Here is a 96,782-nt window from a genome sequence, read left to right on the forward strand (position 1 = left end):
ATATTGAACTTTGCCTTTTCGCAGGTAATCAATGTCTGATTGTCTGCCGTTGTCTCTATCGTTACCTCACTGTCCGGAAGCTTCCGGACGATCTCAGAAAAGATCTTTGCGTTTAATGCAATGATACCTCTCTCAACAATGTCTCCGTCAATCCTTGTTTCGATTCCAAGTTCCATGTCATTCGCTGTCAGCTTGATAACATCCATGGATGCGTCAACCAGAATACATTCCAGAATAGGCATAGTTGTTTTTGAAGGTACAGCTTTTGAAACAATGCTGACTCCTTTTACGAGATTTGATTTTGAACAAATGATTTTCATATGTCAGTAACTCCTTTCGATGGGTGTGGTGAATATCTTTTCGACCGCGCATTTTTAAAAATATTTATATAAATCAGCTCCGCCTTCTTAGCCTTAGGGGCTGTGGATAAGTTAATAAGTGGTTCCAGGCCTTGATTTTAAAGGGTTTGTCCATACTGAAAACTCTGTAGACATCCACTGTATGACCTCGGGATAATGTGGGGATAATCTGAACCTCAAAAAGTCCTTAATCCGTTATCAACCTCTTAATCCACATGGTTTGAACAGGGTTATCCCAAGCTTATCCACATTAGCCCTGCAAAGTAATGTAAGCTTCATAAAGCCTTGAAACCATGGGCTTCCCTTAAAGTTAAGCCTGCTGTTAAGGGAGCCTTATTTCAGGCAAATGTGGATAAACAGACTATGTTACTTTTATCATCAGACCGGATTTATCTTCTTCTTTATAATATTAACCGTATTGTTAAGAGCTTCATCTACGGTAATCTCATGTTCAATCTTCTTGACACCATGGCTGACAGAGGCATGATCCTTGCCGCCTAAGATGATACCGACTGACTTCAGAGGGGTATCGGTCATGGCACGGCATAAATACATGACAATCTGGCGGGGAAGTACAATCTCTGCATTCCTTTTCTTGCCTTTCAGCTCAGCTACGGGTACATTAAAATGTTCAGAAACAACATCAATAATTAATTCCGGGGTAACGACCCGGTTCTTATCCGGAGAAATCATATCCTTTAAGGCCTCCGCTGCGAGCGGAATATCAATCGGCTTTTTCTCCAGATTTGACAGTGCTATCAATTTATTAAGAGAGCCTTCGAGTTCTCTGATGTTAGACTTGATATTATTCGCTATATATTGAAGGACTTCGTCCGGTATATGGTAGCGCTCAAGCCCGTCCAATTCTTCTTTCTTACGAAGGATTGCCATTCTTGTCTCATAATCAGGGGAAGAAATGTCTGCAATCAGTCCCCACTCAAAACGTGTACGCAGCCTTGCCTCAAGCGTTTCGATATCTTTCGGCGGCTTATCACTGGATATGATAATCTGCTTTCCTGAAACATGCAGGTGGTTGAACGTATGGAAGAATTCTTCCTGCGTACTTTCCTTGCCTATAATAAACTGAATATCATCAATCAGGAGAACATCGTTATTCCTGTACTTTTCACGGAATGTGGTCATGGCCAGTTCATTCCCGTTCTTACCAATCTTCAAAGCATCGATCAGTTCATTTGTGAACGTCTCACTTGTGACATAAAGAACTTTTTTTTCAGGATCATTCTCTAATATGAAGTGTGCGATGGAATGCATAAGGTGAGTCTTACCAAGTCCTACACCTCCGTATATAAACAGCGGGTTATAAATCTCACCCGGAGATTCCGCAACTGCAAGGGATGCGGCATGGGCGAAATTGTTATTGCTGCCCACGACAAAAGTATCAAATGTATACTTTCCATTGAGATTTGCATTCTCAAAGATCGCATTTGACTTCTGCTTCTTAACTACATTCTCCTTTTTCTCCTGGATAGTTACATTATCTTCTGTAACAAAGGATATATCGTATTCCTTTCCTGTTACTTCAGCAATGCACACTTTAAAAGGAAGCATATATTTTTCTTCTATATGCTCCAGACTTGCTTTCAACCTCACAAGAATATAAACAGTGTCATCGGTCACTTCATATACGGTAAGTGGTGCAATCCACGTATTGTATGAAATATTTGATGAGCAATATTCTAACTTCATTTTATTTAGGATCTGCTCCCAATTTTCTTCTACAATGTTCATCGATAAGTACTCCTAATCAATATAATAGAGAGATATCTAGGCAAAATCTCTCTATTACATTTTACATCAAAACGGTATTAGAAGCAATGAGAAATGCTGTGTATAACTTTATGAACAAAATTAACGCAGATAAAATATGGGGCCGGAATAGGAAAAAAAATTTAATCTACACATTATACAGTAGTTATAAAGTAGTTATCCACATTTTATCCACAGAAATTCACACCAAAGAAGCAAATTGTGGAAAAGTGTCAGATTAGGAAAGTGGATATGTTGATTTCCGAGAACGGGGATGCTAATGGAAAGATGCGAAAAGGCCCTGTAGTGGGAGCATATACCTGTTTTCCACCCGGGTTGCCTGCTAAGAATGTGTAGTTGATAAAGTGTGGATAATGAAGGAATATGCCCACCGCAGGGCCTTTTACACATTAAAAGCGTGAAAAATATTCTTCTGATTGTTCTCTGGTAAGGGAAAAGCGGGTCTGCAGTTTTGTAAGGATTTTTTCTTTAATCAAAGAAAGCATACCAGAGCTGATATGATACCTAGTAATTAAGATAGAACTTGATACACAGAAAGATGTTGCCACAATTTAAGAAAAATGCAGGGAATGGCTTGACTTACGGGCATTTTTTGAATATAATTAAGAGCAGTGTCTTTCTGCCTATTATAATAGTAGAAAGAAATAAAATTTGAGAATCATTGTAAATACTTTATAATAAGTATCTCAACTAAAGGAGGTGTATTGGTAATGAAAATGACATTTCAGCCTAAAAACAGACAGAGATCAAAAGTTCATGGCTTTAGAGCAAGAATGAGTACTCCGGGCGGAAGAAAAGTTTTAGCTGCCAGAAGAGCAAAAGGAAGAAAACAGTTATCAGCTTAGGCCGCATCTATGTGGCCTTTTCTTCTATTTATAAAAGGAAAAGCGCGGTATAAAGAATGAAGTTTTCGGAATCTTTGAAGAAGAATAAAGATTTTCAGATCGTTTATAAAAACAGTAAATCGTATGCAAACAAGTATCTTGTTATGTATGTGAGGGAGAATGGTACGGAAAAGAACAGACTTGGGATTTCCGTGAGCAAGAAAGTTGGAAATAGTGTTGTAAGACATCATCTTACACGATTAATCAGAGAAAGTTATCGACTTCAAGAGGCACATTTCAAAGGTGGATTAGATATAATTGTGATTGCGAGAGTGAGTGCAAAAGATAAGAGTTATCATGTCATTGAGAGTGCACTCATCCACTTGGGAAGGCTTCATGAAATATATAATCAGTAAAATAATAAGTAGAAGCGCTGAGATGTACTTAAAAGCCCATGAGCAGCATGGCAGGCGCTAAAGAAAGGGAGCGACGCAGATGAAGCGTGTTTTAATAGGACTTATCCGGTTCTATCAAAAATATCTGTCCGGATTAAAGACAAGGTATCACTGCATCTATACACCGACCTGTTCACAGTACGGTATTGAAGCGATTCAGAAGTATGGTGCGATCAAAGGCGGTGCCTTAACAATCTGGAGAATTCTGCGGTGCAATCCATTTGCAAAAGGCGGATATGATCCGGTACCTTAAGGAGGATAAGAGATGTATGGAATTTTAGCTGCAGGATATGCAGACTGGCCGGTTATTCATCAGATTTCCTGGCTGCTTGGAAAAGTGATGAACGGAATTTATAATGTGATGGATGGTTTGTTCGGGATACAGAACATTGGTGTTTGTATCATCATCTTTACAATCATCGTATATACATTAATGATTCCATTGACAATTAAACAACAGAAATGGTCTAAGATGTCTTCTGTTATGAATCCTGAGATTCAGAAGATTCAGAAAAAGTATGCAGGTAAAAAAGACCAGGCGTCCATGTTAAAGCAACAGGAAGAGATGCAGACTGTATATGAAAAATATGGTACGTCGCCAACAGGCGGATGTCTGCCAATGCTGATCCAGATGCCCGTACTTTTTGCGCTGTATCCGGTAATTCAGAATATTCCGAATTATGTACAGGGTGTAAAAGATGTCTATATGCCGGTTGTAAATCAGATCATGGCTGCAGATGGTTTCCAGAAGATTATGGAGAAGATCGGAGAAGCCAAACCTGTACTTATGAGCCCAAAGGCTTATGACTATTCACAGGCAGATACACTTGTGAATGCACTGTATAAATTTCAGGATTCCACATGGAATACACTGGTGGACAAGATTCCGTCCCTGAATGATATTGTAGAAACAACAACACAGACTGTCGGACACTTAAACAGTTTCCTCGGAATTAATATTGGTGAAGCGCCATTTACTATGCTGACAGCTGCCATTAAAGATTTTTCTATTCTCGGGATTATCCTGGCTGCTATCATCCCTATTATGGCAGGTCTTACACAGTTTATCAGTGTGAAGTTACAGCCGCAGCCACAGGCTGACCCGAACAACCAGATGGCGAACTCTATGAAGACAATGACATATACCATGCCTCTGTTTTCAGTATTTATGGGATTTACGCTCCCTGCAGGTCTTGGTTTGTACTGGGCAATCAGTGCGGTAGTAAGATGTGTACAGCAGCTTGCAATTAATAAGTACCTCAGCAAAAAGTCAACAGAAGAGATGATTCAGGAGAATCAGAAAAAGGCTGCCAAGAAGCGTGAGAAAAAGGGTACGTCTGCACAGTCCATCAACAGAATGGCAACGACAAGTACAAGAAATGTAGAAGAAAAGAAAAAAACAAATATTTCTGACAAAGAAAGAGAAGAGCGTCTTCAGAAAGCTGCACAGTATACGAAGAACGCGAAGTCAGGAAGCCTTGCATCAAAGGCAAATCTTGTCAGCAGATTCAACAGCGGACAGAGTACATCGGACAAGACAGAAGATGATAAATAGTTAGAATCACAGAAAGGAAGGATTCAGGATGAACGGTAGTATCAGAGTATCTGCAAAAACAGTGGATGATGCAATTACAGAAGCGTTGATTCAGTTAGGTGTGACCAGTGACCGGTTAGATTATGAAGTCATTGAAAAGGGAAGTGCCGGATTCCTTGGAATAGGTGTAAAACAGGCAGTTATTGAAGCAAGAAGAAAACCTGAACCTGTCATAGAAGAGCCTGAGATTAAGCCGGAAGTAAAAGCTGAAGTTAAGACAGAAGTAAAATCAGAAATGAAGCCGGAAGCAAAACCTGAAGTTAAAAAAGCTCCGGTAAAGGAAGCTAAGAAGAAAGATTACGCAAAAAAAGAAGAGCGTTCCAGAAAAGAATTCAGGGAAGAGACGCACCGCGAAGAAGTAAAGCCGGCTGTGAAACGCGAATCTGAACTTGCAGAAGTAAAAGATGAGACGAAAAAAGCCGTTGAATCCTTTTTATGTGATACACTGAAGGCCATGGGAATGACTGTGGAACTGGTTTCAGATATTGATGCTGACGGAGCCTTAAGTATTGAGATGAAGGGTGACAATATGGGAATCCTTATCGGAAAGCGCGGACAGACACTGGATTCCCTCCAGTACCTTGCTAACAGGGTTGCCAACAAGCATCAGGACGGATATGTACGTGTGAAGCTGGATACAGAGAATTATCGTGCAAGAAGAGAAGAGACACTTAAGAATCTTGCAAAGAATATTGCATATAAGGTAAAACGTTCAAGAAGATCAGTATCTTTAGAGCCGATGAATCCTTATGAAAGAAGAATTATCCACGCAGCACTTCAGTATGATCCATACGTAACGACCCATAGTGAGGGAGATGAGCCTTACAGAAAAGTAGTTGTTACATTAAAGAAGTAAGAAAAAGTAGTAATAGAATCGAAGCGAAAGAGGACGTTTCCGCTTCACGGATGCTTTCGTGAAGCTGGGAAACGTCTTTTTATTTCATAAACAGCAAATCAAAGCTGCCTGACCTTGGCGGCGGCCTAGAGCGTGTTTGATAATTGGCAGGAGGCAGGTATGAAGAAGGATACAATTGCCGCAATTTCCACAGGTATGACGAATTCAGGAATTGGAATCGTGCGTATCAGCGGGGATGAGGCATTTCATATGATAGATAGGATTTACCATGGGAAAGAAAGGCTTTCTGAGGCTGAAAGTCATACGATACATTATGGATACATCAAAGATAAAGAAGAGACAATTGATGAAGTACTGGTTATGCTGATGCGCTCACCCAGAACGTTTACCGGTGAAGATACCGTGGAAATCAACTGCCACGGGGGTACCTATGTGGTAAAAAGAGTGCTGGAGACAGTCATTAAAAATGGTGCCAGACCCGCAGAACCGGGAGAATTTACGAAACGTGCGTTTTTAAATGGGAAGTTAGATTTGTCACAGGCAGAGGCTGTGATAGATGTGATCACATCCCAAAGTGAGTATGCTCTTCAAAGTTCAATCAGCCAGCTGAAAGGCAGTGTCAGGAAAAAGATAGAGGATATCAGAAAACAGATTATTTATCATACTGCATTTATTGAGACTGCGCTGGACGATCCGGAACATATTGATATAGACGGTTATGGTGAGACTTTGAAGAAGGTTACAGAAGAACTGTTAGTTGAAATAAAGAAGCTGATTGATTCATCTGACAGTGGGAGAATCATGAAAGAAGGAATCCAGACAGTCATCGTAGGAAAACCAAATGCAGGAAAATCGTCCCTTTTGAATGTGCTGGCGGGGAAGGAGAGAGCGATCGTAACGGATATAGAGGGGACGACACGCGATGCCCTGGAGGAACAGATTCAGCTGAAAGGACTTACGCTGAACATGATCGACACAGCGGGCATCAGAAAAACGGATGATATTATTGAAAAAATAGGTGTTGATAAAGCAAAAGAGTATGTAAAAAATGCCAATCTGATCATTTATGTTGTAGATGCATCCAGACCGCTGGACAGTAATGACAACGATATTATGAGTCTTCTGGATGGCCGGAAGGTCATTATTTTATTAAATAAATCAGATTTAACTACCGTAATAACAAAAGAAAAAATGCAGGAAGAGATAAATCAGAAAGTTTTAAAATTTAGCAGAAGTGCAGAAGCCGGAACAATTCCGATGATTGACATTTCCGCGAAGGAAGAACAGGGATTGAATGAGCTGGAAGAAACCTTAAAGGAGATGTTTTTACATGGAGAGGTGTCTTTTAATGATGAAGTATATATAACGAATATCAGGCAGAAAGCCGCGCTAATCGATGCATGCGGGAGTCTGGAGAAGGTTATAGAAAGTATCGACAATCAGATGCCGGAAGACTTTTTTTCGATTGATCTGATGGATGCATATGAGTCACTCGGAAGTATAACAGGAGAAACGATAGGAGAAGATTTAGTCAATGAAATATTCAGCAAATTCTGTATGGGAAAATAAAGACGGTTATGATATCGCAGTTGTAGGCGCAGGACACGCAGGCTGTGAGGCGGCGCTTGCGGCGGCAAGGCTTGGGTTTCGTACGGTTATATTTACGGTTAGTGTTGACAGTATCGCGCTGATGCCGTGTAATCCGAATATTGGAGGCAGTTCGAAAGGACATCTGGTCAGGGAACTGGACGCACTTGGCGGGGAGATGGGAAAAGTTATTGATAAGACGTTTATACAGTCAAAGATGCTGAATAAGTCCAAGGGGCCAGCTGTACATTCACTGCGTGCACAGGCCGACAAAGCCAGCTACAGCCGCACGATGCGTCAGGTCCTTCAGGATCAGGAAAATCTGGATATCCGTCAGATGGAAGTAACAGATATCCTTGCGGACAATCACAAGGTTGCAGGGGTACAGACGTATTCAGGGGCTATATATCCATGCAGGGCGGTAATTCTGTGTACAGGGACTTATTTGAAGGCAAGGTGTATTTACGGTGATGTGAGCACTCAGACAGGCCCTAACGGGCTTCAGGCGGCAAATTACCTGACAGAAAGCCTAAAATCTCTGGGAATACAGATGTACCGCTTCAAAACCGGTACTCCGGCAAGAATCGATAGAAATTCTATTGATTTCAGCAAGATGGAAGAGCAGAAGGGAGATGACAGGATCGTGCCGTTCTCCTTTACGACTGACCCGGAGGATGTACAGATCGATCAGGCTTCCTGCTGGCTGACATATACGAATGAGAATACACATGATATTATAAGAAAAAATCTGGACCGTTCACCACTGTTTTCGGGGATGATTGAAGGCACGGGGCCGCGATACTGTCCGTCTATCGAAGATAAGGTAGTAAAATTTGCAGATAAGAACCGTCATCAGGTATTTATCGAGCCCGAAGGACTTGATACAACGGAAATGTATGTGGGCGGAATGTCAAGTTCATTACCTGAGGACGTGCAGTTTGCGATGTACAGGACTGTTCCGGGTCTGGAAAATGCTAAAATTGTCAGAAATGCATATGCAATTGAATATGACTGTATCGATGCAAGGCAGCTGAAAAGTACGCTTGAGTTTAAAAATGTGGAAGGATTATTCAGCGGCGGGCAGTTCAACGGAAGTTCAGGTTACGAAGAAGCGGCAGCCCAGGGACTTGTAGCCGGAATTAACGCGGCAAGAAAGCTTCAGGGAAAAGAAGGAATTATAATTGACCGTTCAGAAGGATATATCGGCGTTTTGATTGATGATTTGGTGACAAAAGAGAGCCATGAACCGTATCGTATGATGACTTCCCGGGCAGAATACCGCCTTCTTCTCCGTCAGGACAATGCAGATATGAGGCTGACAAAGCTTGGATATGAAGTGGGACTCATCAGCGGGGAGAGATACCAGAAACTTCTGGAAAAGGAAAAATTGATCAATGAAGAGATTAAACGGGCGGAGCACACCAATATAGGCACGTCTGCTGAGGTGCAGGAACTTCTTGCGTCCCATGGCAGTACACCGCTTACATCAGGGACTACACTCGGGGAACTGATCAGACGGCCAGAGCTGTCTTATGAAGCATTGGCTCCAATTGACAGACAGCGGAAACAACTGCCGGACGATGTGATTGAGCAGGTCAATATCAATATCAAGTACGAAGGTTATATAAAAAGACAGCAGCGTCAGGTAGAACAATTTAAAAAATTAGAGAAAAAGATGATTCCGGAAGATATAGATTACAACAGTATCCAGAGTCTGCGTATTGAGGCAAAACAAAAACTTACGGAAATCCGTCCTGCATCCATCGGACAGGCTTCCAGAATATCGGGAGTCTCACCGGCCGATATATCCGTACTTCTCGTTTATTTGGAAAGCAGGTAGAACCTTGCTTTACTGGCAATAAAATTTGAAATGGGGGCATATATGTCAAATAAGTTTGAAAACCAGTTAAAAGAGCTGGATATAGAATTAACGGAAACACAGAAACAGCAGTTTAATAAGTACTATGAATTACTGACAGAGTGGAATAAAGTCATGAACCTGACAGGAATTACTGAGTATGATGAGGTTAATGAGAAACATTTTGTTGACAGCCTTGCAATTGTAAAAGCTGTTGATATGAATGGAGTAAGCTCGGTGATTGATATAGGGACAGGAGCAGGGTTTCCCGGGATTCCACTGAAAATTGCATTTCCCCAGCTCCATGTCGTGCTTTTGGATTCCTTAAATAAAAGGATCAAGTTTTTGGATGCAGTAATAGAAGAATTGGGGCTAGAGGATATTATAACACTGCACGGAAGGGCAGAAGACTATGCCCGAAAAGAGGAATATAGGGAAAAATTTGATTTGTGTGTATCCAGGGCAGTTGCAAATCTCGCAACACTCAGTGAGTACTGCATACCATATATACGGGTAGGGGGTATTTTTATTTCTTATAAATCTGGAAATATTGAGGATGAATTAAATGCTTCAAAAAAAGCAGTAAATGTGTTAGGAGGCAGTTTAGAAGATACAGTTAAATTTCAGCTTCCGGGAACAGAAATAGGCAGATCATTTGTGAAAGTAAAAAAGAATAAGAATACAGCTAAAAAGTATCCGAGAAAGGCAGGACTGCCCGGAAAGGAACCGATAGTATAATGAAAGCGACGGTATCAGCCATACCGTCGCTTTCATTATTGTACATTTATGAGGGACTAACTCATTTGAGGTGTTGGTATTATTCGTCGGCACCATCGATATCAAAAAGTACTTTAACCTGATCGATAAATTCATCTGGTGATTCCAGCTGCGGAAGGTGCTTTGTCTTATCAATTCCAATGACTTCTATAGATGGGAGATGATTCTGGTACTGGTTTGCTATCAGAGCATTCTCTGGATTAGCATTTCCTACTATAATAAAGATACTGTTATTAATATCTTTGAGACAGTGGATGACATTTGCATTTGTAAATCTTGATTTAATACTTGCATAGAGATATTTTGAATGTGTGCTGCATTTATGTGAAGCTTCAAAATATGTCATAATTGTTCTTTCTTCCAGCTTATTCTGATCGTATAAATACTGGCTTCTGAAATCCTCTTCAATTGTACGTTTGTTAATACGCATATTATAGATAAAGGTACCTAATACAGGGGTATTAATAATATGTTGTATCAGTTTGGTACGCTTAGTCGGTATCTTTGCAAGAGACACAAGATCCCCGGGGTTTACAAGCATAATCTTATTGATAACTGTATTGTCATTTGCACATGCCATTAATACAAAGGTACCGGATTCTCCGGTGGCTATGACATCTGTCTTTTCTCCAATTACATGGTGAATAAAATCGGTGATCATCTGAACATACAAGTAATTAGTATAAGTAAGATTAGGCTTCTGTGAACGTCCGCATCCCAGCAGATCTATGGTATAGACTGTATTTGTTCTGGAAAGTCCGGCAACAATCTTATTCCATTCATATGCTGAACTGCTGACATTTAAATCATGTATCAGTAAGATTGGAGAACCTTTCCCCTGCTTAGTATAATATATACTGCCGAATCTCCAGTCATAGTACTTTTCATCTTTATTATATAATAGATTATCTATCGTAGAAATGTAGTAAACCAATCTATTAACAACATGCATAATACCTACGGTGGTACCTGCTAAAACAGTACATGTTGTGAGTTTCTTTTTCCAAGTCAAAGAATCACCTCTTTCAAAATTTATATTTATTAAACGAATGGGCTTAACAAGATATATTTATTATTATACTACAACGGCGGCTCCAAATAAAGAAAAACTTTAAGAGGAGAGAAAGAATTAAGAATTTAGAAAAATAAAAAAATTAAGACAGTAAAAAAATCTAAATGTTTCACGTGAAACATTAAAAAATAAGTGATTATAAATAAAGTATGCTTAGTATAGATAAGAGTAGCAGGAGAGTATCAATTACTTTTAGTGTCCTTTGCTATAAATTATATAACACAATTTAATAATAAACCATATGCAAAATTTAAATACAGTAGTTTCACTAAAATAAAGTCTAAATGTTTCACGTGAAACATTTATTTACATAACCAAAAAGTCAAAGATGAATCTGTTTTTTTGACCGATCCATTTTCAGTATAAAACTTCCTAATAAATTTACAAATGTTTATATAAAATTCTATGTTTCACGTGAAACATTAGGTAGATATACGCTTTAAAAGGTGATATAATAATGAGGTGTTCAATGAAAGGAGTATTAAAATGGGAAGAATTATAGCAATAGCAAACCAAAAAGGCGGTGTAGGGAAGACTACTACAGCTATTAATTTATCAGCCTCACTGGCCAGCTGCGGTAAGAAGGTTCTGGCTCTGGATATGGACCCTCAGGGAAATATGACCAGTGGACTTAGTGTGAATAAAAATGAGGTTGAAAATAGTGTATATGACCTGATTATAGGAAATGCCGGCATTGAAGAATGCATTTGCAAAGACGTTTTTGAAAATTTGGACGTTCTCCCATCTAATATTGACTTGTCAGCAGCAGAGATCGAATTGATCGGCGTTGATAATAAAGAATACATCATAAAAAATGAGATAAATAAGGTAAAGGACAACTATGATTTTGTTATTATTGATTGTCCTCCTGCATTGAGCATGCTTACTATAAATGCGATGACAACAGCTGATTCGGTTCTTGTTCCGATTCAATGTGAATATTACGCATTGGAAGGTTTAAGTCAGCTCATTCATACGATTGAGCTGGTTCAGGAAAGACTGAATCCCACACTAGAAATAGAGGGTGTTGTCTTTACAATGTATGATGCCAGGACAAATTTATCACTGCAAGTTGTAGAAAATGTTAAGGACAACCTGGAACAGAATATATATAAGACAATTATACCGAGAAATATTCGTTTAGCAGAGGCTCCAAGTTATGGTATGCCTATTAATTTATATGATCCTAAATCTGCAGGGGCAGAGAGTTATATGTTGTTAGCAGACGAAGTAATACATAAAGGAGAAGAATAATATGGCAGTAAAAAGAAATGGTCTCGGAAAAGGTCTGGATAGTCTGATTCCTGATAGAAGTGATAAGGCGGCTAAGAAGCCGGGTAATACTTTAAACAAGGCGGATGCAGAGAAAAATAGCAATGAAAAAGTAAGTGAATCCGGCGAAATACTGGTGAAGATTAATCAGGTTGAGCCAAACAGGGACCAGCCGCGTAAAGAATTTGATGAAGATGCATTGCTTGAACTGGCTGATTCTATCAAGCAATTTGGCATACTTCAGCCGCTTTTAGTCCAGAAAAAAAAGGATTATTATGAAATTATCGCCGGTGAGAGACGGTGGAGAGCGGCAAAGCTGGCCGGAATAAAAGAAGTGCCTGTAGTGATTAAAACATATACAGATCAGGAAATCGTAGAGATATCCCTGATTGAAAACATACAGAGAGAAAACCTTAACCCGATAGAAGAAGCCATGGCATATAAGCGGCTGCTGGAAGAATTCAGCCTAAAGCAGGATGAAGTTGCAGAAAGAGTATCTAAAAGCAGAACTGCAGTTACAAACTCTATGCGACTTTTAAAACTTAGTGCAAGAGTACAGCAGATGATCGTAGATGACATGATTACAACCGGACATGCCCGTGCACTCCTTGCAATTGATGAGGAAGAACAGCAGTATGCAATAGCAAATAAAATATTTGATGAAAAGCTTAGCGTAAGAGAGACTGAAAAGCTTGTAAAGGCATTGAAAAATCCTAAAAAGGTACAAAAGCCGGAAAAACCAGAGCATACATTTATCTATGATAATCTGGAAGAGAAAATGAAGAGCATAATCGGTACAAAGGTAAATGTCAGTCCGAAGACGAACGGAAAAGGGAAAATAGAGATTGAATATTACTCAGAAGATGAACTCGAACGTATATTCGATCTAATTATGTCTATCAAAGATAATTAGTAAATTCAAATCGGATCAAAATAAGGCACTGCAAAATGGGGAGAATATGAGTAGAGGAGAGTCAGCGTGAATAATTAAGAAGGAGATATAATAATGGAAAATAGTTTATTAACCAGCCTTGGAATAGATCCGGCATATTTTATAATATTACTATTTTTGATTCAGGTTCTGCTGTTTATACTGCTTATCAGTGTAAATATGAAATATAACCGCCTGAAAGTAAGCTATAATTCGTTTATGAAAGGGAAAGATGGGAAGAATTTAGAGGAAAGCATACTGGCAAGGTTTGCCGAACTCGACGAGGTTACTGAACTGGCCAAGAAAAACGAGCAGAATATTAGTGATATTTATAAGAAAATGAAATCTCATTACCAAAAGATAGGTATTGTAAAATACGATGCATTTCATGAAATGGGAGGAAATTTGAGTTTTGCCCTGACAATGCTGGATGAGGAAGATAACGGGTGGATTTTGAATGCAATGCACAGCAGAGAAGGCTGTTATACCTATATTAAAGAAATTGTAAAAGGGCAGAGTTATATAGAGCTTGCGGAAGAAGAAGTAGAATCTTTGGAAAGAGCAATCTATCAGGATGCCTATGGCTTGAAAACAGATCTGGAGCGTGGTCTGTAAAAAAGTTGTTTACAAACAGTTTTTCATGTATAGTTATTCATAAAAGATCAGTATAAAGGATATATAAAATTGAGGAGGATACTATGTTAGACATTAAATTTGTAAGAAACAATCCAGAAGAGGTAAAGCAGAACATCAGAAATAAGTTTCAGGATTCAAAGCTCCCATTAGTTGATGAAGTACTCGAGCTGGATAAGAGAAACCGGGAGATTAAACAGGAAGTAGAAGCACTGCGTGCAGAGAAGAATAAGATTTCCAAACAGATTGGCGCCCTCATGGGTCAGGGAAAAAAGGAAGAGGCAGAAGCTGTTAAAAAGCAGATTGCTGAAAATGCTGACAGAATAGAAACACTTTCTGCAGAGGAAAAAGAAGTAGAAGAAAACATCAAACAGAAGATGATGATTATACCGAATATCATTGATCCATCTGTTCCAATAGGAAAAGACGACAGTGAAAATGTAGAAATAGAAAGGTACGGCGAGCCTGTAGTACCGGACTTTGAGATTCCATATCATACTGAGATCATGGAGAAGTTTAACGGAATTGATCTGGACAGCGCGAGAAGAGTTGCCGGAAATGGATTCTACTATCTGATGGGGGATATAGCGCGCCTTCATTCCGCTGTAATCTCATATGCAAGAGACTTCATGATTAACAGAGGATTCACATATTGTGTACCGCCTTTCATGATCAGAAGCAATGTCGTAACAGGCGTTATGAGTTTTGCAGAAATGGATGCCATGATGTATAAGATCGAGGGTGAAGACCTGTATCTGATCGGTACAAGTGAACATTCCATGATCGGTAAATTTATTGATACACAGCTGACTGAAGAGGAACTTCCCCAGACACTGACAAGCTATTCACCATGTTTTAGAAAAGAAAAAGGTGCACACGGAATAGAAGAGAGAGGTGTATACCGCATCCATCAATTTGAAAAGCAGGAAATGATCGTTGTCTGCAAACCGGAAGAGAGTATGCAGTGGTATGATAAGTTGTGGCAGAACACGGTAGATCTGTTCCGTTCACTGGATATCCCTGTCCGTACGTTAGAGTGCTGCTCAGGAGATCTGGCAGACCTGAAAGTGAAATCAGTAGATGTTGAAGCTTGGTCACCGAGACAGAAAAAATATTTTGAAGTAGGAAGCTGCTCTAACCTCGGGGATGCTCAGGCAAGAAGACTGGGAATCAGAGTAAAAGGTGCAGATGGCAAATATTTTGCGCATACACTAAATAATACAGTAGTGGCGCCGCCGAGAATGTTGATTGCTTTTCTTGAAAATAATCTCCAGGCAGATGGTTCTGTAAAGATACCGGAAGCACTTCAGCCATATATGGGCGGAAATACTGAAATTGCTGTAAAAAAGAAATAGATTTGGAGAACATTATGCATCAATACCTAAAAGCAATTGGTTTCAATAACTTGAAGACAAAGAATGATTTAAAAGAACTTCTGAAACAGGTAGAAACTAATTTTACGCATCAGACAATTGTGTCATATAAGGATTGGGCAGATTACTGTGAGTTCCAGAAGGAATACGGGCAGAATGTAGGTATTACAATCTGCGGGGAACTAGATGAAGAAGAGAATTTTGATGCAGATTATTACTTTCCATATTTTGAAGGAAGCGGAATCACTACTTATGCAGATGTAGCCGTAGACAAAAGAATTGAAAAGGAACAGTATGTAGGTATCTGTGAAGACCCGAAAGTCGGCATCAGCCTGATCTTCCATCTCCAGAATGGAATTGAGTATATGAGGGAGCGCCAGCTGGGACTCGTGAACGGCATGGCGACCTCAGTTACGTTTTCAGGGCTCGCATTGTCAGGAAAGATACTTTTTCCTGTGAGAAAGAGTGAGGAACAGGTTAAGACGGAGAGGGAGGCATCCGATAACAGAAAACTGCTGCTTGATGCAGCAAGAAGCGGTGACCCGACTGCAATCGAGACACTGACGCTTGATGATATCGATACATACTCAAAGGTATCGAGACGTCTTATGAAAGAGGATATCTTCACCATCGTTGATACATATTTTATGCCTTATGGTGTGGAATGTGACCTGTACTCAATCATGGGCGAGATACTGGCCGTAAGAAAGCGGGAGAATATCCTGACAAAAGAACCTTTATATCAGATGAAACTCGATGTGAATGAGCTGCAGTTTGATATCTGTGTTCCTGCAAACGAGGTAATGGGGGAACCAGAGATCGGCAGACGTTTTAAAGGTACTATATGGCTGCAGGGATATATTAATTTTTAAATAAAACGGGAAGAATGAAAGAAGTATAGGAAATATATAAAGTTTCATAACTATAAAATTTAAAATTCTTCTAAAATTCTTCCCGAAAAAAGTTGAGAAAATTTGAGTTTCATGTTATATTAATAGTTGTGTTCAGGAAATAAGTAAATAAAGTTTTATAAGTTTCTGTAGCTCAGCAGGATAGAGCGTCCGCCTCCTAAGCGGAAGGCCAGCGGTTCGAATCCGCTCAGGAACGCTAATGAAAAAAGTCGGAGATACCTTGGAAAATAAAGGGCTTCGGCTTTTTTGTTTGGAATAATTGGGGGGTGAGAGATTTGATAATGCAAATACCGTTTTTGCTAATTGGAGAAAAAAGCAGTTAAAAATGCTGTAATTTAAAATGCGAATGTTGTTATCTTTTTTCTTGTTTATAATGATATCAGTTCCTATTTATGCATAGTTAAACTTACTACTGCTTCCGTTTATAATAAGTGCTTGGCTAAGTTAACGCCTAAAGAAGAAAATAAATATCAAGCAATATTAGAAAAATAAACAGAGGGAAGAAAATTTGAAATAAAAAATTTTTACAATCAATATTATTTAGCAGCACGTAATTGTCCCAAAAGATTAACCTTTTCTATGTGGATTTATGTGTTAAAAAGCCTGTAAAATGGTACAATGGAATTGTAAGAAAAAAGTTTTAAGGTTGCAATTTGTGATTTCAAGTATAGAAAAATACTAACTTGAGGATTCAATTTGCAATTTCAAGTTTAAGAAAGGATTAAATGTATGGTAAAAACAGAACAGACCACTTTGGCAGAAGCAGATGAAAATATACAGATATCAACTGTAGAATCAGCTCAATCTGATATAAAAAATTTTATATATGTGGTTCGCAATCAGCAAGTGATGATAGACAGCGATTTAGCAATGTTATATCAAGTGGAAACGAGGACGTTGAATCAAGCCGTAAAAAGAAACATGGCACGATTTCCAGAAAAATTTCGTTTTCAATTATCTGAAAGTGAATATGAAAACTTGAAATCACAATTTGTGATTTCAAGCAATGAAGAAAGTGGTCATGGTGGCAGACGTACGCTTCCTTATGTGTTTACTGAACAAGGAATTGCTATGCTATCTGCTGTTTTGCGTAGTGATATAGCAGTACAGATTAGTATCAATATTATGGATGCTTTTGTGGAAATGCGGCAATTCATTGCCAATAATTCTCTGCTTTTTGAGCGTATCAGTCATGTAGAACTAAAGCAGTTGGAATATCAGAAGCGGACGGATGAAAAGCTGGAGCAGATATTTGAATACATATCTGAGCATGAAGAAGCAAGCCAGAAGATATTTTTTGATGGACAGATTTATGATGCGTTTAGCCTGATTGTCAGTTTGATACAAAAGGCAGAAAAAGAAATTGCACTTATAGACGGATATGTAGATGTGGAAACATTGAATTTGTTTTCCAAGAAAAAAGAAAATGTGGCTGTGACTATTTACACGCAGAAACGGACGCGGCTTACGAAAACAGATATGCAGAATTTTAATGCACAATATCCGACATTGAATGTGAAATATACAAATGTGTTCCATGACCGTTTCTTAATCATTGACAGAGAAAAAGCTTATCATGTGGGAGCATCATTAAAAGATGCAGGCAAAAAATGTTTTGGCATTAACCTTATTCAAGATGTAGGAATTGTCAAAGACATATTGCAGCGGTTAGAATTGGAAATGGAGGAATAATGCTTTAAACCGCAAATAGCCACTTCAAGTTTGACGGAGGCAAACGGGGAGTGAGAGAATATATTTGTCTTTGGGTAACAGCAGGGATATAAAGGGATTAGTTAAACTTATAAGGAAGCTGCTTTATACCTGGAAAACCATCTCCTAAGCGGAAGGCCAGCGGTTCGAATCCGCTCAGGAACGCTAATGGAAAAAGTCGGAGATACCTTGGAAAATAAAGGGCTTCGGCTTTTTTGTTTGGGAATAATAGGGGGCAACCCCTAAAGAAAAAAATTGTGGATGCGTAATATAATTTAAAAAACGACTTTCAATTTGATGGGGGTATATAAAATGAAAATTATTGAAGTAACAGACAGAAATTCGCTGATAGAGCAGTTATTAAAAGTGTGGGAAAGTTCTGTAAAGGCAACACATCTCTTTCTATCGGTTAGTGAAATAGAAGACATTAAGAAGTATGTACCACAAGCACTTAATGAGATCCCCCAATTAATTATTGTTGAAAACGAAAATCAAGTTCCAGTTGGTTTTATGGGTATTGTAGAACAACACCTTGAAATGCTTTTTATTTCTCATGAGGAAAGAAGGAAAGGAATTGGTAAAGAACTGCTTAAATATGGAATAGATAAATATTCGGTTAATGATTTAGCCGTTAATGAACAAAATCCTCTTGCTAAAGGTTTCTATGAATACATGGGATTTGAAGTTTATAAAAGAACAGAATGTGATGAACAAGGTAATCCATATCCACTTTTATATATGAGGTTAGCTTGATAAATTTCAAAAGCCACAAAGACAACATTCCGTTCTTCATCTATATGTGTCACTACAAAATAGTCTGAAAGTATATCAGTCATGTAAAACTAAAGCAATTGTAATCATTTGAAAACCATGTATAATTAATATTAATATAGATTAGATTGTAAGGAGGTATATTTGTGAAGCGGATTACGTTAGGTACGACGGGCATTACTGTGCCACAGAATGCTTTTGGCGCCTTGCCTGTTCAGAGGGTGGACATGGAGATGGCGTCTTTGATTTTGAGAAGGGCCTATGAGGGCGGAATGACTTTTTTTGATACTGCCAGAGCCTATAGTGATAGTGAGCAGAAGATTGGTAAGGCGCTCGGGGAGGTTAGAGATAAGATTTTTCTTGCCAGTAAGACAATGGCGAGGACACCGGAGGCGTTTTGGTGTGATCTTGAGGAATCGCTTCGGATGCTTCAGACGGACTACATAGATATCTACCAGTTTCATTGTGTGGATACTTGTTACCGGCCAGGGGACGGGACTGGCATGTATGAATGTATGCAGAAGGCGAAGGAGCAGGGAAAAATACTCCATATTGGCGTAACTTCCCATAAGCTTGAAGTGGCAAGGGAGTGTGTAAAGTCGGGACTCTATGAGACAATGCAGTATCCGCTCAGCTATCTTTCTATTGACAAGGAGCTGGAGTTGGTTGATATGTGTAAAGAACAGAAAATGGGATTTATTGCCATGAAGGGTCTGGCAGGAGGGCTGATTAACAACTCCCGCGCGGCTTTTGCGTTTATGTCCCAGTTCGACCATGTACTGCCGATATGGGGGATTCAGAAGCTGGAAGAGTTGGAGGAGTGGCTTGGATATATGGAGCATCCTCCGGTTCTGGATGAGGAGATAACTGTATTTATTGAAAAGGAAAAACTGGAGCTGACAGGGGATTTCTGTCGTGGATGTGGATACTGTTTGCCGTGTCCGGCTGAGATTCCAATCAATAACTGCGCAAGGATGTCACAGATGATCCGAAGGGCTCCATCTGCTGACTGGTTAAGTTCCCAGTGGCAGGATAATATGAAGAAGATAGAGAATTGTCTGAATTGTGGGGAGTGTAAGAAGAGGTGTCCTTATGAGCTCAATACGCCGGAGCTGTTGAAAAAGAATTATGAGGATTATAAGAAAATTCTGGCGGGGGAAGTGGATGTCTAAAAGCGGTGCAGGACGATTATAGCAGCCATTTTGAAAATATTTATATATAAGAAATAGCATCCAGTGGTGACAGGATGCTATTTCTTATATATTATTTATACTGTTCTTTCACCTCGACTAATACGCCAAGTGCCTCCGATGTATTGAAATATTCGTAAGCCTCATACCCCTTTTCCTGTTTAAAAATGGATTCGAAGCCTGCATTTTTTACAGTCTCTTCATCATTTTCAAGGGGGCCGTCTGATAACAGGCAGATGGAGCAGATTGACGTGCCGTGTTCTTTTAACCAGTCTGCCCAGGGATCATTGTTTCCGAGAGGCTGGATAATTTCGAACCAGAAGTTATCACTGAAAACACTCTCCACTTTCATAGGTGTATCTGTAATATCAGCACCTTTATACTTCGTAAAAGGTGTTCTTACCTCTTTGTGTTCTCCATCCTGCGCTTCCGGCCCTTTCCCGGTTCCCAGCAGTGTTTTATATGCTGAAACAGTTTTTTCCAAATCGTCTGTCACTACAATTACTTTAACGATATTCGTTGATGATAATGCCATTGTTGTCTCCCTCATGTTATATGTTATTATTTACTTGTTTCTTTGCTTACCTGATCTATTTATTCGTAAAACCGCCGTCCGTTATGATTTCAGCACCTGTTACATAAGACGATTCATCGGATGCCAGGAATAATGCAACTGCCGCGATTTCGCTGGGTTTTCCGATATGACCGATGGGGAGCTGTGAAATGATATTGTTCCGTATCTCGTCATTGTCATGTACAAAGTCCGTGAACCCTTGTGTCTCTGTCGGTCCGGGGCTTATTGCATTTGCCCGGATCCCCTTTTCGGCAAGCTCGCCTGTGAAAGAACGGGCCATGGATCTGACCGCCGCTTTTGCCGCATTATAAACGATGGCGTTTTTCCCGCCCTGAAAACCTGCAATGGATGAGATGAGGACAATTGCGGATTTATTAGACATAAACGGAATAAGCTTCTGTACTGTGAAAAAGGCAGAAAAAACATTCAAATCCATAATCAGATGAAACTCTTCCGGAGTGATTTCCGGGATCGGGTTTTGAGGTCCGTTTCCGACAATCGGAAGTACTGCCTTGACTTTACGCCCTGTTTTTTTTACGGACTCGGCTATTTTCTCCAGATCCTCTACCTTGGTTGCGTCAACCTTCAGAATATCGATAACCTGACTGTTTCCCTCATATACTTTTTTAGCGGTTTCCAGATCATAATCAGCTACAATCAAATCAGCGCCTTCGCTCAAAAAACGTTCTGCGATAGCCCTGCCGATCCCGTTTGCAGCACCTGTAACAACACACAATTCTTTATCTAATAATTTATTCATAAAATTCTACCGAACCTTTCTGTGTCTAAACGATATACTCAAAGAATTCAAACTCTGCTTTGGATTCATAGCCGGAATAATCAACCGCGGCCAGACCTACGAATGCTCCTGTAAAAAAGCCGCCGTAATGGGAATTCACATAATCATCAGAAAGAATCATGGCATCATATTTCACAGGTATTCTGTTCCAATCTTCCCCGTTGAAGGAATATTCATAAAAATAGTCCAGATGGTCGACAACTGTCTTGAACCATATCCATTCGGCATTTTCTGGAATTTTCACAGCGTTCTCTTTCAGGGCAGAAGTGTATCTGCCATTGTCGCACTCGGCAGCTTCAATCACATTATTGCCTTCATCGTCTTTTGTAATGAAGATCCAGGACCAGTGCTCACTGTTGTAATAATTTGCAAGACCTGCCATTGCCTGATAGCCGCAGGGGTTGAATTTTACCTTTGTCACAGACTCAAACTCAAAATCTTTCCATCTTCTTGCAATAAAGGATGGGTCGAATTTATTTGAAAGAGAGCCACGGCCTATCAATTCAAGTTTTCCGCCTCCAGTCTTTCCCATTTTCCCAGAAAAAGGTACCCGCAGTGTGTTCCACTCACCATTCAGCTTATCCGATGAAAAATCATCATAAACGGCATTGGTTTCAGGTGCCTCCGTATATATGGCATCCTTCGGGGCATCCACTTCCTTCAGGCCGCCGTGCCCGCCTTCGACTCTCGGCCAAAGGTCATCATCCCAATAAACCTTCTGGATACTTGTTTCACGGCCAAGCGGGCACCAGCCTCTCGGATCATAAATATTTTCTGTCGCATGATGGAGCGGTCTTGCACAAAGAGAAGCATAATACCATTCTCCGGAAGGGGTCTCAACAAGGGAGCCATGTCCCTGCTTCTGGAGATAATGGTCGGGCGTGTCGAAGTTGGTTATGAATGGGCCGTCCGGCTCTGTTTCATAAGGTCCGGTCAGATTCTTTGAGCGGGCAACAACTTCCTGATGTGTCCAGATTGTTCCACCCTGTGCTGCAAATATGTAATAGTATCCATTAATTTTATAGATATGCGGTCCTTCAACTGTTTTTACATTCGTACCTTCATATACGGTCTTTGCGGTCTCTGGTTTCAGCCTTTGGCTGACCACGTCATATTCTGTAAGGGTCAGTCCATTAAAGGGATTGTTATATTCACGGTGATCCCATGTCTGCTGGATAAGATATTTTTTCCCGTCATCATCATGGAAAAGAGATGCGTCAAAACCAACACCGTTCAGCTTAATGGGACTGCTCCAGGGACCTTTTATATCCTCTGCGGTTACAAGGTAGTTATACATATCCTTAAACGCACCTTCTACCACTTTTACATCTGTGTAGACGAGCCAGAACTTTCCGTCAGCATAGGACAGGTCAGGCGCCCAGATACCGCCGGAGCATGGATTGCCTTCCATGTCAAGAAGTTCTACACTGTCCAGAATAGATGTGGTCAGATTCCAATGTACAAGATCTTTCGATTCATGAACTCTGACCCCGGGAAACCACTCGAATGTGGAAGACGCAATATAATAAGTATCGTCCACTCTGATCATAGACGGGTCCCCGTGAAAACCTGTAAGAACCGGATTCATTATTTTCATTATTATTCTCCCTCATATTTGAAATCTAGCTGCCGTCTGATTTCATCCATCATTTTCATGACAGATAAGGTATCTTCCCAGGGCATTACTGCAGATTCTATCCTGCCTTCTAAGAGACATCTCTGTACCTCTGCAGCTTCAAAATGCATTCCGAAAAGCCCGTCACGGCCGCCATTATCATCTTCATGTGTCTTTGAAACATACTCAAATTTGGAACCGTCAGTATAGTAAACCGTGAAATCTGACGGCCTGTAAAACTGACGTTTTATTTCTATTCTTCCCTTTGTCCCGCAGATCGAAGCAGTGACCGGGGATACCGCAAGCGTTCCAAAAGATAACATTGCAAGTGCACCCTTACCGTTTTCATATTCCAGAATCACCGCATCGTTTGCGTCTACACCTGTTGGTGCCGCAGAACCGGCTGCAAGAATCCGTGTCGGATTTCCTAGCAAAAACTGCGTGAATGAAATCGGATATACACCCAGGTCTAAAAGTGCTCCGCCCGCAAGGCAGGGCGCATACATACGATTCTCCGGTTCGAAGGGAATACAGCTCCCATGGTCCGCAATAATCTGTACGATCTCCCCTATACTGCCGCTGTCAATCAGCTCCTTTACCTTGATAATATGGGGCAGAAACCGTGTCCAGTACGCCTCCATAACAAAAAGCTGTTTCTCTTTTGCCAATTCGAATATTTCTTTTGCCTGTTTGTAATTTTGTGTAAAAGCCTTCTCAACTAAAACCGGCTTATTGTGCTGCAGGCACTTCATGGCCCATTCATAATGCTGTGCATGGGGCGTGGCAATATAAATCACGTCAATATCCGGATCCTGCATAAGCTCTTCATAGGAACCATACGCCTTTTTGATTGACGGGAATTCACGCAAAAATGCCTGTGCCTTGTCCAGGCTGCGCGAACCAACCGCGGCAATATTTCCGCCGGCCTTTATCACCTGATCGGAAAAACAGCCTGCAATCCAGCCCGCACCCAGTATACCCCATCTATGTGTTTCCGGCATTTTTTCATCCAGCTGGGCAGAATATGCTCTGCTCGTTAGAAACTCTTTTTTTATATTTTCCATCGTTTTCCTCACTATTTTAACGCTCCGGCACTCATGCCCTTTTCAAAATTCTTCTGCATGGACAGGTAAACAATAATCTCCGGGATTGCAGTAATTACGGCTGCCGCAAGTATTTTAGTCTGGTCATTTGTAAACTCGCCCTGGAAATACTGTGGGAGCAGTGTTACTGTCTGCATGCTCGGGCTTTGCAGGAACAGAAGCGGCAGGAGATAAGAATTCCATGCGTTGATGAATGTCAAAACAATAATAGAAGATGCAATTGGTTTGGTAAGCGGGAGGATGATATACCAAAACATGGAACGGACATTCGCACCGTCAATTCTTGCTGCCTCCATCAATTCATCCGGAATTCCGGTGGCAAAATTTCGTGCAAGCAGAATTGAGAACGGCAGCTGCAGTGCAGCACTTGGCAAAATGACTGCCCAGAAGGTATTAAACATGTGCATCTTCTGAAATGTTACAAATAAAGGTGATAACATAATGACTTCCGGTAAAGTTAACGCAATCAGAATCATCCAGAAAAATACTTCTTTTCCAAATATATGTAGTTTTGCAAATCCAAAACCGGCTGTCATACTGAAGATATACACCAGTATAATGACACCTGCTGTGATGATAAGTGAATTTCTAAAATAGGTCGGAACTACACCTGTGTCCCATACTGCCTTATAATTTGAAAAACCTGTTCCACCAAGAGAACCAAGAAACATCTGTACGAGTGGAATCGCATAAGGTATTGTCATCAGCAGCAGAATAATCTGTAGAATAACTTTGTTTTTTAAACTTCTAACTTCAAACATTTTACGACTCCTCCCCTTTATTCATCCTATTGATAAGCAGCGCGCCACAGATTGCCAGTACAAGGAGCACTACTGATATTGCTGCTGCATAGCCAAGATGAGACTGCCTGATCCCCTGTCTGTAAATATAGGTACCCAGAAATTCTGTTGCATGATTCGGCCCGCCGGTTGTAACCAGATACGGTATGTCAAATGTCTTTAAAGCTCCGATGATTCCAAGCATTGCTAAAGAAATGATAGTGCCTTTGCAGTTCGGAAGTACCATATTGAATAGCGTTCTGATATTTCCTGCCCCGTCCAGATGCGATGCCTCAAGCATTTCTTTATCAATCTGGCTCATTGCCGCATAATATAAAATGAAGCTCATTCCTGTGAACTGCCATACAGCAATCATCATAAGGATAATCAGCGCTGAATTTGATTTCGACAGCCAGTCAACAGTGATACCGAGATGGAACACGTTAAATATATCCTGCAGAAGCCCCTGAGGTGAAAACAGAAGTCTGAATACCGGTGCCATTGTTGCAGGAGCCAGAATTGTCGGTATAAAAATCAAACACTTATGTAGTGTGGCGAGCTTTACTTTTGTATGCAGAATTGCGGCAAATATAAAGCCTAAAAAATTCTGGACTAAAAATGTAACGATAAAATAAACAATTGTGTTTGTAATAGCTTTCCAGAAAACCCAGTCAGAAAACACCTTCGTATAATTGCTTATCCCTACTTTTGTCTGAATCGGGTCAAGACCATTCCAATTTAATGTAGACAGGTCAAATGTATAAAATATGGAATAATATATAATACCTACAACAAAAATAAATGCCGGAAGAATCCACGGGAGTCCATTCATCTTACTGGATTTTTTTGCTTTATTCTTTTTCATATTTAAATCTCCTCAGTTCTAACTGGCAGGGGGCCATAAAACGGCCCCCCTTGTCAAAATATGGTCCCTTATTCACTGTCAGCCTGAGTTGCTGCAAGCTGGGCAGCCCCGTCTTCCGGAGTCATTGTCCCACCTGCCACGCCGGCCAGAACATCCATCATTGCCTGATTCATATCTGCATTGATTGCTCCAAAGCGCGGGTTATCTCCGCTGTTCATAGCATTTTCAATATAATCTTTAATTTCGTTATTCTGCTTCTCAGGATTTACCAGTTTTACATTATCCCAATCTGGAGTGATAGATTTCAGTGAAGGAACAACGTTCAGTGTGTCAGCAATCATCTGCTGTCCGCTTTCAGAAGTTCCGAGCCAAACGGCAAATGTAGTTGCTGCCTTGATGTTTTCTGATGTCGCAGATACCGCTGTTGAGTAGTCCAAATCGCCGAACATGGAGCCTGTATTTCCTGTTCCTGCGATATCAGGGAATTCGATCGGTATCATCGTAAATGGTTCTTCTGATGATGCTGCGGACTCGATTGCAACCTTCATCGTTTCAGGCAGCGTATTGGATGTATACCAGGAGCCCATCATAACCATGGCTGCTTTCTGGGACATAAACAGATTGTTTGCCTCTGGATACTGCTGGATACCAAGAGCACCTTTTTGCATAATTCCGTCGTCGAATAAGCCTTTCCACAACTCCAGAGCTTTTACGATGGATTCATCTGTCCACTCTGCTTCGCCCCTTGCTGCTTTGGTAAAAAGACCCGGTTCTACATTGTCAGCGATTGCATGGAAGGTATCCATGTTAAATGCACCCTGCCCTGCACCCTGAACGAAACCTTCAATACCATTATCTCTAAAGGTCTGGCATGCTTCTTTCCACTCGTCATAGTTAGTAGGAATTTTTACATTATATTTATCGAAAAGGTCCTGATTGATCCAGAGATTTCCTGCATATACACTGCCAACACCCAGTCCTTTCAGCTGCCCGTCGACCGTCATGGTTGTAATAGACGCCTCATTGAGTTTATCCTCATAATCATCGCCTAAGGCTTCCTTAACAGCATCAGTTAAATCAATTGCCTGTCCGCCGAATACCTGAATCCCGCCGTTTGCTGATCCCGCTGAAACCTGAAAAGCATCAACACCCTCACCATTAGCTAAGGCAGGTTTAATAGCTGCATCATAATCATCGATTGTAGTCTGTTTCCATGTTACCTTGATGTCCGGATATTCTTTGTTAAACTCGGCAATATATTCTTCATTAGCCGGTGACCCCGGAGTCCATCCCCACCAGACAACTTCGCCTGATGTTTCCGTTGATGTATCTTCTTTCGGTTTGCTGCCGCCGCACCCGGCGAGCACAGTTGACGTCATCACCATTAAGGCTGCTAAGCCTGCTGCTGCAATTCTTCTTTTTTTCATTTCTTTTCCTCCTTTTACTTGTTTAATACCTACTCTATACCATAAACGCTCAAAGCGCCATTAGAGTCTTTACTTTCAAAACACTGTTTAAATATTCTTCATCTGTATTAAGATGCTCAATGATAAACGGCATGTTATCATCAAAGGATAATGCTTTTTCAATTAAGTATCTGATGTTTATCCCCCCGTTACCGACATTCGTTTCTCTGAAAAACAGGGTATAGTTTTCCTCCATCCTGACATCTTTCAGGTGGCAGCTTCGGATATGTTCGCCCAGCTTTTCAAAGCACTCGTTTATGAATTCTTCATTCAAAAAATATCTTCTCGGCGTCGTGATCCAGTTAAAAATATCCATGTGAACAGCAAACCGGTCTCTGTCTATAGATTCAAGCAGCTGTATATATTCATCGGGTCCGGTTGGGAACATCCATGGCATTGACTCAATGGTAAAATATGTATTGGTGGGATTAACTGCATCTATAATCTCCTGAATTGTCTTTACACCGAGTTTCCATGTTTCTTTCGAAAAATTCTCTTTATAGGCGCCATCCCAGCGGGGGCCTCTTGCCCCTATAATATTCACACAGCAGCGGGCGCCGATCCTGTCCGCAAGTTCCAACTGGCCAATTGTATACTCTATAGCCTCTTTGCGTGCGTCTTTATCTAAATCCAGTGTATTGCGCCAGACTCCAACTTCTGCTATCATAAGATCATTTTTTTCTGCTTCTTTCACATATGCATCGATAAGTGCATCGTCGTCTTTGTAAGAGAGTGGAAAGTTGACAGATCCAAGACCTAATGTTTTATGCTTCACAGCCCAGTCCTTCGGGCTGCTGTGCTCTAATGGTGAAGATGTCCCAAGTCTCATGTTTTATATCACGCCTTTCTATTCCGGTTCGTGTATCTGTTATTACTTATTATAACTTTCGAGAAGTTCAACTACACATTTCAGGTCCGGAGCATCGAAATAATTATATTCTCCGCTGCCATCACCATAAACACCTCTTTGAACCAGTGTCATGCCGGCTGCTTCCATATTTACGACGGCAGTTTTTGAATCCTCTACCTGAAATGCAACGTGGTGGATTCCTTCACCCTTTTCATCGAGGTAGTTTCTCCATGTGGAAGGCTCCTCGTTCGGCTGGATTAATTCAAGCTGCAGTCCCGGTCCAACATCAAAGAAGGCCATCCAGCAATAGGCATTCGGTGCAGGCTCACCTTGAAACTGTGTTCCTGTAACCTCATAATCTCCGATTGGCTGTGTCTCCGGGACATCCACACCTAAAAATTCGGCCCACTTCTTCTTTGTCTCCTCGACATCCTTTACAATGAATCCTACCTGTGCTACTAATTTTGTTCCTATTACTCCTGACATGTTCTGTCTCCTTCCTGGGTTTTACCCAATTAAATATTAAATTTCATCTATAAATCCACCTGGTTTTAAAGGCTCTGGCCTTTCACAGGTAGTTTTCATTTTGTAAAACTCACCCATTTCAGAAGAAATCATTATTCCCTCTATTGCTTCGGTAATATGCATAATTAAGGTTCCATTTGCCCTGTTTTCTGAGTTTGTCTCTATCGCATCAGCAAGGTCGAGCACCCCTATGCCCCTGGAATAATCTTTTACTCTGGGATATAACTCTGGAAGCTCATAGAACTTTTCTTTTCTGGTGAGAGCTTCCCCGGTTTTTTGGTAAACCGTATCCGTATACTGTTCCTTCCGGTATACTCTTGGAGTGCCGCCGCCGTAGTTCGGGTCCGGATAGGTGAGTGTGCCGCCATCTCCGTAAATTTCAAACATGGGAAGGTTTGAACCGTAAATATCAAAGCTTACGTTGAGGTTCACAACGACGCCGCTCTTTAATCTTAATATAGAAGAATAATGGGTTGGAACCTCTGTCTCGATCTCTGTTCCCGCATGCGGCCCAACATAGATGTGCCTTGTCCTGCCGGCTTTCGCATCAAAAGCGGCAATGCTTTCTATAGGACCGAGCAGTGAGACGATTGCAGAGAGATAATACGGCGCCATATCAAACAGGGGGCCGCTGTTCTTTTTATAAAAAGGTACTGGGTTCGGATGCCATGTTTCCACACCGAAGGTTGTCATGTTTGCTGTTAAAAAGAATGGCTTCCCGATCAGGCCCGCATCCAGGTAATATCTCAGACTCTGAAGCCCGGATGAAAGAAAAGTATCCGGTGCGCATCCGACCTTGACACCCTTTGCCTTTGCCAGATCCAGAACTTCCTTTGCTTCCTTCAGACTGGGGGCAAATGGTTTTTCACTGAAAAGGTGCTTTCCGGCCATTATGATCTGTCTGCCCAGTTCAACGTGGAACTGCGGCGGCGTTAGATTTATGATAATCTCAACCTCATCATCGTTTAACAATTCTTCCGGGGTGTATGCCTTTTTTATATCAAACTCCGATGCCAGTTTCTGCGCAAGTTCTATATTAATATCTGCACAGGCAATGACATCCAGCTTTTTATAAAATGCTTTTATATCGGCAAGGTATGTTCTGCTAATCACTCCGGAACCAAGGATGCCTATTTTAAATATTCTCAAAGTCATTCTCCTTTTCTGCTGAATTTTCTACAAACCATTTTGCAATGTGTTTTTCTATTTATATAGTATCTAACTTTTTCACAAATTTCTTTTAAAAACTTGTGTACCGTATGTGCATATTTTGTTATGTTCCTATAGCAGACTTGATATTGTGTCCATAAAAATCATGTGTTTTTACGTATTTTTGTTAATTTTGTATGCATATTGTTCTTTAAAACTTATCAAATATTGCTATTTGCAATCCTAAATGATAAACTAACCATATACCTAGACTCATCTATATAACCAGTAAAGGATGGTTCGATTATGCAGACAAATAGTTATTTTGAGGAGTTGAATTTTGAAGAGAAGAAGAAAATTATTGTATCAAAGAAAATCGATACCACTTTTTCTGATACAATGCATTGGCATCCTTTTGTCGAAATACTTGTAAGCTGCTATGATAATAATGAAGTAACAATTAATTTTACCAAGTACACGCTTAAGATTAATGACCTGGTTATCATCTACCCGGGCGACCTTCATTCTTTGATTCATGTGGATGAGAAGGCATTTATTCTTGTGCAGTTTCCACTCGATTTACTGATGATTATGAGCGAATTTAACAGTAATTTTTCTGTATTTTCCCAATATCATTGCATAAAATATGACCCTTCGAATATCGATGTTGACAGAATGATTTTTTTAATAAAAGAACTGCCCGAACTATATTATTCCGACGCTCTGTTTAATGAAGTCCGGATATACTCACTTCTGCTGGAGTTTTTTGTAAAGTTTGGACAATACTGTATTAATGATAAGAAAGAAGAGTTTGCCAGTGATACTAACGAGGAATACAAGTCTCTCAAGCTCATGGCGGAAGCCTGCCTTTATATATCACAGAACTGTACGAAATCCCTTACTCTGGATGATATTTCCCGTTACATCGGGTTTAGCAAATACCATTTTTCGCACCTGTTCAAAACATATACGAATATGACATTTATAGATTTTCTTACGACTGAGCGTATCAAAATGGCGGAATCATTGATTTCGAATCCAAAAGCACACATGATTGATATTGCTTACGACTCGGGATTTTCAAGTATTTCTTCATTTAACCGTGCCTTTAAAAAGATAAAGGGAATTTCCCCCAGTGAATTTAGAAAAACATTGATCAATAACAGCGTAGATGTGAAATCACCGGTCGGTTTAGAAGAAGAGGGTGACCCCGTTTCCTGAGGATATATAATTAATAAAAAATAAAAATTGAAAGTGAGGTTTATAGTATGCAGTCTGTTAGAATTATTGAGATACCGAAAATCAAGGCGGTTTTTTCCGGGCCGCTTTCTTCAAAAGAAAAATTCGAGAAGTTTATCAAATGGTTCAGTGAATATCATGCATCCCTGAAAGGGGAATTGTTCCCAAGAGATTTTATGTGGTACAACGAAAGAATGAATGTGAGGGAATGGTTTTATGCGTTACCTCCAAATGCAGATTTACAGCAAATAACTGATTATGAAATTGTTGATCTGCCATCCGGCCTTTATGCGGCTGCCTCATGCCTGAATGCTGATCTGGATGGTGCAGAAGACTGGCTTAGTACAAGGCAGGAAATAAACGACTGGGTTCAGAAAAGTGATAAGTTTGATTTATATGTTAATGGAGAGGGCAGGGAGGAAAGATATCCGATGTTTCACATAGTTTCTCCGGGGTGGATGATGGAGAAGGGGATTTCGATTGAAGATTTATATGTTCCGATTGTAGAAAAAGGAGAGAAGTAGAGGAGATATTTTGTACCTGTAGCATAGGTGGTGATATATATGGATGAAGGATTCTTTTCATAAGGTACATGCATTTCACAGTCTTGAAAGCAGCTGATACTGAGGGGAATGTACTGAAAATTTGCCGGAGAGTAATAATGAATTTAACATATAAAAGAGCATCAATTAAGGATATAGATATCTTAACAAAAACAAGAACAGAAGTATTAAGGGCAGCGAATAAACTGTCTGATGATACTGATATGAGTGAAGTGGAAAAGCAGTCCTATAATTATTATAAAAAAGCACTTTCTGATGGAACACATACAGCATATTTGATTTTTGATGAAGGCAACTTTGCAGGTGCTGGTGGTATCAGTTATTTTCAGGTAATGCCGACTTACCATAATCCAAGTGGAAACAAAGCTTACATAATGAACATGTACACGAAACCCGAGTACAGGAGAAAGGGAATTGCGTACAGAACACTGGATATGCTTGTCAGAGACGCTAAAAATAAAGGGATTACTGCCATTTCTCTGGAAGCAACGGATATGGGAAGATCATTGTATGAAAAATATGGTTTTGTAAGAATAAATAATGAAATGGAATTAAAGGGAGGCGTTAAGCTATGAAAAAAGTGCAGTTAGTGAGTATTATCGTATTAATTATTGCGTTAGTCATTATGGTGGTAAATATATTCCTTGCGCCTCTGGCGGACTGGATTGTCAGGGTAGATGGTGTCATTCTATTAATTGGTATATTTTTTCTATCTTATAGTACGGTTAAATGTCATAATAGGAGCAGATAACCTATCTTTTGGCCGCATATTCCTGTTCTAATTCTTCCGTAAGATATGCATCGCTCATACAGTGCATATCAGAGACGCCATCCCGGATCAGTGGATAGACCTCAGAATTGTAGAAGAAGTCGAGCGCCGCATCCAATGAGATACCTTGACGTTTTGCAAAGCATTCGATGACACGGCTATATTTTTTTTGAAGTAAAATCGGATTTGCTTTCATACTCTGATCCCCCTTTCTTTCATTACATCAAGAAGGTCATTGACGATATATTCCCGGCTCTGCGTGTGCAGGACTTCGTATTCCGGTACGATATAATCATTGAGAATATTGCTTTTCTCTGTAAATGCCCGATAAACAAGTTTCGCATCTACACCAAGCTTCGCGGCAACATTTTCAATACAAAATATGGAAAATTCCAGTTCTCTGGAATTTTTGATTGTTTCCTCAGGCATATTCGTTAGCCCTTTACTACATTTTAGTCGAAACACTCGAAAAATTTCTTGGCCTTCTGCCCCTAATTCTTTCATCATCATACTACAGAAATGTATTTTGAAGAATCAAAAATGCAAAAAAGATTTGTAGTGTCTTTTTTTCCAAATAATAGTATAATAAAAAATAGGTTTAATCTAGATACTGTTCAGACCGTGCCGTGCACTTTGCTGCACGGCATCGGAGCCAAAAAAGTGATGATTTCGGGGCATCTGCCCCTCGCCGAAGGCGACTTTCAATGGGCAGATGCCGTTACTGTGCGCGCCCACAGGGTGTGCACAGTAACTTAATTTGTAGTGACCGGAGAAGTAACAGGTTGGAACTATTGTAAGTAAGGAGAATTTGTAATAATGGATGCAGTGTTAAAAAGCGAGGTAGAGGAATTTGCCAGTAAGATATTGAGAAGTTATTTTTGCGATTCAGAGGTAGATTTCCTGATTTCTACTTTTGCACCGGAGATTGTATGGATGGGCGGCGGGGAAAAGCAGAGAGCCGAAGGGAGAGAAGCCGTTGCGTCTGCATTCAGAAGAGAAAAGGAAGACCTTATCCCGTGTAATATGAGTGAGGAGAGGTATGTCACTTTGGAGCTGGGAGAAGGCCTGTACCTCTGTGAGGGAGACAGCTGGATCGAGGCAAAACCGGAAACGAAAATGGTTATGAATGTCCACCAGCGTGTAACCTTCATATTCAGGAGAAAGGGAGATAGTTTTGAGTCTGTACATATTCATAACTCAATAGACTTCTCTGCAATACAGGATGACGAACTGTTTCCGATCGAGTCGGCAAAAGAGAGCTATGAGAAACTTCAGGATATGCTCGTGCTAAAGGAGGCGGAAGCTGACAGGCAGGCGAGATTCCTCCAACAGCTTTATGATACTGTTCCCTGTGGGATTCTGCAGTTTACGACGGAACAGCCGTACGAGATCCTGAGTCTGAATAGAATGGTGTGGGAATTTTATGGGTTTGAGTCGGAAGAGGATTACAGATCAAAGATACAGTCTCCTGTCCAGCTTGTCCTGAAAAATGATAAGGATAATATCATTGGTATGATTGAAGGTCTCAAGACCGGCGGACCAGCTGTCAACTATACGCGCCAGAGCAGGAAAACAGACGGGACCAGTGTCTGGATCAGCGTGATTATGCACCGTATTGTCAATGTAGACGGAATTGAGGTTATACAGGCCATATTTACGGATATTACAGAAATGACTACGCTGGTGATGGCACAGGAAAGAGAGAGGATGATTGAGAATCATTTTCTGAGGGCGGCAACTTGTACTGCCTACCCGCTGATTATGAGCCTGAACCTGACACAGGGTAAATTTAACTGTTTTATCGAGGAACAGAAAGGAGTCATCGATGACAACAGCGGTAATTATGATGAATTAATGGTTCACTCGGTTGAATTGGTGAATCCGGCATTCAGAGATGAATACAGACATGAATTTTCCAGGGAAAACCTGCTCAGGAGATATGCAGAAGGAAAAAAGGAGAATTACATAGAACTTCAGATGATGGGATATGATGGGAAGGAGCACTGGCTGTCCCTTCATGTAATCTTTGTTGTCAACCCGTTCAGCACGGATATACTGGCAATCCAGCTGGTGAAAGTGCTTGATGACCAGCGTTCGGAAAAGCTTAGACAGGAGCAGCTGCTGCGTGATGCGCTGTCTTCAGCCATGGCCGCCAATCATGCAAAGTCGGATTTCCTTTCCAGAATGAGCCATGACATCAGGACGCCAATGAATGCAATCATCGGAATGTGTACGATTGGTCAGCTGAAGATCAATGATCCGGTCCGTGTCATGGATTGTTTTAAGAAGATTGACGACTCATCCAGATACCTGCTCTCTCTGATCAATGATATTCTGGATATGTCAAAGATAGAAAATGGGAAGATAGAAATTGTAAAAGAGAAGTTTGAGTTTGCCGGATTTTTTGAAAATTTAATTTCCATAATTTATCCTCAGGCGGTAGATAAAGGAATTACGTTTGAGATGTATCATAAGGAGCCAATCTTGAAATATTATTTAGGTGACGCTCTTAGAATCAAGCAGATTCTTATGAATTTATTGTCTAATGCATTGAAGTTTACCGGATGCGGCGGAACAATCCAGCTGGAAGTATATGAAAAGAAGAGAACACGGGAATCCGCATATATGTGTTTTGTGGTTCGTGATACCGGAGTGGGGATGTCAGAAGAATTCATGAAGCGCATCTACGAGCCGTTTGAGCAGGAGTCCAAGGAGGCGGCGAGGAATAATGTGGGAAGCGGTCTGGGACTCTCTATTGTTTACAACATGGTACAACTGATGAATGGCCATATTGAAGTCAAAAGTGAAAAGAACAAGGGAACGGAATTTACTGTCACGATTCCTCTGGGCATTGCAAAGGAACTGCAGGAGGAAGATTTTGATGCAGACAGCAGTGACCTGATGCAGGGAACAAGGGTCCTGATTGTAGATGATGACCAGATTGTAGGTGAGCAGGCAGTACTTATTCTGTCAGAGATCGGCGGAGATCCGGTCTGGGCCGCATCAGGAATGGAAGCTGTGTCATATGTACAGGAGTCTGCTGATGCAGGAAAACCGTTTGAGATTGCCATGATCGACTGGAAGATGCCGGACATGAACGGGATTGAGACAACCAGGAGAATCCGGCAGATCGTTGGCAGAGATACAACGATTATCATCATATCTGCGTATGACTGGAGTACAATAGAAGAAGAGGCAGTGGCTGCCGGTGCAGATTATTTTATTTCGAAACCGCTGTTTAAGTCCAATATCGAAAGGGCACTGGCAGAGATCGATAAAAATCATGAAAAAATCAAGGCTCTGGATTCCATAAAACCAGATTGTTTTTCCGGACAGAGGGTACTTCTTGTTGAAGATAATATACTGAACCGGGAGATTGCAAAATCTCTGCTGGAAATTAACCATATCGAGGTGGACACGGCAGAAAATGGCGCTGAGGCGGTAGAGCGGTTCAGAGAGTCCGGGAAAGGATTCTATTTTGCCGTACTCATGGATATCCGTATGCCTGTCATGGATGGCTTAGAGGCGACGAGGCAGATACGAAAGGAACCAAGGGAGGAGGCCAAAACAATCCCGATTCTTGCGATGACTGCAAATGCATTTGAGGAAGATAAGAGGATGGCATATGAGGCAGGCGTGAATGGATATCTGGCAAAACCGCTGGATATTCAGGTTATGTTAGATGAGCTTAAGCTATATTTGTAATAAAAAGATTTGAATAGGTATCCTCTGCCGGTAAGAATGCCGGTTAGAGGATATCTGACAGATGGCGGGAGGTAACAATGAAGTTAAAATGTATTTTATTTAGTCTTATGGTGTCTGTCCTGCTGGCATCAGCGCCGGTTCAGGTATGGGCTGAGGATGCGGATAATCAGGAAAAGACAGAAGAAGAACTTGCCGCGGCAGAAGAAAAAGAGAAGACGGATTCCTATGCCAGGGAGATCGATACGAATGCATTGGAGAACTGGCCGTCCGGTCCGCAGGTTTATGCGGATTCGGCGGTTGTCATGGACATGGAAAGCGGTGCGGTCCTGTATGCAAAGCAGGCCGATAAACAGCATTATCCCGCCAGTATTACCAAGCTGATGACAACGCTTGTTGCTTTGGAGAATGCGGAACTGACGGATAAGGTAAGATTTACAGAGGACAGCATTTCCTTTCTGCAGTGGGATGATGCACAGATCGGGATGAAGGCCGGCGAAGAAATAAGTCTGGAAGATGCACTTCATGGCGTCCTGCTGGCCTCTGCAAATGAGGTTTCCCACGCAGTCGCGGAGAGTGTGGGAGCCGACCGGCTGGGCGGCGATTATGAGACTTTTATCCAGAAGATGAATACGAGGGCAGAAGAACTGGGATGCACAAATTCACACTGGGTGAATCCAAACGGGCTTCATGATGATAACCACTATACATCGGCCCATGATATGGCCCTGATCGCATCTGCCGTGTATCAGCAGGATGAGTTTAAGAAAATTATGGGAACGCTGGAGTATAAAATAGGCGCCACAAACCTGACGAAGGAAGAGAGGGTATTCCAACAGAACCACAAAATGCTCTGGCCGGAAAACTATTATTACTATGAGTACTGCAAGGGTGGTAAAACAGGATATACTGATCAGGCTAAAACGACGCTGGTCACCATGGCTGACAACGGAGATATGCGTCTGGCTGCAGTTGTTCTCTATGACTACGGAGTGGATGCCTATACAGACACAAGGGCAATGTTCGACTATGTTTTCCAGAATTTCCACAAGGTTCCTGTAGCCGGGGCCGAAGATGCGGAAGAGATATCCTCTTTTGATGATAAGGATGCATACGTGGTTCTGCCTGAAGATGTTGCGTACACAGATCTGGATAAAGAAATCGTCCTTACAAAGCAGGGAATCCGTTCTGGAAAAATCATATACACGTATAAAGGTGATAACGTAGGCAGCGCCGCCGTGACCCTTACAGAAGAAGGGTACCAGAAGCTCTCAGGAGGAAGTGCTGCCCAGAGCGACAGCAAGAAGATTGAGAATGAAGGCAGTACGCCGGACCAGTCGGCGCAGGCAGACAGGGACAAGGCAAAGGAACAGGAGAATGCGGAAAAGGACAGCCGGAATCTGAAGCTTGTCATCGCTGTTTCAGCCGCAGTTGTTTTCGTTGTCATCATTATCATCGCGATACTGGAAGCAAAGCGGAAAAGAAAACGCAGGAAAAAATAAAAGACCATAAAATGAGAGACGGCCCTCCCCCTGTATCTAAGTTATTCGGATACAGGGGAAGGGCTTTCGTTTTTTAATAACCACATTTATTCAATTGGTTTTTCCTCGATATTTAGATAAATGTCAGGATCAGGATTGATTTCCTCGAATGCTTTGATAATCCGGTCTGTTACGGTGTTGATATTGATATCCTCAGAGACATTGAGCAGCACGGAATACTGGTTCAGTGATGCACGAGTAAAGACATCATTCTTTCTCAGTCCGTTGGCAAGCAGATCGTAAAGCAGATTCATAATCCTCTTCATCTTAACTGAATCCGGCAGTGTATCGTTCTTGGGAAGCAGAGAAAACAAGAGCAGATAATATTTTCCCTGTGAACGTCTCACAGATCTCAGATTGAGCTGGTAAATATTCTTAAAAATGTCAAAGTTACAGTAGAAGGTCTTGTCCGTATCCTTCTCCACACCGAGCGTGGTCTCCAGTTCATCCATCTTCAGCTCTATATTTGGCATGCGGAGCAGGATGTCCTGATAGATATCACGCAGCGAAGTGCTGATATCGAGGCCATATTTTGAGGAGAAGAAATCCACTGTGGACTGGTAATATTCCAGCGCAGTCTTAACTGTATTCATTCCCATATATGCAAGCAGCTTATAGCGGTAGAAACGCTCTTCTTCCGGATAGAGGATGATGGACTGGTCGCATAGTGAAATTAGTTCGTCATATCTGGACTTGGCGTACAGATATTCACACATATTCAGGGTACAGTTAACATACATGTTGCGATAATATGTTGCACGGTACTGGACCCATTCAACAGAGGCATGGTTAGACAGAAAATCTCCGGTATACAGGCGCTGCATACGGTAATAATACCGGTACTGCCTTTCGGAGTCCGGTTCCTGCCGGGCCAGGTTATAATAATTTTCAAAATCGGTAATATCAATCTTGCAGTACAGGTCTGGGTTCCAGTAATAGGCATCCTGGGTAAACTTGATATAGTCGATATCCTGTTCCGGATAAAGCCTCTCGAGTTCTTTCCTCGCCCTGTATACAAGGTTGCGGAGAGCACCTACAGGGATCTTGTCTTTGACATCAGGCCATAGCATTGACATCAAAACATCCTTTGGCACTTTTGTATCCTGATTGGCAACCAGATAAGAGATCAGAAGAGTAAGCTGGGTACTGTTGTGCTCACTTGGCGCATATTCATAAAACGGACTGGAAATAGAAAACTCATTAAAAAAGTGGATATGAAGGTCTGGTTTTCGTCTCATTTGTCTATTCTCCTTGTTTTTTTCGAATTTATAACATTGTTATAGTAGGATTTAATAATTATTATATCACTTATAGTGCAAACTTTCTACAAATAGATTCCACCAATATACCAAAGAATGGAATTTTGCCGAAATTTTTAAATTCCGGTGAATCCCTTGACTATTTAAGAGTTTCTTTTTATAATAAACTCTGTGCAGACTTAAATGGAAAAAACGATGACGAAGACAGTAGGTCATATCCGAAAGTCCCAGCGAGCCGGAGATGGTGGGAGTCCGGTACCTGTAAGATATTTCTGAACATCACTTCCGAGTTGCAGACCTTGAAACGCTAAGAAGTAGGGGCTGACGGTGTTCCTCCGTTATTGGAACGCATATGCAGGATTTAAAGAAGCCTACTATGGGCTTTGATATCTGAGTATGTTGTAACAGGTGGTTAACGTAAGCTTCAGCTTTCGTCCTATTACAGGGCGGAAGCTTTTCTTTTTACCAAAAAACACAATCAGAAAGGAAGAAGAGTTATGTACAAGAAAGTTACCACGGACATGAACTTTGTGGAACGTGAAAAAGAAGTTGAGAAGTTCTGGGAAGAAAATGATATTTTCCAAAAGAGTATGGATGAGAGGGAGGGCGCTCCGAAATATACCTTCTATGACGGTCCTCCGACAGCAAACGGAAAGCCGCATATCGGGCATGTCCTGACACGTGTCATCAAGGATATGATTCCGAGATACCGTACAATGAAGGGATATATGGTACCCCGCAAGGCTGGTTGGGACACACACGGACTTCCGGTTGAGCTTGAAGTTGAGAAGCTGCTCGGGCTGGACGGAAAGGACCAGATCGAAGAATACGGTCTGGAGCCATTCATTGATAAATGTAAGGAAAGTGTATGGAAATACAAAGGGATGTGGGAGGATTTCTCCGGCACAGTCGGATTCTGGGCCGATATGGAACACCCGTATGTCACTTATGACAATAACTTTATCGAGTCTGAGTGGTGGGCTTTGAAGCAGATCTGGGACAAAGGGCTGCTCTACAAAGGCTTTAAGATTGTGCCTTACTGCCCGCGCTGCGGAACCCCGCTTTCTGCACAGGAAGTGGCGCAGGGGTACAAGGATGTAAAGGAACGCTCTGCTATCGCAAGATTTAAGGTAAAAGACGAAGATGCCTATATCCTTGCATGGACCACAACACCGTGGACACTGCCTTCCAATCTGGCACTCTGTGTGAACCCGGTTGAGGATTATGTGAAAGTAAAGGCGCGTGACGGCTTTGTTTATTATATGGCTGAGGCGCTTCTGGACAAGGTGCTCGGAAAGCTTGCATCAGAGGCTGAGCCGGCTTATGAGATTCTTGAGAGATACAAGGGAACCGATCTGGAATACAAGGAATATGAGCCTCTGTTCCAGTGTGCGGCCGACAGCGCGGCAAAGCAGAATAAGAAAGCATTTTATGTGACATGTGATACCTACGTTACACTGACAGACGGTACCGGAGTCGTACACATCGCCCCTGCATTTGGTGAAGACGATGCCAATGTAGGAAGAAAATATGGGCTGCCTTTTGTACAGCTCGTTGATGAGAAGGGCAACATGGCTGAAACCACACCGTTTGCCGGCGTGTTTGTGAAAAAGGCAGATCCTTTGGTACTCAAAAACCTCGAGGAGAGAAACCTTCTGTTTGATGCGCCAAAATTCGAACACAGTTATCCTCACTGCTGGAGATGCGATACTCCGCTTATTTATTATGCGAGAGAATCCTGGTTTATCAAGATGACAGATGTAAAAGAGGACTTGATTGCCAATAACAATACAATCAACTGGATTCCTGAGAGCATCGGGAAGGGACGTTTCGGCGACTGGCTGGAAAATGTCCAGGACTGGGGAATCAGCCGTAACCGTTACTGGGGAACGCCGCTGAATATCTGGGAGTGTGAGTGCGGACACCAGCATTCAATCGGAAGTATTGAGGAACTGAAGTCCATGTCAGACAACTGCCCGGATGATATCGAGCTGCACCGCCCGTATATCGACGATGTAACTGTAAAGTGCCCGGTCTGCGGAAAAGAGATGCACCGTGTGCCGGAAGTTATTGACTGCTGGTTTGACAGTGGGTCCATGCCGTTTGCACAGCATCACTATCCATTTGAAAATAAAGAACTTTTTGAACAGCAGTTCCCGGCGGATTTTATTTCAGAGGCTGTGGACCAGACAAGAGGATGGTTCTATTCCCTTCTGGCCATTTCGACCCTGCTGTTTAACAAGGCACCTTATAAAAATGTTATCGTTCTTGGGCATGTTCAGGATGAGAACGGGCAGAAGATGAGCAAATCAAAAGGAAATGCAGTCGACCCGTTTGATGCCCTGAATCAGTTCGGAGCAGATGCAATCCGCTGGTATTTCTATGTAAACAGTGCTCCGTGGCTTCCGAACCGTTTCCACGGCAAGGCAGTAACAGAAGGACAGAGGAAGTTCATGGGTACCCTGTGGAACACCTATGCGTTCTTTGTTCTGTATGCGAACATTGATGAGTTCGATGCGACAAAATACAGCCTGGATTACGAGAAACTTTCTGTAATGGATAAATGGCTTCTGTCCAAACTGAATACACTGATTAAGACGGTTGATGATAATCTTGCAAATTACAGGATTCCGGAGAGCGCAAGGGCACTTCAGGATTTTGTGGATGACATGAGCAACTGGTATGTCAGAAGAAGCCGTGAACGTTTCTGGGCAAAGGGAATGGAGCAGGATAAGATCAATGCCTATATGACTTTATATACTGCATTGGTGACAGTTTGCAAAGTGGCTGCGCCGATGATTCCGTTTATGACAGAGGAAATTTACCAGAATCTTGTCCGCAGCATTGACAGCGGGGCACCGGAGAGTATTCACCTGTGTGACTTCCCTGCTGTAAGTGAAGAGTGGATCGATACTGAACTCGAGGCAAATATGGCAAACGTACTGAAGCTTGTGGTTATGGGCCGTGCCTGCCGTAATACTGCCAATATCAAGAACCGTCAGCCGATCGGGCAGATGTTCGTGAAAGCAGGATATGTGCTGCCTGAGTTCTATCAGGAGATCGTTGCAGATGAGCTGAATGTGAAGAGTGTGAAGTTTACAGAAGATGTAAGAGACTTTACTTCATATAGTTTTAAACCACAGTTAAAGACAGTTGGGCCAAAATATGGTAAGATGTTAGGTGGAATCAAAAATGCCCTGGACAATCTGGATGGTAATGCAGCCATGGATGAGATCAATGAGACAGGTGCTTTGAAACTGGACGTGAACGGACAGGAGATCACGCTGTTCAAAGAAGATCTGCTGATCGATACCGCGCAGATCGAGGGATATGTTTCTGAAAATGATAATGGAATCACGGTTGTACTTGATACGAACCTGACAGATGAACTGCTTGAAGAAGGCTTTGTAAGAGAAATCATCAGCAAGGTCCAGACGATGAGAAAAGAAGCAGATTTCGAGGTAATGGATAAGATTAAGGTTACCTATGAAGGAAGTGAAAAAGCGGAGAATGTTTTTGCCAAATATGGCAGGGAGATTGGTAGTGAGGTTCTGGCAAATGAAGTTGTAAAAGCGCAGCCGTCAGGATATGTGAAAGAATGGAAGATTAACGGCGAGGCTGTTACAATGGGTGTTGAGAAAGAAGGGATGTAAATTTTATGTATAGTAAAAGATTTGCAAAAGAAACGTTTAAGGAAACTGTAAAAGATAATGTGAAGACATTATACCGCAAGAAGATTGAGGAGGCGACTCCCCAGCAGATTTTCCAGGCTGTATCCTATGCGGTTAAGGACATCATTATTGATGACTGGCTGGCGACTCAGGCAGAGTACAGGAAGCAGGATGCCAAGACGGTATATTATATGTCAATGGAGTTCCTGATGGGCCGTGCACTTGGCAATAACCTGATCAATATGACTGCTTATAAAGAAGTGAAAGAAGCGCTGGAAGAGATGAACATTGATCTGAACGCGATTGAAGACCAGGAGCCGGATGCGGCTCTTGGAAACGGCGGTCTGGGACGTCTGGCTGCATGTTTCCTGGATTCTCTGGCGACACTTAACTATCCGGCTTACGGATGCGGAATCCGCTACCGTTACGGAATGTTCAAGCAGAAGATCGAGAACGGATATCAGGTCGAGACTCCGGATGACTGGTTAATGGAAGGAAATCCGTTCGAACTGCGCAGGGAAGAGTATGCAAAGGAAATCCGTTTCGGCGGTACGATTCGTTTTGAGAAAGACCCGGTAACCGGAAAGGATAAGTTCATTCAGGAAAATTATGAATCTGTTATGGCGATCCCTTATGATATGCCGATCGTCGGATATGGCAACCATGTTGTAAACACACTGCGTATCTGGGATGCACAGGCGATTACGAACTTCTCTCTGGAATCCTTTGACAGAGGGGATTACCACAAGGCCGTGGAACAGGAGAACCTGGCGAAGATGATTGTTGACGTACTCTATCCAAACGATAATCATTATGCAGGAAAAGAACTGCGTCTGAAACAGCAGTATTTCTTCATTTCAGCCAGCCTTCAGGCAATGATCGAGAAGTATAAAAAGGATCATGATGATATTAAGAAGCTGTATGAAAAAGTAAAAATCCAGATGAATGATACCCACCCGACTGTTGCAGTTCCTGAGCTGATGCGCCTTTTGATCGACGTGGAAGGACTGGACTGGGAAGAGGCATGGGATGTAACAACAAAGACTTGTGCATATACGAACCATACGATCATGTCAGAGGCACTGGAGAAATGGCCGATCGACCTGTTCTCTAAGCTTCTCCCTCGTATTTACCAGATCGTACAGGAAATCGACCGCCGTTTTATCGAGCAGGTCCGCAGACAGTATCCGGGCAATGAAGAAAAAGTCAGAAAGATGGCAATCTTAAGAGATAATCAGGTGCGTATGGCACATATGGCTATCATTGCAGGCTTTTCTGTAAATGGTGTTGCACAGCTCCATACGGAGATTCTGAAGCATCAGGAGCTGAAGGATTTCTATGAGATGATGCCGGAGAAGTTTAATAATAAGACAAACGGTATTACACAAAGACGTTTCCTCCTCCACGGCAATCCGCTGCTTGCAGACTGGATCACAGGGCTGATCGGGGACGGATGGATCACAGACCTCTCCAAGATCTCCAACCTGAAGCCGTATGTAAACGATGAGAGATTCAGAAAAGAATTTATGCAGATCAAGTACAAGAATAAGGAACGTCTGGCAAAGTATATCAAGGAGCATAACGGCATTGACGTAGATCCGAGGTCAATTTTCGATGTGCAGGTTAAACGCCTCCACGAGTACAAACGCCAGCTTTTGAATATCCTCCATATCATGTATCTGTATAACCAGATCAAGGAGCATCCGGAGATGTCCTTCTATCCGAGAACATTTATCTTTGGTGCAAAGGCTGCGGCAGGGTATTTAAGAGCGAAAGAGACGATCAAGCTGATCAACTCCGTGGCAGACGTTGTGAACAACGACAGAAGCATCAACGGAAAGATCAAGGTCGTATTTATTGAAGACTACCGTGTATCCAATGCAGAGCTGTTATTTGCAGCGGCTGATGTCAGCGAACAGATATCCACTGCATCAAAAGAGGCGTCTGGTACAGGTAACATGAAGTTTATGTTAAACGGTGCGCCGACTCTGGGAACTATGGATGGTGCAAATGTTGAGATCGTGGAAGAAGTAGGGGAAGAGAATGCATTTATCTTCGGCCTGAGTTCAGAAGAAGTTATTAATTACGAGAACAACGGCGGCTACAATCCGATCGACATTTACTTCAATGACTGGGAATTAAAGCGTGTTGTTGACCAGCTGATGGACGGTACTTATGCTAACGGCAACCATGAGATGTACAAGAACCTGTACAACGCACTTCTGAATACACAGAGCACAAACAAGGCCGATATGTATTTCATCCTGAAGGATTTCCGTTCTTATGCGGAGGCCCAGAAGAGGGTGGAGGCAGCATACCGTGATGAGCAGAGATGGTCCAGAATGGCAATGCTTAATACCGCGTGCAGCGGCAAGTTTACATCAGACAGAACAATCGAGGAGTACGTGCAGGACATCTGGAAACTGGAAAAGGTGTATGTACCATCAGGACAGCCGGAATAGGAGGCGTTTATGAATTATTACGACACTTATAATTATACAACATCAGCGGCGGACAGGATACTTGCGGGTATACTTGCAATCTATGTTATCGTGCTGCTTGTCTTTTTCCTGTTTTATGTAATTAGTTATGTTTTCAAGGGTATCGGCATGTATACCATTGCAAAGCGCCAGGGAATGGATTATCCGTGGCTTGCATTTATCCCTTTTGCCAGGACATATCTCCACGGAGAACTGGCTGGGCGGATCAGCCTGAAGAACAAAGGAATTAAGAACCCGGGAATCTGGCTTCTTGTCATGCCCTTTATATTTGGTGCGGTGAACTTCGTATTCTATATGATATTATGGGCAGTCGGGATCGGTGCATTTGCAGATACCTTTACAGGTGCCATGTATGGATATCAGTACGGATACGGTGATCCCCATGTCAGCACCGGACTGATCATGGGCCTGATTATACTCTTCGCCATCTGGATGATTACTGCGGTACTCTACGGCGCAGTTTACAAAGTGCTGGGGGTTCTTGTGAATCACCAGATACTGGAGAAGTTTACAACAAAAAATATGTCCGTTGCCCATGCAGTACTGAGCACATTGATCCCGCTTTATGAGTCAATCTGCCTCTTTGTTATGAGGAATAAGGACTATAATCCGGGAATGGAACCGGATCTTGGACGGCCGTTTATGCAGTCACCTCCTCCGGTAATGCCGCCGCAGGGGGGACCTGTACCGGGACCTCACATGGGACCGGAAGTGCCGGTACCTCCGGCTGAGCCCGGGATGCCAGTACAGGCGGAAACACCTGTACCGCCGGTGCAGGCCCCCACTGAAGGGGAACGTCCGGCAGAGCATGAAGTTCATGCGCCGGTTGAACCGCCTGCACAGGATGTGATTCATCTGGGAACATCTGCGGAAAATACAGAGAATGCTCCTTCAGAACCTCTGACAGACAGTCAGGACAGAACACCGTTATAAATTTTTAAGAAAAGGGGTCTGCCCCCTTAACGCCCTTCATATATATAATTATATGGAGGGCTTTTTTATGGGACAACGTTACATGCGTCAGAAAGCAAAAACAATCGGTTCATTCCTTATTATTTTGATTTTACTTCCCTATATAGTGGCTGTATTTGTAAACGGTGCGGATATGGAAGTGATCGGCAAGAACGGCGGTGCCTATGTGCAGGTAAAAAAGACAGCAGAGGACGGTACAAAGCAGGTGCTGGAAGTACCGTGGGAAGAATATTTTATAGGAGTGCTGGCAAGGGAAATGCCGGAGACTTATGAAAAAGAGGTCCTGAAGGCACAGGCAGTAGTTATCCGCACAAATCTGTATAAAACTCTTGACGGTGATGGGGATAAAGTTCTGACGGAGAGCTACCTGTGTGAAAAAGATCTGGAAAAAAAGTGGGACGCGGCAGACTATGACGCAAATTATAAGAAACTGAAGGCGGCAGTGGATGAGACGGCGAATCAGGTATTATACTATAATGATACATATGCTATGGTTCCGTTCCACCAGTCCAGCAACGGAAAAACAAGGAGCGGACAGGAAGTCCTCGGAAGCGGGGACTATCCGTATTTAGTGGTAAAGGAATGCCCGCTCGACAAGGAAGCAGACGATGAGATGCACGTCTATACCATGGATTACAAGGAGATACAGACAAAGTGTCAGGCATTTCTGGTTGCCGTGGACAAAGAAAATGCAGAAAAAACATACAGCTTTGCAGATTTTGAGATACAGGAGTATGATTCTGCCGGTTATGTTTCAAAACTCAGAATAGGCGATACAGTCTGCACAGGAGATCAGTTCCGGGATGCATTGACACTGGCTTCCAGCGCATTTTCACTACAGGATGCGGACGGGAAGCTGCGTATCACAACCTCAGGCAGGGGGCATGGTTTGGGAATGAGCCAGTGGACCGCGAATGAGATGGCAAAAGAGGGGAAAAGCTGTGAAGAAATCCTTCAAAATTTTTTTGAAGGAACAAAAATGACAGATGGCGGAGAAATATTTTCAAAAATCGAATAAGGCGTCATTTTTCTGGCAAAAATATAGCCAGAGGTGATGAATATGAATAAGAATGAAAAGCCGTTTTCTTTAAAAGGGAAAGGCGCAGCAGTCGGTATCGTAATCTGCTTTGTAGCTGTAATTGTAATGGTAGGAGCATTTACATTTAACAATTATCAGAAAAAATTAGATGAGCAGTTAGCAAAAGCCGAAGAACAAACAGAACAGTTAGCAAAAGAGAAGAGTGAAGCAACTACGGCAAATGACATTGTACTGCCGGAAGCAGAAGGTAATACATCAACAGAAAATGAAACAGAAGACAATGAAAGCACTACACCGGAAAGCACGGCAGATAACTCTGCAACAGCATCAGGGGCTTCCGACGTATGGTTCAGCGAGGAAAGTGTCCTCGAATGGCCTGCAAGCGGAGCAATCCTGATCAACTACAGCATGGACAAGACAGTTTATTTTTCAACACTGGAGCAGTATAAGTATAACCCGGCACTGGTAATCGGCGGAGAAGTAGGAGAAACAATTGCAGCATCCGCAGCCGGTATCGTAACAAACGTGGAGCAGTCCGCTCAGACAGGGACAACTGTTACCCTTGATATGGGGAACGGATATACAGCGGTATACGGGCAGCTCAAAGAAGTACCTCTGCAGATCGGCGACTATGTAGCAGCCGGTGAGACAGTAGGGTATCTCAGCGAACCAACAAAATACTACAGCGTAGAAGGAACCAATCTCTATTTTGAAATACTCAAAGACGGAGAACCAGTCAATCCTTTAGATTTCATGGAATCATAGCAAATACAAATTCAAATGGATTAAATTACAAATTTGTCAAGTAAGTACGGTACATCGAACTTACTTGACAAATTTTCATTTAAGTTCGATTGTGAATTGAAGCAGATAAAACCGGGGGTTCTCTTAGAAGGGGGGGGATCCCCATTTTTATTCCCGCGTGGTATTTGACTTTGAATGGAAACAGGTTAGATGTTTTACTGTATATGTCTGGATTTTGAGTCTGAATATAACATTAAAAACAAAACGATTAAGTCTAAATAAAACATAAAACAGGTAATTATATATAAAAAAGGAAGATAAAATATGGATAATATGCTTAAAATAAACAAATAAGTTGACATTTTAAAACCATGAGAATATTATAAAGATGAAACGATTTACTTCTGCAGAGGTGAAAAAACAGTCACGATACACCGGTTATTAAAATAACCAGGTAAAAAAGAGGAGGTATGTGTTATGAAAAAGAGAATAGCAGCAGTTCTTTTATCAGCAGCTATGGTTGTAACAACATTGGCGGGTTGCGGTAATTCTTCTTCTGACCCCGCAAAAAAAGATTCTGGCTCCAAGGATGCACAGGCTGAAACTGATTATGATGTTGAAAACAGAGAATACAAAGATGTTAAGATAACAATTCATACCAGATGGGACACCGGAGATGTATCCGGTCCTCTTTATCAGAATATTGTAGAAGGCTTTATGGAAAAATATCCGGGAATCAAGGTGGAACAAATCAATATTCCAACGGAGTCTGAATGGCTTAATTCAGAATCAGTGCTTATGTCCGATAAAGATTCTATGCCCAATATTATTGTTGAGTATGGCGGCTCCCGGACTGCAGAGTATGTAAATTCAAACCTTATCGTTAACATGGACCCGTATTATGAGCAGTATCCGGAATGGAAAGAAAGCTTTAACTCTATGGGCGACAGCCTCACAGACTATTCAAGCTACGGGGCGGAAGGGACTTATGGTGTGCCATTTACAGCATATCAGGTTATGCTTTTCTACAACGAAGATATATTAAGCCAAAACGGGATTGACCCTGCATCAATCGTGAGCTGGGACGACCTTATGGCAGCATGTGAGAAACTGAAAGCAAACGGTGTGCAGCCTTTCGAAATGGGTGAAAAAGATGACTATCGTTTTGGACACCTGCATTCAGCATTAAATTATAAGACCTTTGGCTGTGATATGGCGGAAAAGCTCGGCAGCCGTGAAGTTTCCTATGACGGAGAAGAACAGACAGAAATATACCAGATGATTATTGACGCATATGAAAAAGGATACCTTGGAACAAATCTGCTCGGAAACGATGACGGGCAGGAAAGAGCGCTCTTTAATACCGGGAAATCTGCGTTTTTATTCATGGGAACATGGTTCTGTGCAGAAGATCATACAGGGCTGGAGCTCTTTGAAAATGAGAAGATCCATGCACTTCGTATGCCTTATGTGAATGAAGAATATAAGCTGAATGACATGGGCGGCGGAAATGAGGCTTATTACGCAGTTGATACAGGAGACGCTGATGAAGTGGCAGCATCCGTACTGTTTTTGAAGTACATGACAAGTGAGAGCGTAGTAAAAGAGTTTGTTGAAGGATATCCGACACCGGTATGTGTAAATGTTACAGCCGAAGGTGGTAATTACTTAAGCCAGGAGGCGGCAGAGATTATTGCTGAGACCGAAGATGTACGCGGGGACATTGAGAACTATGACAGCGCAACACATATGATTAATACAGTCCGTCAGGCACTTCAGAGTATTGCGATGGACGCAGATGCAAAGTCAGTCGGCAAAACCATTGTAGACACGATCAAGCAATATGAATAAATGGGAATCCATGAATTCTGACTGCTAGACCGGATAATAAGATGTGTGGACCTTGCAGACATTTCGGAAGGGTTCACACATCGGGTCAGGAGGTAAAACGTATGTTTTTTTCATCCAGCAAATACAGAAAGACATTTCTGAAATCAATGCTTTTTGTCCTGCCCGGCGTTGCGATCACTGTCATCTTTGTTATTTACCCGGTTATCAATACATTCTGGTTATCACTAAATGACTGGAACGGTGTTGCGACATCACCGGTGTCATGGGTAGGATTGAATAATTATATTAAAGTTTTTACGAGTGAAAAGTTCTGGAACAGTATGCTGAATGCAGTGTACTTCATGATCGGCGGGTTTGTAGTACTGATGCCCGTTGCTTTCGGAATGGCACTTTTGGTTACTTCGAAGATTAGGTTTACGAAGTTCTTCAAGGCATCTTACCTGATGCCGGTTATGTTAGGAACAACGGCAGTCGGCTTAATGTGGACATTCATGCTGAATTCTGATTTTGGTATTTTTGCCCAGTTCTTAAGGGCTGTCGGACTCGGGGACGCGGTTATAAACTGGCTGGCGACACCAACGGTGAATATTTGGTGCGTAGTTCTGGTCAACGAGTGGATGTATGCCGGCTATAACATGCTGATCTTTGCGGCGGGTATTGTTGCAATACCGGGAGACGTACATGATGCGGCACTGCTTGACGGATGTACCGGACTAAAGAAAGTCATTTATGTCATCATACCTCTTTGTAAAAATATGTTCATGGTTTTCTCCGTGCTCTGTGTGACAGGATGTCTGAAAGCTTTTGACATCGTATGGGCAATGACGAACGGAGGACCAATCGATTCCAGTGCAACTCCTGCCGTGCTGCTTTATACACAGGGATTCCAGTATAAGCTTATGGGGCGGAGCAGTGCAATCGGTATTATTCTCCTCGTTCTGGGCCTTGTTTTATCAGTTTTACTGAATAACGTTATTTTTAAACAGGACAGAGAATAAGGGAACGGACATTCAGAAAGGAGTTATGAATGAATAAAAAGGTTGGCTCAGATAAACTAAAAAAAGGAATTCTTTATATAGTGGCTGTCCTTTTAGCCGCTATAACGTTTCTTCCATTAATTATAACCCTGCTTTCTTCCTTTAAGACAAATGAGGATATTCTCCTTGGTATGTTTTCACTGCCGAAAAAATGGGTGTTTAACAACTATCCGAGTGCAGTTGAGACGGCAAATGCAATACGTTCGATCGGAAATTCACTTTTCGTTGCGGTTGCCACACTGATAGCTACCGTAATCATTGCGTTACCGGCTGCCTATGTACTGGCAAGGAAGCCTTATAAATATTTGAAAGGTGTATACTTCCTCTTTATGGCAGGGGTCATGGTCCCGGTACATAGTACGCTCGTTTCCATATCAAAGATATCCAGTTCTTTCGGAGCCAGAAACAGTTATTTTTTCCTGATCCTGATTTATGTCGCATTTAATCTGTCTCAGGCAATATTTTTGTTTACAGGTTATATCGGAAGTCTGGACAGAGGTTTGGACGAGGCGGCAAAGATTGACGGATGCGGTGACGGCAGAATGCTGATCAGCATAATGGCTCCGATATGTAAGCCGATCATCGCCACGGAAGCTATTTTAGTATTTATTTACGGATACAGTGAACTGATATTTTCATTGATTCTGATATCAGACAGTTCAAAGTATACAGTATCCAGAGCAATGCTTAATTTTACAAGCAACTATACTACCAGTTACGGCCCGCAGTTCGCATTTGTCATTATGTCAATGATTCCGATGCTGATTATCTACTTACTGCTTCATGAAAAAGTGGAATCAGGAATTCTGGCAGGTGCTATCAAAGGGTAAATACTTCTTCATCCCAGGTTCGAAAAAGCCGGGCCCGGGGTGTATAAATATGAGGATGGTGCTATGAATAAAAAAGATTACTTAAAGCAGATAGAAGATGTAATTGCAAACGGTCCCTATGCCGATACATGGGATTCACTCTGTGAACACCCAGTCCCTAAATGGTATGAAAAAGGCAAATTCGGTATTTTTATCCATTGGGGTGTCTACAGTGTGCCTGCATTTGGAAATGAGTGGTATCCGAGAAATATGTATGTCAAAGGTTCGAAAGAAAATCTCCATCATGAGAAAACATATGGGACCCTCGATAAGTTTGGCTATAAAGATTTTATACCGATGTTCCGGGCAGAAAAATTTGATCCCCGGGAGTGGACGAAACTGTTTTTGGAGTCAGGGGCAAAGTTTGTTGTACCTGTTGCGGAGCACCACGACGGTTTCCAGATGTACGACAGCGATTTTTCTGACTGGAATGCAGTAAAGATGGGACCGGAAAGGAACGTACTGGAGGAATTAAGATGTGAGGCGGAAAAGGAAGGAATTGTATTTGGCGCATCTTCCCACCGCGCAGAGCACTACTGGTTTTTCAACGGCGGACGCCGGATTCCGGAATCAGATGTGAACAATACAGAGTATGAAGAATTATATGGGCCGGCGATGGGGGTTACCCGGGATATGAGCAATATATATGACAATCCCCCGTCAGAAGAATTTATGCAGGACTGGCTGGTCAGGACATGTGAGCTGGTTGACAGGTATCAGCCGAAGCTTCTCTTCTTTGACTGGTGGATCCAGCAGTATGCCTGGAAACCATATTTACGGAAATTTGCTGCCTATTATTATAACAGGGCAGAGCAGTGGGGCGCAGAAGTAGCTATCGATGCGAAGTTTGATGCCTATGTTTATGGAAGTGCGGTCAATGATCTGGAGAGAGGACAGCTGGATCATATTACCCCGGATTTCTGGCAGGATGATACATCTGTTGCGAAGAATTCCTGGGGATATACCGTGGGAAATGATTACAAAGACCCTTCTGATATTGTACTTGATCTGGTGGATGTGGTAAGCAAAAACGGTGCGCTGCTTCTGAATATAGGACCGAAATCGGACGGAACCATCCCGGATGAAGATGCCCATATTTTGAAGGAAGTAGGAAAATGGCTGAAGGTGAACGGAGAGGCCATATATGGAACGAAGTACTGGAAGATATTCGGTGAGGGACCTACAGACGTTCCGGAAGGACATTTTACCGACACGACAGGAAAAAATTATACGTCCAGAGATATCCGGTTTACGAGCAGGGGAAACCATATCTATGCAATTGTAATGCGGTGGCCGGAAGATGGAAAGGTATCAATTGAATCTCTGGGAAATGACTACAAATATTTGAATTCAACCATCCGGGATATCCAGATACTCGGGACAGACCACCATCCGGAATTCAGCAGGAACAAAGAGCTGGACATCGTGAGCGGGTTACAGGTGGATGCCGGAAAGATGCCGGTTGTTTTGAAACTTACCATTGATTAATGAGCGTATTACATATGGAGGGTAATTATGGCGGATAAGCGTTATACAGGAAGCTGGGAATCAATTCAGAAGCATGAAGTGCCAAAGTGGTATGATGATGCAAAATTTGGTATTTTTATTCATTGGGGAATCTATTCCGTTCCGGCATATGCGCCGCATACGTGGGAACTCGGGGATGCCCAGGTAACTGACTGGTTTTGCAACAACCCCTATGCGGAGTGGTATTATAATTCTGTTAATGTGGGACGCGGGCCGGGTTATGAACATCATGTGGAAAAATACGGGGCGGATTTTAAATATGAAGACTTTATCCCCATGTGGAAAGCGGAAAACTGGAACCCGGATGAGTGGGCACGGATTTTTAAGAAGGCAGGTGCACAGTACGTCGTCCTGACGACAAAACATCATGACGGTTTCTGCCTCTTCCCGAGTAAATATACGGATTTCAATTCTGTGAAAATGGGTCCGGAAAGAGATATTACCGGAGAACTGACTGATGCGGTCAGGAGTGCAGGCATCCGTATGGGATTATACTATTCAGGTCTGATTGACTGGCAGTTTGCAAATGACCCTATTTTTGATGATGATGACCTTTTTGGAACGGCAAGTCCTACTTATGCATATGCTGATTTTTCCTATAACCAGATGAAAGAACTCATTGATAAATATGAACCGAGTGTACTGTGGAACGATATCGGCTGGCCGAAGCAGAGCGAAGAGGCGATGCCATACCTGTTTGCACACTACTATAATAAGGTCAGAGACGGTGTAGTAAATGACCGTTTCAATGGAAAACACTATGATTTTCTGACAAAAGAATATCAGGTGGGGGAGATGGACAGGAGCCAGAAATGGGAAATGTGCCGCGGCATGGGATTATCCTTCGGATATAATGAAATTGAAGGGGACGACCAGCTGATCACGGTGCCAAAGCTCGTTAACCTGCTTGTATCTACGGTAGCCAACAACGGAAACCTTTTACTTAACATAGGGCCAAAGGCAGACGGAACCATCCCGGCAGAACAGGTAAGAAGGTTGGAAATTCTGGGTGAATGGCTTTCGGTTAACGGGGTAGGAATTTTTGGAACCCACCCAAGTGACAGGGAATCTGAGATTCGAGAAGACGGGATGGAACTTCACTATACAAGGAAAGATCATGTACTGTATGTTTTTGCAGATGGGCTGAAGGATGGAGTAAACGAATTCCTTATATCAGATTTTCACGGGAACCTCAGACCTCTTGATGAGCGCCTGCAGATTGAGACAATACCTGCCGGTGATGGGCTGCTTGTCAGGACAAAAAATTATCAGGCCGGAATGTATGCTATCGGGCTGACATCAGAAGGATAAAATAGTATCTTAAAGCGGGTACTGTAAGTGCGGATATTTACGGGACAAAATACGTTTTGTCCCAGTATTATATTCAGTTTAGTAGTAAAAGAGAGAGAGGACTAACATATGTATGACACAAAACAACAATGGTTTAAAGATGCTAAATATGGTTTGTTTATGCACTGGGGATTATATGCGCTGCTTGCCGGTGAATATAAAGGGGAAAAAACAGACCGTATTGCCGAGTGGATCATGAACTATCTGAACATACCAGTGGAAGAATACCGCAAATTAGCAAAGGAATTCAATCCGCAGAACTTTGACGCAGATGAAATCGTACGCAGGGCGAAAGAAGACTGGGGCATGAAATATCTGGTCTTCACCTCCAAACATCATGAGGGGTTCGCAATGTTCAAGTCAGAAACAACACCGTACAATTCTGTAGACGCATCTCCCTGCCACCGCGATTTTGTAAAAGAGCTGGCCGACGCCTGCCATAAATATGACATGAAATTTGGTTTGTATTATTCTCAGGCACAGGATTGGGATGACCCGGATGGGTTCATGCAGACAAAAGAAAACAGCCATAAAAATTTCCAGAGATATCTGGACGAAAAATGCAAACCGCAGCTTCGGGAAATATTAACACAGTACGGAGAAATTGCACTGCTCTGGTTTGACACACCTATGGGTATTACTAAGCAGCAGACGCAGGAACTGATTGATCTGGTAAAATCCTTACAGCCAAATTGCATTATCAGCGGCCGTGCGGGAAACCATATGGGCGATTATATGACAACAGGAGATAATTTCATACCGAGACTTCCATACGAAGGAGACTGGGAAGTTCCGGCAACCCTGAATGACACATGGGGCTTCAATAAATACGATCACAACTGGAAAAAAGCAGATGACATCATCCGCCTGCTGCTGAAAATCAACAGCAGGGGAGGGAACTACCTGTTGAATATCGGTCCCGACGCCGACGGAAACGTGCCAAAAGAAAGCATTGAGATATTAAACGAAGTAGGAAAATATGTAAAAGAAAATGCAGAAGCAATCTATGGCACGAAACGCGTGGCCCTGTACCATTACGAATTAGAGTGGGCACAGTTTACTTCAAAAGACTACAAACTATTCGTACATGTCCTTCAGCCCCGCATGCGCGTGGAAGTCATAAACATCGCTAATCAGGTGAAACGGGCATACATCGTCAGAGATGGAAGAGAACTTGAATTCACCGTAGGAAAAGTATGCGAAGGCGACGGATATATAGAAGTAGAACTTCCGGAAGATATGCAGGAACAAAAAAATTACGCAGTCTGTATTGAAATGGAAGAAAAAGAACCAATTTTCGAAGAAATCCAGTAAAAAAATACTAATACGATGAATACCGCCGACAAATGCAAGAGTGCCAGTTGCATTCTCGTTAAGCCGTCTGATCCGCAGGCCTTTTAGTCCTGCGGATTATTCATGTTTTAACCTTTGTTTTGATAAAAAACTGTAATTTCGAAAAGACGCATCCGTGAGGAGCCATCCTCCCTCCCACAGAAAGCTGGTTTATCCAGACAGAAAGTTCGTATGCTTGGAGTGTTGGTCGGGCAGGCGTATTGCGAAATCATTTTTTTGATTGTATAATGGTGTATAGATTTATGGAGAATAGGGGGAAATGATGGCTGTTACGATCAAGGATGTTGCCAGGGAGACGAATCTTGCGATATCGACTATTTCTAAATATATGAATGGGGGTAATGTGCGGGGTAAGAACCGTAAGCTGATAGAGGAAGCTGTGCAGCGGCTTGGGTACCGGCCGAATAATGCAGCCCGGGGGCTGAGGAGCTCCCGGAGTTTTTTAGTTGGCCTGATTCTGGACGGTTTGGATAATCAGTTTTTTTCACCCATTGCTTCTCAGATTACAGAGAGGCTGAATGAACAAGGATATCATGTTATTGTATGCTGCCATAGGGATAGTATTAAAAAGGCGAGGAAATCAGTAGATTTTATGCTGGAAAATCAGGTGGACGGAATGATTCTCCTTCCGCTTTCAAGTGATGAAGATTATTTGGAAAGTGCCAGAATAAATCGTGTTCCGGTTGTGACATTAGACCGGCTGGAGATGCCGGATTTTGATATGGTAGGAAGCAATGCAGCCGTTGGCAGCTATAATGCTGTTGAATATCTGATACAGCAGGGGCACAGAAAGATTGCGGTCTTATCCGGGACGGATAAGAAGACGGGTGGACTGAAGGCCGGACAGGAGAGGCTGAAAGGATACAAACGGGCGCTGGAGGACTATATGATTCCTTTGAAAGAAGAGTATATTGCCAGTGGCGATTTCAGCTTTTCATCGGGGTATGAAGGGATGAAACGGATATGGCAGCTTAAGGACAGGCCCACTGCTATATTTATTTCTAATTACAATATGACACTAGGGGCAGTTACGCTGCTGCATAATCTTGGTATTGCGATCCCGGAAGAACTTTCTTTGGTATCATTTGATGATTTGGAATTTTCCGAATTATGCCAGCCGAACCTGACAGCAGTCAGGCAGCCGGCCGAAGAAATTGCAAAAGAAAGTGTGGATTTGCTGCTGAAAAGAATGCAGGGTGACTACACTAATTTTCCGGAATACAGGAAATTACCTGCAAAACTGTTTATCAGAGATTCTGTCAGGGCAATCAGCCGGAATGCAGAAACTGCCACTTAATCAGGGGGAGGTTTTTAAGAAATATCCTTTACAGAATCACGCTCTATAAATTGTGCTTTCACATAGGATACCTGAGGAAAATCTTCCCAGTCTCCCCTCATACGTTTCAAAAGCAGACGGCCGGCTTCCTTCCCGAGTGCTGGAAAGTCCTGCAGCATGACTGTGATAGGAGGGTGGATAGCTGAAAATATCTCGTCATCGTCAAAAGTAACCAGAGATAAATCATCCGGTATACGAAGGTCATACTTATGAAGCAGCTGAATACAGGCCATGATATAATAATAATTCAGTGAAAAAACAGCAGTGGGTCTCTCAGGGAGTTCCATCATTTTCTGAAAGAGCTGCAGGCCGGACTGGGCATTGTATGTCCCATTATAAACGATCTGGTGATCTTCTGATATGCCGTGCTCCAGACAAGCCTGGCGGAATCCCCTGATCCGTTCCATTGCAGTGTAGCTGTCTGCGGGACCGCCGATAACACCGATTCTTTTATGTCCATGCTGTATAAGATAAAGAGTCATTTCATAGGCACTCTCATAATTGTTGGATGTTACAGAGTCGAGGGTACATGTCTTTAAAATCTGGTCGAGGAATATGCAAGGGATATTTGCCTCCTGCATCAGCTGTATAAGATTGCTTTTTTCTATATTTTCATCTACCATAATGCAGCCTTCAGTCTGAATGCTCAACAACTGCTGGTATGTTTCAGACTGGTCAGTCTTGGAGGGATTATAAGCCATCACAATGGTGGAATAATTGTGTTTTTGCATATATTCTTCGATATAGGTGGTAATGGAACCCCAAAAATAATCACTGAAAGATGGCAGGAGAATTGTAATCGTATTACTCTTTTTGCTGCGAAGCCTCTGGGCACTCCTGTTTGGGATATATCCTAATTTTTTAATACTTGCTTCAATTGCCATTTTATTTTCAGGAGCAATTTTTTTCCCGTTTAAATATTTGGATATGGTGGCCGGTGAAAGACCGGTGTCTTTTACGATGTCTTTAATTGTAGCACTCATTCTAAAGACCTCCCTTTTGCTTAGTCAAACCGAAAATTCACAATCCGTTTTGCTGCCTGCATTTAGTATAATATTTGAAACGAAAAAAATCAATCGAAGAAGTGAATCGTATGGACAATGCTACTGTTTAAAACGTGCCGTGCACAGTAACTGGACAATAATTTAAAGGAAGAGATAAATATGAATTTTACTTATATACTGAGATGCAATGATGGAAGTCTGTATACCGGCTGGACAAATGACCTTGAAAAGCGGCTGGGTGACCATAACGCAGGGAAGGGCGCTAAGTATACAAAGGGCAGGAGACCCGTGGAACTGGCCTATTATGAGATTTATGAGACAAAGGAAGAAGCAATGAAACGGGAATATGCAATCAAGCACCTTACCCGGGAGCAGAAGATGAATCTGCTCCATATGGGGAAAGGTAAGGATAAATGTGAATAAATAAAAATATTAACCAATCATACTTAAAACCATAAATATAAACTGCAGGCCGCTGTTTACAGATCTGCCTGCAAATTAATTGCTTCTGTTCCGTACCTGTTGAATATAATCCTGAATATCCTCTTTCTTCAAGTGAAATTTCTGGTGTAGTTTTTCACAGACGGTGGATTCTCCATACCCGTCTTCAAGCAGGATTTCAACAAAAAGCAGGATATCATTACGGGTGACTTCTTTAGTGACTTTGTTGGTGACTTCTTTAGTGACTTTGTTAGTAACTTCTATGGTAACTTTATTTGTAACTTCTTCAGTAACCTCTTTAGTGATTTCTTTAGCAATTTCCTTAGTAGCCTTTTCCAGGTCCTCAGCCCATAATTCATGCAGTGCTTCGCACATTGATCTCGCCTCCTCCATTGCCGCGGGGTTAGCCCGCACTATTAAATCCATAGCAGCCTGATAGAGTCTGGAATCTTTATGCTTTTCATAGTCTTCAAACAGAACATTCAGATTCTGGTCAGGCTGTAAGTCTGTACGCAGACTGCCCAGCCATCGGTTCTCTTCCGGACTTTTATATTCGAAGATATTATGTCCCTTTAATAATCGGCCCATATTCTTTTTCAACGGTTCAGAACCATTTTTTTTAATGACCAGTGCATCAATCCTCATGGGCATCTTGTTTAATTCCAACTCGGAAAGAAAAATAAGACGGTCAGCCTCCTCTCCAAAGTCAATCTGCATGGCGGCAATAAATGCCGGATGCCATTGCAGCCTTTTATCTGTCATGTACTGCACCTCCATTATAGCATGTGAAATGTACGGAGTATATCTGTTTGTGACTTAAAAATGTGCATTACTGTTCGCTGATATGACTATTTCAGGTCATCTGGGAACAATAATCCACTGACAGTCCTGTAAACAATAATCTTTTTTATCTGTTGCAGCTTTATTCAATTGTGAAATACAAATCTGGATTTTTTGACGAAAGTCAGAAAATATAATATTCCGGAAATAAAGATTTGTATGGTCAGAATACCATTTCGGAAAAACAATTTCAATGTGTTTATTGTTGAAAAATAGGGGTATATTGTTGATACTTTAGAAGTTAGATTTGTGGAAATGTATATTAGTTTATAAAAACGACCATGCATGAACAGAAATGTTCATGCATGGTCGTTTGTTATTTTGATCACGCCTAAAGATATGGCCCGTATTTAGTAGTTTTCGGCTTTTCTTTCGAAGTAAGCACGTGGATGTGCACATACCGGACATACTTCAGGAGCTTCATCACCCTGGTAGATATATCCACAGTTTCCACATTTCCATCCAAGAGGAGCTTCATCTTTGAATGTCTGTCCAGCACGGAAGTGGTCAAGAAGTCTCTGATAGCGTTTTTCATGAGAAGCTTCTACTTCTGCAACACCTCTGAATTTAGCAGCCAGTTCTGTGAAACCTTCTTCTTCAGCCTCTTTAGCCATGCGTGCATACATATCTGTCCACTCATAGTTCTCGCCTGCAGCAGCGTCTGCCAGGTTCTCTTCTGTATTACCGATTCCGTGGAATTCTTTGAACCACATTTTTGCGTGTTCTTTTTCCTGGTCAGCAGTCTCTAAGAAGATGTTTGACATCTGTACATAGCCAGCTTTTCTTGCAGCGGATGCATAGTATGTATACTTATTGCGTGCCTGTGATTCTCCTGAGAATGCCTCCATAAGATTCTGTTCTGTTTTTGTTCCTGCGTACTTAGACATAGTGTAAATCCTCCTTTATTTTTTGGTGCTTCTGACGGCAGTGCCGCCGGTTCGTCCACGAGGCATTCCGTTTGGAATGACTACTTTATGGATAAGTTTATTATACCATTATGAACATATGTTTCAATAAAAATTAGATAAAATGTGGATAAATTTTCCATGTAAGAGTAAATGACCTGCAAAGGAGGGGAAACTCCAATGCAGGTATTTACATATGAATCCTATTATTTTGGATTAGCCGAAGTATCTCTTTAACAGACCCTCGAATGCTTTTCCGTGGCGTGCTTCATCTCTTGCCATCTCGTGTACTGTATCATGGATTGCATCCAGGTTAGCAGCTTTTGCACGTTTTGCAAGGTCAAACTTACCAGCTGTAGCTCCGTTCTCAGCATCAACTCTCATCTCCAGGTTCTTCTTAGTGCTGTCTGTAACAACTTCACCTAATAACTCAGCAAATTTAGAAGCATGTTCTGCCTCTTCGTAAGCAGCTTTTTCCCAGTACAGGCCGATCTCAGGATATCCTTCTCTATGAGCAACTCTTGCCATTGCAAGATACATACCTACTTCTGAGCATTCTCCTTCAAAGTTAGCTCTTAAATCAGCGATGATGTCTTCGCTTACGCCCTGAGCAACGCCTACAACATGCTCTGCAGCCCATTCTCTTTCACCTGTCTGCTCTTTGAACTTCTCAGCTGGTGCTTTACAGATTGGACATTCTGCCGGTGCTGCGTCTCCCTCGTGAACATAACCACATACTGTACATACAAATTTTTTCATAATTTAAATCTCCTTTTCTTTTTATATAATTTTTTATTTTGCTTAGCCGATAGACCAGTAAGGTCCGGCAATAATTTATTTTAATATAGGAAGTAATCTTACTTCCTATATTAATCACATGGTAAATTTGAAAATCTCTCATACAGTCTGGCTGCATGGATTGTGTGGAACGTGTTATAAAGGGGTTCCTTCCTTATGACTTTTGGATGCAGTCACCGCATTTTCCGTAAAAAATTGTGGTACTGGATTCTATAATACCGTCGAAGTTTTCGGCAGCTGCTTTATTGACCTGTTCGATATTCTTCATATCCAGGTCCAGATCCAGAACCTTTCTGCAGCTGGTGCAGAAAAAATGATTGTGCGGCTGGATATTTCCATCAAATCTATCTCCGCCGTCGGGGGCCGGAATCTTAATCGCTTCTCCAATGTCAGTCAGCAGGTTTAAATTCCGGTATACGGTACCAAGGCTGATGTTCGGAAACTCTTTCTTCACATGCAGGTAAACCGTATCGGCAGTGGGATGTTCTTTCGTCATCGCCAGATAACTTTTGATGCATTCTCGTTGCCGACTATACTTCAAAGCTGCCAATGTAAACCTCCTTTCAATCTGTAAAGTAATAATAGTAATTGTTACTGTAGTTAGAATATAATACATAATTACACAAATGTCAATACTATTTTAAAAAAAAGTGAATTTTTTTTCGTCGGTAAACAAAGGCCTTAGAAAATGGATATTCCTATATTTCTATTATAGAAGCTTTCAGACATATATGGATGAAGATTTTGTGAAAATTAAAAGTTTATAAATATCTATATAGAAAGAATAGAACTGATAAAATGTTACAAAATAATTAACAAATTGGTTGATAAAACTTTTTTAAATAATGGAATATAAAGGAAACTGTCGAACTATGTAGCATGAAAACGCTTGAAAATATGTTGACACATCGGAAATAGGTTGCTATAATAACATCGTAACAAAAGTTAACAATTATGTAACATTTAGAACTTCCTACAAAAGATAAAGACACTTGAACCCAGGGGAATCAATTCATTACCCCACGGGTAGATTTGCAGCAAAGCTGCAAGAAAGGCTTAAGGAGGTTTTATATGAAAGCAGCACGTATGAAGCAGAAATTGATTCTTTCTGCTTTAGCAGGAGCGATTGTGGTTCCGGGGAGTGTAATTACGGTTAAGGCCGCGGACAGCAGTGAAGAAAATGTTCCGGTCATTCCGGTTGCAGGAATCGAATCGATAGTAAAAGAAAGCTACCAGACAAATGTAAAGGAGAACATTAATCTTTATCTGGTACAAAATAGCGAGGGTGAGTATTTAAATATGGCATTTTCTAATGTGAGTGACTATGCTTACATTAGAAGTGCCCCGGATGAAGCAAGTGACTGGGTCGGCAAGCTGTATCAGAATTCAGCGGCCGAGGTACTTGAATATAATGAAGGCTGGACAAAGATCAGGTCCGGTTCGGTAGAAGGCTATGTGCCTGCCGACTGTCTGCTGACAGGGAGCAGCGCCGAGGCACATGCCACAGAATATGAACAGAACCAGGCAACAGTGAATGCCGATCTTCTGAATGTCAGGGACGGGCAGGGAACCGATGCCGGAATACTGACCCAGATTACGGCGGGTCAGCAGTATGAAGTAACAGGTGAAGCTGTTAACGGATGGTATCCTGTAAAAGTAGGAGAAACAAATGGATGGGTATGTGGTGACTATATAGATGTACAGAAACAGTATGCATATGCTGAATCCAAGGAGGAAGAGGAACAGCGCATCGCACGCGAAGAAGCTGCAAAGCAGGCCGAGGAGGCCCGCAGACAACAGGAAGCCCTGGAGGCGGCTGCGATCAAGGATCAGGCGGCCGGTGGACAGGCAGTCATTGATTATGCGTGCCAGTTTATAGGAAACCCCTATGTATGGGGCGGAACAAGCCTCACAGAGGGCGCTGACTGTTCCGGATTCGTACAATCCGTATATGCAAACTTTGGAATCAGCCTGCCGCGGACAACATGGGATATGGAATCTGTAGGGACGGCAGTTAATTATGAGGATGCAATTCCAGGCGATATTGTCTTATATGATGGTCATGTGGGCCTGTATATGGGAGATGGTAACATCGTCAACGCAATGAACGAGTCAGACGGCATCGGAATATGCAGCGCAACTTATGCACCGATCATAACGGTGAGGAGAGTATTATAATATAGATTATGAAGGCACAGTATTGGGGAGAAATCAGGAAACTGATAATACTGTGCCGGACAAATAGAATAATGAAAGCTGCACTGAAAAAAATATTTTTCTGGTGCGGCTTTTTTAGTGTATTCTTCCACTTTGGATAAGAAGATACATAGTTCGACAAAAATAATTTGGCAAGCAAATGTATTTGTTCAGACATTATGGAAAGATATAGGAAAAAAGCTCGGATTTTGCAGGAAATGTGAAAAGGATGGCATAGACAAAGTGCACAAAAATGTAAAATAATGTCGAAAGTGTGGAAAAAGAAGTTTTCAACTTATCCACACTAAATTCCAAAAAAAACGTGGAAAAATATAGTTTTTAGCAAAGTTATCCACATTATCCACACAAAAACATGTGTTTTATGTGGATTACTTTTCTAAAAAAAAGAACGGACGTTTTGTTCAGTTATTATGAAATTAATTTTTTGTCGAAAAAAATCAGCAAAATGATTGACTTTTGAGTAGTCAAAAATTGAAAATAATTGTGCGAACAATTCAGAAAATTGTCTCGAGATGTATCTGATTTCTGCTTAGGTTTTATGACTTTAGATCAGATGTATTATAAGATATTATGTAACTGTTCAGTACAGGACTGTGCATTTACTGCACAGTCCGTACGAAAACGTAGAACAGCCAGAAGCAAGCCCCATCGCCAAAGACGATTTTCATGGGCTTGCGGTGTAACTGTTCATGGTTCTGAACAGTTACTTATATTTTAGACATTAATATACAATAAATTTGCATTTTAGACGGTTGATTATTTAAAAAATAGGGACTATAATAAAAAGCACTAATAATGTAAGGAGGAAAAGAAATGTCCAAAATTTCTAAAGATACGACAATCGGAGAATTATTACAGATTTATCCGGACGCAGCACCTATTTTAATGGAGATTGGCATGCATTGCCTTGGATGCCCGTCTGCACAGATGGAGTCTCTTGCAGAGGCGGCTATGGTGCATGGTCTTGATTCCGACCTGCTTGTAGAAAAGATCAACGCTTCTATGAATGCAGCCGGTGTATAATAGTTACTGCTTACAGGCGTGCCAGTGAACCGTAACGTATCATAAAATATGACCGCATGTGGCGTTATCCACATAAAAATCCCCGGGAGGTTATGCCTTCCGGGGATTTTTATAAAACTGTTTACCTTATACAGAAGCAAGCTTCTGCACAGCATTTGCGGAAATCATGATATCGCAGTGCTCCTCAAGAAATGCAAGGGTTGCACCGGAAGCTTTTTCCAGAGATCCATATTCGGAAAGCATATTACATATCTTATTGAACTCCTTGTTGGAATGGCCTGACTGTGTCAGGGCCAGGATATATAATTCATTCTCCGTATCATGGTAAAGTGTATTGGAGCCGTGGTATACAGGTCCAAGAAGATGGGCGACCTGGATCACACGATCCATGCTGTCAAAAGAGAACAGGCGCACATTAAACGGCGCAGGCGCGTCGGCAACAGTGGATGATGCATCCTTTGTGTCAGCGGCAGCCTCCTTTACCTTGTTAAGCAAATTCAGGAATTCCTCTGCCCCTTCCAGCTTCTCCAGAGTCTCAGGTACGACGGAGTCTGCCTCCCCCAGTGGTGTAAACTTGGAAAACCTGGTATCTAATTCTTCAGGATCTTCTACCTTTGTGATGATTAAAACGATAGAATCCGCTGAAGCAGGAATTGCTTCTATCATCAAAGGGATGTCTTCTGCCTCAAAGCCAAAGTCGAAAGACGCCTGCTGCATCATATCTCTAAAAAGAGATTTAGCTTTTTCCGTGCCGTAGGCAAGCTCGCTTAATTTCAGGTGGCGCGCTGCCAGATCGGCACGTGTCAGTGTACAGCGAATCTGATTGTCGTTCAGTTTTTCGATTTTCATATAATCACATCCTCACGAATTGTAATATCAAAAAAATATATATCTTCTCACTATTAGTATAAACAAAAACAAAAAATATGTAAAGGAATTTAGAAAGAGTTTATAAAAAAATGCAGTTAAAAAATTTGTATTAAAAATATGAAAAAAGATATTGACATTATCGTTAATATGAACGATAATACAAATATAAGAAAAAGAGAGCGGAAATAAGTTTAAATACGAAAAATATCACAAAAATATAGAAAGAAACAAAATGAATATACGCGTTATTAATAAAAAAATAGCGGATTTAAAAGAAGCAATCTAGGAACGATAATATAATAATCATATAAATTTAATTAGAGAGGAGGAAAAAGTATGAAAAAGAGACTGGCAGGAGGGGGACTGGAGGCCCCGAAGATCATTCAGGAATGCAGAAGGGAAAAAGCCATATCCGGGAAATGCCCAAGTGGCGGTGCAGTAAGTATTTGGCTCTAGTGAGAACAACGTTATGAGAACTTTCAGGCTGCAGGAAATTGGCTGCCATAAAAACTGAGGTGATAATGTGAAAAAGAAAAGAGACGAAAAATCGGGGTATCTGTTTATACTTCCCGCCACGTTGATGCTTCTGGGTGTGAATATCTACCCATTAGTCAGAGGTATCATGCTGGCTTTTACAAACCGCAATTTCTTATACCCTAAAAAAACAAAAATTGTGGGATTAAAAAACTTCATAGAAATTATTTTCCGGGATAAAGAATTCTGGGGAGTTCTGGGATTCACATTTTTCTTTGCAATTGCATCTGTCGTGATTATTTACCTGATTGGACTTTGCATTGCACTGCTGATTAACAGAGAGTTTAAAGGAAAGAATTTTTTCCGGGCACTGTTTCTGCTCCCCTGGGTTATTCCATCCGTAGTTGCGGCAAACTCCTGGATCTGGATGATGAATGACCAGACTGGATTCATTAACACGACACTGATGAAATGGGGCGTTATCAAAGAGCCGATTCTGTTTCTGGCGACGAAACATGCGGCACAGCTATCTGCAATCATGGTAAACGCATGGAAGAGCTTTCCGTTTATGCTGCTGGTTCTTTTAGCGGCGATGCAGAATATAGATCATGGCTTATATGAGTCGGCAAGAATCGACGGTGCAAGCCGATTCCAGTGTTTCCGTTATATTACCATGCCGATGATCAAAGGTATAAGTGTAGTCTCCACAGTCCTGATGATGATCTGGAGCTTCAATAACTTTGAAAATGTATATCTGCTTACAAGAGGCGGCCCGGCGAGAGCGACGATGAATATCTCAATTTATACATATAATCTCGCTTTCTACAGGAATCAATGGGGATATGCGTCAGCAGTAGCCGTAGTTATGATGATCATTATGTTCGCTTTGTCTTATGTATACCGAAGGCTGCTGCGGACACAGGATGATTAAGGGAGGAGAACAGTATGAATAAGTATAAAAAATTAAAAGCGACAGCATTTTATGCAGTACTGCTGCTTATTGGACTTCTGATCAACCTTCCTATTATCAATATGGTTGGCTCAGCATTTAAGAGCAGCAAAGAGATTTTTACGAATAATAATCTCTTCCCACACCACCCGACAGTGGAAAATTTTAAAAACGTACTCGAAAGGACACCATTTTTCCAGTATGTTCTAAACAGCCTGATGGTGGCGATTGTCGTATCCATTATAGTGGCGGTTGTATCGTGCCTCGCGGGATACGCAATCTCAAGGTATGCGAAAAAAATTAAGTTTTTTAAGCATTACTCCAGCCTGTTCCTGATCCTTCAGATGTTCCCGGGCGTCCTTCTTATGATTCCGGTTGTAGTGCTGCTGAGTGACATTGGTTTAGGGGATTCACTGTGGGGGCTGATACTGGTTTATGTCTCTACGAACATTCCGTTTTGTACATGGATGATCAGCGGATTCTTTGACGGAATACCGTCAGAGATTGATGAAGCGGCTAAAATAGACGGCTGTAATGTATTTCAGTCCTTTGCAAAAATAGTGGTTCCGCTTTCCAGCTCAGGAATTGCATCTATTATTATTTTTACATTCATCAACTGCTGGAATGAATATATGCTGGCAAATGTTATCCTGAAGAGTCAGGATTTGAGAACACTGCCGTTGGGCCTGCAGACATTTATTATGCAGTTTGACACAGATTGGAGCTCCCTGATGGCGGCCTCCACAATGACAATTATTCCGGTACTGTTTTTCCTGATATTTATGCAGAAGCATATTGTATCCGGGCTGACGGCCGGGGCGGTAAAGGGCTAGAATCTGATAGTGGGATGCACTATTAAGATAGAAGAAAAGTAGAAAAAGGAGAATGTAAGATGAAAAAGAGAACGAAAAAAATTATGAGCCTCCTTCTTGCAGGAGCAATGGTAGTATCTCTCGCTGGATGTGGAAAATCAGGCGGAAGTGACAGTTCAAAAGACAGTGATTCAAAGGGATCAGGGGTTGCCGAGATTACATTTTGGGATATGCCGTGGGGACCGGCGGAATACCAGAATGTAGCAGAAAAACTGGTGGATCAGTTTAATGAGGAACATAAGGATACAATTAAAGTAAAATATCAGTCGATTCCTTGGGACGGATGCTTTAATGCATTCAATGTTGCTATTGAATCGGGTGCAGATCTTGATGTCAGTACCGGTTCTGCATATCAGCCTCATCAGTTCGCGGAGATGGACGAAATCCTGCCGATGGATGATGTGGTGAAGGCGTTTGAAGAGGAAGGAAAGCTGGATGACTTTGTAGACGGAAGCCTGGATCAGTTCCAGATGGATGGCCAGCAGGTTGCAATGCCCTGGAATATTGACCCGAAGGGAATCTACTATAATAAAGAAATGCTGGATGCGGCAGGTCTTACTGCACCGACTACATGGGATGAATTCTACGACTGCTGTAAGGCGCTGACAAAAGACGGCGTATACGGGCTTGCTCTTGCAGGAAATAACCCGTGGCAGTTAGAAGCCCTGATGTTCGATAACGGCGGAAGCTATATTGATGAAGACAAACAGGCGAACTTTGATACTCCGCAGACAAAAGAAGCGCTGGAATTCCTCAGAAAGCTGAAAGATGTATGCGCACCGGGAAGTGCAGGCTATAAGCGTGATGAGGCGGTGAAGCTTTTTATGCAGGAAAAGGCAGCGTTTATAGTAATGAGCGCGGACTTTAGTGTAGAAATTAAGAACCAGAGTGATGAATTTTATGATAAATGTGAAGTTTTAGAGCCTCTTACCAGCCCGGAAGGAATCCAGAGAGGCATGATGGGAATGAACGGTATTATGGGATACAAGCAGACAAAGCATCCGGAAGAAGTTAAGACATTCATTAAATGGTGGATTGAAAATTCAGATGTGCTTTGGGAAGAAGGACAGATGGGGCCATTCCCGTCCAGAAAATCCCAGATGGAACTTTCCAGTATCGCTGACAACAAATTCAAACAGGTATTTGCAGAATCCATCATTCCTGTAGGTGTTCCGCTGAACTTCCCTCATAAGGGAGCATTCCCGGCAGTCAATGTCATTGAGGGAGAGGAACTCGGAGCAGAGGCAAGCAGTACAGTACTGGGAACCGATACACCGATTGACGAAATTACTTCTACAATCAACGATAAGATTCAGACGATTCTGGAGGCAAACGAGTAAATAAATTCGATGCATATTTAAGACTGGGGGAGTTTCTGATGACCGATTCTTCCCTGGTTTTAAAATAGGAGGATGAAATGAAAGAATTTAAAAATTTTAAGGTGGCAGCATATGTTCATGCGGAATTTCTTCATTTTGCAGATTTGGAACAGATAGAAGCGGGAATCAAGTTTTTTAAGAAATACATTTCCCTGCACAAAGTGTACCTGGAAACACACAGAGGGCTGTATGATATTCCGAATGAGAAAATGGCTCAAATTAAGAAGCTGTTTTTGGAGAATGGAATTGAAGCTTCCGGAGGGATCACCTCAACAATTAAAATAGACGGGCATGAGAAAAACAGTATTTTTGATGTGTTCTGTTTTTCTGATCCAGTATACCGTGAGAAGTATATGGAAATTGTGAAAAATACCGCAGCCCAGTTCGACGAAGTGATTCTGGATGACTTTTTCTTTACGGCATGCCGCTGTGAGATGTGTATCAGGGAAAAGGGAGACAGAACCTGGGCGCAGTTCCGCCTGGATCAGATGGAAGAGATGGCACAGGAGATTGTAAAGCTGGCACATGAGGTCAATCCGAAGTGTAACTTTATCATTAAATATCCAAACTGGTATGAATCCTATCAGGAATGTGGATACAACCCTGGGAAACAGAGATTTATCTTTGATCATATTTATACAGGAACAGAGAGCAGAAATCCGAAATATGACCAGCAGCATTTGCAGAGATATTTAAGCTACAGCTTAATCCGGCTTCTGGAAAATGCGGCGCCCGGGCGTAATGGGGGCGGCTGGATCGATCAGGGTGCTTCCTGGGATAACCTGAATGTCTGGCTGGAACAGGCTGCACTTACCGTATTTGCAGGCGCAAGAGAACTGATGCTGTTTAACTTCAGCGAACTGCTTGAGACGGCAGCACTGCCGCCTTTGGGCCTTTGCATGGAGCGGGTGGACGCTATCCTGGATAAGACCGGAAATCCGACAGGAACAAGCGTATATGAACCCTTCGATGCGGACGGCGAGGATCAGCTGATGAACTACATAGGAATGCTGGGAGGCGCTCTGGAGCCGACCCCGGAATTCAAGAAGGAAGAGCCTGTTATCCTGCTGACAGAGAGTGCAGCGTGTGACTCGGAAATCGTGCAGAAGCTGGAGCGGTATATCGCAGAAGGCGGAAATGCGGTTGTGACGACGGGATTTCTCAGGAAGACATATGACAGAGGAATTAAGGAATTGACATCCGTGCGTCTGACAGGCAGAAGAGTCAAGGGGAGAGAATACTGGATTGATTCTTATTATACGAATCACAAATCCTTCTGCAGTGCGAAGGTCGATATCAGCATAGAGGCACTGGATTATAAGACGAATGCAACCTGGTGTGAGATTGCAATGATTTCAGGGGACTGTAATTTCCCGTTAGTTTTAGATGATTTTTATGGGAACGGACATCTGTTCGTCTTGAATATCCCGGACAATTTCTCTGATCTGTATCATTTGCCGAAGGATATCATCGGAAGTATCCATAAGATGATGGCAAAGAACCATCCTGTATATCTGGAGGCTGAGGCGAAGTATAATCTCTTCTTATATGATAACGCAACCTTTGGTGTTCAGTCATACCGCCCATATCCGGAGGATTTGGAGATTATCTTAAAGGGTGAGGAATATTGCGGAATACGGGATCTGGAAAGCGGCGAAGAGTTTTATCCTTGCGGCGAAAAGATACGCCCGGTTAAACGGTTCGATTCTGCCAAGACAGAAGAAGAACCAGTGGAACATATCATCCGCGTACCATTTATGAATGGATTTTTCCGATTCTATGAGCTGATTAAGAAATAAAAGCAGTATCGGCGGTTCTTTGAAAGTGAATAAATTTTTTGCGGCTTCGGGTACAGTGCCTCCTTAACGGTGGCAGCGTACCCGAAGCCGCAGTTATTTTTGTGAATCAGGGAAATGTACAGACTTTCTTCATCTGGACAGCTCACAATGTGAATAATTCAGACAAAAAAAGTTCTGGCAGGAAAGTTGTCAACAAATGTGGATGGCTTATGAACAAAAAACACATTGAAATGCCTGCAGGCGCTCACTATAATGGCAGTTACAGAAGATAGTATTCCTGGATAAATAAATGTTTATATGAAAGGAGGAGTAAAGTATTTGGTTTTCTTCTATCAGGATATGAAGGAAATCCTGTCTTTTATGTTAATCAATTTAAATTCAGTTGTCTGTTTCAAAGACAAGATCATCAGAAATTCTTAAGAGGAGTTAACTGCAGATTCATGCTATCTTCCATATTGCGCTTTTATCCGGTGGTACGTCACAATGCCTTCGAGAGGTCATACATAAAAAGCGCCTGTAATATTTATCCGAATCGGCAGGGAAAGGAGCAAGCCATGGAGAACGCTGATACAGCTTACAGCTACAAAGAGTTATACACAGAATTGGAGAATTATGAGAAAAATGGAGTATGTATGTTGATGGACGGCAGCAAGGCCAGCCCGATGCAGATAGTGACCGCGCACATGGTCCGTGAGGAAGGCAGCTATATGCGGGACTATATCCTCGATCCCGAAGGATACATAAAATCACTTATCTTTGTAAATATTAATGAAAATAATGAAAATCATTTTGAGAACTAGGCAGAGAATCCCCCCTGCTGCCGGACAGCCGGCACTTACATGAACGAGAATCATACAAAAAATGAACAGTGGGTAAAAAATATGTTATTCAGGTTGAACTACTCCTGTTTCATAAGGTATAATAGGGTCTAATAGGAGGTGCGGCATGGACGAAAGAGAAAGAAGAGCTGCGAATGCCCAGAGGGCGAGACAGCAGAATGCACAGAGAAGACGCCCAGGCAGCAGCGATGCAAGGACGGGGAATCCCCGGCCGGCAGGCGCAGGCCCGAATGGCCCTAGACCAGGCAGCTCAAGAAGCAGCGGACAGAATCCAAGAAAAAGAAGCAGCCGTGCAAGGAGAAGGAGACGCAATCTGATTATAAGGATATTACTTCTTATTGTACTGATTATCATAGTAATAGGTGGATTAATTGTCTGGAAGAAATACGGCTCATCAAAAGAGAAGGCCGATCTGAAACAATATTATGGAATACAAAGTGATGACGATCTGGCTACAGTTGTGAATAATCAGGTAATCGGCGCGCTGGAAGGCGGAACAGCCGGAGGAAAGGTATTTGACGGTGTGCCTTATATTGAATATTCTGTAGTACGCGATTATATCAATGAGCGTTTCTACTGGGATTCCAATGAAAATGTATTGTTATATACATTACCGAGCGGCAGTGTTTCTGTAAGTGTGGGCAGCAAAGAGTACACAGATATTAAAGAAAAGAAAAGTGAAGATTATGTAATACTGAAGGCAGAAGGAAAGACTGCATATATAGCGCTTGCGTTTATCCAGGAATATACGAACATGGACTATCAGATCTATGAGAGTAAGGATAAAGCAGTGCCTGAGAGAGCGGTTATTGAGTGTGACTGGGGTGAACATTCCTATGCTGTGTTAAAGAGAGATACAGAAGTCAGGTATCAGGGCGGAGTTAAGAGTCCGATTCTGACAGAAGTAAAGAAGTCTGACAAGGTAAGGGTACTGGAAGACGAGAATGACTGGATGAAGGTCCGTACTGATGACGGGTTTATTGGATATGTTAAGACAAGCTCGCTAAAGACCTCTGAAAAGGAAGTAACATCCAGAAAGTTTGAGGAACCGGAGTACACGAATATCTCAACAGGCAGTACGATCAACATGGCATGGCATAATGTGGAGAATGACACCGCCAACGGCTATGTACTTGAGACAATCGCAGGTACAAAGGGGCTGACTACAATCGCACCGACATGGTTCAGTATTTCTGACACAGAAGGCAACATATCATCGATTGCCAACTCTGATTATGTAAACTATGCACATCAGTCCAATCTGGATGTATGGGCTGTACTGCGTGATTTTCATGGAGGAATCAACTCCTATGATGAGACATACGAAGTATTGAGTTATACTTCAAAAAGGGAGAATCTGATCAACCAGGTTATTGCGGCGGCGCTGCAGTCACAGGTTGACGGGATCAATCTCGATTTCGAACTGATCTCGGAAGAGTGTGGAGAGCATTATATACAGTTTGTAAGAGAGCTGTCTGTAAAGTGCAGACAGAATGACCTCGTATTTTCTGTGAATGATTATGTTCCAATGCCGTATAATGAGCATTACCATTTGAAGGAACAGGGAATTGTAGCGGATTATGTGATCATCATGGGATATGATGAGCACACAGACGGCTCTTATGAGGCAGGTTCCGTGGCGTCTTATAATTATGTAAAAGATGGCATTGAGAACGCTCTGAAACTGGTTCCGAATACAAAACTCGTGAATGCAATCCCGTTCTATACAAGACTCTGGCTGGAGACACCAAAGACAGCCTCAGAACTGGAGGAAGAAGCGGGAACCGAGGCCGCAGACTATCCGAATAAGGTGAGCAGCACGGCGTTGGGAATGGAAGAGGCAGAGGATATGGTTAAATCTGCCGGTGCAGAGACCACATGGGATGACAAGGCAAAGCAGAATTACGCTGAATGGGAGACTGACGGCGGAACCTACAAGATCTGGCTGGAGGACAGCAAGTCCATTGAGGAAAAGCTGAAGCTCATCAAAGAGAATAATCTTGCAGGAGTTGCCGAATGGCGTCTTGGCTGGGAAAAATCAAATATCTGGGATTTGATTCTTCAATATGTAAATTAGGAAAGAAACATCTCTTTTCCGCATATATTTAGAAATAATATATGGGAAAGGGGATGTTTTTTTGCGCCGGAAATTAGGATTACTGGCACTTATACTGCTGCTCGGGTGTGCAGTGGCAGGCAGCCAGAAGGCGGGGGAATATCTGTATCAGAATTACATGGCGGATGAAAGTGTGCAGACAGCAGCCCAGGCGAAGGCAGAAGGAAAGCAGGTTATCGCTATTGATGCCGGCCATGGTGGAAAAGATCCGGGGAAAGTGGGGATAAATCAGGCATTAGAAAAAGATTTGAACCTGGAGATTGCGAAAAAGGTAAAATCAAATCTGGAGAAACAGGGGTTTGCGGTAGTCATGACCCGTGAAGATGCAGAAGGGCTTGCAGATTCAAAGGCAGAGGACATGAAAGCACGTGTCTCAATTATTAACAAAGCGAAGCCGTCACTGGCTGTCAGTATCCACCAGAACAGTTATCCCGAAGAAAGTATACATGGAGCGCAGGTGTTTTATTATACCCACTCTAAGGAAGGGGAAAACGCTGCGAAGATTATGCAGCAGGCACTGCTAACGGCAGATCCGGACAATAAGAGACAGGCGAAAGCAAATGATACATACTATATGCTGAAGAAAACGGAGGTACCGGTTATCATTGTAGAATGCGGATTTCTGAGTAATTCACAGGAAGCGGAAAAACTTGGAAGTGATGAATACCAGAATGCACTGGCAGAGGCTATTTCTGAGGGGATAAAGGATTGCCTGCCCAAATAAGTGAACAGTAATGTGGATAAGTCTGTAGAAAGCCTGTTCATAAATTTCTGTTTTTTTTTACTATGAATGATGGTATAATGGACCCTATGAAAACAATAATAAAAAAAGTAGATCCTAATCAGATAGACGAAAAAGTGATATTAGAAGCAGGTAACATTCTGAAACAGGGCGGTCTTGTTGCATTTCCTACGGAAACGGTCTATGGACTGGGAGCGAATGCCTTGGATGAGGAGGCGGCAAAGAAGACTTATGCAGCAAAGGGACGTCCTTCAGATAATCCATTGATTGTACACATTGCAGATATGCAGGCTCTGGAAGAGATTGCGGTCAATATACCTCCGGAGACGGAAGAACTGGCCTTTCATTTTTGGCCTGGGCCGCTTACGATGATATTTGAAAAGAGTGGGCAGGTTCCCTATGGCACCACTGGCGGACTGGATACGGTCGCGGTCAGGATGCCGAGCGATGTGATTGCCCGGGAGCTGATTCTGGCAGCAGGTGGTTTTGTTTCTGCGCCCAGCGCTAACACATCGGGACGGCCGAGCCCTACAACTGCGCAGCACGTGCAGGAAGACCTGGACGGCAAGATTGAGATGATTCTGGACGGGGGAAGCGTGGATATCGGTCTGGAATCTACGATTCTGGATATGACAGTCACACCTCCTATGATACTGCGCCCGGGTGCCGTTACTGTGGATATGCTGGAGAAAGTGATCGGCCCGGTCAGCGTGGATGAGACCATCCTTGGAAGTGAGAGCGATCAGGCCCCAAAAGCGCCGGGAATGAAATACCGCCACTATGCTCCAAAAGCAAAGCTTACGATTGTGGAGGGTACACTCAGGGAAGAAGTGCTCGCTATCCGCCAGCTGGCCTACGCGGCTTTCCGTGAAGGGAAGAAAATTGGAATCATCGCAACGAATGAGACTGAAATTTTTTATACACATGGGCTTGTGAAAAACATAGGTTCCAGAGAGAATGATAAGACGATTGCGAGGAATCTTTATGCCGTTCTACGCGAGTTTGATGAAGAAGATGTCTCAGAGATTTACAGCGAGTCTTTTGCTGTTCAGGGGATTGGCAATGCCATCATGAACAGGCTGGAAAAGGCAGCAGGGCATGTCAGGATTTTTGCTGCGCCGATTGTAAAGCAGCAGAAATACAGGAGAATTATTTTTTTAAGCAATACAGATACAAGCAGGGGGCCTATGGCGGCCGGGCTGTTAAAGCATCAGGATTTAAATCAGGAGTATACGATTGATTCCCGTGGCCTTGTCGTGCTCTTTCCCGAGCCTGCAAATCAAAAGGCGGAGGCAATTATGAAGAGCGGCCAGATGACTCTGGAGGGACATTCTTCCATTGCACTTTCGGCGGATGACCTACAGGAAGATACACTGATCCTTACGATGGAAGACAGCCAGAAGTGGAAAGTAGTTTCAGAGTATGAAAATATTAAAAATGTCTATACTCTAAATGAGTTCACAGAGGACAATACAGAAATACCGAACCCGTATGGGCAGCCATTGACTGCATACGGGGAATGTTATGAGATTATCACGAAGCTGATAGAAAAGTTAACAAATAAATTAAATACATTTACACAAGGAGGAGAATGATGTCAAAAGTACACATTATGGATCATCCATTGATTCAGCACAAAATCAGCTACATCCGCAGAGAAGAGGTAGGGACAAAGGAATTCCGCGAGGTTGTCGGTGAGATTGCCTGCCTGATGTGCTATGAGGCAACACGTGACCTGAAGCTTGGGGATGTAAAGATTAAGACACCAATCTGCGAGACAATCGGAAAAGAACTTGCCGGGAAGAAACTGGCCGTTGTGCCGATTTTAAGGGCCGGACTGGGAATGGTGGATGGAATGCTGACTCTGATACCCGCTGCAAAAGTAGGACATATCGGGCTTTACCGTGACCCAGAGACTTTTGAGCCTGTGGAGTATTACTGCAAGCTGCCGGCAGACTGTGATGAAAGACAGGTATTCGTTGTAGATCCTATGCTGGCTACAGGAGGATCAAGCACCGCAGCGATCCAGATGCTGAAGGACAAGGGTGTAAAAAGAATCCGCTTTATGTGCATAATTGCTGCTCCGGAAGGGGTTAAGCGTATGCAGGAGGCACATCCGGATGTTGATATCTATATAGGTGCACTGGATGAACGCCTGAACGAACATAAATATATAGTACCCGGTCTTGGAGATGCAGGAGACCGCATTTTCGGAACGAAATAAATTGAAAGGAGCGATTGGACATGTCAGACAAAAGAGAGGACTATTTGTCCTGGGATGAATATTTCATGGGAGTGGCAATGCTCTCCGGCATGCGTTCCAAAGATCCGAATACTCAGGTAGGATGCTGTATCGTCAGTCAGGACAACAAGATATTATCAATGGGATATAACGGTTTTCCGATCGGCTGTTCAGACGATGAGTTTCCTTGGGCAAGAGAAGGGGATGACCCGCTTGAGACGAAGTATGTTTACTCCACGCACAGCGAGCTGAACGCAATTCTAAACTATAACGGCGGCAGCCTGTCCGGGGCGAAGCTGTATGTTTCCCTGTTCCCCTGCAATGAGTGTGCAAAGGCGATCATTCAGTCTGGGATCAAGGAAGTTATATATGACTGCGACAAATATGCAGACACTGCGGGGGTTATGGCCTCGAAAAGAATGATGGATGCAGCAGGGGTCCGCTATCATCAGTACCACAGGACAAACCGCGAAGTGACAATCAAATTATAAGTAAACGAAACAAGAATTAAAGTGGCAGGTTCCGGGGGCGGAGCCTGTCTTTTTTTGACTTCAAAGGGGTCAGACCCCTTTGAAGCTGGTTGTTAAGAAATTAACGGAATAAATGGAGAACATCCGGAATAAGATATCATATATGCAAGTGGCGGAGGATTTGTGATTATGGAAAATAAACTGGCATCTGCGGTGGTTAATTTTATTGTCAGGGCGATTCTTGGTATGGGACTGATTTTCTTCATCAATCAGTATCTTCTGCCGGGAGATAACACATTAAATGTCGGTTTGAATGCAGTGTCCTTTTTGACAACCGGAAGCCTTGGTATTCCGGGCGTCTGCCTGCTTTACGGGATTTTGTTCTATCAAAATTTGTAAGGTTTTCACAAAAACAAACTAATTTAGAAATGGGTCTGGACTTTTAGAAAAACTGTGTTTATAATACGATTCACACAGCAGTTATTCGAGCTGCTGTCACATTCGAACACGGAATCTCCGTGACGAATATATCTTTGGTTAGATTAGCAGGGAAATCTGACCATCACGATCGAGTCAGGCTGCATGAATCGCAGCAGTAAATTCAATTAATTGATGAACAGAGATAACACATTGAAAACAGAACAGGAGGGATACGTTGCACCCGAAGAATTTTGTGATTTGTGATGTGGAGAAAGAGTATGCCAGAAACCTTATGCAGGCAATCAGTGCACGTAAGGAACTGGGATTTCAGATGCATCTGTTTCAGAATCTGGAACATCTTGAGGCATTTTCGAAGAAAAAGGAAATCCACATCCTGCTGCTGGGGGAAGACTACCCGGCCGGTAAAAGAAAAGAGATCTCTGCAAATGTACGCTATGTACTTGTGAAAGGGGAAGAGAAAGGGCTCCTGCCTGATGAAAAAGGGATATACAAGTATCAGTCCGCGGACATGATACTAACCAGAATTCTGGAAGATTCGATGGACGGCGGGGAGTTGCTGCGGCACAAGGAAGGACGGGGCGGGCAGCTGATTGGAATTTATTCGCCTGTACACAGGATAGGCAAGACCAGGTTTGCACTGGAACTGGGAAAGGAACTTTCAAAAGAAGGGCCTGTACTGTATCTGAATCTGGAGGAATATTCCGGAATGGATTATTATTTCCCGCAGAATACGGGACAGAATCTGGGGGACCTGCTTTATTATATCCGTCAGGATAAAGGAAATCTGGGACTGAGGATTAGTGCAATGGCAGGGCAGACAGGCGGGCTGGACTATGTGGCGCCCATACCTGTCATTCAGGATTTAAGGGCAGTCGGGGAAGAGGAGTGGCTGCGGCTGTTTGAAGAGATATTCTCAAACTGTATGTATAAACATGTGATTCTGGACCTTGGTGACGGAATCAGAGGGCTGTACCCGATATTGAGGGCATGCAGGACGGTATATACGCTATATACAGATGATCCCGTATCGCAGGCAAAGCTCAGACAGTATTCTGAAAACCTGCGGGTAACCGGATTTGAAGATGTACTGGAGCATACGGTACAGAAAAAAGTGCAGGTAAAGGCAGGTGATCTTTAATGGACCGGCTGGAGCAGATGTACGACAGGGTCCTTCAGAAGATGGACATGGGGCATGAGATGGAAGACGGAGAACTGTTGGAACTCATACATACTGTACTGAATGAGTCCGGGGAGGAAGAATATATTCCCCTTCAGGAGAAAATCCATTTAAGCAGGGAGTTATTCAATGCGTTCCGAAAGCTCGATATCCTGCAGGAACTAATAGAGGATGAGGAAATTACGGAAATTATGATCAATGGAACAGATAATATATTTCTGGAGAAGAACGGCCGTCTGTTCCAATCGGACAAGCGCTTTGTATCCGGTAATAAACTGGAAGATGTTATCCAGCAGATTGTTGCAGGGACGAACCGGTATGTGAATGAGGCATCGCCGATTGCAGACGCCAGGCTGGAAGACGGGTCTCGTGTAAATGTGGTTCTTAAGCCGGTAGCATTGAATGGCCCTATCATGACGATACGTAAATTCCCGAAGGAAAAGGTAACATTTGATCAGTTGATTTCATGGGGAAGCATCACGGATGAAGTGGTGGAATTTTTGAAAATGCTTGTGGGTGCCAGATATAACATTTTTGTGAGTGGAGGAACCGGGTCAGGAAAAACGACATTCCTGAATGCTATGTCAGACTACCTTCCTAAGGACGAAAGAATTATAACGATTGAAGACAATGCCGAACTGCAGATAAAGGGGGTTCCTAATCTGGTAAGGCTGGAGGCGAGGAATGCGAATCTGGAGGGGGAGGGATCTGTTACGATCCGTGACCTGATCAGGTCGGCACTGCGCATGAGGCCGGACCGGATTATCGTAGGGGAGGTCCGCGGGGACGAGACGGTGGATATGATTTCATCCATGCTCAACGGACACAGCGGCTCAATGTCGACCGGACATGCCAACAACCCGACCGATATGCTGCACCGTCTTGAGACAATGATGATGATGGGGATTGATATGCCCCTGCCGGCCATACAAAGGCAGGTTGCATCCGCTATTGATATTATCATCCATTTAGGCAGGCTGAGGGATAAGAGCAGAAAAGTTTTGGAGATTGCCGAGGTTCTCGGTTTTGAAGATGGCATGATACGAATCCACACATTGTATGAATTCAGGGAGGAGGGTATGGAAAATGGGAAAATTAAAGGCAGGCTTATGAAGGTGGAAGAACTCGTTCATTCTGAAAAGCTTCTGGCAGCAGGATATCAGCGGGAAGGAATACCTGCTGGCACTGATGAGGGGGCTCCTGCTAACGGGAATAGCGGGATATCTGTTTTATAACTCGTGGCTTTCAGTCATTCTTATGATTCCCGGGACTGCCCTGTATCTTAAGAACTGGCAGAGGGAGCAGTTCCATAAGAAGGAGCTGGAGTTTAGGGAACAGTTCAGGACAGGGATTCAGACGATGGCATCTGCAATGAATGTGGGGTATTCTGTAGAGAATGCAATCAGGGAGGCTTCAAGGGATATGAAAGCGCTGTTCCACAAGAGATGCAGGATACAGAAGGAATTTGACCGCATGATATACCAGATGGACATGAACAGGACCGCCGAACAGGTGATGACGGAATTCGCGGAGAGGGTAAATCAGGAAGACGTTACCAGCTTTACAACGGTATTTGTGACAGCAAAAAGAACGGGCGGGGATAGTATTACGATTATGAGGGATACGGTACGAGATATCAGTGGGAAGATCGAGGTAGAGAAGGAAATACAGACCCTTCTGGCAGCCAGAAAGCTGGAATTTAAAGTAATGTGTATCATACCGGCCGGAATCATCCTGTATATGAGGATTGCTTTTCCTGAATTCATGAATGTTTTGTATGGGAATGTGCTGGGGGTGGTTCTGATGAGCATTTGCATGGGGATATATATTGCGGCTTACCGTATTGGCCAGAAAATAGTGGATATTGAGGTTTAGGAAAAAGACAGGAGAGCAGGAGGAATGGCATGGCAAGGGTAAAATGGAATTCGGTATATGGAAGAATGGGAATGGTATTCCTGTCAGCGAGTGTTCTTTCACTTCTTGTATATGTGGCCGACCATAGCCGGGCCCCGGAAAAAAACAAGTCCGGAAAAAGTATTCTGGAACGGGAAGACCCGGGGGAGGGAAAGCAGGATATTGATCTGGAAGTCAGGATTGGCGGGGATAAGGAATCTCTGACTGTGACTGTGGGGGAACAGCAATATAGCAAAGACAAGCTTCCGGAAGTGTTTGATCAAGCCGGTAAGAAGCTGGAGGAACTGGTGCTTGGAGAGAATACCACTCTGGATGAGGTCAGGGGAGACCTGAACCTGATTGAGCGCATTCCCGATACGGGAATAGAGGTCTCATGGGAACTTGATAATTATGAAGTTATGAATCTCATGGGAGAATTGAATGAGGACAATCTGCGTGAGGAGGGGACTCTGGTGGGGCTGAGGGCCCTGCTGTCCTATGAAGGAGAGGAAGCCGTACATTCCTTCTGTGCGAAAGTATTTCCTCCTGCTATCAGTGCAGAAGAAAAACGGGTCAGGGAATTAGCACAACAGATTCAGAAAGAGGAGGCTGATAGCAGAGAGAAGGCATATCTGACTCTGCCTGATGAGTTGGACGGGAAAAGGCTTTCGTGGAAATACACGGGTGATTCCCGCGCGGCAGGACTTTTTGTATTAGGGATTGCCGCATCCGGGGCTGTATTTGCCCTTGATAAAGAGAAAAAGAAGCAGCAGATGGAGGCGCGGAACCGACAGTTGACAGTAGATTATCCGCAGCTGATCAGTCAGTTTACACTGTTTCTGGCAGCTGGCATGACAGCAAGGAAAGCATGGTTCCAGATTGCACGGGAATATGAAAGAATAAAGCCACACAAAGGAACCAGGCCGGCTTATGAGGAAATGGTATATGCTATGCATGAAATTCAGGGAGGAATACCGGAGGGGGAGTGCTATGAAAGATTCGGCGGCAGATGCGGCCTGCCGGCCTATCGCAAGTTTGGGGCAATGCTTTCCCAGAATTTGAGGAAGGGAACGAAGGGCCTGACAGATCTGCTGAAAAAAGAGGCCAGGGAAGCATTTGAGGACCGTAAAAATGAGGCAAGAAGGCTGGGGGAAGAGGCGGGAACAAAATTGCTGGGCCCCATGTTTATGATGCTGGCAGTTGTCCTGCTGATCATCGTGGTACCGGCATTTCTGACTGTACAGATTTAGAGAAGTAAGATGATAAATGACTGGAGGATTATGTATGAAGGAATTTATGAATAAAGTAACTGGTAAAATCAGGCGGAAATGGCTGCATATTAGAATGGTTATAGAAGATAACTCGGGATTGTCAGTTGTGGAAATGATTCTGATTCTGGTCGTAATCATAGCACTCGTGCTGATATTTAAAAACCAGCTGATCAGCCTGGTGAATTCTATCTTCGATAAGATTACAAGTGAAAGCGCGGGGATTTAAATTGAAAAAAGGAGAAGTAACGGCATTTCTGAGCCTGATCTTTATTCTTATAATTTCGTTTATATCGGCTATGATTGAGAGTACTGTGATACAGACGGAAAAGAATCAGAAACGGCTCGATGTGGACCGGGCTGTATTTTCTATATTTGGTGAGTATCAGAAGCAGCTTCTGGAGGAGTATGAAGTACTGGCGATTGACATAAGTTACGGAACTGCATCGTACCGTGAAGAAAATCTTCTGGACCGCATGAGATATTACGGTTCGGTGGGAATCGAGCATGATATTCAGGGGATTCAGTATCTGTCAGATAAAAACGGAAATGCGTTTCGTGAACAAGTGCTTGATTATATGGAGGATACATACGGAATCTCTATCATACGAGACTTAGCGGGTATGACAGGGCAGTGGCAGGAACAGGAACTGAATGGTGAAGAACTGGGGCGTCAGGATTCAGAATGGAATACACAGCTGGAAGAAACCCTTGAGGAAAACGAGAGTATGCTGCCGGCCGAAGAAAACCCTCTGCCCAATGTAGAGAGCCTGAAGCAGTCCAGCCTCCTTCAGCTTATCCTTCCACGGGAATACCAGCTTTCGGGCAGGCAGATCAACCTGTCAGAGCAGCCGGGAGCCAGAACGTTAAGGAAGGGAAAAGGTAGTTTTTATATGAGACAGGACTTGAATGGGATTGAGGAACGTCTCCTGTTTCACGAATATCTGCTGAAAAAATTCAGTAATGCCGTGGAGACAAAAGGGGAGAATCGTAGTTTGTCTTATGAGATTGAATACATGATAGGGGGTAAGGGCTCCGATTCAGAAAATCTGGAAGCAGTAGCAAAGAAACTGCTTGCGATACGCTTCGGTATGAATTACCTGTACCTGCAGACAGATACAGAGAAGCAGGCAGAAGTGGAGGCACTGGCGCTCACCTTGTCTACGCTGGCAGCCCTGCCGGCCGTAGCAGGAATCGTGAAACAGGTGCTGCTGGCGGCCTGGGCATTCGGTGAAAGTGTCATGGATTTAAGGTCAATGATGTCCGGCAGGAAGGCTGCACTTGTCAAAAACAGCGGAAACTGGCAGCTTTCCCTTTCTTCCCTGATGACACTCGGGACAGGAGAAGATACACAGGAAGGAATGGACGCAGAAGATGGACTTTCCTATACGGATTATCTCAGGATTCTTTTATTTTTACAAAATGAAGATACATTAACAATGAAAGCGCTGGACAGAGTAGAGCAGAATATAAGGTTGGAAAAGAATATAACAAATTTTTGTATTGATTCCTGTGTTGTAAAGCTTAAGCTCCAGAATAAAGCAATCATACGCGAAGGTCTGGAATATCAGTTCCCGGTATATTTTGGTTACGAGACAGCCTGAGACGCTATTTGAACCCAATGCAGATGCCCTTTCTTCTTAAGCCTGCTGGCCCATCCCTGCCATAAGGAATAAAGATAAAAAATAAAAAAATAAAGAAAGGAAAAGACTGCGATGACACAATCATTCTATAGCCCGACAAGATCAATCAAAGAAAGGGCATCTGTATTGGGTTCAAAGGCAAGCGTGACAGTGGAGGCGGCGTTAGCCATCCCTATTTTTCTATTTGCTGTCCTGAGTTTTATTTATCTGTTTGAGATACAGTCCATCAGGACAAGCATCCGTTTCGCCGCCCAGAGCGCGGCGAAAACCGCGGCTGAGGATGTCGTGACACTGCCGGCTGTCAATGTCATGAAATTAAAAAGTGATATTGTGAAGAATATAGGTTCAGAAAGAATCGAGAGGAGTATTCTGGATGGAGGGAGCTCCGGCATCCGGTGCAGTAAAACATATATGTCCATACTAACGGGCGAGATTTATGTAACGGTTGAATATGCTGTACGGCTCCCTGTTCCGAGATTTACAAATCTGACGGCAAAGTTCAAAGAGAGCATGAGGGTCAAGGGCTGGAATGGCTATACATCACGAAATGGGGACTCCGATGGGAACCAGATTGTCTATATCACAGACACCGGACTGGTGTACCACGAGGATTATAGCTGTACCTATCTTCAATTGTCGGTCCGGTTTGTTTCTTTCTCTGAGCTTTCAGGAATTCGCAATGAGGACGGGGGACGATACCACAAATGTGAGAAGTGTGTTCACGGAGATACGATGGCAGGTGTATATATCACAAAGTCAGGTGGGAAATACCATAATTCACTAAACTGCAGCGGACTAAAGAGAACAGTCCGTGCAGTCAAAAAATCAGAGGCAGGAGTGTTAGGAGGATGCAGCAGATGTTCGAAATAGGTCAGGCATGGTGCGGTATATATTTATGTTTATTATCTGTAATTGATATCTGGATAAAAAGGGTTCCGGTCTGTCTGCTTGCAGCAGGCGGCATTGCAGCGGGAATGTATCAGGCATACCAGCGGGACATGCCGCTGCTTATCGTTCTTGGAGGCGCGGCAGCAGGTGTGGTGTTCCTTGCAGTCAGCAGAGTGACAGAAGAGGGATTCGGGTATGGCGACAGCCTGCTGATTTTGGTGTTGGGAATTTATCTTGGCTTCTGGAATCTGCTGGGAGTCTTGTTTGGTGCGTTTCTATTATCTGCCCTGTTTGCAGTATTCGCGCTGGTTCTTCATAAGTTTGACAGGAGTACAGGATATCCGTTTGTACCGTTTCTTCTAATATCCTATACGATATGGATCTGTATAGGAGGAATCTGATGTGAATGAAAAGATGAGAAGGATAAGAATTAAGGCGCCGGCTACAAATGGGTTAAGAGGAAGTGTTACGGTTGAAATGGCCTATATACTTCCAACCGTCATCATGATATTTCTGCTCATTGTTTATACAGTATTTTATTACCATGATAAAAACATATTAAATGCGGCAGCAGGAGAAACGGCCGTGCTGGGCGCCCAGCTCGAGAGGCAGCGGGGAAAAGAGGGAACAGACCTCCAAAACTTTTACAGGGAGAGGACTGATGGTAAGTTAATTCTATTACATCTGACAGGTGTAAACATAACGAAGAGCAAAAAACAGGTAGAGATTCAGGCATATGCCCAAAAGGGCCGGATGCGGGTTTCGGTTGTTCAAAGGGCGGTCATCACCAAGGCGGAAGAGAAAATAAGGCTAAAAAGAAAACTGGAAGCCTTAGGCGGAAAGGGAGTGGATAAATGAAGGTAAAATATGAAAAGGAATTAAACAAAGTCTGTCTGCACATTGATCTGCCGCAGGCTTATGAAGAAGATTATCAGATACACATGCTGAAGGAAAACAATATTCCGTGCCTGTTGGATATTACGGGATGTGGGATAGACGGCAGGAGCAGATACAGCTATACAGTGACAGGGATGATATCTATGAAAACCATGTTTGAGGAGTCTCCCATAAAGCGGGATGACATGATTTTGTTTGTAAATAACCTCATGGAAGCAGTGAAGTCGCTTAGACGGTACATGCTGAATCCGGACGGGCTCCTGCTTTATCCTGAATTTATGTTTTACAGCGCAGACACATGGCATTTCTGTTACCTGCCGGCAAGAAAAAGACCTCTTTGCGAGGCGTTTCATGTGATTACAGAGTATTTTGTTAAAAAACTGGACTATGAGGAAACTGAAGGGATTCTTCTGGCATATGAACTTCATAAAGCTTCCCTGCAGGAAAATTATGATCTTGAAAAAATAATGGATGAATACAGGGAACACGAAGAAAAAAGGAGGGCTAGTATGGATACAGAAATGAAAGCAAAAACCACATATATACCTGATGAGCCTCTTTTTACAGTAGATGAGGAGGAATATGTACAGACTCCGGACGTAGAGACAATACGGGAGATGGGCGGGCACTTAAGCCCGTGGAAAAAAGCCGCAGATAAAGTGAAAAAAGGACGCTGGGGGAAATGGAAGGATTTGATTCTGGAAACTGATGGACATCAGGAAGAGGAACCTTTATAATATGTATTAAATGAGTAACTGTTCCGAATCATGAACAGTTACTTAAACATTATATAAAGGGGAATCATTTTGGAAAAAAATAAAAACGCCGTGTGTACAACGGCTCTGATTGTTATAAATGTAGGGGTTTTTTTCATTCTTTCACTGATAGGAATGACAGAAGACAGCATGTTTATGCTGGATCACGGAGCAATGTTTGTACCGTATATTGTCAGCGGCCATGAATATTACAGGCTGTTTACCAGTTTGTTCCTGCATTTTGGGATCAGCCACCTGCTAAACAATATGGTTATGCTGGGTGCATTGGGATGGAATCTGGAATTAGAGACAGGCAGGATAAAGTTTCTAATCATCTATTTTGTCTCAGGATTAGGCGGGAATCTGCTGTCTTTGTATTTGGATATAAAGGCAAATGAGATGGTGGTATCAGCAGGGGCATCCGGGGCTGTATTCGGCCTGATGGGAGCCCTGCTGTGTGTTGTTTTGAAAAATCATGGAAGAGTAGGACGTTTGACGAACCGCGGACTTCTCTTTATGGTTGCCCTGAGCCTGTATTTTGGACTTACAAGCTCAGGTGTGGACAATGCCGCCCACATAGGAGGCCTTGTCTGTGGATTCATAACTGCGGCGGTGCTGTACAGGAGACCACGCGTAGTAAGCAGGCATTCAGAATTCTGATCCGGGGACGCCATCAATTAACATCTGTATTTTACTACAGTATAATTAGATAGGCAGTTTGATGGTAAACATTGATCCTTCATCGATTTTAGACTCAACAGAAATCGTACCCCCGTGAGATTCGATAATTCTTTTTGACAGTGACAGCCCAAGCCCTGTACCGCCCTCCTTATAAGTTTTAAAAGGCTCAAAGATATAGTCGATGATTTCTTCAGAAATACCGCATCCTGTATCTTTACATTTGATGGTAAGAGTGTCTTTGGTGCGGCTTGCAAAGAGATTAATACTGCCTTCACCGGAGATAGACTCCTTGGCATTTTTCAGAAGGTTAAGAAAAACTTCTTCTAACTTCACTTTATCGCCTGTGAAGTCGCCCAGGCCGGAGGGAATATCTGAAGTAAATTCTACATCAGAGTCTTCACTGTCTAAAGAGATTGCGAAAGAGACTGCAATGTTTTTTAGAAGCCGTTCAATGGAAAATACCGAGTAATGCAGTGTATCGCCATTGTTGAAGGTTGACAGTTCGCTTAAAAGCTGGCATACGAAGTCCACATCTTCCATTGTCTGTTTCCAGTGCGGGAATTCCTGAACCTCAGGATGCTGTATTTCCATAACCTGAAGCGAAGATGAAATTAATGTCAGCGGGTTCCGGATTTCGTGAGCTATAGTAGATACTGTCTCATGGTGGTTGTCGAGTAACTGTGTGATTATCTGTTTTGCGTCATGATTTTCCTCCATAAGCGCATTCATCTTATTAATGTCAATATTATGTAGCATTATCTTAAGTCCCTCCTTTTTTGGTTATCCTCATTTTTAAGTCTAGCACGATGATTTCCTTGGTTCAACAAAATCCGCCATACAAATTTCGACAGTATCCGGGCGACTAGCGGGTGTGAACAGTAATCAAAAGGGTCTTCTCATTTCGGACAAAATGGGATATACTACTATTAAACAATTATAAAAAGAGAAATGGGGATAAATTATGAAAGATGAAAACTGCATATTTTGTAAGCTGGCATCAGGTGAGATTCCTTCTGCAACGCTTTATGAAGATGAAGACTTCCGCGTGATTTTAGATGCGAGCCCGGCTTCAAAAGGGCATGCGCTTATTATTCCGAAAGATCATTACAGGAATCTGTATGATTTGGATGACAATCTGGCAGCTAAAGCTATGGTACTTGCTAAATCAATGGTACTAAAGCTTAGAGACATGCTTGGATGCGATGGATATAACATTGTACAGAATAATGAAGAGGCAGCAGGGCAGACTGTCTTTCATTTCCACATGCACCTGATACCAAGATATAATGGTGATGGTGTGGGCCTGGGCTGGAAGATGGGCGAACTTTCAGAAACTGATAAAGAAGAAATCTTAAACAAATTACAGTAATAACCGGAGAAGAAATGTTGACTGAAAATCGTGAGTTTGATGAGATTTATGGAAAATATAAGAATCTTGTCTTAAAAGCAGCATATACATATTCAGGCAATTATGATGTAGCAGAAGATATTACTCAAAGTACGTTTCTCCAATTATATATTTATTATCATGATATGAACCACAGCAATATTAAATCGTGGCTGTATACAACTGCAAAAAACAGTGCCTTGAATTACAGGAAGAGAGCCAGACGTGAGATTCTTGAAGAGATGACTGCAGAGGAATCTGTCATTCAGGATACTGTTGAAAGTGCTGAAGATGAATTTTTGCAGGAAATCAGGGATATAGACCGCTCTGATTTGCATGAACGCATATTTGAAGCTTTAATGAATAAGAACCGCAGATGGTACGATGCGATTACGCTGGCATATTACATGGAGATCCCTCAGGCAAAAGTTGCCGCAGAAATGGGAATACGTATTGAGGTGCTGCATAGTTTATTGCACAGAGCCAAGGACTGGATTAAAAAAGAGTTTGGTGTGGAGTATGACGAATTGAACCGGTTATAATAAAACAGGTGTCTATTCGGCACCTGTTTTTTAAACCATGTGATAGATTGGCACTTATTTAATACTGATTTCTTCGATTAGCCCAATGATTGTATCAATTGAATCTTGCTGCCTGGAATCGCGCATAGCATCCATATATTTACTGCGGTTCTCATAAAGATTCTTTACTGATTCAAGAAGAGACTCCTTAGTGAGGTCTTCTTCCTCGAGTACCATGCTGAAGCCCTGACGTTCAAAAGAACGTGCATTTAATATCTGGTCACCACGGCTGGCATTAGCTGAAAGCGGAATCAGAAGATTTGGCTTTCTCAATGCAAGAAGCTCGCAGATAGCATTAGCGCCTGCACGGGAGATAACAATATCCGCAAGGGCGAAGATGTCGCGGAGTTCATTTTTGATGTATTCGAACTGAGCATATCCTTTCAGGCTGTTCAGAGAATCATCAACCTTCCCTTTTCCGCAGAGGTGCACAATCTGGAAACGGTCCAGAAGATCAGGCAGGGCAAGGCGGACAGCGTTATTAACTGCCACAGAGCCAAGACTCCCTCCGATGACGAGGATGACAGGCTTATCAGCGGAAAAACCGCATAGGTCCATAGCAGCAATCTTGTTGCCGGACAACAGCTCCTGACGGATTGGTGAACCTGTCAGTACAGCTTTTTCTTTAGGAAGACTATTCAGGGTCTCAGGAAAATTACAGCAGACCCTGCTGGCGGAAGGAATGGCAATCTTATTAGCCAGACCCGGTGTCATATCTGATTCATGGATAATGGAAGGCACTTTACAGCGCTTTCCAGCCAGGACAACCGGTACAGAAACAAATCCTCCTTTAGAAAAAATAATATCAGGCTTTAATTCTTTAATAATAGAATGGGCCTCGCCAAAACCTTTCATAACACGGAATGGATCTGTAAAATTCTGGACGCTGAAATAACGTCTCAGTTTACCGGAAGAAATTCCATGATAAGGAATCCCAAAAGGTTCGATAAGTTCCTTTTCGATACCATTATAAGATCCTATATATTGGATGTCATAGCCTAGTTCCCTTAACCGGGGAATCAGGGCAATATTGGGGGTGACATGCCCGGCCGTTCCACCGCCGGTAAGTATAATTCGTTTCATAAATGTAAAACCTCCAAATTTGAATTGTTCATATTATATCACTTCAGGTACTATGTGATACAGGCCCTTTCGGGCAGTGGCGGATATAACCTCCACTGACATGAAGTTAATAATATCCGAGTGGCCGGATAAAGCAACATTATTTATGTGACACACTGAGTTTAAGTTATAGTTCCCACCCTTCGGGTACACGGTGTAACAAATTAATCTCAGCCGTAAACCAAAATAAAATACTTGCATATAACCGGAAAAACACATATAATTTCATATTAAACTTATTTAATAAAAAGTCAAGAAAAAGTAGTAGCCAAAATAAGGGGAACATGTATGGAACAAAATAAAAAACTATCACTGAAGGAAGAAGTGGAAAGGGAAGCCAGAAAGATAGAGGAAGAAATTGAGAATAACCCTGATCTTGACGATATCAAAGTATCGGACAAGATGGAGGAATCACTTCTGGCAAAAATCCGGGCATATGAAAAGAAATGTGCCTCAGAGCATGAAAACAAAAATGTCAGAATGGAAGGTGCAGCAGAAGAACTTTCGGAGGAACTTGCGCCAAATTTTGCCGCGCGTACAAATGAAGACAATGTAGTGCATCTGTCTGCGGAAGACATGGAGGCACTGCGTCTCGGTAGAGAACTAATGAAAAAGAAAAGCAAGGAGGAAGAGCTATTCGAGGTTCATACCGAGTATCATAAGCACCTTAACAGTGATAATAAAGGAAAGGAGGGAAAAACGGACAAAGGGGAGAAGGCGAAAAGAATCCACATGCCGCGGAGAAGGAAATTTGTTGTTTCATTGGCAGCGGTTATGGTTCTTGTACTTGCAGTTGGTATGACGAGTGTGGGGAGCAAGTCATATTTAAAAGTGCTGTGGGAAAAGATGCATGGTGGGCAAGCTATGGAGGTCACAAATGTGGAGGATATGGTAACTCAAAATTCGAAGGATGGTGATGAGGTAACTGCTTATAGAGAAATAAGAGAACAATTAAAAATAATGCCGATTAGGTTGGGATATAAACCAGAAAATATGAAGTTGGAAAATATAAGTATTGACACAGAACAAAGAAGGGCATTTTTATTTTATGATTATAATGGAGAAATTATAAGATACGGAATATACGAAAATAATTCCGATTCTTCATTAGGACAAAAGGAAGAAGATACTTTAACGGATACCATAGAGATTGAAGCTTTGGATCAGACCATAGTCATAGAAGAATATGCTAAGAAAAATTCAAAACGATATTTAGTGAATTTTACAAAAGAGGGCGTTCATTATCAATTAAAGGGTGTAATGGAAAAGGAGGAATTTATTAAAATAGTAAAAAATTTAATTAATTTAAATTAAATGCATAAGTTTTATAATGTTGAGTTGTTTAATTAAAGAAGGGTGTAAAAGGGAGGATACTAATGATAAAAAGAATTATTTCTATATTTTGTGCACTGTTAGTAATTTGTGGTATGTTTGCAGTATCACTGACAGATGTTAATGCTAAAGAGAGCGATAGTATTCAAATAGATGGTTCTTATCTTACTTTACGGGATACATCCACAGGTTATACGAACGGCGGTGTGGTTACCAGAGGAGAACATTTAATGGATGGTGAATGTTCAATAACAAAAGCTGGTAGGGGCCGGATTTATGTGTATGCTTCAACCACAGCAGATCATACAGTAGATTATATAGCAACAGTTATATATGTAGATCGGTATAATCAAGAAACAGAAACATGGGGACAGATTGATTATTGGCAGGTTGAAGATCATAATACATATTTTGTAAGTACAAGTAAGTCATTTGCAGTAGACAGAGGGTATTTTTATAGAGTACATGCAGATCATGTTGCGGGGATGAAAGCAGAATATCCTTATGAGGAAGCTACATCCTTAACCGATGGAATCTGGATAGACTAACACCTCTCCATCCGCAGCCTCACCCCTCTTTGAGGAATTGAAGCAGTTGTCAGGTTTTTTACATAACAGGAGAAACTATTAACAAAAATTTTGATTATAGAAAAGACCTGTACCGAGAAAACACCACAAATTTTTTTATATGTATTTCACCTGACAACTGCTTCAATTCCTCAAAGAGGGGCACTCAAGAATGAGTAGGCACATGGAGATTGATATTACAAAAAGAAAGCAATCGGATTATTTTCCGGTTGCTTTTTTTAATGCTTTTGCTAACTGGTCGGGGCAGGATGTTTTTTTGAAACCGCACTGAATCCCTTCTATCTTTGAAATTGCTTCGTCTACGTCCATGCCTTCGATGAGACGTGAGATTCCTTGAAGATTTCCATTGCACCCTCCGGTGAAGGCTACGTTTTTGACTTTGTTGTCTTCTATATCGAAGTTTATCATCTGTGAACAGACGCCTTGTGTTTTGTACTGCATTGTAATTACCTCCTTTTTCGGAATATTTCAACTGATTAATCTGGTGTCAGCGCACTGGCAGATTCATTTCCCGTCTGTGTGACAGTGCAATCATAAGCCAGAAACACCGATAATAATAAGCTATTGGTATTATAGCAAAATGAAAATAAAAATACCAGACCTATTTCGTGTGTCAATTTTCGAGCCATTTTCCAATAAAATGACAGGAGTTTTCTTAAGGGGAAAAGGAAGATGTGATTTGAATTATTTTGTTAAATTGAAGGATCGATGCTATTATTTTATTCTATGTTTCTTAAGTCTGAGATATTCCTGTTTTAAGCTGAAATTATGCTGCTGTGGCGAATTATGTAGAACGCTTTTTAAGGCAAGTCCCGAAAAGTTGAGATATAATAGGCTCACACCAAACAAATGGTAGTTGTGTCACAACCATATAAAACAGGAGGTCTTATTATGTTTAAAAACGTAGCAGCCGACACAAACATTATTTTCTATTTAATGATTGCGGTAGGCATCATCGGGGTACTGGCAAAAATAGTGAACCAGCTAACCCTTCGCCGAATGGTAAAAGCAGCAGGCAATATGCAGAAGAGCACACACAAACTGATGAAACTGGTGCGCGCCAAGTATGAGCACGCATGCATGATACACGATGCAGTAGATAATGTAGGGGCATTTGTGGAGAAGTACATATATGAATACAGAGGATTTATTTTACGGGTACATACATGGAGGCAGATAGAGGCACAGGCGATCTGGTTTTCAGGAATTTTAGCTATATTAGGAGCAGGAGGACATTATCTGGCACACGGGTTCTGCGAGGGAATGTTCCAGTATCTGGCTGCAGGGGCAGCGGAAATGATCGCATTGTTTGTGATAAGACAGTTATCAGACGAACCTTATAAAATTAGTGCAGCAAAGAATTATATGGTAGATTACCTTGAAAATGTCTGTGCACACCGCTACAAGAAGGTGAAACAGACGGAAAAGGAAAACATAGATGTAATCAGTCCGGAGAGCGTTGGGGCAACAAGGGCAGCCGTCCAGCGTGAGGAACAGGAATTGCCCATTAATATAGAGGGTGAGCCGCGCAGGGCAGAAAAAGGCGAGGCCGCAAGACAGGTGATCAGACGTACGGTAAAGGAAAAAATGGAGGAGGATGAGCAGCCTGCACTAAAAGAGGAGGCAATTCGTCAAATATTAGAGGAGTTTTTAGCTTGATAAAGCATAGCATATTTGATAGAATTAGCTTGTAAAAACGATTAGAGAGGAAGGATGAACAATGGCTAATAAAGTTACATTTGATTATTCGAAAGCAAGTAGTTTTATTCAGGAACATGAGATGGAATATATGAGCGAACTGGTTGCACAGGCGAAGGACAAGCTGGTTGCAAAGACAGGAGCGGGAAATGATTTCCTTGGATGGATCGACCTTCCGGTTGATTATGATAAAGAAGAATTCGCGCGTATCCAGAAGGCAGCAGAGCAGATCCGCGAGGATTCGGAAGTATTGTTGGTTATCGGAATCGGCGGCTCTTATCTGGGAGCAAGAGCTGCAATTGAATTCCTTGGACATTCATTTGCCAATGTCGTTTCCAAAGACGTCAGAAAGTCCCCGGAAGTTTATTATGTGGGGAACAGCATCAGCAGCAAGTACATAAAAGACCTGATGGATGTAGTAGGCGACAGAGATTTTTCCATTAACATGATTTCCAAATCTGGTACGACAACAGAGCCAGCCATTGCCTTCCGTGTATTTAAAGAAATCTTGGAAAAGAAATATGGAAAAGAGGGAGCAGCAAAGAGAATCTATGCTACGACCGATAAATCCAGAGGAGCTTTGAAGAACCTTGCCACAGAAGAAGGATACGAGACTTTCGTAGTACCGGATGATGTTGGCGGACGTTTTTCCGTACTTACGGCAGTAGGGCTTCTTCCGATTGCAGTCAGCGGTGCAGACATCACGAAGCTGATGGAAGGTGCAGCGGCAGGAAGAAAAGAAGCGCTGGAGAATGATTTTGCAGAGAACGGAGCACTGCAGTATGCAGCAGCCCGCAATATCCTGCTTAGAAAAGGCAAGGCCGTTGAGATTGTAGCCAATTATGAGCCAAGCCTGCATTATGTATCTGAATGGTGGAAACAGTTGTATGGAGAGAGCGAAGGTAAAGACCAGCGGGGTATCCTCCCGGCATCAGTAGATTTGACGACCGATCTGCACTCTATGGGACAGTTCATTCAGGACGGAAGCAGAATTATGTTTGAGACGGTTCTGAATGTAGAGGAATCGCCGGCAGAGATTATGATCAATGAAGAACCGGTTGACCTTGACGGATTGAATTACCTGAAAGGCAAGACCGTAGATTTTATAAATAAGAGTGCAATGAACGGAACAATTCTTGCCCATACAGACGGTAATGTACCGAACCTGATGGTGACGATTCCGGAGCAGAATGAATTTTATCTGGGACAGTTGTTCTACTTCTTTGAGTTCGCATGCGGCGTTAGTGGATATTTACTCGGCGTGAATCCATTTAATCAGCCAGGCGTGGAGAGCTATAAGAAGAACATGTTTGCACTTCTGGGTAAACCAGGGTTTGAAGAAGAAAGAGAAAAGTTATTAAAGAGATTATAATCGAATAAAAGTGTAGAATAAATGTTAACTGGAAAAAATATGTAGGAAGTTCTAGCAGGACAGAGGCCTTAGAATCAGAGGTCTCTGTTCTTTTTTACACAGTTTATATTTCAGTCAGTCCCCCGGCGGCATTTTCCATGTTAATATGTTGAAAAGTATGCTACAATGTGGATAAATAATTAATAGGAGGCGCAAGGGGATGAAAAAACCGAGGAACAACAGGAATCTGAAGATTGTAATTATTGTGATTATCTGCCTGACCTTTATTGTGGGTATCGGAGCCGGAATAGGGGCCGGCACTTATATTTCAAATAAAAAGGCGCAGAAGATGGAAGTGACGAAATTGAAAGATACGGCTTTGAATGACAGCAGTCAGGTCAAGGGGGACGGTGCAGAGAAAGAGGATGATAAGAAGCCGGAAGCGGATAAGCCGGAAACGAATGATTCCAAGGATGATAAGGATTCCGGCAGCGGGGATAACAGTCAGAACTCCTCCCAGAATAAAGACAATGCAGATAACAGCAGTCAGTCCCAAAATCAGGGAAGTACATACGATGCTTCTGTACCGGCAGACGACACAGGCATACACAGATATGAGTATATTATCAGTGACTGTACATGGCAGGAGGCGTTTCAGGACTGCCTGAACAGGGGCGGCTACCTTGTCCGGATCAACAGTTCGAAAGAGTATGAGACGATCAGAAAGGAAATCAGCCGGCAGAAGATGACGGATATTTATTTCAAACTCGGCGGAAGGCGTGATAACCAGTCTCAGGACTACTACTGGGTGAATCAGGATAATAAGCTGTTTGGTGAAAAATTAAATTCAGACGACAGCTGGTGTTCAGACGAATGGATGGGCGGCGAACCAAGTTTTCAGGACGGGAATCTGGAAGAGAAGTATATGGACCTGTTTTTCTATGACGGAGAGAAACGGTTTGTCTGGAATGACGTTCCGGATGATATGCTTGCGGCAGAGCCGGCGTATTCAGGGAAACTGGGATATATATGTGAGTATGAGGATTAAAAAAGTCTAGATTTACTTGCCTGAACAGCAAAAATATAGTACTATAAACTCTTGAAGGAGTTGATTGACAAATGATGTACTGGATTATTCTGATAGTCCTGGCAGTTTTAATTTTAGTCACCATCATTGCCACGATTGTGACGATTGTTAAGGAACGAAAAGTATATAAGAGTTATGAGCTTGATGAAGAGATAGATGATGAAGATGAGGATGAAGAGGATTACGACGAGCGTCCTGCAAAGAAACGCAGGAAGAAGGCTGTGGAAGAGGAACCGGCTCCTGCTCCTAAGAAGAAACGCTGGAAACTCATCCTTGAGAACGTAGATACACAGGAACGCTACGATTTCATTTTCTATGACAGCTTTGGAATCGGAAGAACTACGAAGGAAGTGGCGTTCGAGGAGTTCCTTCCGCTGCCTGATGACAAGAAGATTTCCAAGGTCCACTGTTCTATCGTGAGAAGTAAAGACAAGCTGTACTTAAGGGATGAGGGATCAAAGAATCACACATATCTGAACGGTAAGAAGATTCAGAAGCCGATCCTGATCCAAAAGGAAGATATCATATCCATCGGTGAGACAGATCTGGAAGTAGTTAGAATTTTAAGAGAAGCATAGTCAGGTACGGAATGTATCTGGCGGGGCCCGGAACTTTTTGTTTCCGGGCTTTTCTGCTGTTTCCATTACTTTTTACCTCACCTTTTTGCGTGAATTCCAAAACTGAACCCTGTATGCAAGACTAAATCCCACGTACCATTAAAAAACGTACTGATTTAAAGAAATTTTTCATCACATTTGCGCCATTACGTGCTAAAATAAATATGAATTTATAAGAAACTCCATAAACCGGGTACAGCAAACAGACCTCTGGGAGATCGACTTGCAAGACTAACTCCTACAGGTCGGACATGATGATGTGAAAGTTGTCCGGGATATGGTGGCTTGTATTTTTATCGTTTAATGCTTAAGCAGCTTCGGGCTTAGTACCACATCATCAGGTGCTATGTACTGAAGCTGCAGTGCTTTCAGCACTTCTTCATCAAAC

At 42.4% G+C, this 96,782-nt stretch carries 91 protein-coding genes and 1 tRNA gene (1 of these 92 only partly in view); 67 read left to right on the top strand and 25 right to left on the bottom strand.

What is annotated here, in order from left to right; all coding sequences use genetic code 11:
- Together dnaN and dnaA are read right to left on the bottom strand one after the other, a co-directional pair.
- A protein-coding gene (dnaN, locus tag A8806_RS21670) for a DNA polymerase III subunit beta (protein WP_109733264.1) crosses the window boundary here: on the bottom strand, positions 1–320 show its start. 790 nt of this gene lie to the left of the window's left edge; 320 of the gene's 1,110 nt are visible here — the first part of the coding sequence; its start codon is at positions 318–320; the stop codon falls past the left edge of the window.
- Between the two features lie 417 nt (positions 321–737).
- Positions 738–2,108 (bottom strand): chromosomal replication initiator protein DnaA, encoded by a 1,371-nt coding sequence (gene dnaA / locus A8806_RS21675; RefSeq protein WP_109733265.1) that lies wholly within the window; start codon positions 2,106–2,108, stop codon positions 738–740.
- Between the two features lie 749 nt (positions 2,109–2,857).
- On the opposite strand from dnaA, the gene rpmH reads away from it, so the two are divergent.
- From rpmH to rsmG, 8 genes are all read left to right on the top strand, one after another.
- Positions 2,858–2,992, top strand: coding sequence for a 50S ribosomal protein L34 (gene rpmH, locus A8806_RS21680; protein WP_109733266.1), 135 nt, complete (start codon positions 2,858–2,860; stop codon positions 2,990–2,992).
- A gap of 56 nt (positions 2,993–3,048) precedes the next feature.
- Complete coding sequence (gene rnpA, locus A8806_RS21685) at positions 3,049–3,387, top strand: ribonuclease P protein component (protein ID WP_109733267.1); 339 nt, start codon at positions 3,049–3,051, stop codon at positions 3,385–3,387.
- 79 nt (positions 3,388–3,466) lie between these two features.
- Positions 3,467–3,679 (top strand): membrane protein insertion efficiency factor YidD, encoded by a 213-nt coding sequence (yidD, locus tag A8806_RS21690; RefSeq protein ID WP_109733268.1) that lies wholly within the window; start codon positions 3,467–3,469, stop codon positions 3,677–3,679.
- Between the two features lie 12 nt (positions 3,680–3,691).
- Positions 3,692–4,981: a YidC/Oxa1 family membrane protein insertase gene (locus tag A8806_RS21695; protein ID WP_109733269.1), complete on the top strand. Its 1,290-nt coding sequence runs from the start codon at positions 3,692–3,694 to the stop codon at positions 4,979–4,981.
- 28 nt (positions 4,982–5,009) lie between these two features.
- Positions 5,010–5,876, top strand: a complete 867-nt coding sequence (gene jag, locus A8806_RS21700; RefSeq protein ID WP_109733270.1) for an RNA-binding cell elongation regulator Jag/EloR — start codon at positions 5,010–5,012, stop codon at positions 5,874–5,876.
- Positions 5,877–6,035: 159 nt separating this feature from the next.
- A complete protein-coding gene (gene mnmE, locus A8806_RS21705; protein WP_109733271.1) occupies positions 6,036–7,445 on the top strand; it encodes a tRNA uridine-5-carboxymethylaminomethyl(34) synthesis GTPase MnmE in 1,410 nt (469 codons plus the stop codon).
- Positions 7,411–9,303, top strand: coding sequence for a tRNA uridine-5-carboxymethylaminomethyl(34) synthesis enzyme MnmG (gene mnmG, locus A8806_RS21710; RefSeq protein WP_109733272.1), 1,893 nt, complete (start codon positions 7,411–7,413; stop codon positions 9,301–9,303). Before mnmE ends, mnmG begins: the two co-directional genes overlap by 35 nt.
- 42 nt (positions 9,304–9,345) lie before the next feature.
- Positions 9,346–10,059, top strand: coding sequence for a 16S rRNA (guanine(527)-N(7))-methyltransferase RsmG (gene rsmG, locus A8806_RS21715; protein WP_109733356.1), 714 nt, complete (start codon positions 9,346–9,348; stop codon positions 10,057–10,059).
- Positions 10,060–10,138: 79 nt separating this feature from the next.
- On the opposite strand, the gene A8806_RS21720 is transcribed toward rsmG, so the two are convergent.
- Positions 10,139–11,110 (bottom strand): alpha/beta fold hydrolase, encoded by a 972-nt coding sequence (locus tag A8806_RS21720; protein ID WP_109733273.1) that lies wholly within the window; start codon positions 11,108–11,110, stop codon positions 10,139–10,141.
- 546 nt (positions 11,111–11,656) lie between these two features.
- Here A8806_RS21720 and A8806_RS21725 point away from each other — a divergent pair.
- From A8806_RS21725 to A8806_RS21765, 9 genes are all read left to right on the top strand, one after another.
- A complete protein-coding gene (locus tag A8806_RS21725; protein ID WP_109733274.1) occupies positions 11,657–12,424 on the top strand; it encodes a ParA family protein in 768 nt (255 codons plus the stop codon).
- Between the two features lies 1 nt (position 12,425).
- Positions 12,426–13,355: a ParB/RepB/Spo0J family partition protein gene (locus tag A8806_RS21730; RefSeq protein WP_109733275.1), complete on the top strand. Its 930-nt coding sequence runs from the start codon at positions 12,426–12,428 to the stop codon at positions 13,353–13,355.
- Between the two features lie 93 nt (positions 13,356–13,448).
- Positions 13,449–13,988, top strand: coding sequence for a DUF4446 family protein (locus tag A8806_RS21735; RefSeq protein WP_109733276.1), 540 nt, complete (start codon positions 13,449–13,451; stop codon positions 13,986–13,988).
- A gap of 83 nt (positions 13,989–14,071) precedes the next feature.
- Entirely contained in the window at positions 14,072–15,361 is a 1,290-nt protein-coding gene (gene serS / locus A8806_RS21740; protein WP_109733277.1) for a serine--tRNA ligase, read from the top strand.
- Between the two features lie 14 nt (positions 15,362–15,375).
- Positions 15,376–16,251 carry a DUF3881 family protein gene (locus tag A8806_RS21745; protein ID WP_109733278.1) on the top strand — a complete coding sequence of 292 codons (876 nt, stop codon included), beginning with the start codon at positions 15,376–15,378 and terminating at the stop codon, positions 16,249–16,251.
- A gap of 161 nt (positions 16,252–16,412) precedes the next feature.
- Positions 16,413–16,486: transfer RNA gene (locus tag A8806_RS21750), tRNA-Arg, on the top strand.
- Positions 16,487–17,019: 533 nt separating this feature from the next.
- Positions 17,020–17,982: an ORF6N domain-containing protein gene (locus tag A8806_RS21755; protein WP_109733279.1), complete on the top strand. Its 963-nt coding sequence runs from the start codon at positions 17,020–17,022 to the stop codon at positions 17,980–17,982.
- Positions 17,983–18,312: 330 nt separating this feature from the next.
- Entirely contained in the window at positions 18,313–18,753 is a 441-nt protein-coding gene (locus tag A8806_RS21760) for a GNAT family N-acetyltransferase (protein ID WP_109733280.1), read from the top strand.
- Positions 18,754–18,917: 164 nt separating this feature from the next.
- Entirely contained in the window at positions 18,918–19,943 is a 1,026-nt protein-coding gene (locus A8806_RS21765) for an aldo/keto reductase (protein ID WP_109733281.1), read from the top strand.
- Positions 19,944–20,034: 91 nt separating this feature from the next.
- Here A8806_RS21765 and A8806_RS21770 read toward each other — a convergent pair whose 3' ends face one another.
- The 10 genes from A8806_RS21770 to A8806_RS21815 all read right to left on the bottom strand — a co-directional run bounded on the left by A8806_RS21770 (position 20,035) and on the right by A8806_RS21815 (position 29,686).
- Complete coding sequence (locus A8806_RS21770) at positions 20,035–20,496, bottom strand: VOC family protein (RefSeq protein WP_181368821.1); 462 nt, start codon at positions 20,494–20,496, stop codon at positions 20,035–20,037.
- Positions 20,497–20,551: 55 nt separating this feature from the next.
- Positions 20,552–21,295, bottom strand: coding sequence for an SDR family NAD(P)-dependent oxidoreductase (locus A8806_RS21775; protein WP_109733283.1), 744 nt, complete (start codon positions 21,293–21,295; stop codon positions 20,552–20,554).
- Between the two features lie 25 nt (positions 21,296–21,320).
- Complete coding sequence (locus A8806_RS21780; RefSeq protein ID WP_109733284.1) at positions 21,321–22,931, bottom strand: glycoside hydrolase family 43 protein; 1,611 nt, start codon at positions 22,929–22,931, stop codon at positions 21,321–21,323.
- 2 nt (positions 22,932–22,933) lie between these two features.
- Positions 22,934–24,013 carry a Gfo/Idh/MocA family protein gene (locus A8806_RS21785; RefSeq protein WP_109733285.1) on the bottom strand — a complete coding sequence of 360 codons (1,080 nt, stop codon included), beginning with the start codon at positions 24,011–24,013 and terminating at the stop codon, positions 22,934–22,936.
- 11 nt (positions 24,014–24,024) lie between these two features.
- A complete protein-coding gene (locus A8806_RS21790) occupies positions 24,025–24,813 on the bottom strand; it encodes a carbohydrate ABC transporter permease (RefSeq protein ID WP_109733286.1) in 789 nt (262 codons plus the stop codon).
- A 1-nt stretch (position 24,814) separates the two neighbouring features.
- Positions 24,815–25,696: a carbohydrate ABC transporter permease gene (locus A8806_RS21795; RefSeq protein WP_109733287.1), complete on the bottom strand. Its 882-nt coding sequence runs from the start codon at positions 25,694–25,696 to the stop codon at positions 24,815–24,817.
- A gap of 68 nt (positions 25,697–25,764) precedes the next feature.
- Positions 25,765–27,123 carry an ABC transporter substrate-binding protein gene (locus A8806_RS21800; protein ID WP_109733288.1) on the bottom strand — a complete coding sequence of 453 codons (1,359 nt, stop codon included), beginning with the start codon at positions 27,121–27,123 and terminating at the stop codon, positions 25,765–25,767.
- Between the two features lie 49 nt (positions 27,124–27,172).
- Entirely contained in the window at positions 27,173–27,991 is an 819-nt protein-coding gene (locus A8806_RS21805) for a sugar phosphate isomerase/epimerase family protein (RefSeq protein WP_109733289.1), read from the bottom strand.
- A 42-nt stretch (positions 27,992–28,033) separates the two neighbouring features.
- Positions 28,034–28,498: a VOC family protein gene (locus tag A8806_RS21810; RefSeq protein WP_109733290.1), complete on the bottom strand. Its 465-nt coding sequence runs from the start codon at positions 28,496–28,498 to the stop codon at positions 28,034–28,036.
- Between the two features lie 36 nt (positions 28,499–28,534).
- Complete coding sequence (locus A8806_RS21815; RefSeq protein ID WP_242996224.1) at positions 28,535–29,686, bottom strand: Gfo/Idh/MocA family protein; 1,152 nt, start codon at positions 29,684–29,686, stop codon at positions 28,535–28,537.
- 306 nt (positions 29,687–29,992) lie between these two features.
- Between A8806_RS21815 and A8806_RS21820 the strand changes: the two genes are divergently transcribed.
- From A8806_RS21820 to A8806_RS21830, 3 genes are all read left to right on the top strand, one after another.
- A complete protein-coding gene (locus tag A8806_RS21820) occupies positions 29,993–30,907 on the top strand; it encodes a helix-turn-helix domain-containing protein (RefSeq protein WP_109733291.1) in 915 nt (304 codons plus the stop codon).
- Positions 30,908–30,954: 47 nt separating this feature from the next.
- Positions 30,955–31,449: a transcriptional regulator gene (locus A8806_RS21825; RefSeq protein ID WP_109733292.1), complete on the top strand. Its 495-nt coding sequence runs from the start codon at positions 30,955–30,957 to the stop codon at positions 31,447–31,449.
- A 137-nt stretch (positions 31,450–31,586) separates the two neighbouring features.
- A complete protein-coding gene (locus A8806_RS21830) occupies positions 31,587–32,063 on the top strand; it encodes a GNAT family N-acetyltransferase (protein ID WP_109733293.1) in 477 nt (158 codons plus the stop codon).
- Positions 32,064–32,240: 177 nt separating this feature from the next.
- On the opposite strand, the gene A8806_RS21840 is transcribed toward A8806_RS21830, so the two are convergent.
- Both A8806_RS21840 and A8806_RS21845 read right to left on the bottom strand, forming a co-directional pair.
- Positions 32,241–32,453: a DUF3791 domain-containing protein gene (locus A8806_RS21840; RefSeq protein ID WP_109733295.1), complete on the bottom strand. Its 213-nt coding sequence runs from the start codon at positions 32,451–32,453 to the stop codon at positions 32,241–32,243.
- The gene (locus tag A8806_RS21845; protein ID WP_109733296.1) at positions 32,450–32,686 is read right to left on the bottom strand and encodes a DUF3791 domain-containing protein; all 237 of its coding nucleotides are present in this window, start codon (positions 32,684–32,686) and stop codon (positions 32,450–32,452) included. Before A8806_RS21845 ends, A8806_RS21840 begins: the two co-directional genes overlap by 4 nt.
- Positions 32,687–33,073: 387 nt before the next feature.
- On the opposite strand from A8806_RS21845, the gene A8806_RS21855 reads away from it, so the two are divergent.
- Positions 33,074–35,962 carry a response regulator gene (locus tag A8806_RS21855; protein WP_109733298.1) on the top strand — a complete coding sequence of 963 codons (2,889 nt, stop codon included), beginning with the start codon at positions 33,074–33,076 and terminating at the stop codon, positions 35,960–35,962.
- A 77-nt stretch (positions 35,963–36,039) separates the two neighbouring features.
- On the top strand, positions 36,040–37,461 hold the full coding sequence (locus A8806_RS21860; protein ID WP_109733299.1) for a D-alanyl-D-alanine carboxypeptidase family protein: 1,422 nt from the start codon (positions 36,040–36,042) through the stop codon (positions 37,459–37,461).
- 86 nt (positions 37,462–37,547) lie between these two features.
- Here the strand turns inward: A8806_RS21860 and A8806_RS21865 are convergent, their stop codons facing one another.
- On the bottom strand, positions 37,548–38,738 hold the full coding sequence (locus tag A8806_RS21865; protein ID WP_109733300.1) for an AfsR/SARP family transcriptional regulator: 1,191 nt from the start codon (positions 38,736–38,738) through the stop codon (positions 37,548–37,550).
- A gap of 518 nt (positions 38,739–39,256) precedes the next feature.
- On the opposite strand from A8806_RS21865, the gene ileS reads away from it, so the two are divergent.
- From ileS to A8806_RS21925, 12 genes are all read left to right on the top strand, one after another.
- Entirely contained in the window at positions 39,257–42,412 is a 3,156-nt protein-coding gene (gene ileS, locus A8806_RS21870; protein WP_109733301.1) for an isoleucine--tRNA ligase, read from the top strand.
- Between the two features lie 5 nt (positions 42,413–42,417).
- Positions 42,418–44,892 carry a glycogen/starch/alpha-glucan phosphorylase gene (locus A8806_RS21875; RefSeq protein WP_109733302.1) on the top strand — a complete coding sequence of 825 codons (2,475 nt, stop codon included), beginning with the start codon at positions 42,418–42,420 and terminating at the stop codon, positions 44,890–44,892.
- A 9-nt stretch (positions 44,893–44,901) separates the two neighbouring features.
- The gene (locus A8806_RS21880; RefSeq protein WP_242996225.1) at positions 44,902–45,864 is read left to right on the top strand and encodes an RNA-binding protein; all 963 of its coding nucleotides are present in this window, start codon (positions 44,902–44,904) and stop codon (positions 45,862–45,864) included.
- Between the two features lie 67 nt (positions 45,865–45,931).
- Positions 45,932–46,921 (top strand): SpoIID/LytB domain-containing protein, encoded by a 990-nt coding sequence (locus A8806_RS21885; RefSeq protein ID WP_109733303.1) that lies wholly within the window; start codon positions 45,932–45,934, stop codon positions 46,919–46,921.
- Positions 46,922–46,963: 42 nt separating this feature from the next.
- A complete protein-coding gene (locus A8806_RS21890; protein WP_109733304.1) occupies positions 46,964–47,707 on the top strand; it encodes a murein hydrolase activator EnvC family protein in 744 nt (247 codons plus the stop codon).
- Positions 47,708–48,163: 456 nt separating this feature from the next.
- A complete protein-coding gene (locus A8806_RS21895) occupies positions 48,164–49,537 on the top strand; it encodes an ABC transporter substrate-binding protein (protein ID WP_109733305.1) in 1,374 nt (457 codons plus the stop codon).
- 101 nt (positions 49,538–49,638) lie between these two features.
- Positions 49,639–50,535, top strand: a complete 897-nt coding sequence (locus A8806_RS21900) for a carbohydrate ABC transporter permease (protein WP_109733306.1) — start codon at positions 49,639–49,641, stop codon at positions 50,533–50,535.
- Between the two features lie 29 nt (positions 50,536–50,564).
- Positions 50,565–51,404, top strand: a complete 840-nt coding sequence (locus tag A8806_RS21905; protein WP_109733307.1) for a carbohydrate ABC transporter permease — start codon at positions 50,565–50,567, stop codon at positions 51,402–51,404.
- Positions 51,405–51,467: 63 nt separating this feature from the next.
- Entirely contained in the window at positions 51,468–52,931 is a 1,464-nt protein-coding gene (locus A8806_RS21910) for an alpha-L-fucosidase (RefSeq protein WP_109733308.1), read from the top strand.
- A gap of 27 nt (positions 52,932–52,958) precedes the next feature.
- Positions 52,959–54,281 carry an alpha-L-fucosidase gene (locus tag A8806_RS21915; protein WP_109733309.1) on the top strand — a complete coding sequence of 441 codons (1,323 nt, stop codon included), beginning with the start codon at positions 52,959–52,961 and terminating at the stop codon, positions 54,279–54,281.
- A gap of 108 nt (positions 54,282–54,389) precedes the next feature.
- Entirely contained in the window at positions 54,390–55,634 is a 1,245-nt protein-coding gene (locus A8806_RS21920; protein ID WP_109733310.1) for an alpha-L-fucosidase, read from the top strand.
- A gap of 298 nt (positions 55,635–55,932) precedes the next feature.
- Positions 55,933–56,970 carry a LacI family DNA-binding transcriptional regulator gene (locus A8806_RS21925; protein WP_242996226.1) on the top strand — a complete coding sequence of 346 codons (1,038 nt, stop codon included), beginning with the start codon at positions 55,933–55,935 and terminating at the stop codon, positions 56,968–56,970.
- Positions 56,971–56,984: 14 nt separating this feature from the next.
- Here A8806_RS21925 and A8806_RS21930 read toward each other — a convergent pair whose 3' ends face one another.
- Positions 56,985–57,992: a LacI family DNA-binding transcriptional regulator gene (locus A8806_RS21930; RefSeq protein ID WP_109733312.1), complete on the bottom strand. Its 1,008-nt coding sequence runs from the start codon at positions 57,990–57,992 to the stop codon at positions 56,985–56,987.
- Between the two features lie 180 nt (positions 57,993–58,172).
- Between A8806_RS21930 and A8806_RS21935 the strand changes: the two genes are divergently transcribed.
- Positions 58,173–58,436, top strand: a complete 264-nt coding sequence (locus A8806_RS21935) for a GIY-YIG nuclease family protein (protein WP_109733313.1) — start codon at positions 58,173–58,175, stop codon at positions 58,434–58,436.
- Positions 58,437–58,511: 75 nt separating this feature from the next.
- Here the strand turns inward: A8806_RS21935 and A8806_RS21940 are convergent, their stop codons facing one another.
- The 4 genes from A8806_RS21940 to A8806_RS21955 all read right to left on the bottom strand — a co-directional run bounded on the left by A8806_RS21940 (position 58,512) and on the right by A8806_RS21955 (position 61,547).
- A complete protein-coding gene (locus tag A8806_RS21940) occupies positions 58,512–59,216 on the bottom strand; it encodes a hypothetical protein (RefSeq protein ID WP_109733314.1) in 705 nt (234 codons plus the stop codon).
- 428 nt (positions 59,217–59,644) lie between these two features.
- Positions 59,645–60,181, bottom strand: a complete 537-nt coding sequence (rbr, locus tag A8806_RS21945) for a rubrerythrin (RefSeq protein ID WP_109733315.1) — start codon at positions 60,179–60,181, stop codon at positions 59,645–59,647.
- Positions 60,182–60,415: 234 nt separating this feature from the next.
- Positions 60,416–60,958 carry an NADH peroxidase gene (locus A8806_RS21950; RefSeq protein WP_109733316.1) on the bottom strand — a complete coding sequence of 181 codons (543 nt, stop codon included), beginning with the start codon at positions 60,956–60,958 and terminating at the stop codon, positions 60,416–60,418.
- A gap of 193 nt (positions 60,959–61,151) precedes the next feature.
- Entirely contained in the window at positions 61,152–61,547 is a 396-nt protein-coding gene (locus A8806_RS21955; protein ID WP_109733317.1) for a Fur family transcriptional regulator, read from the bottom strand.
- Between the two features lie 521 nt (positions 61,548–62,068).
- Here A8806_RS21955 and A8806_RS21960 point away from each other — a divergent pair.
- Together A8806_RS21960 and A8806_RS21965 are read left to right on the top strand one after the other, a co-directional pair.
- Entirely contained in the window at positions 62,069–63,175 is a 1,107-nt protein-coding gene (locus A8806_RS21960; RefSeq protein ID WP_109733318.1) for a C40 family peptidase, read from the top strand.
- A gap of 852 nt (positions 63,176–64,027) precedes the next feature.
- A complete protein-coding gene (locus A8806_RS21965) occupies positions 64,028–64,237 on the top strand; it encodes a DUF1858 domain-containing protein (protein WP_109733319.1) in 210 nt (69 codons plus the stop codon).
- A 126-nt stretch (positions 64,238–64,363) separates the two neighbouring features.
- Here the strand turns inward: A8806_RS21965 and A8806_RS21970 are convergent, their stop codons facing one another.
- A complete protein-coding gene (locus tag A8806_RS21970) occupies positions 64,364–65,086 on the bottom strand; it encodes an adaptor protein MecA (RefSeq protein ID WP_109733320.1) in 723 nt (240 codons plus the stop codon).
- Positions 65,087–65,630: 544 nt separating this feature from the next.
- On the opposite strand from A8806_RS21970, the gene A8806_RS21975 reads away from it, so the two are divergent.
- The 22 genes from A8806_RS21975 to A8806_RS22080 all read left to right on the top strand — a co-directional run bounded on the left by A8806_RS21975 (position 65,631) and on the right by A8806_RS22080 (position 86,611).
- The gene (locus A8806_RS21975; RefSeq protein ID WP_109733321.1) at positions 65,631–66,512 is read left to right on the top strand and encodes a carbohydrate ABC transporter permease; all 882 of its coding nucleotides are present in this window, start codon (positions 65,631–65,633) and stop codon (positions 66,510–66,512) included.
- Positions 66,513–66,526: 14 nt separating this feature from the next.
- The gene (locus A8806_RS21980) at positions 66,527–67,363 is read left to right on the top strand and encodes a carbohydrate ABC transporter permease (protein WP_109733322.1); all 837 of its coding nucleotides are present in this window, start codon (positions 66,527–66,529) and stop codon (positions 67,361–67,363) included.
- Positions 67,364–67,422: 59 nt separating this feature from the next.
- Positions 67,423–68,742 carry an ABC transporter substrate-binding protein gene (locus A8806_RS21985; RefSeq protein WP_109733323.1) on the top strand — a complete coding sequence of 440 codons (1,320 nt, stop codon included), beginning with the start codon at positions 67,423–67,425 and terminating at the stop codon, positions 68,740–68,742.
- Between the two features lie 77 nt (positions 68,743–68,819).
- Positions 68,820–70,580: a hypothetical protein gene (locus A8806_RS21990; protein ID WP_109733324.1), complete on the top strand. Its 1,761-nt coding sequence runs from the start codon at positions 68,820–68,822 to the stop codon at positions 70,578–70,580.
- 554 nt (positions 70,581–71,134) lie between these two features.
- Positions 71,135–71,380, top strand: coding sequence for a hypothetical protein (locus A8806_RS21995; protein WP_109733325.1), 246 nt, complete (start codon positions 71,135–71,137; stop codon positions 71,378–71,380).
- Between the two features lie 145 nt (positions 71,381–71,525).
- Entirely contained in the window at positions 71,526–73,496 is a 1,971-nt protein-coding gene (locus A8806_RS22000) for a glycosyl hydrolase family 18 protein (protein WP_109733326.1), read from the top strand.
- A 61-nt stretch (positions 73,497–73,557) separates the two neighbouring features.
- Positions 73,558–74,259: an N-acetylmuramoyl-L-alanine amidase gene (locus A8806_RS22005; RefSeq protein ID WP_242996227.1), complete on the top strand. Its 702-nt coding sequence runs from the start codon at positions 73,558–73,560 to the stop codon at positions 74,257–74,259.
- Positions 74,260–74,345: 86 nt separating this feature from the next.
- Positions 74,346–75,872, top strand: coding sequence for an L-threonylcarbamoyladenylate synthase (locus tag A8806_RS22010; RefSeq protein ID WP_109733360.1), 1,527 nt, complete (start codon positions 74,346–74,348; stop codon positions 75,870–75,872).
- Positions 75,872–76,501 carry a uracil phosphoribosyltransferase gene (upp, locus tag A8806_RS22015; RefSeq protein ID WP_109733327.1) on the top strand — a complete coding sequence of 210 codons (630 nt, stop codon included), beginning with the start codon at positions 75,872–75,874 and terminating at the stop codon, positions 76,499–76,501. The genes A8806_RS22010 and upp overlap by 1 nt, the downstream gene beginning before the upstream one ends.
- Before the next feature lie 20 nt (positions 76,502–76,521).
- On the top strand, positions 76,522–77,010 hold the full coding sequence (locus A8806_RS22020; protein ID WP_109733328.1) for a deoxycytidylate deaminase: 489 nt from the start codon (positions 76,522–76,524) through the stop codon (positions 77,008–77,010).
- A 168-nt stretch (positions 77,011–77,178) separates the two neighbouring features.
- Positions 77,179–77,388: a pro-sigmaK processing inhibitor BofA family protein gene (locus A8806_RS22025; RefSeq protein ID WP_109733329.1), complete on the top strand. Its 210-nt coding sequence runs from the start codon at positions 77,179–77,181 to the stop codon at positions 77,386–77,388.
- 256 nt (positions 77,389–77,644) lie between these two features.
- Entirely contained in the window at positions 77,645–78,568 is a 924-nt protein-coding gene (locus tag A8806_RS22030; RefSeq protein WP_109733330.1) for a P-loop NTPase family protein, read from the top strand.
- On the top strand, positions 78,568–79,842 hold the full coding sequence (locus A8806_RS22035) for a CpaF family protein (protein ID WP_109733331.1): 1,275 nt from the start codon (positions 78,568–78,570) through the stop codon (positions 79,840–79,842). Before A8806_RS22030 ends, A8806_RS22035 begins: the two co-directional genes overlap by 1 nt.
- A gap of 22 nt (positions 79,843–79,864) precedes the next feature.
- The gene (locus tag A8806_RS22040; protein ID WP_242996228.1) at positions 79,865–80,482 is read left to right on the top strand and encodes a type II secretion system F family protein; all 618 of its coding nucleotides are present in this window, start codon (positions 79,865–79,867) and stop codon (positions 80,480–80,482) included.
- Between the two features lie 29 nt (positions 80,483–80,511).
- Complete coding sequence (locus A8806_RS22045; RefSeq protein WP_181368823.1) at positions 80,512–81,750, top strand: type II secretion system F family protein; 1,239 nt, start codon at positions 80,512–80,514, stop codon at positions 81,748–81,750.
- Positions 81,751–81,844: 94 nt separating this feature from the next.
- Positions 81,845–81,997, top strand: a complete 153-nt coding sequence (locus A8806_RS22050) for a Flp1 family type IVb pilin (RefSeq protein WP_242996229.1) — start codon at positions 81,845–81,847, stop codon at positions 81,995–81,997.
- A 1-nt stretch (position 81,998) separates the two neighbouring features.
- Entirely contained in the window at positions 81,999–83,372 is a 1,374-nt protein-coding gene (locus A8806_RS22055) for a DUF5702 domain-containing protein (RefSeq protein WP_181368824.1), read from the top strand.
- Between the two features lie 111 nt (positions 83,373–83,483).
- On the top strand, positions 83,484–84,281 hold the full coding sequence (locus A8806_RS22060; RefSeq protein ID WP_109733335.1) for a hypothetical protein: 798 nt from the start codon (positions 83,484–83,486) through the stop codon (positions 84,279–84,281).
- Complete coding sequence (locus A8806_RS22065; protein ID WP_109733336.1) at positions 84,269–84,700, top strand: prepilin peptidase; 432 nt, start codon at positions 84,269–84,271, stop codon at positions 84,698–84,700. The genes A8806_RS22060 and A8806_RS22065 overlap by 13 nt, the downstream gene beginning before the upstream one ends.
- A 1-nt stretch (position 84,701) precedes the next feature.
- A complete protein-coding gene (locus tag A8806_RS22070) occupies positions 84,702–85,157 on the top strand; it encodes a TadE family protein (protein WP_109733337.1) in 456 nt (151 codons plus the stop codon).
- Positions 85,154–85,933, top strand: coding sequence for a DUF6382 domain-containing protein (locus tag A8806_RS22075; protein WP_109733338.1), 780 nt, complete (start codon positions 85,154–85,156; stop codon positions 85,931–85,933). Before A8806_RS22070 ends, A8806_RS22075 begins: the two co-directional genes overlap by 4 nt.
- Before the next feature lie 69 nt (positions 85,934–86,002).
- A complete protein-coding gene (locus A8806_RS22080; protein WP_109733339.1) occupies positions 86,003–86,611 on the top strand; it encodes a rhomboid family intramembrane serine protease in 609 nt (202 codons plus the stop codon).
- A 45-nt stretch (positions 86,612–86,656) separates the two neighbouring features.
- Here A8806_RS22080 and A8806_RS22085 read toward each other — a convergent pair whose 3' ends face one another.
- Positions 86,657–87,388, bottom strand: a complete 732-nt coding sequence (locus A8806_RS22085; RefSeq protein WP_109733340.1) for a sensor histidine kinase — start codon at positions 87,386–87,388, stop codon at positions 86,657–86,659.
- A gap of 205 nt (positions 87,389–87,593) precedes the next feature.
- Between A8806_RS22085 and A8806_RS22090 the strand changes: the two genes are divergently transcribed.
- Entirely contained in the window at positions 87,594–88,001 is a 408-nt protein-coding gene (locus A8806_RS22090; protein WP_109733341.1) for an HIT family protein, read from the top strand.
- 14 nt (positions 88,002–88,015) lie between these two features.
- Complete coding sequence (locus tag A8806_RS22095; RefSeq protein ID WP_109733342.1) at positions 88,016–88,561, top strand: RNA polymerase sigma factor; 546 nt, start codon at positions 88,016–88,018, stop codon at positions 88,559–88,561.
- A gap of 54 nt (positions 88,562–88,615) precedes the next feature.
- On the opposite strand, the gene A8806_RS22100 is transcribed toward A8806_RS22095, so the two are convergent.
- Positions 88,616–89,683 (bottom strand): undecaprenyldiphospho-muramoylpentapeptide beta-N-acetylglucosaminyltransferase, encoded by a 1,068-nt coding sequence (locus A8806_RS22100; RefSeq protein ID WP_109733343.1) that lies wholly within the window; start codon positions 89,681–89,683, stop codon positions 88,616–88,618.
- 327 nt (positions 89,684–90,010) lie between these two features.
- Between A8806_RS22100 and A8806_RS22105 the strand changes: the two genes are divergently transcribed.
- Both A8806_RS22105 and A8806_RS22110 read left to right on the top strand, forming a co-directional pair.
- Positions 90,011–91,036 (top strand): DUF4367 domain-containing protein, encoded by a 1,026-nt coding sequence (locus tag A8806_RS22105; RefSeq protein ID WP_109733344.1) that lies wholly within the window; start codon positions 90,011–90,013, stop codon positions 91,034–91,036.
- A gap of 62 nt (positions 91,037–91,098) precedes the next feature.
- On the top strand, positions 91,099–91,602 hold the full coding sequence (locus A8806_RS22110) for a DUF6147 family protein (protein WP_109733345.1): 504 nt from the start codon (positions 91,099–91,101) through the stop codon (positions 91,600–91,602).
- A 237-nt stretch (positions 91,603–91,839) separates the two neighbouring features.
- Here A8806_RS22110 and A8806_RS22115 read toward each other — a convergent pair whose 3' ends face one another.
- A complete protein-coding gene (locus A8806_RS22115) occupies positions 91,840–92,082 on the bottom strand; it encodes a TIGR03905 family TSCPD domain-containing protein (protein ID WP_109733346.1) in 243 nt (80 codons plus the stop codon).
- A gap of 450 nt (positions 92,083–92,532) precedes the next feature.
- Between A8806_RS22115 and A8806_RS22120 the strand changes: the two genes are divergently transcribed.
- The 4 genes from A8806_RS22120 (at position 92,533) to A8806_RS22135 (ending at position 96,355) form a co-directional block, all read left to right on the top strand.
- Positions 92,533–93,300, top strand: coding sequence for a hypothetical protein (locus A8806_RS22120; RefSeq protein ID WP_109733347.1), 768 nt, complete (start codon positions 92,533–92,535; stop codon positions 93,298–93,300).
- Positions 93,301–93,361: 61 nt separating this feature from the next.
- A complete protein-coding gene (locus tag A8806_RS22125) occupies positions 93,362–94,711 on the top strand; it encodes a glucose-6-phosphate isomerase (RefSeq protein WP_109733348.1) in 1,350 nt (449 codons plus the stop codon).
- 199 nt (positions 94,712–94,910) lie between these two features.
- Complete coding sequence (locus A8806_RS22130) at positions 94,911–95,738, top strand: C-type lectin domain-containing protein (protein WP_109733349.1); 828 nt, start codon at positions 94,911–94,913, stop codon at positions 95,736–95,738.
- A gap of 71 nt (positions 95,739–95,809) precedes the next feature.
- Positions 95,810–96,355 carry an FHA domain-containing protein gene (locus A8806_RS22135; protein ID WP_109733350.1) on the top strand — a complete coding sequence of 182 codons (546 nt, stop codon included), beginning with the start codon at positions 95,810–95,812 and terminating at the stop codon, positions 96,353–96,355.
- The last annotated feature ends 427 nt before the right edge of the window (positions 96,356–96,782 follow it).

The organism is Faecalicatena orotica (assembly GCF_003149245.1).
GTDB classification, from domain to species: domain Bacteria; phylum Bacillota; class Clostridia; order Lachnospirales; family Lachnospiraceae; genus Faecalicatena_A; species Faecalicatena_A orotica.

What these genes read in the sequence shown, in the direction of transcription:
- A8806_RS21985 (WP_109733323.1), top strand. Translation starts at nt 67,423, where the DNA reads ATGAAAAAGAGAACGAAAAAAATTATGAGCCTCCTTCTTGCAGGAGCA.
- A8806_RS22125 (WP_109733348.1), top strand. Translation starts at nt 93,362, where the DNA reads ATGGCTAATAAAGTTACATTTGATTATTCGAAAGCAAGTAGTTTTATT.
- A8806_RS21860 (WP_109733299.1), top strand. Translation starts at nt 36,040, where the DNA reads ATGAAGTTAAAATGTATTTTATTTAGTCTTATGGTGTCTGTCCTGCTG.
- A8806_RS21725 (WP_109733274.1), top strand. Translation starts at nt 11,657, where the DNA reads ATGGGAAGAATTATAGCAATAGCAAACCAAAAAGGCGGTGTAGGGAAG.
- A8806_RS22085 (WP_109733340.1), bottom strand. Translation starts at nt 87,388, where the DNA reads ATGCTACATAATATTGACATTAATAAGATGAATGCGCTTATGGAGGAA.
- A8806_RS22095 (WP_109733342.1), top strand. Translation starts at nt 88,016, where the DNA reads ATGTTGACTGAAAATCGTGAGTTTGATGAGATTTATGGAAAATATAAG.
- mnmE (WP_109733271.1), top strand. Translation starts at nt 6,036, where the DNA reads ATGAAGAAGGATACAATTGCCGCAATTTCCACAGGTATGACGAATTCA.
- dnaA (WP_109733265.1), bottom strand. Translation starts at nt 2,108, where the DNA reads ATGAACATTGTAGAAGAAAATTGGGAGCAGATCCTAAATAAAATGAAG.
- A8806_RS21965 (WP_109733319.1), top strand. Translation starts at nt 64,028, where the DNA reads ATGTCCAAAATTTCTAAAGATACGACAATCGGAGAATTATTACAGATT.
- A8806_RS21745 (WP_109733278.1), top strand. Translation starts at nt 15,376, where the DNA reads ATGCATCAATACCTAAAAGCAATTGGTTTCAATAACTTGAAGACAAAG.
- A8806_RS22115 (WP_109733346.1), bottom strand. Translation starts at nt 92,082, where the DNA reads ATGCAGTACAAAACACAAGGCGTCTGTTCACAGATGATAAACTTCGAT.
- A8806_RS21780 (WP_109733284.1), bottom strand. Translation starts at nt 22,931, where the DNA reads ATGAAAATAATGAATCCGGTTCTTACAGGTTTTCACGGGGACCCGTCT.
- rsmG (WP_109733356.1), top strand. Translation starts at nt 9,346, where the DNA reads ATGTCAAATAAGTTTGAAAACCAGTTAAAAGAGCTGGATATAGAATTA.
- A8806_RS22045 (WP_181368823.1), top strand. Translation starts at nt 80,512, where the DNA reads ATGGCAAGGGTAAAATGGAATTCGGTATATGGAAGAATGGGAATGGTA.
- A8806_RS21915 (WP_109733309.1), top strand. Translation starts at nt 52,959, where the DNA reads ATGGCGGATAAGCGTTATACAGGAAGCTGGGAATCAATTCAGAAGCAT.
- A8806_RS22110 (WP_109733345.1), top strand. Translation starts at nt 91,099, where the DNA reads ATGATAAAAAGAATTATTTCTATATTTTGTGCACTGTTAGTAATTTGT.
- A8806_RS21785 (WP_109733285.1), bottom strand. Translation starts at nt 24,013, where the DNA reads ATGGAAAATATAAAAAAAGAGTTTCTAACGAGCAGAGCATATTCTGCC.
- rpmH (WP_109733266.1), top strand. Translation starts at nt 2,858, where the DNA reads ATGAAAATGACATTTCAGCCTAAAAACAGACAGAGATCAAAAGTTCAT.
- jag (WP_109733270.1), top strand. Translation starts at nt 5,010, where the DNA reads ATGAACGGTAGTATCAGAGTATCTGCAAAAACAGTGGATGATGCAATT.
- A8806_RS21895 (WP_109733305.1), top strand. Translation starts at nt 48,164, where the DNA reads ATGAAAAAGAGAATAGCAGCAGTTCTTTTATCAGCAGCTATGGTTGTA.
- A8806_RS21810 (WP_109733290.1), bottom strand. Translation starts at nt 28,498, where the DNA reads ATGTCAGGAGTAATAGGAACAAAATTAGTAGCACAGGTAGGATTCATT.
- A8806_RS21960 (WP_109733318.1), top strand. Translation starts at nt 62,069, where the DNA reads ATGAAAGCAGCACGTATGAAGCAGAAATTGATTCTTTCTGCTTTAGCA.
- upp (WP_109733327.1), top strand. Translation starts at nt 75,872, where the DNA reads ATGTCAAAAGTACACATTATGGATCATCCATTGATTCAGCACAAAATC.
- A8806_RS22130 (WP_109733349.1), top strand. Translation starts at nt 94,911, where the DNA reads ATGAAAAAACCGAGGAACAACAGGAATCTGAAGATTGTAATTATTGTG.
- A8806_RS21730 (WP_109733275.1), top strand. Translation starts at nt 12,426, where the DNA reads ATGGCAGTAAAAAGAAATGGTCTCGGAAAAGGTCTGGATAGTCTGATT.
- A8806_RS22025 (WP_109733329.1), top strand. Translation starts at nt 77,179, where the DNA reads ATGGAAAATAAACTGGCATCTGCGGTGGTTAATTTTATTGTCAGGGCG.
- A8806_RS21800 (WP_109733288.1), bottom strand. Translation starts at nt 27,123, where the DNA reads ATGAAAAAAAGAAGAATTGCAGCAGCAGGCTTAGCAGCCTTAATGGTG.
- A8806_RS21880 (WP_242996225.1), top strand. Translation starts at nt 44,902, where the DNA reads ATGAATTATTACGACACTTATAATTATACAACATCAGCGGCGGACAGG.
- A8806_RS22040 (WP_242996228.1), top strand. Translation starts at nt 79,865, where the DNA reads ATGATTCCCGGGACTGCCCTGTATCTTAAGAACTGGCAGAGGGAGCAG.
- A8806_RS21900 (WP_109733306.1), top strand. Translation starts at nt 49,639, where the DNA reads ATGTTTTTTTCATCCAGCAAATACAGAAAGACATTTCTGAAATCAATG.
- rnpA (WP_109733267.1), top strand. Translation starts at nt 3,049, where the DNA reads ATGAAGTTTTCGGAATCTTTGAAGAAGAATAAAGATTTTCAGATCGTT.
- A8806_RS21790 (WP_109733286.1), bottom strand. Translation starts at nt 24,813, where the DNA reads ATGTTTGAAGTTAGAAGTTTAAAAAACAAAGTTATTCTACAGATTATT.
- A8806_RS22090 (WP_109733341.1), top strand. Translation starts at nt 87,594, where the DNA reads ATGAAAGATGAAAACTGCATATTTTGTAAGCTGGCATCAGGTGAGATT.
- A8806_RS21875 (WP_109733302.1), top strand. Translation starts at nt 42,418, where the DNA reads ATGTATAGTAAAAGATTTGCAAAAGAAACGTTTAAGGAAACTGTAAAA.
- A8806_RS21890 (WP_109733304.1), top strand. Translation starts at nt 46,964, where the DNA reads ATGAATAAGAATGAAAAGCCGTTTTCTTTAAAAGGGAAAGGCGCAGCA.
- A8806_RS22075 (WP_109733338.1), top strand. Translation starts at nt 85,154, where the DNA reads ATGAAGGTAAAATATGAAAAGGAATTAAACAAAGTCTGTCTGCACATT.
- A8806_RS22010 (WP_109733360.1), top strand. Translation starts at nt 74,346, where the DNA reads ATGAAAACAATAATAAAAAAAGTAGATCCTAATCAGATAGACGAAAAA.
- A8806_RS22050 (WP_242996229.1), top strand. Translation starts at nt 81,845, where the DNA reads ATGGTTATAGAAGATAACTCGGGATTGTCAGTTGTGGAAATGATTCTG.
- A8806_RS21905 (WP_109733307.1), top strand. Translation starts at nt 50,565, where the DNA reads ATGAATAAAAAGGTTGGCTCAGATAAACTAAAAAAAGGAATTCTTTAT.
- A8806_RS21970 (WP_109733320.1), bottom strand. Translation starts at nt 65,086, where the DNA reads ATGAAAATCGAAAAACTGAACGACAATCAGATTCGCTGTACACTGACA.
- A8806_RS21990 (WP_109733324.1), top strand. Translation starts at nt 68,820, where the DNA reads ATGAAAGAATTTAAAAATTTTAAGGTGGCAGCATATGTTCATGCGGAA.
- A8806_RS22065 (WP_109733336.1), top strand. Translation starts at nt 84,269, where the DNA reads ATGTTCGAAATAGGTCAGGCATGGTGCGGTATATATTTATGTTTATTA.
- A8806_RS21920 (WP_109733310.1), top strand. Translation starts at nt 54,390, where the DNA reads ATGTATGACACAAAACAACAATGGTTTAAAGATGCTAAATATGGTTTG.
- A8806_RS22035 (WP_109733331.1), top strand. Translation starts at nt 78,568, where the DNA reads ATGGACCGGCTGGAGCAGATGTACGACAGGGTCCTTCAGAAGATGGAC.
- A8806_RS21795 (WP_109733287.1), bottom strand. Translation starts at nt 25,696, where the DNA reads ATGAAAAAGAATAAAGCAAAAAAATCCAGTAAGATGAATGGACTCCCG.
- A8806_RS22060 (WP_109733335.1), top strand. Translation starts at nt 83,484, where the DNA reads ATGACACAATCATTCTATAGCCCGACAAGATCAATCAAAGAAAGGGCA.
- yidD (WP_109733268.1), top strand. Translation starts at nt 3,467, where the DNA reads ATGAAGCGTGTTTTAATAGGACTTATCCGGTTCTATCAAAAATATCTG.
- ileS (WP_109733301.1), top strand. Translation starts at nt 39,257, where the DNA reads ATGTACAAGAAAGTTACCACGGACATGAACTTTGTGGAACGTGAAAAA.
- A8806_RS21805 (WP_109733289.1), bottom strand. Translation starts at nt 27,991, where the DNA reads ATGAGACTTGGGACATCTTCACCATTAGAGCACAGCAGCCCGAAGGAC.
- A8806_RS21910 (WP_109733308.1), top strand. Translation starts at nt 51,468, where the DNA reads ATGAATAAAAAAGATTACTTAAAGCAGATAGAAGATGTAATTGCAAAC.
- A8806_RS21735 (WP_109733276.1), top strand. Translation starts at nt 13,449, where the DNA reads ATGGAAAATAGTTTATTAACCAGCCTTGGAATAGATCCGGCATATTTT.
- A8806_RS22135 (WP_109733350.1), top strand. Translation starts at nt 95,810, where the DNA reads ATGATGTACTGGATTATTCTGATAGTCCTGGCAGTTTTAATTTTAGTC.
- A8806_RS22100 (WP_109733343.1), bottom strand. Translation starts at nt 89,683, where the DNA reads ATGAAACGAATTATACTTACCGGCGGTGGAACGGCCGGGCATGTCACC.
- A8806_RS21845 (WP_109733296.1), bottom strand. Translation starts at nt 32,686, where the DNA reads ATGCCTGAGGAAACAATCAAAAATTCCAGAGAACTGGAATTTTCCATA.
- A8806_RS21825 (WP_109733292.1), top strand. Translation starts at nt 30,955, where the DNA reads ATGCAGTCTGTTAGAATTATTGAGATACCGAAAATCAAGGCGGTTTTT.
- mnmG (WP_109733272.1), top strand. Translation starts at nt 7,411, where the DNA reads ATGAAATATTCAGCAAATTCTGTATGGGAAAATAAAGACGGTTATGAT.
- A8806_RS22105 (WP_109733344.1), top strand. Translation starts at nt 90,011, where the DNA reads ATGGAACAAAATAAAAAACTATCACTGAAGGAAGAAGTGGAAAGGGAA.
- A8806_RS21855 (WP_109733298.1), top strand. Translation starts at nt 33,074, where the DNA reads ATGGATGCAGTGTTAAAAAGCGAGGTAGAGGAATTTGCCAGTAAGATA.
- A8806_RS21820 (WP_109733291.1), top strand. Translation starts at nt 29,993, where the DNA reads ATGCAGACAAATAGTTATTTTGAGGAGTTGAATTTTGAAGAGAAGAAG.
- A8806_RS21760 (WP_109733280.1), top strand. Translation starts at nt 18,313, where the DNA reads ATGAAAATTATTGAAGTAACAGACAGAAATTCGCTGATAGAGCAGTTA.
- A8806_RS21940 (WP_109733314.1), bottom strand. Translation starts at nt 59,216, where the DNA reads ATGACAGATAAAAGGCTGCAATGGCATCCGGCATTTATTGCCGCCATG.
- A8806_RS21925 (WP_242996226.1), top strand. Translation starts at nt 55,933, where the DNA reads ATGATGGCTGTTACGATCAAGGATGTTGCCAGGGAGACGAATCTTGCG.
- A8806_RS22020 (WP_109733328.1), top strand. Translation starts at nt 76,522, where the DNA reads ATGTCAGACAAAAGAGAGGACTATTTGTCCTGGGATGAATATTTCATG.
- A8806_RS21755 (WP_109733279.1), top strand. Translation starts at nt 17,020, where the DNA reads ATGGTAAAAACAGAACAGACCACTTTGGCAGAAGCAGATGAAAATATA.
- A8806_RS21840 (WP_109733295.1), bottom strand. Translation starts at nt 32,453, where the DNA reads ATGAAAGCAAATCCGATTTTACTTCAAAAAAAATATAGCCGTGTCATC.
- A8806_RS21935 (WP_109733313.1), top strand. Translation starts at nt 58,173, where the DNA reads ATGAATTTTACTTATATACTGAGATGCAATGATGGAAGTCTGTATACC.
- A8806_RS21865 (WP_109733300.1), bottom strand. Translation starts at nt 38,738, where the DNA reads ATGAGACGAAAACCAGACCTTCATATCCACTTTTTTAATGAGTTTTCT.
- A8806_RS21980 (WP_109733322.1), top strand. Translation starts at nt 66,527, where the DNA reads ATGAATAAGTATAAAAAATTAAAAGCGACAGCATTTTATGCAGTACTG.
- A8806_RS21695 (WP_109733269.1), top strand. Translation starts at nt 3,692, where the DNA reads ATGTATGGAATTTTAGCTGCAGGATATGCAGACTGGCCGGTTATTCAT.
- A8806_RS21950 (WP_109733316.1), bottom strand. Translation starts at nt 60,958, where the DNA reads ATGAAAAAATTTGTATGTACAGTATGTGGTTATGTTCACGAGGGAGAC.
- A8806_RS21770 (WP_181368821.1), bottom strand. Translation starts at nt 20,496, where the DNA reads ATGGCATTATCATCAACGAATATCGTTAAAGTAATTGTAGTGACAGAC.
- serS (WP_109733277.1), top strand. Translation starts at nt 14,072, where the DNA reads ATGTTAGACATTAAATTTGTAAGAAACAATCCAGAAGAGGTAAAGCAG.
- A8806_RS21995 (WP_109733325.1), top strand. Translation starts at nt 71,135, where the DNA reads ATGGAGAACGCTGATACAGCTTACAGCTACAAAGAGTTATACACAGAA.
- A8806_RS22120 (WP_109733347.1), top strand. Translation starts at nt 92,533, where the DNA reads ATGTTTAAAAACGTAGCAGCCGACACAAACATTATTTTCTATTTAATG.
- A8806_RS21885 (WP_109733303.1), top strand. Translation starts at nt 45,932, where the DNA reads ATGGGACAACGTTACATGCGTCAGAAAGCAAAAACAATCGGTTCATTC.
- A8806_RS21930 (WP_109733312.1), bottom strand. Translation starts at nt 57,992, where the DNA reads ATGAGTGCTACAATTAAAGACATCGTAAAAGACACCGGTCTTTCACCG.
- A8806_RS21830 (WP_109733293.1), top strand. Translation starts at nt 31,587, where the DNA reads ATGAATTTAACATATAAAAGAGCATCAATTAAGGATATAGATATCTTA.
- A8806_RS22000 (WP_109733326.1), top strand. Translation starts at nt 71,526, where the DNA reads ATGGACGAAAGAGAAAGAAGAGCTGCGAATGCCCAGAGGGCGAGACAG.
- A8806_RS21775 (WP_109733283.1), bottom strand. Translation starts at nt 21,295, where the DNA reads ATGAATAAATTATTAGATAAAGAATTGTGTGTTGTTACAGGTGCTGCA.
- rbr (WP_109733315.1), bottom strand. Translation starts at nt 60,181, where the DNA reads ATGTCTAAGTACGCAGGAACAAAAACAGAACAGAATCTTATGGAGGCA.